Raw genomic sequence first — 103,659 nt, forward strand, 5'->3', positions numbered from 1 at the left:
GCGGGAGCGACGGCCTTTTGTCGCATCCGCGGTTATTTGTCGACGTTGCGCAAGCAGGGCGTGGATCTGCTTTCTGCTTTGGAGGCCACGTTGCGCGGTCATCCTGTCCTTCCTTCATTTCAGACTACCTGAGTAGTTACCTCATGTTTTCTTACCATTAGAGAATATAGGAGACATGTATCTGAAATTGCATATGAAACTGAAGTCTGGATATCAGAGAGATCTGAACATATGATCCACTATAACGGCGACAAATTCCTTGGGCCACATAGGAGTAATCAATAAATCACTCCTATATGGCCAGCGCGTCATAGATTTCTACATCAGGCCGCTACCCATTCCCCACCATCATTTGCTCCCTCACTAACACCAACCCCTACCCTCACAACCAGCTTCCCATCCTGAGCATCCACGATCACCGTATCACCGTTGGTGAACTCTTCACGTAGGATAGACTCGGCCAGTATATCATCCAGCATGTTCTGTATCGTCCGGCGCAGAGGACGCGCACCATAGACTGGATCATAGCCCCGTTCAACTAGCAGAGAACGCGCAGAATCCGTCACCTGCAAATCAATCGAGCGCTCTGTCATCCTTTGCTGTGTTTTCGCGATCATCAGGTCGGCAATCACACGCAAATGCTCAGGCTCTAGCGGGTGGAAAAGAATGATCTCATCAATGCGATTGAGCAGTTCAGGCTTGAATACGTCTTTCAGCGCCAGCATTACATGCGATCTCAGGCGCTTAATTGTATTGCCCTGTCGAGCTTGCTTATTTTGCTTGCCACCCGTAAAGGTCATCTCACTTTGCTGGCTATGAGCCGTTCCAACGTTTGACGTGATTATGATGATCGTATGCTTGAAATTCACGAGCTGCCCACGCGCATCGGTGAGACAACCATCATCGAGGATTTGTAAGAGTAGATCAAAAACCCTGGGATGTGCCTTCTCTATCTCGTCAAACAATACGATGCTGTACGGGCGATGCCGCACAGCCTCTGTCAACTGCCCTGCCGAATCGTAGCCGATGTATCCGGGAGGTGCGCCGATCAGACGCGATAGATTATGACTCTCCATAAATTCCGACATGTCGAGCTTAATCAAGGCCTCTTCGTCTCCAAAAAGTGCGGCAGCAAGCGCGCGAGCTAACTCCGTCTTCCCTACACCCGTAGGGCCGGCGAAAAGGAATGAGCCAATAGGTCGGCGACCATCACGAAGCGATGTTCGCGCTCGTCGCACGGCCTTTGCTACTGCCTTCACCGCCTCATGCTGTCCGATGACCCGTCGCTGCAGCGATTCCTCTAATTGCAGCAACCGCTCAGCCTCTTCAGCGGCAATTTGTACAGCAGGAATGCCCGTTCGCATGGCCACTACCTGGGCAATCTCCTGCTCTCCAACTACCGGTCGCTCCCGGCGACGCGATTCTGCCCAACTATGTTCAACCTCGCGCAATTCTTCCTGAATCTGCAACTCATAAGCACGGTGCCTTGCTGCCCTGGCATAATCACGATGCGCAATACAGTAATCTTTGGCTTTTTCAGCCATCACCAGCTCTTCGCGCAGCATACGAATCTGACCAGGCACGGTAGAAATATTCACACAGGCTCGCGCCGCCGCTTCATCAACAAGATCAATCGCCTTATCGGGTTGATAGCGGTTCTGGATGTAACACGATGACATCTGTACCGCTGCTCTCAACGCCTCATCCGAGATAGTGACCTGGTGGAAATCTTCATAGCGGGGGCGCAGACCATGCAAAATTTCCAGGGTCTCCTGCGGTGTTGTCTCAGATACCAGCACGGGTTGAAAACGGCGCTCCAGCGCCGGGTCGGCCTCGATTGACTTGCGATAATCATCTACCGTTGTCGCCCCAATACATTGAAACTCGCCTCGTGCCAGCATCGGCTTGAAGAGGTTGGCGGCATCAATTGACCCCTCGGCTACTCCTGTCCCGACAAGAGCCTGCAATTCATCTATCACGATGATGATCCCTTTCGATTGCAGGATTTCCTGCATGATACGCTTCAACCGCTCCTCGAAATCGCCACGAAAACGCGTGCCAACAGTGAGCAAGCCTACATCCAGGGTGACGACACGTCGATTCCGCAGATTTTCCGGCACCTGTCCGGCAATAATACGCTGCGCCAGCCCTTCGGCAATGGCCGTTTTGCCCACACCGGCAGGGCCGATCAGAACGGGGTTGTTCTTCGAGCGGCGAGACAAAATCTGCATCGTGCGTTCCAATTCAGCCTCGCGTCCAATTAAAGGGTCAAGCGTACCTGCCAGAGCAGCTGCTGTTAGATCGCGGCTCACCTGGTTCAATGTGGGAGTTCCGTTGTAACGCGCATGGTACTGTGCAGCGAAACTCGCATACTCGCGTCCATTTTTAAGTAGGTCCGTGATATGCTGCCGTACAGATTCGAGATACAGGCCAAAACTCTCCAGGACTCCTACAGCTATTCCCTCTGAATCCTTGAGTAATCCCAGGAGAAGATGTTCGATACCGGTCAATTCCTCTCCCATTTCCGCCGCTTCCTCCTCCGCGTGCCGCAACACCTCCTTCGCGGCAGAACCGAGGATTGGCTCGCTGATCAGCGCTTTATTGCCACGCCCTATCACAAACTCAAGCGCCTGCCGCAGCCGGGGGGTGCTGACCTGCAATCTGGAGAGGACACATTCGATGATAGGATCATTCACCTCAAGAACGCCGAGCAGAAGATGCTCAGGTCCAATCATTCTATGCCGCAGCTCCATGGCCTCTTCACGAGCATATGATAATGCCAGCCGCGCCTCTTTAGTATATTTATTTGACCGATTCATGTGCTATTCCTTCATTCTCTAGTGCGTTTGCATGAGAACCGCCCATCTCAGTTGAGATGGCAGGCTCACTTCATAGCAATCATTCTGATATTTTGCTAAGAATAGATATCGGCCAGATAAGAAGTATCGTATAAGCCCCTGGACTACTATCAGGCAGAAACAAGAAAAAAGTCCATATGCTTGATATGGACTCTTCAGCTTATTCTCTGCTTTCGTATCATATCTGAGACTACAGCTTAACCCTTATATGGTTCTCTCGGCCCCTTGCTCATATCCAACAAGCACAGCCTCGTACCAAAGGGGTCCTCAATGATTACGCACATGCCGATTGGAATATTGAACGGTTCAACCAGTATCTTACATCCCTTTTGGGCCAACACCTGTGCGACCGCGGGAACATCATCAACAAGATAATACACTTCTATCCTGGCAGGTATATCAGGATCACAATGCAGAACAATTTCGGCATCCGTCTCGGGAAAGCCAAGACCTACCGAGATTTCATCCTGCCATGCCGGTCGCAGGCCAAAGGTATCGATGTAATACTTTTTGGCCGCTTCAAGATCATCTACACGAATCATCACACAATCAATCTTTCTTAGCATGTGATCTTCTCCTTTTTAGCACAAACTACCGCGTGGCAACATTTCTGGTAAATTCCCCAGCAGTCCCCAGGACGAGGAGATCCCAATATTGTTTCAGAGTGGCACAGAGATTCTTCGCTGCGCTCAGAATGCCATGCCCCCGGAAGGTGGCTGAGGTATGTCATTCTGAGCGCAGCGAAGAATCTCTGCCCAACTTCTGGGAATCACCAGAAAGTCTTTATAGACGCAACCTCACCGGCGTGCTAGACTAATAGTAATACCATATTGGAGGAATTACATGTATCCATGGTCCTATGATTTTCAAGGGCATTTCGATGAGATTGCCTTTACGAGTGAGGTTCTCAAGGATAATCCACTGGGAGACCCATTTGTGCGGCCCTTGTGGGTATATTTGCCGCCGGGGTATGAACAAGATTCAAGCAGAAGATATCCAAGCATCTATATGATTCAGGGATTGACCGGCCAGCTCGATATGTGGCGCAACCGTTCCGCGTTCAGGAAGAACTTCCCGGAGCTTGCCGACGAGCTTTTCGCAAAGGGAGAAGCGCCACCCTGCATCATTGTGTGGGTTGATTGCTGGACCTCGTATGGCGGAAGTCAGTTTCTCGATTCTCCGGCCACAGGTCACTATCATACCTATCTATGTGACGAGATCGTCCCATGGGTCGATGCCCATTATCCCACGCTACCGCAGCGCGAACATCGTGGCATTGCCGGTAAGTCGAGCGGCGGCTATGGAGCGATGGTGACGCCGATGCTACGACCAGACCTCTTCGGTGGATTGGCCACCCATGCCGGCGATGCCCTGTTTGAGATGTGCTATCAACCAGAATTTCCACAGTCCTTACGCATCCTGCGCTACGAATATGACGGCTCGTTCGAGAAATTCTGGCAGGATTTTCGCAGCCGGCCCGCCTTTTCTAAACGCGGCGATGAACACCTCTTGAATGACTGGTGTATGGCCGCCTGCTACTCCGCCGACCTGGATGGCACGGTCAATCTACCCTATAATATCCAGACGGGTGAGCTGATTCCCAGCGTCTGGGAGCGATGGCTGGCATGGGACCCCGTTCGTATGGTACCATTGTATGCCGATGCCCTGCAGTCAATGAAGGCGATCTACATTGATGCAGGCAAACGCGATCAATATTACCTTGATCTGGGCGCTGAAGCTTTCCGGCAAGCACTGAAAAGCATCGGCGTCACCGATATCTTTTTCGAGCTATTCGATGCCACGCACTCAGCTATCGAGTATCGTTATCCTTTGAGCCTGAAGTATCTCGCGGAAAGGCTCGCACCATAAATGAACAATAATAGACATACCAGGAGAAACCAGACCCTTTATGGAAAACCAGACACAACCACGTACACCCGGCAGATATGGCATTGAGGAGATTGAAAGCAGCCAGTTAGAAGCCTGGCCCAATTCAAATCCAGAGCGTAATTATGTAGCGCATATGGAAATACCCGAATTTACCTGCCTTTGTCCAAGATCGGGCTTCCCCGACTTCGCTACGATCATCATTGACTACGTGCCGGATCAGTCCGTTGTGGAACTGAAGAGCCTGAAACTCTACATCAACAAATACCGCAATCGGCAGATCAGTCACGAGGCAGCAACTAACAAAATCCTGGATGATCTTGTCGCGCTGCTTGCTCCCCGCTGGATGCGCGTGGTGGCCGATTTCACGGTGCGCGGCAATATCAAGACCATTATCTTTGCCGAGCATAGCGCGCCGGATTATGAGGGGCCGCGCCCAGAATTCCGGCGCTATCTTCCTGGCAACCTCTAAGGTAACAGCGATGTCCCAGGCAAGCTAGGTTTCGGATACTGCTCGTCGCAGCAGGATGGGGCTGAAGTTCGTGCGATAATCATAGGCATCCAGCTTCTCGCGACGTTTCAGGAAGCCGACCACGAGATAAGTAAACGGGGTGGCCACGATTTCATAGGCAACCTTAAAAATCCACTGGGTGAGGATGGCGGTGAGCATCATGTTCGCGGGAATAATGCCCCAGAAGGCGACACTGATGAAAATGAGCGTATCAAGCCCCTCGCCCACCAGTGTGGAACCAATTGTGCGCGTCCACAACCAGCGGCCACGGGTCGCTATTTTCAATTTGGCAAGGACGAAAGAGTTGGTAAATTCACCGACCAGGTAGGCGATAAATGAGGCCAGCAGCAGGCGCGGCGTGAAGCCCAGGATGGTATTGTACGCGGCCTGATCTTTCCAGAAAGGCGCCGCCGGAGCAATACCGCCGATGAAGATGGCGATCACAGCTAGCAGGTTACATGCAAAACCCAGCCAGATGACGAGTCGCGCCGCTCCATATCCATATACTTCCGTCATCACATCACCGAACAGGTAGCTGAGCGGGAAAACGATAATTCCGGCAGGCACCAGAAAGCCCAGAAACAGGATAAATTTCACAGCAATGATGTTCGCGGTTATCAGGCACGTGACAAACACGGCAGCAATAACCACGAACCATAACGACACTTTCAAGCGCTTTTTCCTTTCTGACAATCGAGTATATTGATGCGGAGAAGCATTTTCCCATCTTGTTGGGCACACAGATTTTATCATGCTCCGGCGGCAATTGTCGATGCTATGCCTCCGCCATAGCGATATGCCACGCTCAGGCCTTTACCGACGGGGAGAACGACACGTTCAAACTGGGGCAATGATTCCAACGCTCTTAAGTACCCGGCAATCTCATCAGGATGAGAAATAACATTATCAGCCAGCAAAATTACATCAGGGGTCAGCTTTGGAACGAGCAATTTAAGCTGTGCTGGAGCGCTATAGCGATCAGCATCGAAGAAAACACAATCAAAAGGACCTGCTAGACCGGCTACAATTTCGGTTGCATCGCCGCATCTCAAATCAACCACGTCACGTAACCCCACGTGGCGCAGATTCGCATCGGCCAGCGCCTGTTTGTTCGCATCGCGGTCAATGCTGATCACCTGACCGCCATTAGCAGCGACAGCCCAGGCAAGCCAGATCGTGCTGTAGCCATTAGAGGTGCCAATCTCTAATAATCGCGCGCGCCTGGTACTTTTAAGCAGAATGTGCAGGAACTGCGCCGTATCTGGTTCCAGATTCAGCATTTTCTTGCTGCGTTCCTGCGTCTGGGCATCATTTTGCGTGCCTTTTTCGTACAATTCAACCAGGAAGGCTCGAATATCGCTATCTCGCATTGGGGTTCTCGCTTTCGGGATGATTTCCTGATGGGCATTTCACTCATCAAAAATGGGAACAAAAAAGCCGAATTGGCTTATAAAGCCATCCGGCTGAGGCGATCCCGACAGGAGTTGAACCTGCGACCTACAGATCCGCAATCTGTCGCTCTATCCACTGAGCTACGGGATCATAGACAGACTTGGGAAGCCAACAGACGAAACCATATGTTGAAGAAATCTGTTGCTCTCTCACTTACAATCTATCGCTGTACGTCATGCATTATAGACCACTCCCATCTACTTGTCAATACCTATCTGACGCCTCTCGCGCTCTTTTTCTTGGCTGTCTCAGTGGATTAATGGGCTTTCTTCTAATTGGCTTTTTCCTGGTCATATTGAACCCCTCCTTTTCATAACCTTGACTAAGGCAGGGCTAAAAGTTATAGTACTCTCAGATGAGTATAGCATTCTGCTATAGTTGAGAGAAATAAAAAAGGCACGCCACCCGCGAACACTTCACGTTCAGGGTGGCATGCGTCTACGATACTCGCAAATCCTCCAACTTCAACTTACCTCTACCACCACCTCATGCGAGGCCATTGATTACTTCAAGAGCACGATTTAGCGCGTCTCTCCGCACGTAATAGTATGCCCATAGACCCTTCTTGCGACAATCTACCAGGCCCGCATCGCGCAGGATGCGTAAATGATGCGAAATAGTAGGTTGTTCAAGGGTGAAGCTCTCAACGATCTCAAAGACGCACACTTCCCCTTCATAGCGGCTGAGCAAGCTCAAAATGCGCAGGCGCGTGGGATCGGCCAATGCTTTCAGCAGGCGTGCCTGGTCGACAGCCTCATCTTCGTTTAACGCAGGCATAAACTTGGGCGCCACTCCTACTGTTGTATCCGCAACAGCTGCCTGCTTATGCAATATGCTCAACGAGGTCGCTGAGCCGGCAGGCCGCGCTGCCGTTCGTGTAGTACCCACCTGATCCATTGGTGCCATAACTTTTTCTCCTTCCATCCACCCAAACGGATATGTACTTCCCGATTAACTACAATAGAATCTGGGGGAGACCTACAATTAGTATACTTGGGCATCCAAATGTAGAGGTAGATGAAGATACCTGCTGATTCCCCATAACTCCGTCAGTTCAGGTGAGATAGCTCAGCTGAATGAAAGGTGGGCAGGGATTCTTCGCTTCACTCAGAATGACATGCAGGGAACATGTCATTCTGAGTGAAGCGAAGAATCCCTGCCCACCTCATAGGGAATCACCAGGAAGATATCCTATAGAAGTCTCTGATAGGATATCTTCATCTACCTCTGGCTTACGCTTGCTTTTTATCTTCCGCTCTTACCTGCAGGTGCAATTCTCGCAACTGCTTTTCATCGACAGGCGAGGGCGCATTCATCATCAGATCAATCGCGCTCTGTGTCTTGGGGAATGCGATTACCTCGCGAATATTGTCCACGTCTGCGAAGAGCATCACCAGGCGATCAATGCCCAGGGCTATGCCGCCGTGAGGCGGGGCGCCATATTCAAACGCCTCGAGCATATGCCCAAATTGTTCCTGAATCTGCTCAGGCTCCATCTTCATCAATGAAAAAACTTTGTGCTGGAGCGCGGCCACATTGATACGCACGCTGCCTCCACCAACCTCGTAACCGTTACAAATGATGTCATATTGCTTAGCGCGAATGTGCAAGGGATCGCTGTCGAGCCGTTCGATATGCGCCTCGTCCATGCCGGAGAAAGGATTATGCTCGGCCTCATAGCGCTGGCCTTCTTCGTCATAATGCAGGAGCGGAAAATCGACGACCCAGCAAAGCGCCATTTCGTCAGGATCGATCAAATGCAAACGTTCGGCAAGCCGGACACGCAGGCGGAACAGCACATCGTTTGTCACTTTGACGCTATCGGCAACAAAGAGCAGCAAATCGCCGCGCTCGCCCTGGAGACGATCAACTATCGCCTGCACCTCGTCCTCGGACATAAATTTTGTGAGCGCCGACTTCACCTCGCCCCCGGCATTGATAGACAGCGTTACCAATCCTTTCGCACCCAGCACGCGCGCAAATTCAGTAAGCTCCTCGATCTCTTTGCGGCTGTAACCGGCTGCTCCCGGCACGCGAATGCCCTTGACTATACCGCCCGCGGCAAGCGCATTCTTAAAGACACCGAAGTTACCCGCCGCGGCCAGGTCTGAGATTTCCACCAGGGGCAGTTCAAAACGCAAATCAGGGTGATCGGTTCCGTAGCGGTCCATCACATCGGCAAAACTGAGGCGTGGAAATGGACGCTGCTTGATACGCTTATTGGTTGTGGTTTCGATCAGGAAGATCAGCAGTCCCTCGATAAGAGACATCACATCTTCTTCCGACACAAAAGCCATCTCCAGGTCAAGCTGCGTAAATTCCGGCTGGCGGTCAGCACGTTGATCCTCATCGCGGAAACAGCGCGCAATCTGGAAGTAGCGATCCATGCCTGCCACCATCAAAAGCTGCTTGAGTTGCTGCGGAGACTGGGGCAGAGCATAAAACTCTCCTGGATAGAGGCGACTGGGAACAAGATAGTCACGCGCGCCCTCCGGCGTGCTTTTCATCAGGATAGGTGTCTCGATCTCCAGGAAGCCTCGCTCGTCCAGGTAATCGCGAATGGCCTTCACCACGCGATGACGCAGGATGATATTGTCGCGTATAGAGGGACGACGCAGGTCGAGATAGCGATATTTCAGTCGCAGCGATTCATCGACGGAAATGTTATCACTAATGGGAAAAGGCGTTGTGCGCGAAGGATTGAGGATCACGATGCGGTCGGCAGCTACCTCGATAGCTCCGGTGCTTAAATTTGGATTCTCCGTTCCGGGCAGGCGGTGGACTACCGTCCCACTGACCTGGATCACATATTCTGACCGTAACTCAGAAGCGACGCGGTGTGCCTCTGGGGAACGCTCCGGGTCACAAATGACCTGTGTGATGCCGTAGCGGTCGCGGATATCGATAAAGACAAGCCCACCGTGGTCGCGCCGTCGATTTACCCAACCGGCCAGGGTAACGATCTGACCTATATTCGCTGTATTTAATTCGCCACATGTCTTTGTGCGATAATGAACCTCTAATGACATTGTTTTTATGGCTCCTTACGTAGTAACGTGGAAAAATTGCCTCCAACAATAAACAGGACATGATTTCTCACGTCCCGGCAAGATACTGCGTATTCGATTCTTGTTACTTCCCGCTGCTGTTACGAAGCACAACTATTTTGCGCCGTCGTATTAAATTGAACAAGATTTTGCCCGGCATTACTCTGGGTCAGCACGTTTAATTGCGAACTACCCGGTTGCAAAGCAATACTCTTCACCTGCGTAAAATCCTGACTCGAGACAAACTGGTTCTCCAGCTGCAGATTCACCGTCTGATTTTGCCCGGTCGATGTAGCGGAAGGAGCAGGAGTTGGGCCGCCTGAGGTAGCCGACCCATACGGCACCAGGTCAAGTAGACGATGATTCATTGAATCACCGGCATACAGATGGGTCGCATTTCCGATCTGACCAGACGATAATGTTGAAAGACCTGTCACTGTGAACGATGCGATCCCTTGCTGGCCGGGCGAGGAAGCGACAGGGACAGGAGTACCGGCGTTAAAATCTTGCGGGGATACACTCAAAGGGGCAGGAATAGAAGCGTTAAGTTCAACATTTGTTGCCGAAACCTGCTGATTCCCATTCCCCACCGGCACCTGCACGCTCAGCACACTGCCATTGTTTTGCAGCAGAAAGAGTTGCTGATTGGGAAAAGCTGTGGCACTGATAATTGTATTTGAAACAGAAAAGCTGAACTCCCTGGGTGTATTGAGCTGCCCTTTCGAGCTAAGCGTATAACTCAGAACCCGGACAGTATTTTGATTTCCTGACGCAGCTGAGAGCAGTACCACGTAGACACTCGTCTTCCAGGAGGTGATAAACACCGGTCTAAAGCTACTCATGGTCTCAGAGGCCTCAATCTCAACAGTACCAGGCGTCCCTAATTTCCCTGTCTGATCGACCTGGTAGACGCTCAGCGAGTAGCGGATGAGGCTATTTTTGACCGGCTGTGCTACAAGAGTAATCAAATACGAGCCGGTACTTGAGATCGCTGTAATATTGCTCAGGTCTGGCTGGGAATCGATAAGGCTATATTGAGAGTTTAATTGATACAGCTTTTCGTTCTTACCAGAAGTGTACCAGAAGACTGTTCCCTTGCTTGTTGACACCGGGAAGGCGCTCTGTATTTCCGTTTGCGTGCTGGTATTACTGATGGGATGCGACGTTGCGCCGATGCACGATAACAGGGTGATATTGGCCATTTTATTGTATTGCGTAATCGCATTCTTTGTTGTGGCGACCAGCGTGTTCTGAAGCTGCATATAAGTCCGGCTCTGGCCAACATCCAATTGATCATTCTTTTGCACACCTTGCAAGCTTTTTTGAGCAGAAGCGAGGTCGGCAAGCGCCTGCGAGGGGTTACTCGCTATCTCGGCCTGGGCATTTGCGATCAAGTGTTGAGCATTGGTCAAGCTTGAATTCACCGTCTGCGCACTATTCGGGCGTAAAAAATAGTATGCGCCCCCTGCCACTAAAGCGAGTACTATTATAACCAGCAGCGCCAGGGCCGGATAAAACAGGCGATTATGAACCCCGCGCGATTTTTCCAGCGCAGGCTGGGGGGCTGCAAGGCTATCGGGAGAGGCTAATGGGCCACTAATGATTTGCAGAGGGGAGCCAACGTTCGCCAGGTCGCCATTACGCGAGGGATAGGGCATAAATGATCCAGGAGGCAGGGTGGGAGATTGATCGATAGTAGCGGCATCAGCTATTTCTCGCCCGCCGATACGCACAGGATGACGCACTCCGGGCGGTTCTACGCCTACTTCCTGCACGCGCACCACAATAGCAGTGATATTATCCGGCCCGCCATTCTCATTGGCACGTTCCACCAGGTGGTACACGCTCTCCTGGGGCATAAACTGTTCAACAGTCCGCTGCAACTCCTCGTCGCTCACCAATCCTGATAGACCATCGGAGCAAAGAACCAGCGTGTCGCCTTCTTGCAACTGCTCGTGAAAAACATCGATCTCGACTTCGGCCTGCGTTCCCAGGGAACGAGTGATGACATTGCGCTGCGCGTGAGTGCGCGCCTGATCCTCGGTCAGCAAACCGGCCCGTACCTGCTCATAGACCCAGGAATGATCCTGCGATATTTGCCTGACCTGCCCACTACGCACCAGGTAAGCCCTGCTATCACCAACGTTGGCGATGTAGGCCATATTGCCACGCAGCACAGCAGCAACGCAGGTCGTGCCCATCCCACTGCGCAACATATTCTCTGCCGCTCGTTGATGAATAGCTGCATTGGCGCGCCTGATCGCCTGCACCAGCGAAAAAGCCACATCATCGCTATCGTCCTGGTAATAGGCATTACTGACCGTATCGACTGCGATTTCACTTGCCACTTCACCGGCTGCATGCCCTCCCATGCCATCGGCCACAATGAACAAGGCCCCCTTGATTGCCATCACCTGCGGATCTTTGGGGATGACATACGCCATATTATCTTCATTATGTTCGCGTTTGCGGCCAACATCTGTAAGCTGGGCAACATCAAGATGCAGTTGTTTCGCCAACGAACTTCTCTCCCTAATTCAATTGATCCCTATCGCACTATGCGGAACTGGTAGTCATTGTGGCTACCACCCCTGGCCGGGGTACACCGGCAGAGCGCAGTGGGGTTCCTGATACTGGCTATAATACACCTATGCCGAGAAAAACGCAACGCGTTGGCACTTTGGCATGGTATATTTTTCCTCCCTGTCTACCTCTTCGTGTCTTTTGAAAAAGTATACTCTTTCAAATCACAGCTTGCAAGGATACGGCCTGTTCGGATATTACTCACCTTTAACGAGAAAGATTGGGTGAACCAGAACAGATTCCATATATCGTCTCCAGGCAAGGAAAATTTGTCTCTGTTAGCCTCTATGGTCTATACTGCTTGTGAAGCAGAAGAATCCGCAACACAAGTGAAATGGACGAGAGTACCTATGAATAGGACAGCTAAACGAGCAATAGTCATATACAGTCCGCATTCAGGAAGATCCGATCAGCTCGAGCAGGCGCGGGCGCAGCTACAGCAGATGGGCATCGAGATAATCGATAGTATTGCTATCTCTGATCTGGATACGCTGCGTCCACAGGGGACCAACTGGATACAGAGAGGCATCGAGGTAGCGATTGCGGCAGGAGGTGATGGGCTGGTAGGAGGCGTGATTAACCACGTCACCGGATCAGGCCTTCCGTTGGGTATTTTACCTCTTGGAACATCAAACGATATTGCTCGCTCGCTACAGATTCCACAGTCGATACAGCAGGCGGCGGAAGTGATCGCCTATGGGAAAGTCCAGGCTATCGATATTGGCGCGGCTCGACCGGCGGAACAGGCTCCGCATCCCGCCAGTTCCGATCAACTCAGTCCGCCTGTTACCCATATTGAAGCGCAAAAGCATGCCTATTTTGCTCACGCCCTGACTGTTGGACTGAATGTGCAGTTCGCTCGCATCGCCACAAACGTGGCTACGCGCCAGCGCTTTGGGCGCCTGACCTACCCTTTTGCCGCCTTAGAGGTACTGCGCAATCATGCTCCTCTTGAAGTTGATATCCGATTTGAGGGATTGTCTTTACCGCAATCTCGGAGAACAATGGAAGAAGTAAGCGATGCCCACACAGCGACGCTTGCTACTGAGGAGAAGCCACCTGCTCTACGCTGTCGCGCGCTCCAGGTGACGGTCATCAATGCTCCGATATTTGGAGGGCAATGGCAGCTCGCCATTCCCGATGCCAGTCTCAATGATCGCCTGCTTGATATCGTAGTGATTGAAGACTTTGAATTGGGAAGGCTCAGCACGAGGTTAGCCCACCTGTTCGGGCAGAAAGTAAATAGTGATGAAGCTGTACCGGCAGGCGGAGAGGGTGAGGCAACGCGCCATCCCGGCGAGCTGACCGGTATACCCGGCATTCATCATTTACAGGCCAGAGGTGTGATGATAACAACCAGCATCGATCCCCTCGATGCCACTTTAGATGGTGAAGTGCGAGGCCAGACGCCGATGTTCGTCCATATAGCAGACGAACGATTGAAAGTGCTTATACCAGGTTAGAAAGGATACGGTCATGCGTACCACGACCCGTCTGCGCGAATTGCTGGCCGGGCCTGATCTGCTTGTTGTCCCTGGAGCATATGATGGCTTGAGCGCGCGTTTAATCGTGCAGGCAGGATTTCCTATCGTCTATATGACCGGCTTTGGCACGGCTGCCAGCGTGCTGGGACAACCAGATGTTGGCCTGCTGACGATGACTGAGATGGTACAACGCGCGGCAGCGCTGGCCGCGATTGCCGGGGATGTGCCGCTGATAGCAGATGCTGATACCGGCTACGGCAATCCGATCAATGTGCGCCGTACCATCCGCGAGTACGAACGGGCAGGCGTGGCCGGTTTGCATATTGAAGACCAGGTATGGCCGAAAAAATGCGGGCATATGGAGGGCAAGCAGGTTATCCCGATGGAGGAGATGGTGCAGAAGGTGCGCGCCGCCGTCGATGCCCGGCAAGACCCCGATTTCGTGATTATCGCGCGCACCGATGCCAACGCTGTTACCGGTTTCGAGGATGCGCTGCGACGCGGACGAGCATATCGTGAAGCAGGCGCGGATGTCATCTTCATCGAAGCGCCGCGTTCGATAACCGAACTGCGAGCAATCAAGGAAGCTTTCCCCGACGTACCGTTACTCTTCAACTGGGCAGAAAGCGGTAAGACACCGCCCCTGCCATTACCTGAAATCCGCGCACTGGGATATAAACTGGTCATCTTCCCCGTCAGCCTGCTTTTCGCGGCCACATATGCCATGTCAGAACTGCTGGAAGTCCTCAAACGCGGCGAGGTTCCGACTGTGATGAGCGACCGCATGCTGACCTTCTCGCAGTTTACCGATACCATTGGACTGCCCGCAATTCAGGAGTTAGAGAGACGCTACGGGGTCAACCAATGACCACAGCATACGAAGGAAAGCCTGGGTATGTCTAGCACCATCACACTTGTTTTCGGCCTGCTGGCAGCTATCGTTGCGCTGGCAACAGTGGCAACGCGCTTTCGTATTCCCTATGCCGTCTTACTCGTCCTGGGAGGCCTGCTCATGGGATTCATTCCTGGTCTGCCCACCATTGAGCTTAATCCAGACCTGGTCCTGTTTCTCTTTCTGCCCCCATTGGTTTACTCTTCGGCATGGCTCACTTCCTGGCGTGAATTCCGCGCGAGTTTACGCCCAATCTTGACGCTCTCGATTGGGCTGGTACTGGCCACTACCGCTATTGTAGCGATAGTGGCTCATTTCGCCGTCGGATTGTCATGGCCGGTCGCCTTTGTACTGGGAGCCGTCGTTTCGCCGACGGATGCGGTGGCCGCGAGTGCCACCGCGCAAAGCGTCGGGCTTGCCCGGCGCATTGTGACGGTAATAGAGGGTGAGAGCATGGTCAACGATGCCAGCGGACTCGTGGCCTATCGCTTCGCCGTGGCCGCCGTGGTGACCGGCAGTTTCTCGCTAGCCCAGGCAAGTTTCCAGTTTGTATTTGTTAGTATCGGCGGGTTGGTCATTGGCTTCCTGGTCGGCTGGCTGTTAGCCCGGCTGCACCAGCACCTCGATAACGCTCCCATCGAGATTGCCATCACGATATTGACCCCATTCGCGGCCTACCTTCTGGCCGAAACCCTCAACCTGTCAGGCGTTCTGGCCATTGTGGCAGCGGGTCTGTATTTGAGCCACCGCTCGGCACGCTTTTTCTCCTCCAATACGCGCCTGCAAGCCTATGCAGTCTGGGATGTGCTCGTGTTCCTGCTCAATGGCTTCGTATTCCTGCTCATCGGCCTGCAGTTGCGCAGCATCCTGAATACGGTTTCCACTCACGCGCCTCTTACCCTGATATGGGATGCCCTACTTGTTTGTTTAGCGGTCATTGTGATTCGCATCGCCTGGATCATTTCCAGCACCTACCTTTCACGAGGATTGAGCAAACTCTTACACCTTCAAGAGGTCTTCCCTACCTTGCGCGGCCTATTGATTGTCGCCTGGACAGGTATGCGTGGAGGTGTATCGCTGGCAGCGGCCCTGGCTTTGCCACTTACTATCACAGGGGGAGCAGCATTTCCAGACCGCGACCTGGTAATCTTTTTGACCTTCAGCGTCATTCTTGTCACTCTGGTAATACAGGGACTCAGCCTCAGCCCCCTGATCCGGCTGCTGCATTTGAAAGAGGATAATTCACGCGAGAGGGAACATACAGAGGCACATCTAGAGGCCGCTCGTGCCGCCCTGATACGCCTCGACGAACTCTCTACGGAAGATTGGGTACCGGAGGATTATCTGACGCGCATGCGCGGCATGTACGAGAAAAAAATCAAAGCCCTCAATGCCCTGGTAGACGGGGGAGATGGCGCAGCAGAAGTTCTGGACGGCGCTCGCCTGGGAGATAAGCGTCGTTTGCGCCAGGAGGTACTTGAAGCTGAGCGCTCCACCATTATCCAACTACGCGACCGCGGGCGCATCGACGATGAAGTGCTGCGCGAGGTCGAACGCGAGCTTGATCTTGAGGAGCAACGCTTGCAAACGGATTAAAAGGTGCGACTCGTGAAAAGGAAACTGGTCCGCGGCGAAGGTATAAAGCTACCTGTTTATTGACAGAAAAGCACTATATCATTATTACTTATTTGTAAGAGGTCATCTTCAGTTGCTGCCTGTTCATCTCGTGCGCGCAAGTAAGAGAAATCTCTGCAAGTTATTTAGCCTTTCGCTACAATTCAAATCAACATGAGAAAGGACAGTTCTACCTATGGCGAACAACTCGTTTCAGAAGACCAGCATCACCAGTGAGGCAGCGGAGCGCCTTATCGCCGCTGCTGAGGCCAAAGCGCGTGACATGGGTAAAGCCATGGTCATCGCCATTTGCGACGAGGACGGCATACTCAAAGCATTCAAACGCATGGATGGGGCTCCCCTGTTAAGCGTACAAATCGCACAGGACAAGGCATTTACCGCCATTAGTTTCGGCGGCCTGGCATCACACGAGTGGTATGACTTCATCAAAAACGATCCGCCCTTGCTGCATGGCATCGTCAAGACAGACCGCCTGATCGTATTTGGCGGCGGCTACGCTATCAAGGACGGCGAAACCATTATCGGTGGCATCGGTGTAAGCGGCGGTCACTATTCCGAGGATATGCAGGTGGCTCAGGCAGCTTTAGAGGCTCTGTAACCTGTTTTAAGGCGTTTTAACAGGGCTACACGGACCTGAGCTGATCAATTGTAGAACGGAGGAGATGCTGAATTTTCAAAATCTCCTCCGTATTTTTATATCTTTGCCTGGGCCAGAAGAAGCCTTTCAATCCATCTTTGAAATGCCGGGGCACAACGTGAATATGTAGATGCGGCACGCTCTGACTGACATGGTTGTTTATTGCGACAAACGTTCCATCGGCTTTCAGACCAGCCTCCATAGCTCTTGCCAGCAGCTGCGCGTTCTGGAAAAATGGCCCGACAAGTGGCGCGGGCAGGTCAAGCAGCGTCTCGAAATGCTGCCTGGGAACCAGTAGCATATGCCCCGGAAATACAGGTCTGGCGTCTAAAAAGGCCAGCGAAATTTCGTCCTCGAAGACAATGTACGCCGGCAATTCTCCGCGAATAATCTTACAAAATACGCAATCCTGGCCTGGATCATCAGACATTGATACCCTATCGCTCCCTTTTCTTTAATGCTTATTTATATATTACGAACATTTATGGAGATGGTTCTGCATCCGTTGGGGGATGCAGGGCGACCGCAAGGGTCGCCCTGGAGAAGCCATTACTGTCCCGTCTCCAATTGCAATATCTCACTGAAATTGGGAGAACCCCAGCCGGTTGCATAGTCCCAGCCACGAGTAGCGGGATAGAACAGATTGTTGCCGCTTGTGATATCTGTATAGGGATGCAAGTTGCCGGAATGGTTGGCAAGTGAGTAGAAGGTGGGTACGCCTCCTAGCAGAGTCTTGCCCTGCTGCTGCAATCCCTGGTCGACGAGTAATGCTCCGGCTGCCCAGATGGGTGCAGCTGCGCTTGTACCACCGACGCGAAACAGGAGTCCCATATAAAAGATGTCGATATTGGGATAAGCTGCTGCCGCGACGTCGGGCACCTGGCGCAGGCCATTGGGAGCGAAAACAGGCTGGGCATTGAAGGTGAAGACGAGAGAACTGGCACCATTATAGTGATTGGTCGTTCCTGGACCAAGCTGCCAGGAAGGACGCTTAAAATCGCTATTCTGGCTTACGCCACCACCGCTGCCCCATTCGTTCTGGCAGAGAGGCGCACCGTCGTTATCGCTCCATACATCCTCGCCGGTACGTACATCGCTATTGTTTACCTGGAGATGCGTGCCACCAACCGCAATAGCGTAGGGGGCGCTGGCAGGGAACGAGACCATCGCAACATGGGAAACCCGGTATGAGAACGCGCCGCAGTCACCGCTACTGATAAAGACCGAGATGCCCTCCGCCGCCAGGTTGCGCAGGCTTCTATTGACCGCATCCTGCTCGCTGGAACTGAAGGTATCCTCTCCGGCACCATAGCTCACGCTCAGCACCTGTACCCTGTGATCGGTAGCGACGCGGTTGAACACATCGACCAGCGCCTGTGCAAACGAGGTATTGCTCAAACTGGCCTGATAATCGAGGATCTGTGCCTGCGGTGCAAGACCCGCGATTAGCTCAAGGTCCAGCGCCGCCTCGCCCTGACCAGGACCGGGGGCTATATGGCCATCCACGTCGATATTCTGGATATTGGGTGCTTTTATGCCAACACACGCGGCATAATCGGCGATATCTTTAGGATCGTATGGCTCGTCGAATTCGGCAACCCCGATAGTCATACCCTGACCCTGGAAACCCTGTTTGTAAAGCTGATTGATTTGATAGGCGGCCGCCAGCTTATCGCGTGTCAGCGTCGAATTTGCTCCATATTTGCTACAGCTGGCTCCTGATGCGGAAGTGCTGGCCACAGAGCTGAATGGCGGTTTGAAAGCAGGTAAAGCGAAGTTATCGAGTCCAACCACGGACTGAACAAGCGAGGCAATCTGGCCGCTGAGCGTTGGCACACCCTGCTGCATAAAGAACTGGTGGCCCAGTATATTGAACGAGCTGAGTTGAATATTCAAGCTGCGTTCGATGCTGGCAACGGTCGCCTGCACCTTGACACCGGAACGCAAGGCATCGGTCGAGATGATGGTGTAGCCATGTTGTACCAGCCAATCTTGCACAACTTTTAACTGGCTATCAGAAAGGGCATAGCGTTGCACAATCTGGTCGGGCGTAAGAAACTGGTGATAAGTAGGTGAGCCAGGAGTATATATTTGCGCGAGATCATGTTCATAAGCAGTATCATTATAGTCGAGATTGAACGTGAGCGATTTGATTTCATTTTGCGGCAACGGCTGGCCTGCCGGAAGCTTATCGATGGTCGGTGGTTGATTGGCAACAGTGCGCGGATGAGACTGAGTGGGAGTAGGCGTGATGGCCTTCGTGGTAGTCGCAATGCTGGGCGAACTACCCGGTGAGGAACAGGCACTGACAAGCATCGCAATCAGTGCCACCCCAAGCACCAGTTGCCAGAAGAGCAGGCCATTTTTTCTACAAACTTGTTTCACACGATACCTCCAGGGCATAGGAATGCAGGTTTATTCTCATACAAATGTAGTATGCGACTGGATGTGATAGACCCAGCAATTGCAGTATACTTTGTTCCACAACGAAAGGCAATGGAAAGGATTATAGGCATTGAGTGAATTGCGTAACAAATTGAAAAAAATTTGGCCTCACACCGCTCTCACAAGGGCTTTATAGGCAATATTGACAATGTGAAATCCGCCAAAAGGGTAGACTTTCGTCATTTCCTGTGGTATAATCAATCCATTCAGACACAGATATCCAGGGTGTTACATAAACTGACGAGGTTAGTAGTCTAATGGGATCAGTCTTAGAGTCAGCAAAGGTGATATCGCTGAAGAAGTCAGTAATGGCTTCAGACAGGAGTAGATAGACATACTAGGGTTAGTTTGCCCTGGTTTTTTTTTACCAATTTATCATACGTAAATCGCATAGTTGCCGGGCTCATCCATTATTCTTCATTACTCTGGCATCCAATTGTGAGACTGGCTGGAGACCCAAACAGGCAAGACATGAGCCACCACTCGCGGGGCTTGTCAACCACAAGCGGCAGTGGATGATTATCTGACGAAAGGAGGAGAGAAGAGTCACAAGGAGCTATCGGCGCGAACTAACGCTACGTAGGCAGAATAATGAATCATGTAGTGGCTACGTACCAGACATGCGTATAGATATGAAATGTGGTCGCGGAGTGGTTGCTAGACTTTAAGGAGAGTACCGACAATGAATTCAAGTATGATCAGTAAGATCGCGAAAGCCAAGCGTTACGCGGAAGAGCCTGAACGAATACAGTTTACTCGCTTCGAGGCGGAGTTCCGGGGCGAGAACGACGTGCATACTACAACCTATGATAACGGTGAGTGGCATTGTACTTGCCGTTTCTTCCAGGATTGGGGCGACTGCAGCCACACGATGGCCATGCAGCGAGTTTTGGGCGTCACTATACCGGCTGCACACCGCCATGGCATCCCGACCGGTATAGGTACCGGCGCTCTTATGCACTAGTAAACAAACGAACGTCACAGACCCAGGATCGCAGATTCTTGGCTTTGCGGACGGACGGTCATGCCTCCATAAAAGCCACCCGAGCAAATAGAAAAGAGAAGCGCTGATCACCAAAACATTTTCATAGCGCTTCTCTTTTATTATTCCTACTTGCCTGGCTCATCCACTCTGGGGGAAGAGGAATTAGCCACCGATAGCAGGCACAAAGTGCAGGATGATTATCGCGGAGAACATGATAGCAGCCAGAATGGCGATAATTATCAGATCCTTACGGACGTAGGCATAGTTCTCGGCACTGATCAACGATACAGTACGCTGCGTCTTTTGCGTCGTCTGACGACGCGCCGCAATACGCGCCGAAGCGCTTGGCCTGCTGGCCGGCACAGTTTCCTCTACAACCTCGCCCGGTTCATCCTCTTGCGCGGCCTTGAGAGCCGGGGCCTTCTCGACCTTTGGAGAAGATGGCTTGCTGCTTTTTGGCGAAGTTGTTGTCTCCTTCTTCTTTGGTGATACGGGAGCCGGGGCTTTTTCACGCTCACTATCTGATTCAGGCGCTTCCACCGTGGAAGTCGCTACTCCAACACTGCCCGGCTCAGCATCATCTTCATGCTCAATCTCTTCTTCTACTGATACCGGACGTACCAGTTCAATGCTCTTCTGCGTCTTCGGCTTGCGACGCTGCTGCACACTGCTTCGGGTATGTGCTGTCTTCTTAGGCATTCGTATCATACTCCCCGCCCGGCGCACCAATAAATATGTTCGGCATTTCGGGCTTACTTCTTAGTATCTGCTGCACCTGTTACAGTTTTTAACGCACGTAAGATACAGATAATCTCGCTTCAATCCATCATAAACGTTTGCCCGGTCGAAAGTTCTACCTCTACCTGACCGGTGCAGTTTTCCTGACGGCTACTATGATACCATAGGTCATCGTTTCTGGCAATCTATGCAAGAAGAGATTCTTCGCTGCACTCAGCATGACATGCCCCGGGGCATTGCGACCCCGGGGCATGTCATGCTGAGTGCAGCGAAGAATCTCAATCTCTCCATCCTTATCTACCGTTGGTCCTTTCTCTATACTGGACGTAGACGTTGCTGTTCTTAAGAAAGAGGGACCTATGTTCAAGGCATTCTTGCGCTACTGGTTCATTGCCATACCTTTGCTCATCATTGTCATAGCCGGGCTAATCGCCGGTGATACAATCTGGGCATCTCATTTGAATAATAACAACCCCGCTCCTATCCAACCGAGGGCCCATCCAGCTACCTCTATCATTACACTTCCGCGAGGTCAGGAGCTATTCATGCCATTCCTGCTCGTTGTCCAACTCCATGCCACCGTGACCTGGAACAACACTGATACTGTGGCACATACAGTTACTACCACAGCCCAGCAAAGCCAGTTTCTCAACCGGCAGGCATTCTCGTTTGATCTGCCACCAGGAGGGCAAGAACACTTCACCTTCAATCAGGCCGGGTTATATCACTACTACGATCCTACCAGAAGTACCTGGAACCCCAGATTGGCCCGGGTTGCCGCAAACAAAGATGTTCCCCACTTCCCGCTCGCCATGGATGGTATTATCTGGGTTGAGGGCACTATTCCCAACCTGCCTTCTGTCGCCCTCAACTTTATTCCAAAAGGGCATGATGACTTCGCCAGTGAATTTCTAGCCATCAACCGGCCCGGCGGCATCACCTGGCATAATCTCGATGAAGACCCACATTTCGTGGGATTGGTAGCTGGTTGGTCCAGCCCGCTGAATCCCACCGACATCGGCCTGTTTCGCATTGCCGGAACAGACGATGTTCCTGGTGGTGCATCAATCACCGTTCTCTTTAATACACCGGGGCTTTACTATTACTACTGCCGTAACCACGATCAAGTCGATCCTTTCACTCATAGGGCAAAGGCACTACCCATGGCATCGGAGTATCCTATCCCTATGGAAGGTTTTGTCCTGGTTGTAGGATGATAGATTCACCTTTTACCACAGTCAGTGATAAGTATGCGGCTTTTGTTCCAATTGTTCTCCTTCTATCTGAACTTTTCTATCGCACATCTCAAGAAAATAGCGGGCAAGTCGAAATTACTGGTAGATGATTATTTACTCACTCCGGGACGGTCAGATGCTCGGCAGTTTGTTTGATGGTCAAACAGAGAGATAGCGCAAGCATGTTATCTTCCCTTACGCGAAGGTATATGGAGAAGAGCAATGATGAATAACTCTACCTGTCATCCTGCCGAGTGGCAAACGCACCTGCCCGGTCCGGCCAGCATCTCGCGCAAAAACCGGCATCCCTTGCTTGCCCTATCAATTGGCAAACGCCTGACGTTGGGTATGCTCATCCCAATCATAGCGGTTTTACTCGCGCTGGGCAGCATTGGTGTACAAACCAATCAACTGCTCTCAAACGTTTCGATATTTAACCAGCACCTCTTGCATGCCTCGACGTCCCTCAACGAATCTGTCGCGACATTGCAGCAGACTCATACAAATATCCTGGGATATCTCAATGACGTGGGCAAACCTCAGGTGATCGTGGAGACCTTGCGTGAAGACCGGACAACAACGCTCTATTACATAGCACACTACGATACCACCCTCAGCACCTACCTGCAACAGGATGTCCTGTACCGGTATCCTGATCTTGCCGGGCTTGTGCGAAAGGCGGGCTATAGTGCTCAGCTTGCCGAACAACGCATACGATCCAATGAAGCCATGCAAACCTGGCAAGCGTATAAAAGCTCGCTCGAGCAAATCATAGCGGCGATCTCTGATAACAATCTGAGCAAGGCATCCAACATCGAGAGCAGGGTGACGGAGCCAACATATGCGGGCGCAATGACTTCCCTGCTCATCCTGATTCAATTCACAGAGAATCTGGTTCCCGCGGTCCATGCTGCTACAATAGTCGAGGAGGAGCAGCTCTTGCTGGTAATGAGCCTCTCCGCGCTCAGCTTGCTGCTCGGAATCGCCATAGTGGCCTGGCTTGTCTCCAGAACTGTGGTGCGTCGCCTGCACCGCCTCCGGGCCGTCGTGCAGGAGATCGAGCAGGGAGAATTTTCCGCGCGTATTACTGTGGATGGACGTGACGAGATCGCTCTGATCTTCCACGCCGTGAATACCATGCTGGATACAATTGTCGGCCTGCTGGAGAAGACCAGGCAGCAGCGAGACGAACTGGCGAAAGGCGAGGAACTCAAACAGCTGCATGAGGAATTGCGGCAAGAACATGAGGCGCTCAATACTGCTAATATGCGGTTAGCGGCCCTGGCAACTACCGATCCACTGACTGAGCTACCCAATCACCGCGCGCTGCAAGGCCTGCTGGAGCAGGAGTGCGAGCGAGCCAGGCGTTATGGGCATCCGCTATCTGTATTGTTTTTTGACGGCGACCGCTTCAAACAGGTGAACGATACGTATGGACACGCTGTGGGGGATACCGTGCTGCGCGAGCTGGGAGCGCGCGCGCGGACGGTATTGCGGGCCGGGGATACTGTGGGGCGTTTTGGCGGCGAAGAATTTCTGGTTCTCCTACCCGAAACCAATGAACAGGAGGCAAAGGTCGTTGCCGAACGCTTGCGAAGCGCGGTAGCAGCTCATCCATTCGCTTCCCATGAGGTCAAGGGCGGAATCGCGGCTACGGTAAGTATAGGGCTGGCAACCTATCCCACCGATGGTCAAACCGCCAGCGAACTTCGCGAACAGGCGGATCAGGCCATGTACTGGGCCAAGCGCCTGGGACGCAATCAAGTACGTACCGCAGTTGAGGCCGCACGAGCCAATTGCAATGCTGCGCTTAAGGCCGCTACAGCCAGGGAACTGGAGCGCTCGGAACTGGTCGCGCCTGATGGACGCGACCTCATGCAGCAAATGCGCGCGGAACAATTGGGCCTGATCTATTCATTGATGGGAGTACTCGACTGGCGCCAGCCTGGCATGAGCGAACATGCCCACGAAGTCAGTGACCTGGTAGCGGGGATGGCTCGCATCCTGCAACTTGATCAGGAACGCACCCTACGAGCAGCAACGGCCGCTTTTCTACATGACATCGGCAAGATCGCTCTACCTGATCGACTACTGCAACAGCCGCGAGAACACTTCTCGGCTCAAGAATGGCGCCTGCTACATCAGCATGCTGAGCTTGGAGCCACGATTGTGGAGGCCAGTCCCTGGCTCAGTGACCTGGCACCGGCAATCCGGCATCACCATGAACGCTGGGATGGCTCGGGCGATCCCGACAAGTTAGCCGGTGAGGCGATTCCACTGGAAGCCCGGATGATTACGCTAGCAGAAGCGTATCATGCCATGATTACCCAACAGCCTTATCAGGCTGCCCGGTCACCTGAAGACGCGCTGGCGGAACTGGAGCGCCAATCTGGCACACAGTTTGATCCCGCGCTCATTCCCATATTTCGAGAAGTGCTAAAGAACCGGCAAGCGCAAGTAAGTCCCATGCAACAGTCGAAACATTCCGACTTATTTCTTCCCGTCTAGTGCATTTGCCTTATTTGACAAGCTCGTGACTCTGTGTTACCCTTTGTATGGCAAACAAGGGCACACCAGCCGGGTACATACAGATAAGCATGTAGCGAGACATTTGGAGACTAGCCCCCATGGCTAGTCCTTTTTTCTATCAGCACCGATTCCAGGGAGCAGCATCATGGCAAGAATAGTCGTCGCAATGAGCGGCGGCGTGGATAGTTCAGTAGCCGCCGCACTACTTAAGGAGCAGGGACACGAGGTCATCGGCATTATGCTTCGCCTCTGGTCCGAGCCGGGCGTCATAGAGGACGATGGCGTCGAACGAGTCGTGCAAAATAAATGCTGTTCGCTCGAGGCCGTCGATGATGCAAGACGCGTGGCGCGTAAGCTCGACATACCCTTTTACCTGGTCAATGTAGAGCAGGAGTTCAAGGATAATGTGGTAGATTACTTCTACCAGGAATATGTTGCCGGGCGTACACCCAATCCTTGCCTGACGTGCAACCGCCATATTCGCTTCACGCTCCTGCTGAATCGCGCATTGGCGCTGGATGCCGACTACCTGGCGACAGGACACTACGTGCGCGTCGACGATCATCCCGTTACCGGCAAGCGCCGCCTGCGTCGCGCGATAGACCGTGACAAGGATCAGTCCTATGTCCTGCATGTTCTCAACCAGCAGCAGCTTGCGCATGCCTGCTTTCCACTAGGGCCATATACGAAGCCGCAGGTGCGCGCTATGGCGGCAGAACGCGGCCTCTCAGTAGCAACCAAGGCCGAGAGCCAGGAAATCTGCTTCGTTGCTCAGAACGATTACCGTGGCTTCATTGATCGCTACTCGGCAACCCTGCCTGAGGAACGCGAACCGGTAGGAATGCCCACCGGTACAATGGCGCGTGCCAACAGCGTTATTACCATTCCCAGACCCGGCCCGATCTACGACCTGAGTGGAAAAACGCTGGGACGCCACCGCGGGCTGGCTTACTATACCATTGGACAGCGCAAGGGACTCGGAATTACCTCATCGGAACCTTTGCACGTTATAAAGATTGACGCCGATCAGAACGCGCTGGTGGTCGGACCGGCAGAAGCCCTGCTGAAGGATAGCTGTACCGTTGGTAAGATGCACTATATCAGCGGTGAAACGCCAACCGGGCCATTTCAGGCATTCGTGCGCATACGCTACAAGGCGCCCGAACAAGAAGCGCTGGTCACGCCCCTGGAGGGAAATCGTGCCCTGGTAACTTTTACACGCCCACAGCGTGCCATCACTCCTGGACAGGCAGCCGTTTTCTATGGCGGCGAGGATGGTGATGAGGTGTTGTGCGGAGGATTGATTGAATGACGGATCAGGCTCATATTCGAAATTTTTGTATTATCGCTCATATAGATCATGGCAAATCAACGCTTGCCGACCGCCTGCTGGAATTTACGGGAACCGTTTCCAAGCGCGAACTGACAGAGCAGATACTCGACCAGATGGACCTGGAACGAGAGAAAGGCATTACGATCAAAGCACAGGCCGTGCGCATGCTCTATAACGCGCTTAACGGGGAACAGTACGAGCTGAACTTGATCGACACTCCCGGGCATGTCGATTTCACCTATGAAGTTTCGCGCAGCCTGGCAGCTTGCGAGGGAGCGCTGCTGGTTGTCGACGCGACGCAGGGGATCGAGGCGCAGACGCTCGCGAATATGTATCTTGCGCTCGAAGCCGATCTGAATATCATTCCCATAATCAACAAGATCGACTTGCCCAGCGCCGAACCCGAACGAGTGATGCAAGAGATCGAGGATGTGATTGGCATACCTAAAGACGAATGTATTCTCGCCTCAGCGAAAGAGGGTACCGGCACGCAGGATATCCTGGAGGCCGTTATCCATCGCATTCCCCCTCCCAGAGGCAATGTACACCGGCCACTGCGCGCACTCGTCTTCGATTCCCACTACGACTCGTACAAGGGCGTCATTGCCTACGTGCGTATCGTCGATGGGGAGCTGCAGGAAGGGCAACGCATCGTCATGATGGCAACCGGCAGCAGCACAGAAATACTGGAAGCAGGTTACTTCCAGCCGCGTTTGATTTCAGCACATGCTCTGACAACAGGCGAAGTGGGCTACATTGCGACGGGCTTCAAGAATGTGAAGGATTGCCGCGTCGGCGATACGGTAACGGTGCCCCCGGCACTGGGCCAGGTCGAGGCGCTGCCAGGTTACAAACCGGCCAAGCCAATGGTCTACGCGGGCATCTATCCAGTTGAGGGCAACGAATACCCTTTATTGCGTGATGCGCTGGATCGCCTCAAATTGAACGACGCCTCGCTCTTCTACGAGCCGGAAACCTCCACTGCGCTGGGCTTCGGCTTCCGCTGCGGCTTCCTGGGGCTTCTCCACATGGAAATCATCCAGGAACGCATCGAGCGGGAATACAACCTGGATATCCTGGCGACCGCCCCAAGCGTAGAGTACTACGTCACCAAAAGAAACGGCGAGGTCTTGAAAATAGACAATCCGTCCACGATGCCCGATCCAGGAGAAATTGAGAAAATCGAAGAACCATGGATGGATATTTCCATCTTTACACCTGCCCGCTATATCGGCACCATCATGGACCTGGTCACAACCAGGCGCGGCACCTTCAGTGAGATGAAATACATCGATACGGAGCGTGTTCTGCTGACCTATGGCATCCCACTTGCCGAACTGATCACCGATTTCTACGATCAGCTCAAATCGCGCACGCAGGGCTACGCCTCACTGGATTACACCCTTGGCCGCTATCAGGAAGCCGACCTGGTGAAACTGGATATCCTGGTCAATTCGGTACCTGTGGACGCGCTCTCATTGATTATCCATCGCGATAAGGCTTACGCGCAGGGACGCCTGCTTGTGGAGAAACTGCGCCGGTTGATTCCCCGCCAGCTCTTCGAGGTGCCAATCCAGGCAGCTATCGGCTCGCATATCATAGCACGCGAAACGGTTAAAGCGATGCGCAAGGATGTGCTGGCGAAGTGTTATGGCGGCGACGTGACGCGCAAGCGCAAGCTGCTGGAGAAGCAGAAAGAGGGTAAAAAACGCCTCAAAATGGTAGGGAATGTGGAAATTCCGCAGGAGGCATTTATGGCGATTTTGTCATTGGAAGAATAGGTTCAGCGTTCTCCTGCAAGAGCTGAAGTGGTAGAAATGCAACACGGATTTCTACCACTTCATTTTATTCATCAGTATTATGGTTGCTGTGGAGGCTTTTGCTGTGGATACTGCGGGTTAGTCTGTGGCGGTTGCGGCGGCTGCGTTGGTTGCCACTGCTGTGGGTTGGGCTGTTGCTGCTGCGTCGGTTGCCACTGCTGCGGATTATATCCCTGATATGGCGGTGGTGGTGGCTGTTGCTGCTGCGTCGGTTGCCATTGCTGCGGGTCATAGGCTGGATATTGTAGCGGCGGCTGTTGCCCGGGCTGTCCTTGCTGCCACTGTTGTGGGTAAGCGACATAGTCGGGAGCGGGAGGCACATCCTGCTGGTAAGGTGGATATTGCGTCGACGGTGTCCACGTATGAGCAGATGATGGCAGCCCTATCTTCTCTTTAAATGCAATTCCCCCGCCCACGGCTACAGCCAGCATTGATAGGAGAAAGAACCAGAAACCGGTGCTATAGTTAATATTAAGGCTTGAGTTGGAGCCGGAATTTAACGCATTTAATGTCTGACCATTAATGGTAAAATCACCGCCATTGAGCGCCACAATGAGCTGCGCAAGAAGGCCCAACGCGCCTATTCCTATCAACGAATAAATTCCGATGCGCACCTGCGTTTCAAGCGGAGTTCCAGAAAGACCAAACGGATTAGACCGAAAAATCAGCACAGCAGGAATGATGATCGCGGCCAGCGCCAGGATGAGTTCAACCCATATCAGTCCTCCATCGCTGAACGCACTCAAAGCGAACGATACTCCTCCTGAACCTGGGTAAACAAGGGTAATATAGGGCATGAGGAGAAAAGCAGTTAAAGCTTCAATACCGCCAATAATAGCAATGAGATAGCCACGATTCTCCGGCAATGTCAGTTTTTCCATGTCGAACCAGCCTCTCTAAGAACAGTTTGTCGTCTTTGCTTGCTTCAGAAGCAAAGAGAGGGCCAACTCCGCGAATTTCCCAAATGATGTGATTTTTATCTTACTGGAAATTCCGAGCATCGTCAAGTATTTTTCAAGCGATCAAGGGAAAAATGTAACATTGCACAAGGATATGTAATGAGCGGAGGAAACAACGCCGGAACATAGTGAAAGAGGCATAGAGGAAGCGAAGAGATAGGACCAGTAATGCAGAAAGGATCAGGCAATCATGCTACCTGATCCTTCTGTGTTTCTTTTTCTGCACAACTCCCGTGTTCACGTTCAACCGAGTTCTATTACAGAAAGAGGGGCCTGGAAGTAAATAGCCCCTGTCATTCCTCTGCGTACCACCACCAACCTGCGACGAAAGCCATCGTAAAGACTTGACAGGATCCCCAATTGGGACGATATCAATGTGATATCTGTTCAAGTATGCCAGGTTAAGGCCGGTGGCTCAGAGGCCCGGTATGCCCGCCTTCACGGGCTCTACTAGTCGATCTGAAAGACCATCCCTAAGAGGCGTATTGGTTTCTTCATTGGCATAGTAGTTCTCCTTTCGGAATTACCAATGTAAGGCCGTTCGCCTTATGCCAGGGTCTTTGTGTTCCCTGGATATCCCTTTCGGAATATAAAGAGTATACCATGATGTTTCACAAAAGTCAAGGCGAACAGAAGTTCTACATTATTGCGATACTTATTGCCCTTCGTCGGCTACTTCTTGTAGAGTTTGTCTCAAGTTTCTGACCACCTCATGTGGATTGACCGGTTCCTTCATCGCCTCAGCCTGCGGGTCGTGGCGGTTCTCGACGATAGGCATGTCGCTACGCAGTTCCTCAACCAGGTCAATAAGTTTAGTCACCTTCCGCTCAATAAGCAGATTGACCTGCATATTTAAATGCATATGCAGATCATCGAGCTTGCCATGACGATTCTGGGTAATCAGAATCACCGTGGTCATGAGCAACGCGCTCAAACTTACAATACCCTGGAGCCAGTAGAATGGAGGAACATCAAAACTAGCAACTCCAAAACGAGGAAGCAACAGGTTTACACCTATCCATAGAGCAACAAAGAGTACGATGAGATAGAAAAATCGAGGACGCCCGAGATTGTTCGTAACTGTTTCTATGAAGCGTTGATGATGACTGACTTGCTTTTCGGCACACATATGCAGGTCAACAATAGATTCGATATTTTCGCCAACGATATCAACCAGTTCAGTGGCTTTCTGAGCGTCCTTTATCCGATTGGAATGAGGATTTGACTGCTGTTTTGTTTCGTTAATCATTGCATTTTTACCATCTTTTTCCAGGCGCCTGCTAGCCCATATTTTTTAAATACACGGATGGGATGTAGAGAGGGCTTCAGCGAACGAAGTCTATATGCGAGGCTACTTTTCCGCCAAACAATAAATAAAGGCACAGTCATTACTTACTGTACCTCATGAAAATTCACAATCAAGATCGGCCCTGTCATTCTTCGCTGCGCTCAGCCTCTCGTATGCCCCAAGAGGATTCTTCGCTGCACTCAGAATGACATGCCGTGAGCCACTTAGTACAATGAGCCTCTCGTATGCCCCAGGGAGATTCTTCGCTGCGCTCAGCATGACCTGATGTGAGCCACTTAGTACGATTGGGCCTCTCGTATGCCGAACAGGGAGATTCTTCGCTGCGCTCAGCATGACAGGTCACTCAGAATGACAGGAGCGGCCCTGATTTGTAATATTCAGCCGAATCAGGTAACGAACCTGCTCTTATGCGCCTCTTTCGGGCGGCATCACCGGATTCTCGGGCTTTCCAATCCCCTCCGGTGGCATCACCGGGTTTTCCGGCTTTCCTACTCCTTCCGGCGGCATTACCGGATTCACCGGTTTCTCTATCCCCTCGGGCGGCATCACCGGATTCTCGGGCTTTCCCATTCCCTCGGGTGGCATTACTGGATTCACCGGTTTCCCTATCTCCTCCGGTGGCATTACCGGATTGGCAACTTTCCCCTCACCATCAATGGAAGCAGGAACAGCATCCGATGTGACAATGACAATAGTTTCTTCTTCAAATTCTTCCATGGAATGACCTCCTTCCAGGCACAATCCTGGCAAGCACCTCTGAGTGCTTGTTTTCTCAATCTTATAAGCTCAACATCATTGTCAAGCTCTTTCTTATTAATATCGTAACACGATAGAAATGAAAAGTCAATAAATACTGTACTGATGAGATTATCACAAACTGTAGAGTTTATCAAAAAAGAGTTCTGAACATAAAAGTGGTCTGGTGAATATTCACCAGACCATTGTGGTCAAGCACTACAAGGCCAGCTCTGCTGCTAGTAATCCTTATCTATGTCTCTCTCGGGTGGTAGAGGCACATTCGGATCCGAGTTATTCGTCTCGGGTGGCATCACACGGCCTGTACCTGTTGAGCCTGTATCCGGTGGCATTACCGGATTGCGATTAATCCCACCCTGAGGCCCCGTATAGCTTCCACTACCGGGGATATCGGGAGTCGTATTCACCGGCTCGTTAATGATATCCTGGTCCATGATAGGGCGGTCAGTAGTCGCTCCGGTTGTTGATCCCGTATAGGCAATATCGCTGTTATACGGTTGGCCCGTATTATAGGTATCACCCGTTGTTGGAATGGGATTAGCAGGCGGAACATCTTTGATAGGCGCGCCTACTTCGCCAGTTGCTGGAGTAGTCTGGCCCAGCCCGCTTATATTGGCAGGAGGAACAGAACTCATGGGCGCTCCTGTTTCGCCGGTTGAAGGCGGGGTTTTCATAGGCCCTGAACTATAGGTCTGACCGGTGGTCTGGCCGGGATTGACCGGCGCTCCTGCATTATAAGTACCACCGGGTGTCGTAGGCGTGCTACTTCCAATATCTGGTTCCCTGCCCATCGTGGCATCCTGGCGGCTGGTAGTTGTGCCTTTAGCCGCGGCGCTACCGCCGTGGAAGAGATAATTGGAAGACTCGGGGTCCAGAGCGCCCGGAGGTGCCTGGTCTACCATACGAGCAAAGTTATCGAGATCGTGCTGCAAGTGGCTCTGGAAAGTGCGACCGCCACCTAACTTTTCGCCAATGTTACCCAGCACGCCAGCTGGCGGACTGTAATCGATATAGACATCGACACGTGTCTGATTGGTGCCCGTGGGCTGGAATGTCACTTTCCCTGCATTTTCCATACCATTGTAGGAACGCCATGCAATCTGCTGATCCTCGACCCAGTTTTCATTCACGGCATCCCACTGATGTTCTCCAACAACATCGGCCACCCAATGGCTACGCTGATCATCGTAGTAGGTGACCTCCTTGACAAAGCTCATGAACTTGGGGAAATCGTTAAAGTGTGTGAAAAGGCTATACACCTGGTGGACCGGTGCATTCACCGTTACCGAGGCATGATGCTCAACCATGTTTCCTGTACCTGCCATACTTTTCCTTCCTTTCTGTACCTAACATCGTTGTTCTTTCTAAGGAGAGGAGACCCACCTTCACTATTCAACTGCTAGCGTCAGTTCTCCAACGTCCGCAGCGTTGTTTTCCCAGCACGTCCTATGCAGGATATAATTAGTATAACACAGTATAGCAAAACTAACAACCAGTTAAGCACTTCTATATCGTCCTCTAACTAAATTTTAACCTTTTTAAAGGAGAGATTATATATTGTTAAGGTAGAACAGCTCCTATCAGGCATACACCCGACACACAATACGGTACACACCCTATTCCTAAGAGCTTGCTTAAACTCCTATAGTATTCAATAGAATAGTGAAGTGAGAGAGATTTTCGAACTTGTGGTAGGCTACAAGAAGCCTTTTCCCGGTACTCTGACAATCATATCTGAGAGGAAGTAAGAGCATGTATAGTAAGCGATTTCGGATTCTGATGATATTACTCGCTTCATTGGCACTCGGCAGTATCTTATTTGCCGCTTGTTCGCGACCAGGCACCTCTGGTGGAAGCGCGAGCAGTAGCAGTACTCCGGCAAGTAGTGGTAGTGGAGGCAGTTCTGGCTCAAGTAGCTGCCCAAACGGAACTGTCCATTTGACCGTAGATAACTTCGCGCAGAATTGCGTGAATGTCAGCAAGGGTTCCAAGCTCACACTGGTCGACGATGGGTCATACCTGCATATACTTTCAAACGGCACGTGGGTCAACGGTAATCCACAACCGGCAAAAGAGTCGGGAGCGCCCACCATCAGCAACGTGCAGATTAACGGCGGTTCAACACAGATTGGCCCATTCAACACAGCAGGGACATTTCATATCTATTGTTCTATTCACGTGAACATGAACCTGACCGTTAATGTCAAATAGGACTCTTGGTGCCTCGATTTGGCATTCCTGGGCGTCTACTATAATATAGATATGTGGATGCGCTTACGCCGGGCAACGTGAAATGATGGGTATACATACGCATATTTCATGCAACCATTAGCCATTTGTCAACGTATGTTCTTTAGGAGCAAACACGTAGGGAAGCGCGATCATTTCCGATCAAGTCTTTTACAGCCTTAGAGTAAAGTCTCGTCATTACAGTGGTGGAACCTTTGAGCACAAAGGGGGCAGAATATGATGGCAACCGAAACCGAAGAGAGCAAACTTCATCGCGCACTTGAGCTTCTGGGAAGCTCGATCGACCCTGAAATCGCTCGCTCCTATTCCTCTTTGGAAGAGCGCATTCTCGCCCAGGCGCTAGAAAATGTGGAACTGGCAGAGCGCCGTCTACGTGAAATTCAGAAGCTCGTAGGCGATTTGAGCGAAGCGCTGGCCTGACCTGTTATAAGATTGCATGATGCAGCCTCTCTCTAATGAGCAAATTGCCACAGTTGCTGATACCTTTATCACACCTCACGAACAGGAAACGAACACAATTTTCCGGCGAGCAGCCTATAATGGGCCTGGAAACTGCATACAACTATCCGCTTACTGTTTCAGCTTGCGACAGAAGCAGTCCTTCCTCATAGATGCGCCGGATCACATCCTCGATCTCCGGTTCCTGAAAGGTCACATCGCGCAACCGGTATCTCGCCCCCAGCCAGGCCACCAGTTCATGCGCGGGTAGAGCATCTTTACCAAAGCTGAGCCAGATACGCGGGCCTTCGACTCGCAACCGGCGTACTCCAGCGGGTAGATCGCGAATTACAGGTTGTCCATCAGCATCGCGTGGCATAACTGCTATCTCAGCGGAATCCAGCACCGCGATCAAAGTGCGCTCACCACCAAAGCGCTCCCGTATGGCATTTACTGTCCCATCGTAGAGCTTGCGCCCATGGTCGATGATGACCATACGCGGGCAAAGCATCTCCACGTCGTCCATATCATGCGTGGTGAGCAGGACCGTCACGCCTTTTTCGGCATTGATAGACAGCAAAAATTCGCGGATGCGCGCCTTCGCCACCACATCCAGACCAATCGTGGGTTCATCCAGGTAGAGCAGTTCCGGGTCATGCAGCAGAGCAGCTGCCAGGTCTCCACGCATACGCTGCCCAAGTGATAACTGGCGCACGGGAGTATCAATAAACTCGTCGAGATCAAGCATCGAGCGCAAGCGGACAAGATTGGCCTGAAATTTCTCTTCAGGCACGCGATACAGGTGCCTCAGCAGGCGCAGCGAATCGATGAGTGGCAGATCCCACCATAGCTGCGTGCGCTGCCCAAAAACAACGCCGATGCGCGCCGCCAGTGCGCGGCGCTGGTGCATGGGCACCAGTCCCGCGACCCGTATATGGCCGCTCGTAGGCACAAGAATACCCGTCAGCATTTTAATCGTCGTAGATTTGCCCGCCCCGTTTGGCCCAACAAGGCTGACCATTTCTCCGCGCTCAACACGTAACGAAAGATCGCTCACGGCCTCCACAATACGCACCTCCGGGTCTACGACGCTGCGTATTCCCCCAAGCAGTCCTGGACGCCTGCGCGCTACGCGAAAGGTCTTTTGCAGGTTTTCCGCCTCAATCATTGTCTCCATGTGAAACATCTCCTTTCATTGCGGTTCAGACCATGTCATTCTGAGCGCAGTGAAGAATCTGGGTGAGACAGGGCACAGATTCTTGGCTGCGCTCAGAATGACATGGTCTGGGGTACTTCCCGACTTTCAGCAATAGCTGATTAGCTACCAGTACTTTGATAATGGTTCACACCAATGCGCCAGATAGCCCCTGACGCCAGCGCAAAAAACAGCGCCACCAGCGGAGCCGCGAAAGCGATGCCGCCCGGCAGCCCAAACGGCATATCGCGTCCCAGCAGGTAGCAGACGGGAATATAGGAACAAAAGGCCAGCGGAACGACGAACAGGAAGAAACGCTGCAAATTCTGATTGTAGATCGAGAATGGGTAGCTCAGCATCTCACGCCCGCCGTATGTCAGAATATTGGTCAACTCTGTTGTTTCAACCGTCCAGAAGCACATAGTTGCCCCCAGCAACAGGATAGCCGTGAAGACGACCGCGCCACTCACAATGCCGACCGGCAGCAGGACGAGCTTCAACGGAGTCCAGGTCATTCCGGGCAAGAGTTTGAGCGCGATGCCAAAAGCCATCAGTCCCTCCGTCAATCGACCGAAGCGGCGCAGGCGAAAATCGCTGCCTATCACCTGTACGAAAGCACTGATAGGCCGCAATAGCACGCGGTCGAACTCGCCACGCCGGATGGTTATATCAAAAGCATCGATGCCAGCGCCGAATAATTCGGCCAGCCCAAAGCTGATCGATGTGGTTGCATAAAGAAAGGCCACCTCACCGATGTGCCAACCCAGTATCGAGGGAAAAGGGCCAAAGAGCAGCATCACGGCCGCAAATTCAAGTCCGGTGATCAAAAAATACGTTATAATGTCTATAAGAAGGTTGGCTTTATAGCGCAGCTGCGCGCGAATCTGCATCGCGACCAGCCGCAGGTAGAGGCGCGCATCACCGAGCAGAGCATTGAACATGAGCATTTTCTCCTTTTTTTCCCATCGCTAGATAGGACATACTGCGAGAGAGCAACCAATCCGGCCAATAAAGCGATTTGCCAGACTAATTCATCCACCCTGCACCTCGACACGCCGCGCAGCTATGGCGGTGACTGCGCGTGCCACAATGACCAGCACGATGATCCAACCAACCTGGCGCAGAATCTCAAGCAGCAGCGAACCGCCGGTCAGCTTCCCCAGAAAGGCTTCCGCAGGCACATTCAAGAGACCATTGAAAGGAGACCAGATGGCAATAGTATGCAGCCAGGGCGGTAAGAACGGCAGCGGGATGTAACTGCCGGTAAAAAAGAGAGCGATGGTGCCAACCATAACCGCCGTCGCCCGCGCTTCGACGATCCAGAAGGCGACGATGTTATAGAGAAAACGGCAGGCGATCCCCAGTATGGCCCCGAGCGGCAGGCAAACCATATAGACCAGCCAGTTTCTCCAATCTCCGCTCAGGCCAAAGCCGAAGAGCAGCGCGCCGGCAGTGTAGGTAGGGATACCTCGATAGAGAAGATAATAGCAATCGCGTCCGATTTCCCGGCTGAACCAGTACCACCAGAAATCGCACGGCTTGCTCAGATCGGTGACGACCTCGCCCGAACGGATGGTAAGCATCAAGTCATACCAGCCGAAAGGTAGAACGATCATAATCATGGCCTGCACCACCCACACGTAGCTCAGCGTATCGCGTACATCAAAGCCGCCCACCTGGTGCCGGGCGTGGAACAGCGCGATCATGACGTAGCTGATGATAATGCCCCAGAAGACGTTCGTCAGCAGGCCCGCGATATTGGCCCAACGATAAATGAGCTGCCGCCGGAAAGCGGTGCGGGCGACCTCGAAATAGAAACGCAGCATCTCGGCTTCTCCTACCTTTTTGCAGCACAAAAACCCAGCAACCCATCCCGCGAGGGGGGTTCTGGTTCCTTTTCCGTGTTTTCGCGGACACGCAGTAATGCGGGATAGCCAATGTCTACCCCGTGTCTTGTTTATGCTTCATTCTGCCCAGGAACGCGGGCAAGCTACCTGCGTTGCCTTTTCGCAGAACTGCATCAAGAGTTATACCATACTTTGGGGAAGGCTGTCAAAAGCGGTGGGCTATTGCTCATGACGCTGTTCATGACGCTTTCATGACGTTTCCCCTTTATACCAGTACCAGGAAGGGTATTACCTTTCTGCATACTTGCGGAATCCCCCTGGATGCCATTGTAGCAGGCCACCTTCATCATCTAGACCCCTGCTATCCTTGATTGAGGCCGTAATCCTCATGTTGTGGGGGCGCAGGGCGTCAGTTTGTGGTCATCCCTGATGAAAGCGGGCGAAAAAGAAATGTGGTATAGTTGCACCGGCAATCCTATGATGTCTATAGAAGACTGGTCTTCCATCCCTCCAGCTGAGACGGAGCATCCCTATATCCTGATTGTTGACGATCACCAGCCCATGGTATCCCTGCTCATCTCACTACTAGAGACCGAGGGATATAACTGCCTGGGCATTACTGAGGGCCAGTCGGTCCTCCCATTCTTAGAGGAGATGGGCAAACGCGGAGAGTGGCACCTACCGGCACTCCTGCTGCTCGATTTGATGATGCCGGGCGTTTCCGGCTACGACATTGCGCACTGGCTTTCTCAGCACGAGCCTTATGATCGCATCCCTATTGTAGCGATTACCGCCGATGTTCGCGTTTACCGTACAACCGATGTTCCTGGGGTTCAGGACATTCTCTTAAAACCGTTCCAGATCGACGCTCTGCTTACACTGGTGGAGCGCTTCCTCGCGCCACTGGCGGGCGGCAGCTAGCAATCTTTCCCTCTGGCGTCCCTGGTACCTGGGTGATTGAAAAGTCCAGTAGGGACAGCGGCTCGTCCCTGTCCTACCGCCTTTGGTCCAAGGAGATCGTTTTCAGAGGAGAGAGCGCTTATCAGAGGCCCTTATGCAAACAAGAATGAGTAATCATCGCCCTCAAAAAGGTTCTCCCGAGCAATATTCCCAACGCCTGGTTACACGCCTCTTCTGGGTGCGATCTGCCTGGTGCGGATGCGTTGTCGGCCTGATCCTCGTTGTCGTGATGATACCTTTCGATAAGGTCTGGGATTTCCTTGCGTCAACATCTTTTTTCGACGCCGTTCCTTATGCTCTTATATCCGCGCTGGTTGGCCTTCTATGGGGTCTGCGTCCTGCCTTGTTCACCATGGCCATGGGCTTGATTGCTATCGCCATCTTTGTTGCGCCCGGCCTGGTGTCGCCGAATATGGGGCGCGATCTCGCCATCTTTGCGCCTTTCGTCGCCCTACAACTCGTCGCGATTATGACGGTGATGCGCTTTGAGTCGGCTCGACGACGTATTCATGCCGCTCAGCAAATGACACAAACATATGCGCGAGAACTAGAAGAAGCCAATCAGAGATTGCTCCAGGCCAACGAACAACTTGAGCGCGCCAATGCCTTGAAGGACTTTGTGATTCTGCGATCAGCACACGAACTCAGGACGCCGGCGGCCACGATCCTTGGTCGCGCGCAGCTGGCCTTACGACGCCTGAACAGGTCAGGAGAAACACCTGAGAACTGGGCCGCTTTGCGCCAGTATTTCGAACTCATTGAAGCACAGGCACAAACTCTGCGCGTCTTAATCGAAGAACTGTTTGATTTGAGCAGCGTCCGGGCGGGGCAGTACTCACTACGGCTGGCCTGGTGTGATCCTGGGCGCCTCTGCCGCGAGGTCATCCAGGATCAGCAAGCTGTTTCAGCCCGTTCGATTGAGCTAGAGCTACCTGCTGAACCTCTCCTACTTCAAGCTGATGAAAAACGACTCGCTCAGGTCGTGGTGAACCTGGTCAACAATGCCGTGAAATATTCACCAGAACAGAGCGCTATTCATGTGCGTGTACGTCCAGTGCATCCCTATGTGATCTTAGAGGTTCACAACGAGGGCAAAGCACTCACCCAGGAACAACGAGAGCATATTTTTGAACCGTTCTATCGCACGCCCGATGCTGAAAACACTGAAATCAAAGGGTGGGGCCTTGGTCTGGCCATCAGCCAGGAGATTGTCGAGCGACATGGAGGGCAGATCTGGGTGGAATCAACAGAAGGCAAAGGTGTTACCTTCTTTGTCAAACTCCCAATGAGTCAGCAAGAAAAGTGAGGGAGAAGCCAGCCTGACTACTTCGTCCTGTAGGGACAGCGCCTGGTGCCTGTCCTGGTCGGGGAACGAGGACAGACACCAGGCGCTGTCCCTACAGGATTACCCTATTCGATTGAAAAAAAGGTGATGCGAACTAAGAGAGAGCCGCTCGCGCCCTGCGCACCTCATAGCCCGCTGAAACGAACAGCGCTATTGCCACAACGAGAAAAGTCGCCACGACAAACCACTCGAGCGAGCCGTTCGCGTTATCAGGATCGACCTTGAAGACGATCTCGATCCAGTTTCTCCACACCAGCGTGATCACAAACAAAATACTTGCAACACTTGCCAGCACCGTCTCAAGCCAGAAACGCCATCTTAATGCACTCCACATTTCTTCAATCTCACTTCCTAGAAAAGAGCTAAGCGGAATTCAACCTTTTCGGCCAACCCTGAGCTGGCCTTGTTTAAAGTGTATCACCTGGACGGGATGCTCGTACAGTACGCGAAGATCATCCAACTTTCGCCGCAATCATCAGGCCCACCGACCAGTTGAGTTTTGTTACCCGCAAGTCCGCTCTTTTCTCAAGCGTCGAAATTAAGTGGTACACTCTGGTCAGATGTGCTTCCTCCCAGGAAGAGGACATCAGCAGATCATCAACGACGTACAGACCTCCTGGGGCAAGCAGTTGCAGGGTTTCATCCAGGTGCTGGTATTTTCCAGGCTGCATATCTGCGAAGATGAAATCGAAGGTTTTCTCTTGCTCGCGCATGGAGTCGATAAACCCGACCCCATCCATTGTGACAAATGTCAGGCGCGAGTCATGCCCTAAGAAACGCCGGGCAATTGCTGTATGAGTCTCATTTCTATCGACGGTGATTAATCTAGAGTGAGCATCCATGCCATCGAGCAGCCAGGCCGCGGAAAGGCCCGTCCCGGTACCCAGTTCTAAAAAGTTGCCGGATGGTTTCGCCGTGGCAAGCGTTCTGAGGAGCGAGCCGGTCTGATGATCAGAGCCCATTGTAAAGCCGATACTCTGAGTGGCCTCCTCAATATCTTTCAGTATGGATGGCGGATTCAGGTTAACGGTGTCGAGCATCGAGCCTCCTTATTGAACAGCAATAGGCTGCCAATCAACCAGCGCGTCAAAGTATTTCAGGGCGGTGGGGTCGTTGTCCGCGGCCCAACCATCGGGATGCACCAGGACATGCCGGTGCAGGTAGAGCAGAGCAATGAGCCACTTACGCTTTCCCGTCCCCTCAGCGCCACGTACCAGTTCATCCTCGGCCTGTTCGAGCAGCAGGGTGATAATCGTCAATTGTGCCATGCGCTCGACCAGCCCGCGCATAGGCACCTGGGCGCTTTCCGAATCCAGGTGTGACAGTTCCTCCAGGCGCTGTGCCAGGTGATTGACCAGTTCCTGAACCTGCTGTGCCACAGGCAGAACCACCGAATGTTTGAGTGATTGCAGGCGCTGGTGCAGCATGCCAAAGAGTGCCGAGGCCGCTCCCTCCCTATCGATGGCCCGTAAGACATCCAGCACGATGACATTACTCGAACCCTCCCACACGACGTTGACGATGGCATCGCGCAACAGGCGCGGATTGACCCAATCTTCAACGTAGCCATTGCCGCCGCGCATCTCCAGGGCCTCAAGCGTCACATATTCGCCGCGTTTGGGAATGTAGTATTTACAGAGCGGCGTCAAGATGCGCAGCAGGCGGCGGTCTTCCCCGGCGCCATGACGATCAACGCGCTCAAGTACAGCCGTTGTTTCGAATGCCAGGGCCGCGCAGCCCTCGACTTCCACCAGCAGGTCTACCAACTGACGCTTCATGAGTGGATGCGCGGCCAGGGGGCGTCCAAAAGCGATACGCCCTCGTGTATGGACGAGCGCCTCAAGCAGGCTGCGGCGCATAGCCGCTAACGAGCCGATTGCGGCCCAGATGCGCGTTAGATTGATCATTTCGGTCATCTGCACGAAGCCGCGCTCTAAGGCGCCTACCTGGTAGGCCAGCGCTCCATGCAGCGTGACCTCACCCGTCGCCAGCGAGCGCGTGCCCAGCTTGTCCTTCAGGCGATTGATACTGTAGGCATTGCGCGCGCCATCGTCCAATAAACGGGGGACGAGAAAGAGTCCGAGGCCGCGTGTTCCTGGCGGCGCCCCTTCAGGGCGGGCCAGCGTGAGGATGAGGTCAGCAGAAACATTGGAACAGAACCATTTATCACCCCAGAGTTCCCATTCCGGCCCGATTCCCTCGCCTGTTCCATTTTCGCTACTGCGGTGCGGCCTGGCTACAGTAGCGGTCTGACCAACATCGGAGCCACCCTGCCTCTCAGTAAGAAACATTGCTCCCTGCTTCAATTCGGACATCGTAGTTGCGGTCAGGCCGGGTACAAAGCGCTGCTTGAGAGGTTCGCTGCCATAGCGTTCCAGTACGCGGGCCAGCGCGTCGGTCATGGATACGGGGCAGAAGACACCTGACTCTGCCTGCATTCCTAGATAGGCGAGCGCAAACTTGACCGGTTGTGGTACGTATCCTGGCCATCCAAACAGACCCTTGCGATGGGTGCAGGCAGCAATAGCAAAATCACAATAGGCGATACGTTCCAGTTCGTGGTAGGCGGGATGAAAGACGACCTCATCAATACGCCGGCCCTTTTTATCATACTGCTCCAGCACCGGACCCTGGCGATTAGCCACCTCTGCCAGTTCGTCCATTTTCTGCGACGCAACTGCTCCCATTGCGGTCAGGATGCTCCGCGCCCTGTCGTTGTCTTCTGTCGAAAGATAGCGGCTTAAAAGAAATGGCAGGTCATGGTCGGCAGTATAAAAATTGATTCCTCCGGTATCCGGCATTATAGAAGACAGGTCTAACATGACTTGTATCCTTTCCTGTCGAGTTTCCCGTATCTGCTTATGGGAGACTATGCTTTGAGGCAGCGTTCAGCTTACGCGAATAAATGTATCGCAACGTATTGTAGCATATTTTGTTGAAGGCTATGGTAAGCAGCCGGTCTGGCGTATAAATGGCCACCCGGCGAAAGACAGAGCAGGCATGCACGTTGTATTGATCATCAATCCAGCATCAGGTGTTTCAATGATCACATCTCGGGAAATGACGCCGCAAGAGACCGAAGAGGCCATTATCGCAGGATTAGGCGCTTATGGCATTGAGCCGGAAGTGTTTCACACGACGCCGGAAGATACGGGCCAGGGTCTGTCTACGCGAGCCGCAAGCGCGGGAGCCGATCTCGTCATCGCTGCTGGCGGCGATGGCACAATCGACGCGGTTGCCAGGGGATTGATTGGAACGCAGGCGACACTCGGCATTATTCCGGCGGGGACAATGAATAACCTGGCGCGCAGCTTGAATATCCCTCAGACCATCGAGGCGGCTTGTGCTGTGATTGTTAATGGTGAGACACACGCGATAGATATTGGCAAGATCAACGACCGGTTCTTTCTCGAAGTGGCCGGTGTGGGTCTGGAAGCAATGCTTTTTCCTCTAGCTGAGGAGATCAAGCAGCCAGGATTGCTTTCAACACTGCACGGTGCTATCGGCGGCTTGATTACCCTGCTCACGTACCATCCGGCTAAGATCAGCCTCTCTTTCGACGAGCATCGCCGCCGGTCTTATCAAGCGTTACAGGTGACAATTTGCAATGCGCCATTTTATGGTGCTCACCTGCAGGTAGCGCCACATGCCTTGATGGATGATGGATTGCTTGACGTAGTCGTATATAAAAATTTCAGCAAGCGCGAATATATTCGACACGCGCTCTCCATCAGCCAGGGAAAACGAGCCTATACACCCAGAATCACGTACCGGCGCGTGAAGTCCCTGCGTATAACTAGTGAATACCCGATGGAGATTCAGGCCGATGGAGAGCTTCACGGCCATACACCGGCGGTCGTGACTGTTTTGCCAGCAGCTTTGCGCATCAGAGTGCCAGGAGTGAAGGCGCCTGGGCTGCATAGAGTCGAACAACCAGGTGAGAAAGCCATTGTAAAGCGAACCAGGAAAAAATAGGTAGAGCAATAGAAAGGCGAGGTTTAATCGATGCCAGGAAACACAGAGAATTCGAAGCAACCTTCGGTACAGGGACAACCTCCCTCGCTGCCGCTGCCACCGGTTACCAGTATCGTCGGGCAAAATGTGGTACCAGTAGTATCTGAGGCACAACGCCTTGCCGCGCAGAGTTCTGTATCCGGTCGTCGTGCCGTTTCGCGCGGCACCATCTTCCTGGCATTTTACCTGTGGATACTTTCGGGCGCGATCCTCTTCTCCTTCATCGCGCGCTATACGCAACTTTTCCCCGGTGATACTTTTATTGCACACAGGTTGCAGAGGCAGCGAAACCGCTGGTTCTACAACTTCATGCTGGGAATTTCTGAGATCGGCTTCCCTAAAATGTTCACGCCCATCACCATCGGTGTTGCTGCTATTTTCTGGGCGTTGCGCTTCCGCCTGGAGTCTATTTTCGTCCTGCTGACCAGCACATCCGGTATTCTGAACGCGATAGTGAAGCGCCTTATCAAGCGCCCGCGCCCAACGAATGAACTGGTGACGGTCGTGCGCGTGATCAATGAGCCAAGCTTTCCAAGCGGCCATGTCATGCACTACACGAACTTCTTCGGGTTAATGATCTATCTGCTGGCAACCAACTGGCGTTCGGGGAAACTACGCAACGCTCTCATTGCGATCTGCACCGCATTAATAGCGCTGATTGGGCCATCACGAGTATATCTGGGCGCGCACTGGCCGAGTGACGTGATGGCCGGCTACATCTATGGCGGCCTGTGGTTCGCCGGGTTGATGACTATCTACCTGCGCATCAAGGCCTGGATTCATCCATCTCAGGGTAAGACGCCAGAGGTGATGAAGCCCTTGCAGCAACCCGGCGACGAAGAGTAAAGATTTCCTAACTCAGACGCCGTATATCCGCGGCAGCATACCCTGCCACCGCGGCCACTTGCGACCCGCCGCTACTAAATGCCCTTGAGGCAATGCTAAGCTCTATCTGGTGTATCGTTTGCGAGTTACAGACGCTGCCGGGCCGCTGTTGCGTCACAATACATATAGCGGCAGTCAGATAATTGGCCGAGCCAATGATGTGCTGGGCAACTGGCGAACCTGCATCCGACAGATCGTTGGCGATATCCTGCCACTGAAGTCCGGCAAGGTCCTGCGCGGAATAGCCCTGGGGCAAACCTATCTGCACATATCTGTTCGCAATGTCGATGAACGGGATGCTTCCCGCGCTAGACGCATCAATGTAGGGCGGAGCATCATAGGTATTTATGAGATTCTGCTCTTCGCTCGTGGGTGTTTGCAGTGTAGGATAACTGCCGCTACTGTCCGCTACATTCCCTTGCAGTTCTACCGGCACAAAATCGATATACGAGCTGGTGTAGGTGGAATGGTAGAAAGTAAACGTCGGGGTGCTGGGATAGACATCCGTACTCGACGAGGTAGTCTCATCCAGGTGGCTAAAGGTGCCGAAACGACTGAGAGCGACCACCATGGCCCAGCGTTCCGCCGCGCAATATGGACAATATTCCGCGCCCATATAAAGAATTTCCGGCTTAGCGGTCGGCCCGGTCAGAGTTGGCGGAGAATTTTTAGTCGCCTGTAAGGGGTCTTTCACTCCTCCCGTACCCACCGTATTCGATACATTTGGATCAACCTGGGTAACTGCTTTTAAAACGCTCGAACTAACAGGTGTGGGTGTAGCCGTAGCGATGGATGATGGTTGGTGCGAGATGACGACAAAAGCCACGACAATAATTGCGATCAGCACCAGCACTCCACCGATCAGAAACCAGGATGAGCGGTTTGACTGCTGCTGAACCCTTCTCCTGCTACGCGTCTGGGCCGAATTTTTTTGATTGACGTTCTCATGCTGCTGGCGTTGCTGCCTCTGCTGCTCGCGGCGTTGTGAGGCCGAGGACGCTTTTTGCTTGGGTTTTGCCATGATTCTATCTTCCTGTTCTGCAAACTCAATTTTGCGAGTCCTATTTTATCATAGCACGTCTACACCGGGCACCTTTTTCTACGGCTATTTTTCGAGATGCGAAATCTCGCTTGACAAGGTAGCCGCAATCGGGTACAATCCAGATGTCGGTATAAAGCTTATCATACCGTATGGTTCACAAGCCTCGTTCGTCTAGTGGCCAAGGACGCCGCCCTTTCAAGGCGGAGATCACGGGTTCGACTCCCGTACGAGGTACTATTTTCAGGAGAAGCCTGGCACGCCCTCTTATTTTTGGATGTGCCAGGCTTCTCCACGTTTAAGGTCATCATGCATTCGGAAGAATGTTCTCACCAAAGAGAGGCAGCATATGATTAGCGTAGAAGAAGCTCTCAAACGTATACTTGCCGAAATTAAGCCGCTCCCAACGACTACGGTACCACTTCCCGCATCCCTCGGTCTCGTACTGGCTCAGGACGTGATAGCGCAAGAAGATATGCCTCCTTTCGCCAATTCCGCGATGGATGGCTTTGCATTGCTCAGCCAGGATAGCCGGCAGCAGGGTGGTCAACCTCCACGTTTGCGAGTCACCGGCGGAGTAGCTGCCGGTTACGTAGCGGATCACCCGGTCGAACCCGGAACGGCCATGCGCATCATGACCGGCGCGCCAGTACCGCCAGGAGCCGATAGCGTGATACAGGTGGAGCTGACCCGCTCCGGTGGCCCTGATAGTGAATGGGTAGAAATCTTGCAAGAGGTGGCGCCGGGAAACAATATCCGGCCCGCCGGAGAGGATATGCGGCGCGGTCAGAAAGTGCTGGAACGGGGCATTGAGATTGGCCCCTGGGAAATCGGCGTGCTTGCCACACTCGGCTGGGCGGCGGTGCCGGTAATCCGGCGACCTCGTGTTGCCATCCTGGGAACAGGCGATGAAGTCATCGACGTGGACGAGCCTTTGCAGCCGGGCAAAATTCGCAATAGCAACAGCTACCTGCTCGAAGCTGCCGTGCGCAAAGCAGGCGCTGAGGCGCATCGCCTCGGGGTAGCGCGCGATACCGTGGAGAGCCTGCGCGAGAAGTTTTCCGAGGCCATAACCAACGATCTCATCATCACGTCTGGGGGTGTATCCGTAGGAGATTTCGACCTGGTGAAGAACATTATGGCGGAACAGGGAGAGATCAACTTCTGGCGTATTAATATGCGTCCCGGCAAACCGGTCGCATTTGGCCATATTGGGCATATACCCTTATTAGGGCTACCTGGCAACCCGGTTTCGGCAGCTGTCACCTTTGAATTGTTTGGGCGACCGGTGATTCGCAAGATGCTCGGTCATACGCGCTTGCTCCATCCCCAGATCGAGGTGGTGGTTGAAGATGGTGTGGGAGAACGTGTGATGCGCCGCCACTATGTGCGCGCTCATGTCGAGAGGCGGAATGGTCATTTCGTAGCGCGTACAACCGGCAATCAGGGATCGAATATCACGACTTCGCTGCTGAATGCTAACGCGCTCGTCATCGTGCCGGAAGGCGGCGTCGAACTCCGTCCGGGAGAAACAGCGCAAGCTATCATGCTGGATTGGCCGGAAGAATAATCACTATCGTGCCAGGCGATAGCGCAATTTATCACGCGAGATGCCAAGCAGAGCTGCGGCCTGTACCTGGTTGCCATTGCAGCGCTCCAGCGCCTCGTGCACCAGCTTTTGCTCGATCTTGCCCAGGAAGGCCGGCAAATTCATACCTTCAGGTGGAAGATGAATAGCCTGCTCGACCTCTGAAAGAAGCTGAGTGCCGGAACTCTCGACCCTGCGAATCTGCTCGGGCAGGTCCTGCGGGCGAATTACATTGTCTGTGCATAAGATCTGGCCGCGCTGAATAACGCTGCGCAACTCGCGCACATTGCCAGGCCAGCGATAGCGCAACAGGAGTTCCAGCGCTTCCGGGCTAATTCGCAGTGGCTCCATACCTTCGAGAGAGTACAACCGCAAGAAGTGCGCGACAAGCGGTTCGATATCTTCCGGGCGTTCTCGTAAAGGGGGCAATTGCAGCGTAATCACCTGGAGCCGGTAGTACAGGTCTTCACGAAAAACGCGATGGGCTACGGCGGACAGCAGATCGACATTCGTTGCGGAAATGATGCGAACATTGACGTGAATCTCTCGCGTGCTGCCGACGTGCCGGAAACTGCGCGTTTCCAGAAAACGCAGGAGCTTGGCCTGCAAGTTGAGTGGCATCGAGCCTATCTCATCAAGAAAGAGTGTGCCACCATCGGCGCGCAGCAGGTGCCCTTCGCGAGAAACCTTCGCGTCAGTGAAAGCTCCCGCCTCGACGCCAAAGAGTTCTGTTTCGAGCAATGTATCGGGGATGGCAGCACAATTGATATCTACAAATTGATAGATAGCGCGGCGGCTCAAAGCATGGATAGCATGCGCAATAACGTCTTTGCCGGTGCCGCTTTCGCCTTGTAGCAGTACAGTGGTATCCGGGTAGGCCGCCACCTGCCGTACCTGCATGGCGATTTCATTCATAGCCTTACTTTTGCCAATGACCATACCCACGCGGGCAATTGGGTCCTCTTCCACCTGGCTCTCAACAGGCATATGATACGATGACACACTTCGACCTTTCACATTCCACCAGCATCAGGATAGGGGCGTACCCAGGTGGTCGCCCTTGCGACTTCAACTTCGCTCTTATGCTTCGACCGGAATCAACGCGCATTGCCCGCTTGTGCATAGACCCGTTGATTCAACGGCAACGGGCCACTTGCCTGTAATGGCTGAGAGGGCGAAGAAGCAACCACCCAACCATTGCCAATATGGAAAGTCGCACCATTACCGCCATTCCCCCATTGCGACCGCGTCTCGATGGGAGCGGCTGGTGGAAGTTGACCGGCGTTCTCTGTCGCCGGCAGAATTGCTGCTGCCCACGGCGACGGCAAAGCAGCCGCATAACCGGGCGCAACGTACCCATTACTCAGCCCGGCATTGATAAAGTCCCTTGAGACAGGAGAGAGTTCGTTCAATGGCCCTGATGTAGGCATAGCGAGCGTTACAAGCCCAAGGGCCAGCAATTCGGCAGCTATCTGACAAACCTGATCGCGTGTCATGCTGAATGTCATACAGATTGTTTGCAGGGACGTCTGGCCATCCGCGCGCGTGAAAATTCGCCATTGATCTGGAGTAAGTACGACCTGGGGATTGCGTTCTCGCTGGCCCGAAAGGTCGGTTGGCACGAGTACCATCTGAGCTTGCATGAATGCAGTATTGAAACGCCCTTGCGGAGTGGGGGCATTCACGCGTTGAGGCGGTGTAAGCGAGCCTTTAGACGGGGTCAATCCCTCGGTATTCCTATCGCGTTCCGAGACGGGAACATCCAGCCAGGAAGAAGCCGACGGCACCATCGAAGTGATATCCAATCCGCTAAAAAACTGCGATGCTTCAAAGATCGTGGGAGCCGATGCAACATGCGTTGAAGTTGGAGCTACACCAACCGCCTGTCCTGATGTAGAAATAGTCCCGGCACCCGCAGGCTGCGCAACGGGGGCGGGCAAAGATGCAGGTAGAAGCGAACTAACCGGAAGCGAGATCAAGAGACGTTCAGGAGCGGGCTGCACTTCGTCCTCAAAATAAATTTCGCCCGTCGACCATGTAAGAAGTATACGTATTACCTTAGCCGCCTCGTTTGCCGCCCAGGTACGGAGAATTTCGTGATTTACATGTCCAAGATCAATTAAGGTTAGCGCTATACGAGTTTCACTCGGGTGGGACAGTTCGATGGCACTCATCACCTCCTGGAACGCTTCCTGCGAAATAATGTTGTCTTGTAGCAGGCGTTCCCCCAGGGTCACATTTGCCTGAACGGGGCCAATGCACATCAACTGCCCGCGCCGGAAATAGAGTTCAACCTTTTGTTGTCCCTGTTGAACTTTCAGGAGTCCTGTCTTACCATAAGACTCAACTCTCCTCAAAACTTCCGGCAGGTTTACCTTTTCTAACGAACCTATAGGAGGCACAATAAATCACCGTCCGTCTAAAAAACTACTTTTGCGCTGTTGTGTTGCCTGCTCTTCCCTTATCCCTTGCAGGTCGCTCAGCACAAAAAGTGACTACGAAACGCTGCGTTGTGTCGTTACTTAATTCATCCAATCACAGGCGCGACGATAACCGGGGGCGCGCCCAGATGGGATGAAAGGAGTACGACCATCCCTTCAGGTGTTAAATTATTCGCGAGTTGACGGCAGTGTCAACATCACATTGCATATGGAGCCACTTCCCCTCAAGCTCCTTGAAGATGCACCGGATGTTTGGTTTTCTCCGACAGCGAGGCCTCATTGCCTCGGGCGGAGGGAGAGGGATTCGAACCCCCGGGGCGGTTAACCCAGCTGTTTTCAAGACAGCCGCAATAGTCCACTCTGCCATCCCTCCGACGACAGTGTAACATAGAACCGCACAATTTGAAAAGGGGTAGGCAAAAATACCCGATCAATTACGTTCATTTTACCCATATATGTGTTGTAGCCCTGCTTTTCAAGCCTTCCTATTCTCCCCGGATATGGATAAATCTCACACCGGTCAACGTAGGACTTTTGGACTTCTCACAAGTAGCTTCAACCCTTACAAATATTTGCATATCGAGTGAGGATAATGTACACTATCAGAGAGTTAGCCATCATGAAAGGTGCCAGCAACCCAGGCAGTAGCTTATGATTACCGTTGTCAAACAGAATCCGCGAGGCGAAGCAAAAATTCAGTATTCGGGCGAAGTTATCGAGCATCTCCATGATGGGGTGGTGATTCAAGCATACTGGAAGCAGCCTGTGAAAGACCTGGGATATACTCAATTCGAACCAGGCGATAGCTTTGTTGAATACTATTATACTGATAGATGGTTTAATATTTTCGATATCGCCAGAGCCGGCGGCAGGCGAAAAGGGTGGTACTGCAATATCGCCGAACCCGCATCAATCTCTGGTGAATATATCAAACAAATCGATCTCTTGCTTGACGTCTGGGTTGATCCAGGCGGAAAGACACTAATCCTGGATGAAAATGAGTTCGAATCTGACACAACGCTCAGCGACGAGCAACGCAAGGGAGCACGTCAAGGATTGCAGCAGCTTTTAGAACTGATCTCAGCGCGAAAAGGGCCATTTTCAGCACTATCGTTACAATCATAAGGGCTACCGGAAACCCCTGGAAGGACAAATCTTGATGGAAAAATGGGACAGCAGGCTGTTCCGGCAAGAAGCTGAAGCCAATGCACACCAGCATCGCCGGAACGTTGTGGAGCTTGAGGTCTTGGAGTCTCGCAGGCAGATGCACCTGAAGGTAAACGAGCTTATCCAGCTTGCCACCAATTCAACGCTTAACACCGCCGAAATACGGCAACAGTTGCTCCTGGGAGCAGCGACGTTCGGAAATCATTTTGCCCCGCAGCTTGTGCGCTCGCTACAGCGCGACGACCCGCATGAGCGCCAATCCGTCGTCTGGCTACTGACGTTATTGAACGACGCCAGAACAGTAACACCACTGCGGCACATGTCCCATAATAGACGGCTACCGCGTCCTATACGTCTCTCGGCAGCATTAGCGCTGGCAGGTATGGGCGCGACAGAGGAATCAAAACAAGGCAGGCGCGAACGCTTGTATGCGATTAGCTGACGAATGAGATAGATATGATACGCATAGATATTCCTCAACGAGGCTCCTATGAGCTTCATCACGCAGTTTTTGACATCAACGGCACCCTCGCTGTCGATGGAGTGCCGCTTGTAGAGGTCGCGGATCGCCTGGAAACGTTAAGCGCGCACCTCTCGATCCATTTGCTGACGGCAGGCTCTCATGGCAATCTGCAAGAGATCGAAGATGTCCTTGGCTACCCGCTTCAGAAAATCAATACGGGCGAGGATAAGGTAGATTATGTGAAAAAGCTAGGCCCTGAGAGTGTTGTGGCTATAGGAAACGGCGCGAATGACGCGGGTATGCTCAAAATCGCCGCCATCGGCATAGCGGTGCTCGCGGGAGAAGGAGTAGCCAGCAGCGCGCTCCAGGCCGCCGATGTGCTGGTTAGCAGTCCCATCCATGCCATCGAACTATTGTTGCTCCCAAAACGTCTGATCGCGACCCTGCGCAACTAAGACAGCGTATGTAAGATGGAAGAACTCGAGGAAGCTCCAGCATCAACAGTCCAGATTCCGGTAAAACAATCAAAGCTGGGCTTGCTTTATGTGTGTATCGCCGTCGTCTTTTTCTCAACCAGCCCGATTTTTGTACGCTGGTCACAACCGTTCAGTTCCGTTGAAGTCGCTTTCTGGCGTTTAGCGATTGCCACGCTGCTGGTTGCGGTCATGGGTCTCATCACGCGACAGCGCCTGTTATTGAAAAGGCAGGAACTGCCGCGTTTTCTCTTCTATGGCCTTGTAACGGCCCTGCACTTTATTTTCTACATCGCTTCGCTCAGTTTTACCACAATTGCTCATTCACTTGCCCTCGCCTACACATCGCCGGTCTTCGCAACGCTCTTCTCAGCATTCATCCTGCGCGAACCGTTGCCGCGCCGGAAATATGTGGGAATCGGTGTGGCGATAGTGGGGATCGCTATTATGGCCGGTTTCCAGCCGCACTACACGGCCTGCTCGCTATCCGGCAGCGGCCAATGCATGATCCTTGGCGATGGAATGGCCTTGCTTTCGGGCTTCTGCTTCGCCGTGTATTCGGTGGCCGGGCGAGGAGAGCGCGACCGCCACCCACTATTCCGCTACACGACCAACGTCTACGGACTGGCAGCCCTCTGGCTGCTACCCGTCACGCTCTATCTCGCCTTCCAGCATGCATATCCCTTGAGAGCGGTAGGAGCAGTAATAGCGCTGGGCGTTCTTCCACTCGGCTTCGGGCATACCCTCTACAATGCTGCCGTGCGCAACGTTCACGCGACCTATGCCAACCTGATCGCCACGCAAGAGGTAACCGGCGGCATCATACTCGGTATCTGGTTGCTTGGAGAAATACCCTCGATTACGACGATCATTGGGGTGGTGGTGACGCTGGTGGGGATTGCGGGTGTATTGGTGTGATAGCAGGATCAACAATCCACCCCTCCATCACATCACAATCCGCTGGTATCCCATACTCTCCATCTCTTTGTAGAAAAGCCCACCCGGCCTGCACCGCGCACAACACTGCATCCAATCTATCACCCGTCGCATCCCTTATAAGCATTTCGGCCATCGCGCCAGGTAGCCCAATTCGCAAGCCATAACTTTTCAGTATCTTATCCGAATGTAAACCATCAACAATTTCTTTGCGCGCCATCTCCCTGTCCGGTGTCTGCTTCTCGCGTTCATCGCTCTTATAACTGCGCTTCCCGATCAACCTGCGCGCAACCAGGGCCGGGTAGCCTTCAAAGACTATCCGGTTGTCATGAGTGGGGCGACAAGGCAAAATACTTACTTCTGATCTCAGCAGGCGTGTGGCACCTTCAAAAAACATTTTGCCCACGGGCACGCGGTACATCATCATGGGACTGCGAGCGTTCGCCAGGATATCGGCGACCCTCAAATGCTGCTTATCGCCCGCCGGCCTACCCTCCTGGTAACGCGTCAAGATTGCTTCAAACTGCTTTTTGTCCATCAACGCAATGATTTGCATGTAATCTGCCCAATTTTGCGGCCATCCGAGGTTTTTAATCAGTTTGCGCGGTTGTCCAAAGGGGAAGTCGAGCGCCGCCAGCCAGGGACCATCCGAACGAAGAAAGTTTTCAAAGTCTTCAAAGCTGGTGAGGCTCTGGAAATCCTGTACTTGTAGAAGGCCGTCTTGAAGATCGCAGGCAGCGCAGGTGATAGGTTTCCTGCGCGAGGGAACACTGGTGAAATCAAGCCCGTAGATTCTCATCAATTGCAGCAGCTTTACAATTGTGCCATCACGCCCTTACTGATGGCACGCAGCGTGGCAAATACTCCCGTTCCGGCGGATGCGACGGCTTCAAAGCTGGGAACACGCCGCCGGTTCAGGTAGCGTTCGAGAACAGGGACAGGCAAAGCAGAGGGCATATCGCGTTTATTCCACTGCATGACAAAAGGGAATTGACTCAGGTCTTTGCCAAGCCGCCGCAAATTCATCTCCAGCTCGCGAATGCTCTGTACGTTTTCCTCGAACTTCTCGGCCTGCGAATCCACAACGAAGACGATGCCATCCGCCCCATTCAGAACGGCCAGGCGCGTGCGTTCGTAAAGAATCTGGCCTGGAACAGTATACAGGTGAAAACGCGTGCGGAATCCATGCACGGTTCCCAGGTCGAGCGGCAGAAAGTCGAAGAAGAGCGTTCGTTCCGTCTCAGTAGCAATGGAAAGCATTTCGCCACGAGCATTGGGATTAATGCTTCTATATACATACTGCAAGTTCGTCGTCTTTCCGCAATAGCCAATACCGTAGTAGACGATCTTGCAGTGGATCTCATGAGACGCGATATTGATGAGCGCCATATACCTGATACCCCTAATCCCGGAAGAGCAGATCAATGGTGTCTTCGACCGAAGAGCGGAATTGAATATTGAGAACAGAGGACTTCTGGCGCACGGTATCCGCCCGCACACGCTCCAGGACATGCACAAGTTCGTCCGATGTCTTTTTAGAGAGTATTTTGACCAGTCCAATATGGGTGAGTTTGTCAAAGACGATGACGAGCAGCCATTGTTCTTCAACCATCGTCGTATAAATATTCTCGTGGACACCCTGCTGGAAAATGGTGCGAAAGTCTTTTTCGCCCAGCAGCTCGGCGATATGCCGGGAAGAGGAGAATGCTCCGGCCAGTAACGCTCCTAATGATGTTGCGTTCCGTTTGGTGCTTGTCCCCTGATTGGCAATCACCTGGCCACTCTTGTCAAGAAGCATGACAGAGGTTGCGCTGGTGTCATTCATAAGTTTGTTTAATGTGGTTGAGATAATAGCAAGTTCGCGATCCGAGATGATAAGATTGGTTAATTGTTCCATGTACGCGTCCTCTATGTACACGCCCGTCTACAAGTTCATCATACCAGGAATAGACTATGCGATATCAAGAGCTTCAAGAATTTCATTCCGGCTGGCCTTGACCATATGCCGCACGCGACCGATGCTGGCAGCATTATCGAAAAGTGTTACCATTAAAGCAAAATCTCCCAGAGGCTCCGCGCTCACTAATCCATGTTCGTACTCCATAAGGGTGCCAATAACACCGCCGCGAGCAATCTCCTGGCCCAGGGCTTCCGCGGTATTCAGGCCGGTGGTCATAATGGCACCGACTGCCTCCATATCCTCTTTGCCATCACGGGTCAGGCCTTCGATCAATAAACCATCACGTCCCACCAGGACAGCGAGCCGCACACCTGGTATTGAGAGAAAGCGGCTCAGAGTTTGTTTCAGATCAACCATATTTTCCTCCGCGAGCACCGGGTCAAGTATTGTAGAATCTCCATGGACTTCTTCATTCTAACCGATGCATATGGCAGGTGCAACAAGATGGGACATCTTGGCTAATGGCGCTTCGCCTACTAACGCGAAAGGACAGTTTTTGCAGAGCTTGCTATAACAGCCCTTCATGCTGACTAAGAAAGCGCTTACTCTCAGCTCTCTAATTTAGAGAACGTTGGGGAGCAGGAAGATATACGTGGCCTATGACCCGTTTTCGTGGAACTGGAGAACGTGTTAAATGACCTGACATGTGAAGTGCCAGACCCAGGTGAAAGCGGTCGCTTAAAATCTCTGATTTCAACAAGGGATTTTAAGCGACCATCCAATTACTTATGGATTGACCCATAGTTCGGAGCCTCTTTAGTCACCAGCACATCATGCGGATGACTCTCGCGCAAACCGGCGCTGGTAATGCGCACGAAGCGTGTCTTCTCCTGCATCTCCGCGATGGTGGCACAGCCGGCGTAACCCATCGATTGGCGCAGGCCACCTACCAGTTGATAGATCAGCGGCCCCAACATACCCTTGTATGGGACACGCCCCTCGATGCCCTCGGCAATCAGGCTCGACTCGCTGGCAATATCGGCCTGGAAGTAACGATCTTTGCTATAGCTGCGCTGCTTCATAGCCGCAATAGAACCCATGCCACGATAGTCTTTGAAACGCTCGCCATGCGAGATGATGAGTTCGCCCGGGCTTTCATCGACGCCGGCCAGCAAACTGCCCAGCATGACCGAGTCCGCGCCAGCTGCGATAGCCTTGGCAATGTCACCGGAATATTGAATGCCGCCATCGCCCACAATCGGAATGTCATATTGCCGCGCTACGCGAGCACACTCGTAGATCGCGGTAACCTGGGGCATGCCGACCCCGGCTATCACACGTGTCGTACATATAGAACCGGCGCCGATCCCAACCTTTACAGCGTCCGCACCCGCCTGGATCAAGGCCTCAGTCGCCTCTGCGCTGACTACGTTACCCGCCATCAATTGTACCTGCCTGCCGAATCGTTTTTTCACCTGCGCTACCGTCTCAATAACCATGTGAGAGTGCGCGTGTGAGGTATCCACCACCAATACATCGACGCCCTTTTCGACCAATGCCGCGCAGCGCTTCTCGGTATCCGGCCCAACTCCGACGGCAGCGCCGACCCGCAGGCGGCCATATTCGTCTTTGGCTGCGTTGGGATACAGAATCTTCTTCTGAATATCCTTCATCGTAATCAGGCCCTTGAGCATACCATGCTCATCCACAACTGGCAGCTTTTCAATTTTGTAGCGATGCAGGCTATCACGCGCCTGCTCTAAGGTCGTGCCAACAGGTACCGTAATCAGATGATCCCGCGTCATCAGTTCGGTGACGGGACGGTCAAGGCGAGTCTCAAAGCGAATATCGCGATTGGTGAGGATGCCGACGAGTTTGCCCTGCTCGGTAATCGGAATGCCTGAGATGTGATAGCGCCTCATTACGTCCAGCGCCTCACTGAGAAGAGCGCCTGGTTCCAGAGTGATGGGGTCGGTAATCATGCCTGACTCCGAACGCTTGACCTTATCAACTTCCTGCGCCTGATCTTCGATGGATAAATTGCGATGGATAATACCGATGCCGCCTTCGCGTGCTAAGGCGATAGCCAGGCGCGCCTCGGTAACAGTATCCATGGCCGCGCTGACGATGGGAATGTTGATAGTGATGGTGCGGGTCAGGCGCGTCTGAGTAGAGACATCGCGCGGAAGTACCGACGAAGCGGCAGGGATAATCAATACATCATCGAATGTTAAACCCTCCAGTGCGAACTTGTCACTGAAAGCTTGCTGATTCTGGTTCAGATTTTGCACAGGTGCCGGGGACACCATGTCAGCCTCCTTATAAAAACGCCCAGCACTCACGGTACAACGTGGGCCGGGCCCTACCATCACATAAGAATGAACTGGATGGCTGTCTCATAAACTGCTATGAATTACAAATACGCTCTACGAAGACGAAGCATAAGATAAACTGCACGCATACAAGAAGAGATATCATTGAAAACTGGCAGGACTGGGAAGTTTCTCCTCTCAATCCTACAGGATATTCCCATTTTCAGTAGTGTAACACTTGAGGATGAACCACGTCAAATCAACGAGGAAAATGAAGATGAGAACACATGAAAAGGGCCGGCAACCAACTCGTCAACCGGTTGCCGGCCCTTTTCATGCGCTACTAAGGAGAGCGAAACGGCATTGTTATCGCTCTCTTATAAGGTTCTACGTGAACGCATTCCCATAAAGAGGTTGTAGAGCAGTACAATCACTGCCGCGATCAGTAGCAGGTGTATCAGGAAGCTGGATACATGCAGGACAACGAATCCAATCAACCACAATACTACCAGAACGACAACAATTGCCCACAACAGACCAACCATTGTTCTTTCTCCTTTCCTCTCTCATCTATCATAATACTTTGATAATCACCAGGCCTCCCCCTTGCTCGTCTCAAAGAGAAGGCTGCTCTATTCGCTACAATAGTCACGTATGAAACCCAAAAGAAGTTTTAGGTTGCTCTCAATTCATCAGGTACTGAGTAAAAATACTGATTCTAGCAGAGACTTGTCATCCGAGAAGAACTGCTGTACTGTATATGGCAGGATGTTCCTATTTTTTATGTCATGTGAAGGAGTACATGTTCATGTCTGCTGACATGCAGATAACGGCTCAAATGGCTGAAGGCCCCACGCCAGGTAGGTCTATAGCGAACGATGAAGCCATTATCGTTGATAAATTCACGAAAACATACGGTTCTCATAAAGTTGTTGATCAGCTAGAATTCACTGTGCATAGGGGAGAAGTCTTCGCTTTACTGGGGCCGAACGGCGCAGGCAAAACAACTACCGTTGAAACGCTTGAGGGCTACCGCATTCCCGATGGAGGAAGCGTGCGCGTGCTGGGGCTTGATCCTATTCGCGATGCGAAAGCACTCAAGCCGCAGATCGGCGTTATGCTACAACAGGATGGTCTGTATACCGGCCTTACCGCACGTGAAGTCCTGCACCTTTTTGCAGGATACTACCGGCATCCGCAAAATATCGACGCGCTATTGGAACGAGTTGGACTGAGTGCCGCCGCGAAAACGCGCTGCCGGCGGCTTTCGGGTGGTCAGAAACGCCGCCTGGCTCTGGCCGTCGCACTGGTTGGCAATCCCTTGCTGGTCTTTCTAGACGAACCTACCTCTGGCATGGACCCGCAAGCACGGCTGGCGACCTGGGAAATCATCCGCGACCTGAAGCGCAGCGGAGCGACCGTCTTATTGACCACGCACCTGATGGATGAAGCCGAGCGCCTGGCCGACCGCGTTGCTATCATCGATCATGGTCGATTGATTGCCATGGATACGCCGGACGGACTGACAGGGGTTCAGAATGCCAATATTGTGCGCTTCGTTGCCCGCGCTGGACTCGATTGCGCGAAGCTGGCGGCGCTGCCATCGGCAAGCAAAGCAGAAGAAGTGCGCCCGGGCAGCTATGTAATCGAAACTGCGGCGGCTCCATCCCTTATAGCGGAACTGGCAGCCTGGCTGCGAGACGAGGGCATTACACTTTCCGAACTACGCGTAGGCCACGGTTCGCTCGAGGACCTGTTCCTGCGTCTCACGGGCGCGGAAGTGCGAGAATAGCGAGAACAGACAAATGACAACACATACTATAGAGCAAACGAAAGTTACATCTGAATCAAAGGCGGCATCATTTGGCCAGCAGGTCTGGGCACAGACACAGGTTGAGTTGCTCATGACGCTGCGACGCGGCGAAAGCGTCCTGATTACGCTGATCGTGCCGGTAATCTTGCTCATCTTCTTTACATCGCTGAATATTGTGCCGGCTACGAACGAAAAAGCGGTAGATTTCCTGCTGCCTGGCATGCTGGCTTTAGCGGTCATGGCAACGGGCATGGTCAGCCTTGGCATCGCTACCGCGTATGAACGCTATTATGGTGTGCTGAAACGCCTGGGCAGCTCGCCACTACCCCGCAGTGGGCTAATTATTGCCAAAGTCATCTCCGTGCTGGCACTGGAAGTGATCCAGATCATCGTGCTGGTAGGAGTCGCCATACTCTTCTACGGCTGGCGGCCAATTGGATCACCTCTTCTGGCGCTACTTGTAATGGCTATAGGAACAATCACTTTTTCGGCGTTAGGGCTTGCAATGGCCGGCGGACTGCGGGCTGAGGCAACATTGGCGGGAGCAAACGCGCTCTACTTACTTTTCTTGCTGCTCGGAGGCGGCATCTTACCGTTGAACCATTTGCCTGCTCCATTGGCTGCATTCGCTCAGATTCTTCCCGCTGCCGCGCTTACTCAGGCGCTGCAGGCATCATTAACTAACGGCGCGGCTTTTCCGAGTTTCGCGTTAACCATCCTGGTAGCCTGGGCGATTGTCATTCTGCTGGTCGCAATAAAAACATTCCGCTGGGAATAATGGCCGGAACGGTTCACGACCTGTCAGGAACAGCAGACCAGCGCCACTCTTGTGAACAGGTATAGTCAAGCACCGCCGTTTGTCCGCCAGTATCGATGAAGCTGACGATGAACTGTGGCTGATTGGAACGCTGTAAATGACCGTTTTTGTCCGGCAGCATGACTGAGATGCCATCCTGAACGGATACATGGGAGATCGAATCGCTGTAGGTCGCGACCTGGCTCACGATAATGGTCACAGTAAAACTAAGCGTCTTATGCTGTAAATCCAGGTCCATCAGCAGGGGAATGATAGTATCGGTTGTATTGCGAAACGGGTCGTGGAATGAGACGTTCGTCTTATAGGGATAATCCGGCGGCGCGTGAGATAATGCAAAGGCCTCGATACACAGATCATATTTATGCCCGCTATTAGGCATACGTTCCAGGTGATTCACAGGCCCCTGTGACACATGTGATTGGAAAAACGAAGAGTTATTCAGGCGTAATCGAATGAGCAACAGGCTCGCCGCAACTACAATCATCACTAGAGCTAGCAAAACCCAGCGTTTCATTTGTGCGCCTCCCATACTCAAAGGTAGTCGACGGCTCTTCTTTAAGCAGAAGTAGCAAAAGTATGCCCTGCTCTTCTCATGCAACCTGGCTACGGGCCAGTCCAGCTAAAGGCCCGCGGAAGATGCAAGTCTATCCATTACTATCAAGGATTGCTCTAAAAGGACTGATAGTTATTTGGAATGGGAGGGTGTTGTGTAAGCCTGTTCCTCATCCTCAGTTGCGAATTCCATGACATCATCCGAATGCCGCATTTGCAATTGTACTATAGTCACGAGAAACATCAGGAGAATGAGGACATGCATTGCAGTACACCAGGCACAAATCGTGTGCAGGCGTACAATTTCTATATAAACCAGGTAGAGGACGGTCAGCATGCCAACCAGCGCCCAGGCAAACTGTGCCACAGGTATCCAGCGGTGCTCCATCCCTTGATAGAGGGCATATATCGCTAAAAAGGCGCTCAGTAGCGACCATGCCAGGCCAGGAACGGTAATAGGTATAGATGTACCGGGAATAACGGAAAAGGGGCTGGAAAGTACTTTCGCGCAATCGACCACGCCGTTGGCAGAGCAGACAAGGGGAACATTCTCATAATGGACGGTAGTCAGGTAAATGGATATACCGATTCCGATGATTGAACAGAGTAAGAGAAACAGCTGCGCCTTCGAGCGTTGTAATATCTTCATCGTAGCCTCTTGAGAATATCTCCAGCATTTTCTGTCATGAAATTTTTGTATTATTCATAGCATACTGTTGATCAACAGCAGTGTCAATAGTACTATCCTGATGATTCCTCATAAGTTCTCTGGACGAGGCCAGTTCACCTGGATGCAGGAGTGCGCGTGAGATTCTTCGTTGCACTCAGAATGACAGGCCCCGGACACAGCATACTGTGTCCGGGGCCTGTCATTCTGAGTGCAACGAAGAATCTGAGACTGTGTGAAAAGCACTCATAACAGTCAAAGTGAAAGTTGAGAGATGCCTCCACAGGCCGAACCCAAAACTTTTCACACAGTCTCTCTCAGCACGGTACTGATTTCTCAACCCGCTCAGGGATTGGAAACCAGGCACTGAAACTAGTCGTCGACAGGGGTAACTTTCTCCGAGAAATGGCAGGCGGCGAAGTGTTCGTGTCCCTCCTTTGCTTCGAAGGGAGGTTCAACTTCGCGGCAGATGGCCTGCGCCATGGGGCAGCGCGTATGAAAGCGACATCCCGATGGAATTCTGATTGGGCTTGGTAGGTCACCGCTCAGGATGATGCGCTGGCGGCGTTTTTCTATTTGCGGATCGGGTATAGGTATCGCCGAGAGGAGCGCCTTTGTATAGGGATGCTTGGGAGCGGCATAGAGTTCATCGCGATCCGCCAGTTCGACGATCTTGCCCAGGTACATCACGGCGATACGATCCGCGACATGACGCACAACGCTCAAATCATGTGAAACGAAGAGATAGGTCAAATTGAACTGCTGCTGCAGGCGCTGCAATAGGTTGAGCACCTGCGCGCGAACCGAGACATCGAGTGCGGATACCGGTTCATCGGCGATAACAAATTCCGGGTTGATCGAGAGCGCGCGAGCGACCGCGATACGCTGGCGCTGTCCTCCACTAAACTCATGCGGATAACGGTCAATATATTCGGGGCGCAAGCCCACGACCTTCAGCAATTCAATGGTGCGCTCGCGAATCTCGTCATTTGAACCGACGTGGTAGATATGCATGGGTTCCGCGATGAGCGACCCAATCGTAAAGCGCGGATTCAGTGAAGCGAACGGGTCCTGAAAAATCATCTGCACGCGTTGGCGAATCTGTCTCAGCGGCTCACCCTCCAATTTCGCCAGGTCCTTATTGTCAAAGAGTATCTCGCCCGAAGTTGGTTTATAGAGCCGCACGATAGTACGTCCGATGGTAGTCTTTCCCGAACCGCTCTCGCCCACCAGCCCCAATGTCTGCCCGCGTTCAATGGCAAAAGAGACACCATCAACCGCCCGGACATAGCCGACTACCCTCTGCAACACAATGCCCCTTGTCAGGGGGAAATGCATTTTGAGATCGCGTATATCGACCAGGGTTTTACTGCCTACAAGCGTATCTGCCATCTACTTTTCCTCCATTGTTTTTAAAGTTGTAGCGGCAGCAGCGCTAATAGCCGCCTGTTGAGCTTCGAATCGGGCCTTACGTCGTCTTTCCGCGTACGCTTGCTCCTTGGGATCGGTCACATCTACCCAGCAAGCCTTGATGTGAGCCGAACTGCCTGCTACCGGATCGAGTGGCGGCATGGTACGACAAATAGAGCGAGCAAAAGCGCAGCGAGGCATGAATGGGCAACCTGGAGGGGGTCTTAGCAGGTCGGGAGGAGCGCCTTCGATAGTCCTTAACTGAGCATGTCGTTCTTCATCCAGGCGTGGCACTGAAGAAAGCAGTCCCAGGGTATAAGGATGACGAGGATTGGCAAATAATTCATCTGTGGGGGCTGTCTCAACGACCTTACCAGCGTACATCACTACCACACGGTCGGTCATACCCGCGACAACGCCTAGATCATGTGTAATCAGGATCACTGCGGTTCCAAACTCTTTACAGACCCCGTTGATCAATTCAAGTATCTGCGCCTGCACCGTGACGTCCAGAGCAGTGGTAGGCTCATCGGCAATCAAAAGTTTTGGATTGCAAGCCAGAGCCATCGCAATCATAACACGCTGTCGCATTCCCCCACTGAACTGATGAGGATAAGAATTGACGCGTTCGGAAGCAGCGGGAATACCCACCTGCTCCAACAAAGAAACGGCACGCTTCAAACCCTCAGCTTTGCTCAATTTTAAGTGAATGCTCAGCCCTTCTGCGATCTGTTTCCCAACGGGCATTGTTGGATTCAGGCAGGTCATGGGATCTTGAAAGATCATGCCTATTTTGCCACCCCGTATTCTTCGCATCGCACTCTCTGGCAGGTCAAGCAGGTCCTGATCCTCAAATATCACGCTTCCCCCCGCGTATTCAGCCGGAGGTTGGGGAAGCAAGCGCATAATAGAGAGAGCTGTAACGCTTTTGCCACAACCACTCTCTCCAACCACGCCTACGCGCTCGCCCGGCTTGATCGAAAAACTGACTCCATCGACCGCTCGCACGCGGCCGGCCCTTACCTTGAAGTAAGTTTTCAGATCCTGTACTTCTAGCAGATACTCTCCCAAAGTCGTAACTCCTTTTCCTTCCATCTTGCTCGAATGCCGTAGGGAGAATCAAGAGGAGTATTCTTAGATCAACATTCCCACGGCATTCGGCTAATAAGATGAGCAGGTATCATCCACACCAATCTAACGTTCCGTCATGTAGGGATCGAGGGCATCGCGCAGACCATCGCCCACCAGGTTAAAGCTGAGTACCGTAATGAAGATCAGCAGCCCCGGTATAAAGATGAGCCAGGGGTCGGCATCAAAAAAGTCATTGCCTGTTCCGATCATGCTGCCCCAGCTGGCAGTTGGCGGTTGAATACCAAAGCCGAAGTAGCTCAAAACGGACTCCAAAATGATATTTGTACCCACCAGCAATGTTGCATTGACGATAATCGGCCCGGCCGCATTGGGCAAAATATGACGGAACATCAAGCGGAGATCTTTCGCCCCTATCGTGCGCGAGGCAAGGACAAATTCCCTCTCCTTTAGCGCGAGGTATTCTCCGCGCACCAGACGCGCGGCATATGTCCATCCAAGCATGGCAATCAAGATGATCACACTTCTTGGAGAGCCATCCGAGAAAGCCACAGAAAGCACAAACAGCAGCAAATATAGGGGAACTGCGAGGACAATATCCGTAAAGCGCATCAGGAGGTTGTCAATAATCCCTCCATAGTAGCCGGCAAAAGCGCCAATACCAACACCCAGGATAATGGCCATCAGCATCGAGATCAAACCTACCAGCAGCGATGTCTGCCCACCCACCATAGCACGAGCCATTTGATCACGTGCCACATCATCGGTTCCGAATGGGTGTTGCAGGCTAGGAGGCGCTAACGAGGTGCTGGGACCTGTTAGAGGAATATTCAAGGGGATAGCATTGGGATTATCGCGCCAGATATATGGACCAACGAAACAGAAGAGGACCATGCCTATCAAGGCACATGCTCCGATGACCGCCGCGCGGTTGCGTATAAAGCGATCGAAGATGATACGGGTCTGGCTCCGGCGCTTCTGGACCAACTCAGTCGTGAGTTCAAGAAATGGCTCGACATCTTCCTGTGTTTGGGAGGTACCCAGCTGTTCAGAGATATCCACGGTTGTCTCCTTTCATTGCAGAAGTAGTAGATGACCAGAGTCTACGAGTAACGAATGCGCGGATCCATCACTGCGTAGAGGATATCCGCTATCAAATTAAAACCAATAACAAACACAGCGCCAAGCATTAACATTGCCAGCAGTACTGGATAATCACGTATCTCCAGGGACTGGAAGAACAGTAAACCCATACCTGGCCATGCAAAAACGCCTTCAGTAATCGTGGCGCCTCCGGCCACCGAGCCAAAATCAAGGGCGACAACGGTAATCAGTGGAATAACGGCATTGCGGAGCGCGTGACCAATCAGTTGTTTTATCGGGCCAACACCTTTCGCACGAGCCGTGCGCATGTAGTCCTGCTTGACGACCTCAATCATGCTAGAGCGCATATAGCGGCTCCAACCGGCAATGAAGGTGATGGACAGGACCAACATCGGTAAGATGAGATGCTGCAGGTGATCAATAAATGCGTCGAAAGGATCCAGGGTGTATCCAAGCGTTTGCATCCCTGAGGTAGGGAGCCAGTGTAACAAGACCCCGAAGATATACTGGGCGAAGAGGCCAAAAAGAAAGATCGGGGTGCAAATGCCAATGTAGGAAATGATCGTGAGGGAATAATCGGTAAGTGTGCCCTGGCGTACAGCTGAGATGGTTCCCAGGGTGATTGCCAGAATGAGCGCCAGAGTAAGCCCGGTGACAAATAGCTCCAGCGTCGCGGGGAAGCGCTCTTGCAGAACTTGTATGACGGGCTGGTTTGTACCGAAGGAGAACCCGAAATTTCCGGTCAAGGCATTTCCCAACCATTTCAGGTATTGGATAGGTACCGGATCATCCAGCCCAAAACGGGCACGCATCGCGGCCCTGCTGGCAGGACTCAAATGGGGATTAAACAACACCTGATCTGGGCCACCGGGCATCAAGTGAATCAACGTGAACATGAAGATGGACACCAGAAATAATAACGGAATCGCCTGCAGAATGCGCCTGATGATGTATCGTCCCATAAGCACCTCCAAAGGATACAAGACAAGGACGGGAAACGTTTCTAATAGTTTACCATATCTCTATATGTTGACGTCAATAGTCCGCACGCTACATTATGGCCTTCTAAAAGTCCTGTAGGGACAGCGGCCTGTCCCTGTCCTGCCTGCGGTCCAGGTGACGATGCTGCTCCCCAACGAGGACAGGGACAGGCCACTGTCCCTACAGATTACAATCGCTCCGGTTGAATACCTGGAAAGTATCCAACCGGAGTGTATTACGATCTAACGAAGAGGTATCAACGTTCATGTAGGGGCGTACCCTTGTGGTCGCCCGGTACATCCACTACTAGCATTGAGCGTTGGTACACCACCAGGTCCAGACCTGATTGTCCTCCTGCGCTCCCATCGGACCGGGATTGTAGTTCTGCGCCGTCAGCTTGTGCATCGCGATGTCTGTCGGCGAGTACAACGTGATGAACGGGAATTCCGTCAGGTAGATCTGGTGAATCTGGTTGAAGATCGCCTGCCGCTGCGACGGATCGGCCGTCGACTGCTCCTGCACAAAGAGCTGATCCAGCTGGTGGTTGCAGTAGAAGTCAATGTTGAAGCCCGCCGGCGGGAACTGGTTGCAGGCAAACAACCCCGAGTCATCGGCATCGTAGGTGAACGAGTCCTCGAACTCCGCGATGTCGTAGACCCCCGGCCTGCCATCGGTCAAGAACGTGCCAAAGAAGGTGCTGGCCGGATAGTTCTGGATGTCGATCTTAATGCCAATGGCCTGGAAGTCCTGCTGGATGATCAGTTCGTCATCGGCGCGCCAGTAGTTGTTGGCCGTCGTCGAATACTTGAACTCCAGTGTCTTGCCGCCCTTATGCCGGTAGCCATCCGAGCCCATCACCCAGCCATCCTGCGTCAACAGGTTGCCTGCTGCTTTCTGGTCAAACGGCGGACAGGGCGCATTGGGTTCATAGCCCGGATTGTAGCTCTTGCCATGATCGGTACACAACGGTACAGCCTCTCCGCGCCGGGCAGTCACAATCAAGGCCTGGTGATCGATGGCCATGGCCATGGCTTTGCGCACATTGACATCGGTGCCCAGAATCGGATTGTGGAAGTCGAAGTACATGGCCTCGAAGTTCGACGAGTTGGGGTTGTTGGTCAGCTTGTAATTGCTGAGCGCCTGATAGGCCACCACCTTGGTCACATCCAGGAACCACGACGAGGTGATCGTGCCGGCTTGCAGGTCCTTGAGAATCGTGTTCTGGTCGGTGACGATGCGGAACACAATACTATTGAGGTAAGGATAGCCCTGCGCGGCCTGGTAGTAGTTGGGGTTTTTCACCACAGTATAGTGGTCGCCCGGCTTGCTCTCGCTCATCTTGAATGGGCCACTGGTCACCGAAGGGTTGAGGTTATCGGGCGTGGTCTGGATAGAGGCCGGGTTCTCCCCACTGTAGTGATGGGCCGGTAACGGCGAGGTGAGGCCGTCGGTCCAGATCGAAACGAAAGGAGAGAAGGCTTGTTTGAGATGGAAGGTGATGCTGAGGTTGTCTGAAGAGATATCCGCGCCGGTGATCAGGTTGAAGCCGATGGTACTGGCGGCCGGGAACTTGCCGTCAGTCCACAGGCGCCAGCTGAAATCGACATCGCGGGCATCCTCGGGCTGGCCATCGCTCCACTTGAGGCCGGGACGCAGGTGGAAGGTCCAGGTCTTCAGATCAGCGCTGATGCCGCCATTAGCGGTGGTGGGCATCTCGGTCACCAGTCCGGGATGGATCTGGCCCTGGGCATCGCCATAGAACAACGGGGCATAGATCGCCTGGTCGACCATATCCGAGAAGGTTTCCGAAGAGGCATTAGGGATGAGCGAATCAGGCTCTTCGTACAGATCATCGGTCCAGGTGCCCCCCTTCGTGACGGTTCCGCCACCGCTGCTGCCATTGCCATTGTTGCTGGTGCTGGGGGCGCCACAGGCGCTCAGCAACAGGATTAGCACCGACAGGACGGAAAAGGACATCAGAAGAAAACGCGACTGGGGTTTCTTGAGCATTGTGTCCTCCTAGAGTAAAAATAATATTGAGGTAAATAGTGTCCCGGCTAGCGGGAACCGCCCATCACAGTTTCGAGATAGCAGCCTTCTATTCTATCCAGAAAAAGTGCGGCAATAACACAAATTCACTTGAAGATAATCAAGGGATTGCGTTACATACTTAACTATACGTCATTTCTCACAGACTTCTCACAACAATCACTGTTTATAGGAGTAGTAGGTAGGGTACTTGCTTACGTGTTGTTGCTCAGGGCTGTTCCACTTCTTCAGCTTCCGGGGGACTGGGGCGCTTGCGGTTAAATCTGATCACATCAGTAATGAACGGATTGATTAGTCCGATTAAGAAAGAAATGATACTGGCAATGAGAACAATCACACCGAGAGCCACAAAAAGCCCTTCTGAGGATGCAGGACCAGTATTGAGGACAACACCAAGCCCGACGAGGACGATACCGATAAACAACAAAACAAGCCCGCGCCAGGTATACTTTTTCCTCTTCGCCCGCTCAGCTCTATCGAGAGCCTCGGCCCTCAATACGATATCTTCGTCTCTTTGGTCTGCCATTGAAATATCCCCTTTCCATGTAAGCGCACCAATAGTGTTTTCGCCAGCATTCTATAGCCAGGTCAACATCGCCTACTTGTTAGTATTATATGGAAAGAAGGCGGGAAATGTAAGGGGTTTTTCAGAAGTTTGTTAAGAGGAAGAAATAGGCGTCAATTGAAATCGCCTGGTACCTGTCCCCTCCCTTGACACCTGTGCTACACTTTAGGTGAGACGGTGTAGCTCAATGGATAGAGCGTTCGCCTCCGAAGTGAAAGGCTGCGGGTTCAAGTCCCGCCATCGTCATTATAACTCATACTGGCGGCCCAACTTATATTTTTTCCTGCCCATTGTTCCATCGGACTCGATCCTGAACCTTTCCAAAAACAAGAAAAGGCCAGTTGATTTAAGCTGGCCTGAAAAGCTACTGTATAGTGATGATACTGCAAAACTCATCAACTATAGCTGCAAATCAGCGCCCTCTCCACTGAGCTACGGGGACTTCACCACGATTATATCATAAAAAGTCAGCTTCCCTCTTCAATGACCTCCTCGTCAATTACTCCTTGACCGGGCACCTGCCCTTCATTTTCTACCTCGAAGAGCTGGCGGAAATCGGCAGGAAGTTGCGCGCGCACATTTTCTATCTCGCCCATCGTCACAACTTCACTCACAAGCGCTATGATAACGCGTGCATGGAAGGTTGCGTCAGCGAGAGGAACGCCCTCACGCTTGCTCACACGCTGGAAGAACTCGTCGAGTGAAAAGGGTTCTCCGGCTCCGGCCATAGGTTGTTCCAGATAGACGCCAATTTCTGGAGGCAATTGTGATGCCAGGTCCTTTGCCTCACCCCCGGCCAGGCGTTCGGCCAGCGTCTCAAATGTAGCTCCTGTGGCCCGGATAGCCGCATCTCGCGAATCAAGACCGGTACGACGCTCTACCTGTGCTATGAATTCATCGTATTTCATCGTATTTTTTCTTCCTCCTTCTAATTGACTGACTTCCCAATAACCTTATGCAACAATACAACAGGGCGAGGATTGATGCTCGCCGCCCAACTACCGCTACTCCGCTCGTGCAGTCATCGCCCTGTTGCTTTCCGTCACATTCCCAATCAAAGAAAAGCGCGCAGAAACTCTCTAGCCTATCTCATCTGTGCCAGGAGTTGCTTCGCCTTCTGCGCCCTCTGCATATCCTCTTGCTGCACCTGCCGCAGGAATTGAGCAAGCTGCTGGTTGCCAGACTGCTCAGCATCCTTGATATACTCGGCAGAAGTCTGGCAGCTTTGCAGCGCATGGTAAAGTATGCTCACCAGGTTATACTATTCGTTACTCACACCTGTCGTCTGTTGACCAGTTGTCGTCTTTCTACCTCCTTTGTCTTAGCACTTTCCTTCACACGAACATCCATGAACAGATGAGTGTACTCAAGTCCACCCATCATGGATTTCACGAACATTGCCTACCAAAAGTTTCCACACTTCAAGTCAGGCAGTGTAGTACAAATCTGTGCTTTGCAGCCATTACGATCTGATCAATTGGACAATCCCCTTGCGATTGATTGTATTTTCCCTAAGAATTTCCTCTCAAAATATATTGACAGCCGTCGCTCTTGCCTGCTATTCTTAGCACCGATGAGATTATGTCGGAGGGCTTTGGACAATGGAGCCAAAACCACAATTTCGCAACCCGGGCCCAGCAGCGTCACAGGTACAGGTACAGTACCAACTCTCGCAGCAACAAACTCTACCGCAGATCAGCGTCACTGTGCCATTCGTGACTGTGTCACAAACTCCCAGCAGTTCAGATGAGCCATATATTGATGCATCCATCGCGCCTGTACAACCGACGCCAAAAAAGCAACCTACGCGCATTGTCGCCATCATCCTCACGCTGCTGCTGGCCGTAGCGATTTTCTTCATCTGGCAGGGTCCCTCACTGCTCAATACTTCCGCAGTCAGTTCACAGCAGAATAGTGTTAGTACCAGTTCAAGCAGTGGTAATAGTGCTAATTCGCCTGGCGGCAGCGGGGACATCCAGGTCTATGTGACAGGAGCCGTCAAACACCCGGGAGTCTACACATTGCCGGCAGATGCCCGTATTTTCCAACTACTGCAAGCCGCCGGTGGCGCTTTGCCGGACGCAAACCTCGTCGCGCTCAATCTGGCCGCGAAATTAACCGATGGAGAGGAAATATACGTAGTAGCCGTCGGAGAAATACCGCCATCGTATGTGGGCGGAGTGCCTCAACCGGGCGCGAGCACAACTCCAGGTGCGAGCACGGGTCAACTTGTCAATATCAACACGGCCAGCGTGGACGACCTACGTACGTACCTGCATGTAAGTAGCACAACGGCCCAGGCCATTGTGAATTACCGCCAGCAGCATGGACCCTACACTTCCGTCGATCAATTGCTTCAGGTCATTAGCAAGTCAATCTATGACCGGATTAAGAGCATGGTAACGGTCTAGCAGAGCAACCAGAAGTCATAGTATCCGGCGACTTATCAATGAGAATTTCTGTGAATTGGCGGTAACAAGCGGTGGAAAACAGGAAAAAAGGCGAGATAGACCTCCACGGACTGGTGCTGGTAGTAGTAACAGTTTCATGGCTGGCGGGCATTGTAATCGGTAACTGGACAAACCTTCCGGTAGGGATTTCATTGATAGGCGCTACCATCTCGCTGATCTGCGTGATTATCTTCTGGCGCAGCGACCGCGGGTTACTGCTCGCATTGATCGTATTGTGGCTCATGCTGGGTGCCTGGCGCTATGCGATTGTCTCATCAAATGGAGATCCCCAGGCTATCAGCGCCTTCATCGGGCAAAAGAAGCTTGAGGTACAGGGAACAGTAGCCGATGAACCAACATTGGAAGCGCGCAGCCGGTTGTTAACCATCGAAGTATCCAGCGCCAGTACCGACAATGGATCATCCTGGCAGGATGCACATGGGCGCATCGACGTCATCATACCTGGTTCATATATCGATAATCCTTATGGGCCAAATTATGGAGATGCCGTCGAACTCAAAGGCAAACTCGACCCTCCATCTCCACATAGTCCACCCGAAATTTTCGCCAGCATGGCCTTTCCAGCATTGACCGTGAATGCCAGCGGCGGTAATCCTATCATCGCCGCCCTCTTTCAATTACGCACGCAGTTTGCCATTACCATCGAACAATCGCTTCCACCACCACTGGCGGCCCTGCTCATCGCCATCCTGCTCAGCCTGCGTACGCCCGCCCTCATCCCCTTGATTCCATATTTCAACGAGACGGGCACAGCACATCTGATCGCGCCATCAGGCTTCAAAGTAACCATTCTCGCGGGCCTCGTTTCAGCCAGCACACGATGGCTATACGAAAAGCGCGATAAACAGGCCAGATTGCTGCCCGCTCAAAAACGCCGCAACTGGCGGCGCTGGCTGGCAACAATTCTCGTAGTGCTGAGTATCGCTGTGTACACCATTTTGAGTGGCGCAGGACCGGCAGCAATACGCGCGGGAATTATGGGCATTTTGCTGGTTATCGCCCCACGCATCGGGCGTATCTATAACTTCTATACCGCCATAGCTCTTGCCGCTTTTCTTATGAGCATGGTCGATCCTTTTGTATTATGGGATGCAGGTTTCCAGCTTTCTTTTCTGGGTATACTGGGCATCTTCATGCTCACACCATTCTTCCTGCACTTTTTCCATTACCTGGAACAGTTCCCTTTCGGACACATTGTCGCCGAAATCAGTGCCGTTACTCTAGCTGCTCAGGTAGCGACGTGGCCAATTATTGCAATTACTTTCTCTCAGGTCTCCTTTATCGCGCCTCTGGCCAATATATTATCAGTTCCTCTGTTAGGAGTTTTGATCCTGCCTGGCTTTCTGGTTTGTGCCGGTGGGTTTTTCTCCATACAAATTGGCATTCTCTTCGGCTGGATTGTACAGCCGCCACTATTGTTTTTGAATACAATTATTCCCTGGCTTGCCAGGCTTCCGGGAGCATTTTTACTCGTTAATAACACGATCAGTGTCCCGGTCGCCTGGGGATATTATGTCTTGTTGGGTCTTGTGGTAATTATTCTCTTCCGCCGCTGGCCGGAAACTATGCGAACGAGCGCAGTTAACAAAGCGCCTCCGTTGTTTTCATATCGTACCTGGCGTATCTTGCAAATAAGCGCCGCGCTCATCATTGTACTGGTAACCGCTATATCTGTCCACGCGGCGCAGCCAGCCGGGCGATTGACGATTACCTTTCTCCATGTCGGGCCCTCAGGACAGCCCGCGCAAGGAGAATCCATTCTTATCCAAACACCTGATGGCAAGAGCGTGTTAATAGATGGCGGCATGGATGCAAATTCATTATCACAACAACTCTACAACGCGCTTCCTATCTGGCAGCATTCGCTCGACGCCGTCATTTTGACCACGCCACGCTCAGACCATCTAGCCGGTTTGCAGGATGTCGTGACTCGTTATCAGATTGGAGAAGTCATCGACGCGGGAATGCTGCATCCTACTGCGAGCTATGCGCTCTGGCGACGTACCATTAGTGACCGCGACCTTAGCTACATCCAGGTTCGGCAACATACCACAATTTCGATAGGTTCGCAGGTGCTTTTACAAGTACTCTGGCCACCGTCGCCATTGCACAAAAGTAGTGACGAAGCCCTGGATAACGGCCTGGTTATGCGGCTTGTTGCTCCCGGATTCCGCATGCTGCTGTTAGGCGTGGCCGCGCTCAGCAAATATGCCCTCAACGGCCTGGCCTCCACTCTAGACCCCAGCTTTTTGCAGGCCAATGTGGTTCAAATCGTGGGAGAGGCCGGCAAAACGTTTCCTGCTGCATTGAGCAACATTTTACAGTTGGCTCACCCATCCTTGTTGGTAATTACACCGGCTATGTTAAGCGCAAAGCTGCGTAAAGCCGGACAAAGCTCGGTTATCAGTCCTGCGCCATTTGCGGGCGCTCCGTGGCGGGTGATACAGACCGCGCAGTTAGATCATGTGGAGATCACTAGTAGTAGTAATGGATGGAATTTAAGTTAAAAATTCATTGCAACATCCTGTCCTATGTGTTATGATGCTCAGCAATGCAACAATTTTACGTTTGCTTGATGAAGATACTGGCTAAACGAGAAGGGAAAAGAGCATGTTAACCTGTGAACGATGCGGGAGAGAGATGCCCGATAATATGGCTATCTGTCCTTCTTGCGGAACGATCACCTCATCGATGATGGGTAGACCCCAGCCACCGACAAACCATGGCCCCTATCCAACGGATGGGGCGCCCATAGCAGGTTATGGACAGGGCTATTCACCACAGCCTGGCTACATGCAGCCACCGCAGCCGGCATATCCCCCTCAACAGCCCGGCTATATGCAGCCACCGCAACCAAATTTTGGATATGGGCAACCTTATGGCAATCCTCCTTTTCCCGGCTCGGTCAATGTGAATATTGTCAACGCTCCTGCCCCACCGCCACTCGTTGGCGTTAATGTTGTAAATACATCCAGCTCGAGCAGCTCTGCGGTACTGGTCGAAGTGCTGCTCTCAATCTTCCTCGGCATCTATGGTGTAGGCTGGCTTATGTCGGGAGAGACAACGGTAGGTATTGTATTACTGATCTGCAGCTTTCTCGTTTACTGGCCGGTTCTGATTGTCGGAACCATTTTAACATTGGGGATAGGCCTCTTCTGCCTTGGCCCTCTTGCGATTGGCGCTATTATATTCAATGCCATCATGCTAAGCAATGCGATCAAACGCAAGTCTAGCATCCAGATCATCATGGGCCAGCCAAGATAAGCATATGAGGCAATCAAGCATATTGTTTTGATTGCCTCAATGGATAATCTTCAAACTCACTTTGCGAACGCTAGCCGGCGATACTTTTCGCGTGACTCCAGCCATGCCTCGTCAGAAAGACCAAGTTTTTCACGCAGCGCCTCTGGTGGCACGCCTGCCTTCAATTGTTGCACGGCGAAGGTATCGCGCAGCAGCTGCAAGGTCACACGCTTCTTGATGCCTGCCGCTTTGACTGCTCGCGCCAGAATATAGTTCAGGTTGCGATCAGTACACACAAATAACTCCTGGGTAGGACGATACTTTGTGATATATTGCTTCAGGATAGTGGTAAATTGGGCAGGAAGCGCGAGCCGGCGCTCGCGATGCTGCTTGCCGGTCGCGGCAGGAAAATGGACGGTAAGCATAGGAGCCTGTGGATCGGAAAGGTCGATATGCTCTAATTTCAGTCCCATGATCTCCTCTTTTTTCAAACCCGCATTCAGTACAAGATAGACAAGACAATTGCAGCGCGGGTCTCCGGCAGACGCTTCCAGCAGGCGCTGTACCTCATCATCAAAGAGCAGTTCCGGCAGCGGGGGTAAGGGCCGCTTGAACGCCAGACTTGCCGAAGGGTCCTCACGAATGACGCCTTCGCGGGCCAGCCAGGAGAAGAAATTTTTCAAGAAAGTGACGCGGCGGGCCATCGTTTTGGGTGCAGGCGCCTGGCCTTTTGTACCAAACTGCAATTTCATGAGCCAATCGGTCAGTTGCTCCTTTGTAATACGCCCTACAGGGGTATCCCGCCCGGCAAAGTCACTGAACATCTTGAGGTCCGAGAGAAAACAAGTCACAGTGTAGTCAGACTTACCGACTAGCTTCAAAGCCTGTTGATAAGGTATGACGCAAGCTGAAAGGCTGGATTGATCAGTCAGTGGATTCGTGCGAATCAGTGGTGGGAAAGGCGTTTCTGTGGGATCAGGCGGTTCGCTGATCACTGTTGAAGTGCCACTGAAGAGGTTGGCCTGCAGAACGGTGCTATCTTCAGTGAGAACAGGTTCCGGTGACATTTGTTGCTGTGCGTCCTTCTTCTCCATGGCGTTGATCCCTCCTTGATTTTATGCTTACCAGGATAGGGCCTGGCACCTACCCGCCTTGCCAATGCCGCTCGTTCGCGGCTCGTGCTTCGCACTCAGGCAAGTCGAGCGGAGAGGCCACTGTCCCTACTTCTTCCACGTTTTTCATTATAGCAGGTTTAGCAAGCATGTTCAAATACGAACAGAAGTTTGTTACCTGCCCATATACGGCTCGTCTCAAACAAGTAGATTTCATTCAAAAGGCTATCATCGAACGGATTGCACCAGTATGAAACGTGTGAGAGAGTGGCTTCCCGCGGCCTGTATTTTTTGCCTGGCATTGTTGGTGCGCGTTGTCTACAACGACACAGTCGCGGCTCATTATTATCCCTTGCATGACTCGTTGTTTTACCAGACTATTGGACTCAATTTACTCAGGGAACATTGTTTTTGCCTGCAATCCCATATATCAACGGTGTATCGCGCCCCTTTGTGGCCATTCATCATAGCGGGCATTTCTGTCATTTTTGGGCCGAGCGACTATTTTGCGCGCATCTTTTTGTCTATTATTGGCTCCGGCACCTGCGTGCTGGTCTACCTGTTTGCCAGAGATCTCTTCAATCGGCGCATAGGTATCGTCGCGGGAATTATCGCGGCGATTTACCCCGAACTCTATATCTATGACGGCTGGCTCTATACCGAATCGTTGTACATCTTTCTCCTCTTCGCCCTCTGCTATACGCTCTATCGTATCCAACGCGCTCCACAGCAGGCAAAGGGCCTGTGGATTGTAGCGGGCATTTTACCTGGACTACTTTCGCTCACGCGGCCAAATGGACTGGCAGTGATTGGGTTGGTCATCACCTGGGCGCTCATTATGGTCTGGATAAAGGTAGTATCATGGAGACTTGCGGCCAGGGGAGTAGTGATAATGACGGTTATTGCTCTCGTCCTCATAGCGCCCTGGACTGTCCGTAATTATCTCGATTCACATGCCTTCATTCCGGTGGCGACAGGAGATGGCACGGTGCTGCTAGGCGCCTACAACAACGCCGTTTTGACCACCCCTGGATACCTGGGATCATGGATTAACCCGCTCAAATCGGCCCCAGAGGTCACAAAACCCTTTCCTTTATACACCTGCACGCCAACCTGTGAAGTTGCACGCGAAGCAACTTACAAAAAAGCCGCGCTTCAATGGATTGAGAGCCACACTAGCGTTCTACCTCACCTGCTGGCGCTGCATTTTCTCAATATGTGGCAACCCGCTACCATCGAGGCAGACCTGCCCGTAGAGCGTTTCTCCAATCAACGATCTTCACAAATCGTACTGGCAATGATGAAGACCGTTCCTATTGCTGTTTTCATACTGGCCGCTCTCGGACTTGCTGTCACCTTCTGGCGCTGGCGCGAACTGCTGTTTCTCTACTTCATCATTCTGCTCACGATTGGAGAAAGCCTGATCTACTATGGTAGCGCGCGTTTTCGTGCGCCCATCGAACCGATACTCATCCTCCTGGCATCCGCTGGCATCTGGTGGCTGGTATCGCAGGAGCGAGGAACATTGCGATGGATGATCAAAAAAGGCCTGTAGGGACTGCGGTTTGTCCCTGTCCTGGCTCGACTTTTCAATCGTCCTGGTTTCTTTATTTCATTGAACACAAACAGGGGAACATATGTTACAATAGCTATAGGCAAAGAAGAAAGGAGTATGGCCTATGGAGAAGCCTCAGATCATATCTGATCCCAAAATCATGGTTGGCAAACCGGTCATCAAAGGGACACGTATCACTGTTGGGCTTATCTTGCGAAAATTGGCTGCTGGACAAACGGTTGAGCAAATTTTAGAGGATTACCCTCATATTACTAGAGAGGAGATTCATGCAGCATTAGAATTTGCTGCCGAATCCGTCCGCTTTGACCATGTGACTCCCTTTACGAACCGACTCGCATCAGAAGAGTAGGGACAGCGGCTCGTCTCTGTCCCGACCCTCTTCATAGATATGGAAACCGTATGACAGCCGAAAAATATAGTTTTGACCGCTTTCTCAACGTTCGTTCCGCCTATGGCGCTAGCTTCTCGCCGGATGGCCAAAAGATTAGCTTTCTCACCGATATCACCGGTGTGGCCGAGGTCTGGAGTGTTCCTATCGATGTCCATTCTCCTGCCCCATCATGGCCCGATCAGCTTACGTTTCGTGGCGAACGGGTTGCGAGCGCTACCTTTTCACCGGCGGACAAGGACAGGCGGCAGGCGCTGTCCCTACTGGTAACCGCCGATAGAGGCGGCAACGAACGCACGCAGCTCTATATGCTTAGCGCCGATGGCTCGACCTTTACCGCACTTACCGATCAACCCGAAGTAATCTATCAGTTTGGCAACTGGTCGCATGATGGCAAGAGCATCCTTTATGCCAGTAATGAACGCGATGGGCGCTATTTCGATGTCTACGAGCTTTCGCTGGAAACCCACCAGTCGCGCTTGCTGCTACAGCAGGACGGCACAAATTACCCCATCTCCTATTCTCCTGATGGCACGCAGGTGCTGGTAACTCGCTATGAATCGAATGTACGTAACCAGCTCATTCTGGTTAATAGAGCCACACTTGATGCCCATACCCTGACGCCGGCGGACAGCGACATAAAAGGCCCTGCTCAGTTTGAAAAACCGGCCTGGTCAGCAGATAGAAAAGGGCTGTATCTCCTCAGCAACGCCGGTCGGGAATTTCTTTCGCTTGCGTGGCTTGATCTCAGTTCTACCGAGTTGACCTATCTCCGCGACGAACACTGGGATGCTGAGAACCTGGCGCTAACCGATGACGGCAAGCGCATGGCCCTTGTCACCAACGAAAATGGCTACTCACGATTGAAACTCTTCGATACCGCTGCCGGTTGGGATTCACGACGCGAACTGCCAGTGCCAGCGCTGCCAGAGTGTACCATTCCCGAAATCACCTGGTCTCGCGACGGAAAGCGCCTGGCGCTCACCCTCAACACTGCCGATGACGCTCCTGATATATGGATATGGGATATAGAAGAACAAATTCTCTGGCGCGCTACCAGGAGTTCTCTAGGTGGCATCCCTCAGCATACGCTGGTGCAGCCAGAGCTGGTGCATTATCCCACGTTTGATGGGCTGGAAATACCCGCTTTCCTCTACCTGCCGCAGCACCGGCAAGCGGCGAAACTTCCCGTTGTCATTTACGTACATGGTGGGCCGGAGAGCCAGTCCCGCCCGATCTTCAATCCTGTCATTCAATACTTTGTAGCGCATGGGTTTGGCGTACTTGCTCCAAACGTCCGTGGCAGCACAGGTTATGGCTATCATTATCAGAGCCTGGATGATGTACGCCTGCGCATGGATTCGGTAGCGGATCTGCAACAGGCGGTGTACTGGCTACGCGATAGGGGTATTGCCGACCCGCAGCATATTGCCGTTATGGGTGGCAGTTATGGTGGATTCATGGTTCTTGCAGCCATCACTACCTATCCAGATCTCTGGGCCGCAGCCGTGGATATTGTGGGCATCGCCAATTTTGTGACGTTCCTGGAAAATACAGGCCCCTGGCGGCGCAAACTGCGTGAGGCCGAGTATGGCAGCCTGGAGAATGACCGCGCATTCCTGGAGCAAATCTCACCTATCCGTCATGTAGATCGTATTGCCGCGCCCCTGTTTGTAGTGCATGGCGCAAACGATCCACGTGTGCCGGTGGGAGAAGCCGAGCAAATCGTCGCTGCGCTGCGCTCGCGGAATGTCCCCGTCGAATATATGCGTTTTGAGGACGAGGGTCACGGGCTTATTAAGCGCGCTAATCGCCTGCTTGCCTACCCAGCCATTGCTCATTTCCTTGATACGTATCTTGGCTAGCGCAAAGAATAGAGGCTACTAGCAATTAAGGTCAAAGTCCAAATATTCTGATGTGTTCCATTTCTCTATATAATACCCACGGCCACTTTTGACATTAGCCTCTCTCTACTGTATGATTGTTCTTCGGAACTCGCCTTTCCCTTGCTGGTGCTCGCTGTAACACATTCTCCAGCCGATGCCGGCTTTACCGCTGCCCTACGAGCATTGCCTGTTATTTTTATTGGACTGCTGGGTGGTCTACTCGTCGATAGATGGGATCGCAAGCGCATCATGATCTGCTGCGATATTGGGAGTTGCCCCTACAGCCTTGATTTCCTGGTGTTACCTTCTTGTGCTAACGATGCCGATGACCCTTAGTTCGCATATACGTAATGCCAGGCGGGCTACATAACCTGGTGATTACCCATAAGCGTGCCAGAGGTTCAGCGTGGCGCCCACGGCGGCCTCATTTCGCCGCGAATAAACTTCGCCAGGAACTCCGCCGTGGGATGCTTTACACGCTGCAACTCCTCAATGACTTGCTGTCGATCATAATCGACGTAGCGCAGTTGCAGGCTATGGCCTTTCTCGTCGGCCTCTAAAATGGCATAGGTGGCATCCACGCGAGGATGCATGGGGTTGCTGATACTGCCCAGGTTGAAGACCCGTACCTGGTCGATAGTGCGGTCCATAGGAACGTGGGTATGTCCGACAATCACCAGGTCGGCCTCTGCCGGCGCCAGCAGTTTACGCACTTCATCATCGTTCATAAGTGGAGTAATGCCCGGTCCGTCGTCAGTTCCGGGAGCAGAGTGAACGGCCAATACGCGGGTTCCATCCGGCAAGGTCACGCGCAATTCGAGCGGCAGTTGCTCGAACCAGCGCCACCAGCCACTGGCAAGAATATGCCCCTGCGTCCAGGCCAGGTTTGCTGCCATCGTATAAAGCAGCCGCACCAGTTTCGGATTTGCCTGCGCCTGCTCCAATGTCGGACCTGGGCGCTCACCGGTAACCGTGTAACGGTCATGATTACCCCGTAAAAAAGAGGCATTCGGCAATTGTGCCACCCGCTCCAACACCCCCACGGGGTCATAGCCCATAGCCGAGAAATCCCCTACTATCCAGTAACTATCTACGCCGCCCTGTGCTTCAATATCGGCCAGCACAGCATCAAGCGCAACAGGATTGCCATGAATATCAGATAGGAGAGCGATGCGCATTCATTACTCCTTCTTTTCCATACGACTAGTATCAATATTACTCCATACTATACTCTCTCCGATGAGCTTGCGCTACTATATCGTTCTGCCATAAATAATAAAGAGAAGGCAATTATTATATTGAACTGAAAAAGGAGCATCACTATGCCTGGGTCATGGCGCATTGGCCAGATAGCCGGTATCGATATCTATATTAATGTAAGCTGGATTATCATCCTCGTGTTCCTGACCTGGTCGCTGGCGGCAAGCTGGTTTCCGGCAATCTACCCCCACTGGTCGCTAGCCACCTATTGGATAACCAGCTTGATCGCAGCCCTCCTTCTGTTCGTCTCAGTCTTGCTGCACGAACTGGCCCATTCGGTCGTTGCGCGCGCGCGTGGCCTGCCCGTACGTAATATTACCCTTTTCATTTTCGGAGGTGTCTCCAATATCGAACAGGAACCGACGAGCGCAGGCATAGAATTTCAGATGGCGGTCGTGGGTCCGGTCGTCAGCATTTTGATCGGAATCATCTGCTACCTCTTGCTGCTGCCACTGCGAGGGAGCAACTCGCCGGTGGCCGGCATACTGGGCTACCTGGCAATTACCAATGTTCTGCTCGGCATCTTCAACCTGATCCCCGGTTTTCCTCTCGATGGAGGGCGAGTTTTTCGCTCGATCATCTGGCACATCACCGGTAATCTGCGCACGGCCACGCGCGTCGCTACGATCAGTGGTGAAATCGTCGCCTATCTTTTCATCCTGGCAGGCATCTGGCTCTTCTTTACAGGTGACTTCATAGGTGGCATCTGGATCGGTTTCATCGGCTGGTTCCTGATGAGTTCAGCACGCACCGCGAATTCTCAGGTGATGCTGCAATCGTTACTGCGAGGTGTCAAGGTAAGCCAGGTGATGAATCCGGCGCCGGTTACTGTCCCGGCCAATATCTCCCTACAAAAGCTGGTCTATGAATACTTTTTGCCGCAAGGACTGCGCTTCGCCTTCGTCACGCAAGGCGAACAGCTGGCCGGCCTGATTACACTCGCCGATATTCGCCATGTCCCGCAGGAGCAATGGGCACAGACTCCCGTTGGTTTTGCCATGATACCTCGCGACCGGCTCCATGTCGTCTACCCGCAGCAGAATCTCAATGATGTGCTGTCCTTAATGGCCAATCAGGATGTAAACCAGCTGCCGGTCGTGCAGGATGAACGAGTCGTAGGCGTGCTGAGTCGCGATGCCATTATGCGTTTTCTCGAAATCCGCCGCAATTTAGGAATCAATGATACCAGTAAAGCCGCATAGTCCGGTGATTACCTATATGTTGGTATGAAAACCCATCTTGGTATGAAAACCCATCCCGCAATTCTGCCGCTTCGCAACGTCCTTTGATTATAGGACTCGCCATGTCATTCTGAGTGCAGCGAAGAATCCCGACGACGGCCATGTCATTCTGAGTGCAACGAAGAATCCTATCCTGGGTTTTCGTTTGTACATTTGCATCTAGCAAGGTAACCGGCTACGTATAAGAACTAGAAGGACCTTTCAAGTAGGTACTATACCTCTTGCCTTCCACCTATACCGTTGTGTTATGCTATGTGAGGTGTGTCGAAACACGTTGGTGTACGTTATTATACTGTGAAGTAAGTGCGTAAAGCACCTCAGTTCTAAGGCGGGAAGCAGGCAAATGGAGCGCTTCCCGGTGGTGTCCCTGCACCAGTACCTTTTCTTATCTATTTTCTATTGAACGGCCTCTTTCCTGCACTTTATGGCAGGCACAAAAGAAGGATTCTCCCTCTGGCGTTCGCTTTGATTCAAGAGGGGTGAGGAAATGTTGAAGAAGGTGGAGACCATAACGGCCATCCTGCTAATCAACCTCTCCGTTCTTTTTTCCGCTCAAGGAAAGAAGAGTTACACACGCCAGGGAAGGCAAAAAGGGAGAATGAAATGCTAACTGTATGGCAGAAAGGCATTATGGCCGGCTGCCCTACAGCAGGGATACACAGCAAGGTCTACAGGCAATGAGAACTGCAAGACCTGTCCTGGATGAGGTGAGTATATGGACGGCAAGGAGGGACGCGACCAGCTGTCGGGGCATGGTCGAAGACTTCGATTCAACACAGTAGGAAAGAAAATAACAAAAACCGGGATTCTGAAGTTTTTTAGCACGTATAAACAAGCTCTTTTCGCCGGCATCCTGCTTACTGCTATTCTTGTGCTGCTTTTTGGTGTGTTCAGCCAGTTGCAGCCGCCCACCACCGGCACGCCCCCCAGTGGGGTGACCGCGGTAAACTACAGCACATTCGTCTCGCAGGTCAAAGCAGGCAATGTTGTGGCAGTAACTATTCGAGGAGACGAGATCAATGGCATGCTCATCCACTCGCTGACTCAACAGCAGGCCAGTACTTCTCAACACATAACTATTACCTCTAGCCAGAGAGCCGCCGATATAGCAGCCTGGAATCACTATATGGATGCCAGCAATACAGCAACCTGGGCCAACGCCACATCTGGGCCGGCCATTGATGCGGCTCATCTTCTTTATACACGCATTCCTGCTGCCGGCGATCCTTCGCTCATGCCGTTGCTGGCCAGCAACAATGTTGTAGTAACAACGCAGGCGCCCGCCACGACGCCTCTGTGGTTATCGGTGCTGTGGCGATTTGCTCCTATCCTGCTGCTGGTTTTGATAATGGGCCTGGTGCTGTTTCCTCGCAACCCCAATCGTTCCACGCGCATGATGGATGAGCGCATCTCACAAATGGCGAAAGGCCGCGTGCGCCGTTTTGAGCGCGCCAAAGAGTCCAGTTCGCCACGCCGCCCTCAGGAGAAGGCACCTGGTCTGGGCAGGTCCGCAACTCCCGCGACCAGCACAGCCACCCCTGCCAGGGTCGCGCCGCCCCCTGTCACCTTTAACGACGTAGCCGGCATCGACGAGGTACGCGCCGAGGTAGAAGAAATCGTACAATTCTTGCGCTCCCCTGATCGCTATGATCGCCTGGGGGCGCGCATCCCACGCGGCGCTTTGCTGGTTGGCCCTCCTGGAACGGGCAAAACATTGCTGGCAAGGGCAGTGGCCGGGGAAGCAGGCGTACCTTTCTTCAGCATGAGCGCATCCGAATTTGTCGAAATGTTCGTTGGCGTGGGGGCCAGCCGCGTGCGCGACCTCTTCAACCAGGCGCGCCAGTCGGCCCCATGCGTTGTCTTCATCGACGAAATCGACGCCGTTGGCCGCAAGCGCTCGACGCGACTGATCGGCAATGACGAACGCGATCAGACTCTCAACCAGTTACTCGTCGAGCTTGATGGCTTCAACGCCCGCCAGGCCGTGGTCGTACTCGCCGCTACCAACCGCGCCGATATTCTGGACAAAGCGCTGCTGCGGCCCGGGCGTTTTGACCGCACCATCAACGTATCGCTGCCCGACCGCGCCGGGCGCCAGGCAATCCTGGCCGTCCATACTCGGCGCACGCCTCTGGACGAAGGGGTAAGCCTGGAACGCATTGCTCGCCTGACGACCGGCATGAGCGGCGCCGACCTGGCGAATCTGGTCAACGAGGCGGCTCTATGTGCGGCAAGGCGCAACCTGGAGCGCATCAACCATGAGTGCTTCGAAGATGCGCTCATCCGCGTACAACTTGGCGCGCTGCGACCGCTGGTAATGAGCGAGCATGAACGGCGCATCATCGCCTATCACGAGGGCGGGCACGCCCTGGTGGCCTATCACCTGCCCGAAGCCGATACCGTCAACCGCGTCACCATCCTGCCGCGCGGCCAGAGCCTTGGCGTCACCCAATTCACCGCCGAAGAAGACCGCTACAACTACAGCCGCGCATTCCTCATGGCGCGCATCGCCGTCGGACTCGGCGGGCGTGTCGCCGAAGAACTCACCTTCGGTCCCGACCGCGTCACCACGGGGGCAGAGAACGATTTGCAAGTGGTAACCGACCTGGCGCGACGCATGGTCACACGCTGGGGCATGAGCGAAAAAGTTGGCGTGGTCTTCAGCGACTACTCGCCAGGTGGTGCGGGACTCACCATGACCCGCACAGAGATCGACAGCCGACCCCGCACCCTGGTGGCCGACGCCGATGGCAACCTGCTACTGAATGGGAACGAGCCACAGGCAGCCCAGCACCACGCGTTTGCTATGGCCGCGCCAGGTACAGGGAATGCCAGCAGCGCGAGCATGGCGGCGTTGATTGACCTGGAGGTGCAGGGCATCCTCAACGAGGGACGCGAAATGGCACGCGCTATCCTGCGCCAGCACGCAGACCAACTTACGCGGCTGGCGAACGAACTGATGGAGAAGGAGCAACTGAACCGCAAGCAGTTCGAGGCGTTGTTGGCACAGGAGCAGGCAGCGTAAACCACATTTGCAGCATCCTTGCCGTGTGTTTGCCTGTTTTCCGCCGGGATAAGATGGGGGGATTACCCATAGAGTACATCCCCCCTTTTGTGTTATATATGCATGACTACAAGGGAATGTCCGGCAACGCTGCCTCTACACAGGCACGTGGTAGCCGAATAGTAAAACAACTGCCCTCGCCCGGCTTGCTCTCAACCTCTACACTTCCATTCATAGCCTCGATCAACTCTTTCACCAGCGCCAGGCCCAGCCCGGCTCCGCTGCTGGCCTCATTGCGCGCGCTTTGCGCCTGGTAGAAACGCTGCCAGATATGCGGCAGATCTTCGGGTGCGATGCCTTCACCGGTATCCTTGACCTGAATGATGACACTTCCCTTTTCTTCCGCGACGACAAGGGCGACAATACCACCGGGTGGCGTATGGCGTACTGCATTATGTAGTAGATTGTGCAATGCCTGTTCCAGGCGCGTGGGGTCAACCATCACTGAAGGCGTCTGGCAAGAGATATCTGCCACCACCTCGATCCTGCTTGATTGCCATGCAAGAGCAGCGCTCGTATCCGCGATGCTTTGTACCAGTTTTCCCACGTCGGTTGGCTTGCAGCGCAGGGTGAGTTTGCCGACTTCGGCGCGTGAAAGGGTAAAGAGGTCCTCAACCAGGGTTTGCAGGCGTATGACTTCATTCTCCATGATCTGCAGGTCATGCTGCAACGTTGGCGGCGAGCCTTCCTCCCAGTGCATGAGGGTTGTCTCCAGGTAGCTGCGTAGCGTAGCCATGGGGGTACGCAATTCGTGCGAGACGCTGGCAATCAGTTCGCGGCGCGCGGCAAGCAGACCAGAAACGGTATCGCGTTCATTACGCAGTTCGCGCAAGGTGCTTTCGAGGTCGGCGGCCATTACATTGAAGTCGTTCTGGAGTTGGGCTACCTCATCTTCTCCTATGACGGGGACGCGGACACCATAATTGCCCTGGCGCAAGGTGGCGGTGGCCTCGGTGAGCGTTTTCAGGCGGCGGGTAGTGCGACGTATGACGATAAAGGAGAAGAGTGCTGATGGAGGTATCACAACCAGCATGGCAATGATGGTCAAGGCCGCGATGCCAAATGTGGCTGGCAGGATAATGGAAGCGTTGCCTGCGCTACAGAGAGCCAGGACATCGACAAAGAGGATAAGCAGCGCGGCACCGAGGGCTACAAGCATGACATGGGCATGGGTCAGTGCCCAGAGCAATTGCTTGCGCCTCAGCCGATCCCAGAAGAGCCACAGCCGGGTAGCGATACGCAGGCAAAAGAAGACAATATAGCTCGCCGCCAAACATAACGTTGCCGATTCAAACGGCCAGAGACCGTCTCTTGTATAGCCATATGAAGGCTCCAAATGGATCAACCAGAAAGCAAAAGCGAGTTCAATTCCACTTAGTGCGATACCCACTATGCCGGCAACCGTACCTCCTACCATAATCCGTGTCAACCACCCGCTCTTTGCAAAACACATGCGCAATGCACAGTAAGCTGAGCAGCAAGACGCAACCAGAATGCCCATGACCAGCCGCCACGTGAAAGCCGCGATATTGCCCTGGAATATGAGCAGCAAGCCCCACAAGACAGCTCCCAGGAGCAGTGCCTCAAGCACAGCCTGTTTCGGGTTTGCCTTGAAAAGGGGGATGGACAAGCGCATACTCAAGGCCTTTCGGGCTGCAGGCGGTAGCCAATGCCCCAGACAGTTTCGATGGCCTCACCCAATGGCCCCAGTTTCTTGCGCAGCCGCAGGACGGTATTGTCAACCGAGCGATCGCCGCCGATATACGTCTGGCCCCAGACAGTATCCAGCAGGTATGCGCGGCTGAATGCTCTGCCGGGGCTACGCAACAAGAGGTGCAGCAGGGCGAACTCTGTGGGAGTGAGGTCAAGCGACAGGCCATGCAGCGTTGCCAGGTGAGCCTGTGGATCAAGAAACAAGGGTCCATAACCTAATGGGCTGTTCGCGGCCTTGGAGTCGTCACGCAAAATCTGCTGGACGATTTCGGCGCGTCGCAGCAATGCGCGTACTCGTGCGACCAGCTCGCGCATGCTAAAGGGCTTGGTGAGATAGTCGTCGGCTCCCAGTTCAAGCCCCACCACGCGATCTGTTTCTTCGCCACGAGCGGTTAGCATCAAGACCGGCGTTGGCGCGACCTGCCGCATGCGCCGCAGCACTTCAAGGCCATCCAGCTTTGGCAGCATCCAATCGAGGATGACGAGCGCGGGCCGTTCCTGCGCATGCAATTGGAGGCCCACCAGTCCATCGCTTGCGTGCAAAATTCGATAACCGTTCGTTTCAAGCTCGCGCATAATCACCTGCGCCAGTTCATAAGCATCCTCTACCAGCAAAATCGTTGTCATAACCCACTTTTATTAGTGTCAGAGATGAGAAAACTCCATTCAAGCCCAGGTAATAGTGTACCATAGACTGCCGGCAAACAGGACGACCTTTGCGGTCGTCCTGCTTACTTTACCGGCAAATGTCCAACCAGTGGTAACCTGTAATACTTTCCCCTGGCCGCCTGGATCATACCGACTGCCCAGCCAATAAAAGCGACGAAATTCAAGAAAAGGAAGAGCAGAATCGCAAACGAGGAGAGAAAAGGAAACAGGTGAAACCTTGTCAGGGCATCAATGATGTTGAACAGCGCTACGTCTGCAATGTTTATGGCACCAAAAAACAGCAGTGATTGTAACGCGTGAAAGCGCACGTAGGGATGATTCCGACCAAAGAGGTAGAAGATCAGTCCCGTGAACCAACCGAGCGAATAGGAAAGAATAGCCCCGATAACAGCGCCATCTAGAGATGGCGTGGGGGAAAATTGTCCCTGATCGTATGAGACATAATCAGGCGTTCTCTCCGATTGGTACTCTTGCCAGTAGAACGCTTGTCTCTGTTCGTCCTGAGCTTCGTATTTCATTGTTTTGTATTTCCTTTCGTTATAACGGGACAGGGCTTTGTCCCTGTCCCTACAAGATTGCTGTATTTATTGCCTTGCCTGGTAGAACCTCAATCCGAGCCATAATAGCAGCATGACCAGGATCGAGATTGCAACCAGGAGCAGCATACTTTCAACACCTTGTATGGCTGTTGCCCCTTGAATACCTGGATTGCATACGCCCTCTTTTCCCATCGGATTGAAGAAGCCCGTACACATGTAGCCGCCAATCGGGGTGAGAATAGTAGTGCTGAGGGTGGGAATGCCAACATCGGGCAGCAGGTTGCCCCAGAACCAGTAGCCGATGAAAAGGAACTGGTACAGGGGTAACCATAGAAAAGCCGGACAGGCGATTGAAAACGCCGTGACAAACAATAAACCCGGCAGCGCGATGGTGGCAAAAGCTGCCAGCGCGATAGGAAGCGCCTGCGTGGTGTGCCAGCGAGCAAGTATATAGATGACGCCGGCGCCATAGACCAGAAGTAGCGGCACCAGCGTCGCCAGTATACTACCGCAGTATTTTCCGCAGAGCCTGGCACCTAAGCCACCGGGCAATGCCCCGAGTACTTCATCGACGCGTGTGCGTTGATCTCGCTGCAAACGATCGGCGAGGAATATACCGGCGACCACGGCAAGAAACGTTTGCGCAATCGCCGTCCAGTAGACGATGGCATCACGTGCCGGGGTTGTAATCGGACGGCTCCAGGGTTGATGAAATTGCGTGAAGATCAGCCCCATGGCAATAAACGCGATCCACATGGAGCGGCGGCGTATCTGCATGCGAAATTCATAGCCTGACGCGCCAGTAAATACTTGTAGCTGGTTCATTTTTCTATCATTTCCCTCATTACGTTTTACCAGGCTGGTGGCCCACCCATGCCTATCGTTATAGCAGGACAGGCACAAGGCGCTGTCCCTACAACATGCTCCGCCATCTCGCCTACGCATACTGTAGCAGGGAAATGTCGCGGCATAATCAGAAAGTTGTCGCAAAATTGTCGCATGTGGTTTATTGTATTTGCCCTTGACGGTTTCGGTTTTGGCCGCTATACTACTCCCACCAGACAGGGCAGGGGCCGGATCACTTTCCTTAGCCCGTATAGGGGATTGAAATTATACTGATAAGAAATCTAGCCCGCTCTGTTACATTCTCCCGTGGCAAGCGTTTGATGATGGTGTATGGGAAACCATAAGGACAGGGACAAGAATGTACAACTTTTTAAGGCGCCTGCAATCGCACAATGACCAGGAATGATCCGATGCATCTATTCACGAACTCTTCTGATAACACTTCTTCGACTGTGTCACCTGCCGGTGAGACGGTAGAGAGCGCCAATCACGCACAGGATGTCGATGTCGCTCAAGCCGATTCAGCACGGCAATTCAGCGATGCGATAGCCTCGGTTTCTGACGACAGGTTGAGCGAGGATAAGCCATCCTGGCGCCCATGGTATGACGCGTTCAAGGCCATTTTGCCCGTTTATATCGCCATACACCTGGCTATTTTTGTCATCGATTGCCTGGCATTCCTCTTTACCGTCAAAGACTTTTCCCCGCAAGGCTTACCAATTTCCACGCTGTGGGAACAATGGCACTATTGGGATACCGCCTACTACTCGCATATCGCACGCTTTGGTTACTACGAGCTGCACGTGGCCGGATTCTTCCCGCTGTATCCATTGCTCGAACGTGCATTCATGTTTGTGACGCAGGATTCGCTTACCGCTGGCCTGCTCGTCTCGAATATCGCCGAACTGTTCATGTTCACAGCCCTCTACCGGCTCGTCAAAGAAGATTTCGATGGTGATCGCGCCTATTTCGCCGTGCTGTACTTCGCCATCTTCCCCAGCGCCTTCTTTTTCTCAGCAGCGTACACCGAATCGCTGTTCCTGTGCCTATCCATTCTCAGCTTCTACTATATGCGGCGTGGCCGCTGGTGGCTTTCCGGGTTGTTTGGCCTGCTAGCCAGCCTGACACGTCCTGATGGCATGTTCCTGCTGGCTCCATTCTGTTATGAATATCTTCGCCGCCTGTGGATGCTGCGCGGAGAAACCATCCAATCACACTTCTCAAGGCAGCAGTTGGTACGGCTTGTGAAAGGCCTGCGTTTGAATATCCTGTTCGGCCTGTGTATTCCCGCCGGTATCGCGATCTATGCCATCTATTGTTATATACATTTTCATGATCCCCTGGCATTTGTACACGCGCATGCCGATTGGGGCCGCACCCTGCGCATTCCTGGGTGGGGGATTCTCACGGCCATCAGAGAAATGCGGCACAGCGGTTTCCTCAGCTTCCTCACGATGCGCACCTCAATTGACCTGGGATCGGACCTGCTGGTATTCATACTGATCGTGTCGATGTTCATAGGACCGTGGAGACTACCTGCGCGCATGTGGAGCTACGGCATCTATGCTGCTGTCATCTATCTCTACCTGCAACTCTTCCCGATTGCCAATACCGGCTATCCCCTGGAGTCAATGACGCGCTTTGTCCTGGAAATTTTCCCCGCTTTTATCATGCTGGCCAGAATCGGCAAATCACGCACGCTGCACCTGAGCTATTGCATGGTGTCGGGCGCGATCTTTTTCTTCTTATTGACACAATTCCTGACGGGTCACTGGGTAGTTTAATGTCTTGACCTTTTCGGCTCTGGCCGCCATACTGTTCTTACCAAAAGCGGTAGGGGCCAGAGCCTTCCTTTTGGGGGACTGAAATTGGGGCTTGAAATACCAGTTTTTCGGAATGGCGCATATGAGTATCAGCTTCCTCCCTATCTCCCAATTGCATATAGAGTGAGCTAACACGTTGCATCGCGGCCCTGGCCTCTCCCACCTGATTGTTGCGTAAGTAGACTACCACCTGTTCGCACAGTTTGGCGATGGTTTCATGCAAAATACCCTGTATCTTATAAGTCTCGGCCAGTTCGTCGCGTGTTTCTTGCGTTTCTAGCTGGCCTGACTCGGGTGGTATATGCTGCTCTGCCAGAACCGGCTGAGGATCTGTCACAAATTGCCTTTTCACCTGGGCAACTTCATGATATGAGGAAGGAGTTTGATTGACGCGCCGTAAGAACGAATGCATCTGCTCCTGTCGCGCCTTGCTCTGCGTGGCTTTGCTCAACAATTGCGAGATCACGATATCCGGCGGCTCAGCTATCTCATCCTCGATTAAGGGACGAGCCTGCCAGACGCGAACAAGCGACGGTGATTCTGTGAAGCTATGAAGGCATTGTTGCGCCTGTTCGAGTTGAAGAATCGCGACGCCCGGCAATCCCTCCATAATCAAGCATTGCGCCGCACGAACACGCGCTACCAACTCAAAGGGCCTGCATTGCATAGCGAGCATATAGGCATCAACGGCCTTATCGTAGCTGCTGGAGCGGAAATAGAGTTCTCCCAGCACAAATTGCAAAGAGTATGCCCTGGTATTGACTGCTGCCGCCTGCCTGTAAGCATCTACTACCCGCTCAAAGAGTTCCGGCCCGGCATCATGAAGATGCCGGCATATGTTCTCTAGCATCTCCATAAGCACGACCGGGTCCGCATCGGGAGTATGGATGTGGGCGATATGCTGCCGCATAAGCTCCATAAGCGCATCATCACCATCAGTTGCCGGTACCGGTTTTGTATCGATCAAATCGTCTGGAGACGGCGTCAATGAGGAGCCAGGCCAGCTTGCGCCATTCACCTGGGCTTTCCGCCTGAGCGAATCATGAGGAAGCCCCACCCTGGGCGCGATCAATCTGGCTCCTACGTCCCCGACCGGTGCTGGCTGGTCAATTTCCTTAACCACTTGCAACTGCCTCCTTTTCAATAATCGCTGCATACCCCTGTCCTGGCTTACTTTTACTCGCAAGCGCAGGAATAGTATCAAGCACAACGTCGCTGCCGCGAGAGTTGCCGAGATACTCGCGGCCAATGGAAGCGCCAGGATCACATTGCTGCCCGCGAACAGGTGCAGCAGCAAGAGCGCCAGGCAAACATGTGTGACCAGTTCAAATACGCCGGTAAACAGTGGGGTCAATGCATCTTTCAAGGCGTAAAAGCCGAGGACGATCAGCAGGCCCAATGTCTGCCCTGGTAGTCCGGCGGCGAAGCCAAGCAAGGCGGTATTGGTCAATGCCGCCGCGTGCCCATTAAATGCCCCATGTTGGAAAAGAATTGAAATAGCAGGTCTGCCCAGGATATATAAAAGAACAGCAGCAGGGATGCTCAGCAGCGTCGCCGCCCCTACGATACGCCAGACCGTCCAGCTCATGCGTCTATAGCGCCCGTGTGTCGCATAGGTCGTGATCTGGGGCAGCAGAGCATTCGCCAATGTCACCCCCAGCAGCGTTAAAGGCAAGTTAAACAGCAGCGATGCGTTATGAATAGCGGCAATACTGGCCTTATCGGGCAGGTAGGTGGCAAGGGAAGTAATGATAATGCCGCCTACCGACGTGACGCCCAGAGTCAGCACATTGGGTCCAAGTAAGCTCAGCAGCTGGCGCAGCCCGGGATGCTTTACATTCCAGGTAAAGGTGTAACGCGCCCCCAGCTTTACCAGGCCTGGAACCAGCACCGCTACCTGGCAGAAAGCAGAAACGAGCAACCCAACGGTAGGGCCGTAAATACCAACTGAAGGAATTGCACGAGCGAATAAGATGCCTACTATCAGCCCTACATCATAGATGGCAATCGAGATGGCCGATGGCACGAATTGTCGTTTGCTATGCAGGACTGCCGTGGCAATGCTGCCCAGCCCCAGAATCAAGGGCTGTAACAACATGATACGCGTCAAGGTGGCGGTAAGCGCCTGTTCTTGAGGAGTCAGGCCGGGCGCTAATATCTTACTCACGAATTGTGGAGTTATCATTTCGGCCACGATGATAACAGCGGTGAGCGCAACCAGCAGGATATTAAAGACCAGGCTGACAAAACGCCAGACGTCTTCCCGCCCATGCTCTTTTTCGTAGGCGAGAAATACCGGTACCAGCGCATGTACCAGCGCGCCGCCGGCGATCAGGTTGAAGATCGTGTCGGGGATATTGAAAGCTACATAGTAGGCGGTCGCGGCAGGGCCTGCCCCAAAGAGCGAGTTGAACAGGGACTGGCGAATTACTCCCAGTATTTTTGAGGCAAGATAAGCTAGCAGGAGCAGCGTTGCCGCTTCTGTTATACTAAACCTTCGCATGTACAGGCTCTGGCTCAAGCGAAAGCTTCCAGGCCTGAAGCGAAATGTTCTTCCTGTCCAGCGCTTCAAAGAGCTACCGGTAGTAATGTTCAGCATGGCAGTTAAGATTAGATTTTTACCGAAGATTTTTCAAAAACTGTTCATGCAGCTTCTGCCATATCTTCGTTTTAGAAGTGTTTGCGAGTGAGAGAAGAATCCTCCCCAGATTCCGGCTGTATTAGACCCCTTCACTGAACATTATAATTGCTATTATTCATAATTCCTAGCAATATACTCGAAAGTACCCCTGTAGGGACAGTGCCTCGTGCCTATCATGGCATCCCAACCGGCTTAGGAGCAGGGCAGTAATTCGTAAGAAGCTGTCACCGCGCTGCTCCTACCAGTATACCTTAACCGGGTTGGATGAGTTGTCCTCGCAGGCTGGCTTTTAATGGGCTGGCGTCGAGTTCGTGTGTCTTTTGTGCTGTCGTCATGGTTTTTACTCCTTTAGGCACTTAGGGTGAGGGCAGGCACCCGGCATTGTCCCTACAGGACTTACTCTTTACTAAGGCTATCCAGGCGATCCCGGAAAGCCGCGATCTGGGCGCTGTGTTCGCGTTTATGCCCGTAATACATGTACACAATGACATCATCTAGCGAATAGTCCATACCGTACCAGGGGAGCGTTCCAGGTTGGCGCAGCGTTTCCGGCGCGATCTTTCCGACCAGAGACATCACCTGCGCATGCGCGTCATTGAACTCGTCGAGAACCTCTCTCATTGTTCTCGTTTTGCGTCGCTCTACCTCGGTATCATTAAACTGGCTGCCCAGTTCAATAAACCTGTCCAGAGAGGGTGCCTGTTGTCTGCTGACAAATCCGGCCAGGATATCGACCAGCACCTGTTCATATGAGGCAAGGTGAGCGATGATGTCCTTGACCGACCAGACCCCACAGGCTCCTGGCGTTTCCCAGGCGCTTTCGGGGAACCCTTCGAGCGTTGAGAGAACTGCTGGTTGTCCGTACTTCAAAATGTCTTTTGCGTTCATGAGTTGATCCTTTCTTCTGTTTTGACTTGCGGATGTGCAGCTTGAATTTTGTGCTCATCCAAAGATTGCCCGGCGGTTTTTCTGCCAACGAGAAAGATGCCGAGTAAGACGATGGCCAGTCCTGCCAATGCGTTGATCCCCACAGTTTCACGCAACAGCAGCGCGCCATAAACCAGGGCCATGCATGGAAGGAGATAAGTAACGATGACGGTACGTGTTGGCCCCACATGGTCAATCAGCCAGTAGAAGCAGATGTAGGCAAGGGTTGTGCCGGCCAACGCCAGCCCTAACACGGATGCGATCACCGCGCCTGATAGTGGCAGCGTGGGAGGATGAACGGCGAATGCAATAGCGGCGATGGGACCTAGTATACAAGCTCCCATGGCTGTCTGACCAAGAGCGGGCAGTATCGACGGAAGGCCCGCCAGCAATTGGTGAGCAAGAAGGCCCCCAATAGCATAACTGATTGCTCCGAGCAGAATAGAGCAAACGCCCAGGATGTAGAATGTCGAGACGCCGGTGTTTAGTGCCGTCGGACCAATGACGATCGCGACGCCCACAATGCCAATAGCGACACCGGCAAAACGCTGCCAGGTGATACGTTCGCCTCCCGGCCACCAGTGCGAGATGATCACCGTTGCTAATGGGAGCGTCGAGGTCAGGATAGCCGCCAGGCCCGATGGCACATACTGTTCTCCCCAGCTAATCGCAAGGTATGGGATGATAGCATTGAAGATGGCTACTACCGCAAAGCTTCCCAGGTGTGTATGCCATCCTCTCAGCACCTGCGCTTGAAATGGTACCACCAGCAGCAGGCCAATCGTTGCGATCACAAAACGCGCGCCAACCAGGCTCAGTGGTGATAGTTCGGTGACGGCGACGCGAATGAAGAGGAATGATGACCCCCAAAGCGCCGCCAGGACAAAAAGGACGAGATATTCACGGAATCGCATCTGTTGGCCTCCTTATCTCAAGCCCGCGAATAAGTCGTTTTCCACCTGCCTGCCACCGTTGACGCGACTGAAGACACGGTAATAGCACTGTGTTCCCCATAACTTTTCGCGCTGCTCCTGCGAGAGATTTTCAAGCACATGGTAGGCAGGTACTTGCGTCTGGTGGCAGGAGATTGCGCGCGCGACGGTCCTCCAGTAATCCCAGGTATCAATGCGTGTCGTTACCGACCAGTCCGGCCAGGTGATCATGCCGCGCTTTACGCCATCGATATACATCACCAGGTCGCCAAAGACCGATTGATACACGGCAAACACATCTTCAGTCTCGGCCATGTAATAGAGCTTCGACACGCTATACGGGGCGAGTTCCGCATGGTAATGGGAGCGCGGGTCAGCGGCCTCGATGAGAGCTGCCGTGGTGAATTGGCAAATGGCGATATGATCCGGGTGTCCATATCCTCCATATGGTCCGAAAGTGATGACTACATCGGGATGTACGCGACGCACATGTTCAACGATTTTAGCAATTGCCCCGGCTGGCGGAACGGTATCAAGCTCTCCATCCAGGTAATCCAGAAAATGAACGCTGGAAACACCAAGCGTATTCGCGGCTGCTCGTACTTCAGCTTCACGTATCTTTCCCAGCGCCTCTACCCCTGGATATTCGCTTTCGGCACCCGGCCAGCCACGCTCCCCGCGTGTCGCGACTATGAGCGTAACCTCGATGCCCTCTGCGGCATATTTTGCCAGAGCGCCGCCATTACCAAGTGATTCATCATCTGGATGGGCCAGAACTGCCATTAATTTCAATGTTCCTACTTCCTTTCCCATAGTATCAAGCAACCAGGTCCGATTAGATGAGAACAGCCACCAGGCGCTGTCCCTACATTTGTGAGAAGTATAGATGGGAAAAGCAGACGTTACATCGTGGCAAACACGGAGATATTGACAGCGTTCACACGTAGATGAGAGGAAAATACACGGAGCGAGATTTTTACAGAAATCTGCGAACGCCCGCCGGGAGGTTTTTGGGCAAAAAACCTCCCAAACGAGCCTTTGTTACGGTCCATGGCGAAGCAGGCTCAGGCCTGGCGCTTCGTGCGGATCACTTCATACTGCTCATAGCCCCTGCGTACACCATGAATGAGATAGTCGAACGCCCCGCTCTTGCCCTGCGCCTCCCGCACGACGAGCTGCGTCGTATCCAGTTCTACGACATAGAGCTGCAACCACGCGCCGCGTGACGTGAGTTGAACGGTCAAGCCTGAGGATTCGGTGACGAGCCGGAAGTGCTCGGGTAAGGCGATTACGGCTTTGCCATTGACGAGCTGGCTGCTACCCCGCACATATGTCCCCGCTTCGCCTCCCTCCAGCGCAACATACACAATTTCCTTTGTTGGATCGGTCGGATGAGCCTGGACAAAGTTTTTGGTGCCCGTCGCGGAGAAGTTGCCATTCACCTGAACATTGCCATCAAACAATCCTGCCAGGCCAGACTGGGTGAAGCCATGGACGCCAGTGCCACTGTTGCTGGCGCCGTAGACCCCGGTGCCGCTGCTACCGTCACTTTCACCAAAGATGCCAATACCGTTGCCGGAGATGCCCTGGACGGCGATGTTGCCGCTGAAGCCATAGACGCCGATGCCGGTGGTGGTGTTGCCTAGGACGCCGAACTTGCCACCATCGCCTTCGACGCCGACGTTGGTGCTTTGACCCTGGACGCCAATGTTATTGCTGTCGCCATAGACACCGACGCCACTATCACTGCGGCCATCCACACCGTCGGCCCCGTTCGTGCCGGTAGCCTTGACCGCCGGCGTGCCACTCACACTACTGGCCAGGACCCCCGCCCCACTACTCAAAGTGCTCGTGCTCAATGCGCCGCCGACGGTCAGGTCTTTGTCCATATTGACACTGCCGCCGGCGAAATGGCCTGCCAGACCGGTGCTGGTGATGGCAACGAGGGCGGTGCCACTACTACTGGTGGCTGAGACCCCGGTGCCGCTATCACTGGTCGCATCCACGCCGTCGGCCCCGTTCGTGCCTGTGGCACTCGCCGCCGGCGTGCCCGCTTTGCTGCTGGTAAAGATTCCTTTCTTGGGAATGTCTGCCGCCTGGGCCGTCCCGCCGCCCAGTTGCAGCAGTGCGCCCGCTCCCACGCTCACTGCCGCCATCCCCACACCTTTCGCCAGCATCTTCCTGCGGCTGCTCCCACGGAGATGAGTGGGTATCTGCGACCCGGCTGGCATCTCTTCCTCAGAAGCTTTCGGAAGTTGCGCATGTCCTTTCATCAGTTCCTCCTGCAGGCGACCATTCGCCTGGTTCAACCCGGCCTCCCCTGTCGCCTGCGCGTTCCGGGTTGGCTCCTCAGATGGTGTGTTCATTGTTATCTCCTTTCCTTCCAGGGCAATCTTCTTTACGTAAGGTAAGCACCTTACTAGCTGCCTACTGATAGGAAATGTACTCGATTAAAGCTATGAACACATCGGTAGGATAACGTATCGGATTACGTATTTTTCTAGACTTACTCTTATCTTTCCGCCAGGCCTGTTTCAACTGCCCAGACGGCGATTTGCGTGCGCGAGGTGCAGCCCAATTTGTACATGATGTTCCCAATATGCGTTTCGATGGTGCGTTTGGAGACGACCAGGCTCTCCGCGATTTCGGCGTTGGATTTGCCCTGGGCAATCAGTAGAGCAACCTCGCGTTCGCGCGCCGTCAGACCGCCGGGCGCCTGTTTAGGTAATTGGGGATGCTGTTGAGGCAATAAAGCTGTTGCTTGATCCAGGAAATTATTCCGTAGAGGTTCATTATCGATGTTAGTCGCGAGTTCTTCAATCAGTGTTCGGGCCGCGGCAAACTCTTGTTCAGCCTCTACATTTCTTCCCCGAGCCAGATAGAGATTGCCGCTAGCGAGATAAATGTGCCACAGTACCGGTCGAGCTCCATACTCCCTGGCAATCTCACGCGCCCTGGCAAAAGCTGCTTCGGCCTCTATGGGTTGCTGTAAAGCTGCCAGCGCTTCACCGCGTAATTTCAGGATGAGCAGGCTTCCCTGTCCTTCTCCAACGTTCGGGTCAAAAGCGTCAAGCTCATCGAGGATTTCTAAGGCACGGGCAGGATTACCCCGCGCCAGTTCCAGCTCGCTTGTCGCGCACCAGAGCAACCGTTGAGCCATCGTTCGCGCCTGGTCACCTGGACTCGAACCGGCCTGAAGTACCTTTTCCGCGTAGGAAAGGTCTTTCATTTGAATAGCGGTTGAGGCCAGGTAGCCCGTGGACATACGCGTCCAGAACAACGAACCGACCTCTTGCGCCAATAGCAGCGCCTGCTCAAAGTGTTGCCGCGCCTGTGGAAGCGCCAGTAGACCTCTATAGATGCCCCCAAGCATGGCATGCGCGGCCGCCTGCCACTGGTGATGTTCAATCTCTTCCGCGATATCTAGACTTGTCTGAGCCGCCGCCAATGCGCGCGTATACTCACCCTGGGAACCCAGACACAATCCCAACTGGAAGAGGGCATATGCCTCCGCTGAACGTTGACCGATCTCACGCGCAATTTTGAAAGCGTTCTGAGCATCATGTTGCGCCTCGGCTAAACTGCCTGCCGCGACCATCATATCTGTATGAAATGTCGGGCCACGCATTGCTAAGGTGGCCAGGCTCGATGTCAAACCCTGCCGGTTACCGGTTTCTCGAAAGAGTTTTATCGCCTGCGTATAGTAAGCCGTACCCTTAATCAGGTCTCCACCAAGGTAGCTCGCCATTCCTAATAAATCCAGAGTTTCTGCGATTCCATGCGGGTCGTTGAGCTGCTCAAAAATGCTCAAAGCCTCCTGATGATAGCGCAATGCCTCATCTGGTTGCTCTACATTCAGATACCAGTTGCCGACACGATTAAGACTTCGTGCATAGAGCATGGGGTCAGCAAGCGATTGTGCCAGGGCCAGCGCCTGCCGGAACCAGGTTTCTGTCTTGATATAATCGCGTTCTGCCCATAAAAACCCCAGGTCGATCAGACTTTGCCATTCCGCCTGCCGATTTTGCAGCAGGCGGGCAGTTTCCAAAGCTCTCGTGTAATTCTGCTCTGCTTGCTCAAATTCACCAAGTGTTTCATGTGCCTGCCCGAGAGCACGATATAATACCGGTGAAGCTGGAGTTGACGGCAGGTGATCGATAGCTTCCAGAGCCCAGGTGAAATAGTCGACGGCAGCACGGTGTGAGTATAACCGGAGCGCCTTTTCTCCGGCGCGGTAGGCGTAATCCAGCGTCTTCTCCCATGCTCCTGCTAAGTAAAAATGATAAGCCAGGTCTTCAAGGTAGGCATCGAACGAAAGATGAGGTGTGGGGACCAGATTGCTCGCATCCTGGGTGTGATCGTGAGCTGTAGCCGAAATAAGCTTCTCAAGGGTTTCGGCAATAGCCTCATGAAGCATCCTGCGTTCGCGTTTGAGCAACTGGGTATAAATAGCTCGCCGCGTCAGCGCGTGGCGAAAGGCAAACCGCTCGCCAGATTCTTCAACGACCAGTTGAGCGACAACCAACTCTTTCATAATGCGCAGGAGTTGCTGCTCGTCATATGAGGTAAGCTGCTGTAAGAGGGCAAAATCGAAATGCCGCCCCGCGACTGCTGCCAGCGTCAGCACATGCCTGGCAGATTCTCCCAGGTATTCTGTCCGCCGTTGCACGCCATCCTGAATGCTCTGCGGAACAGAAATCTCGCGAGAAGCACTTCGATTCCAGAAACCTGCCGCGTAGAAAATATCGCCCGCCGCGATCAGAGTAGTCAGCGTCTCTTCAACGAAAAAGGGATTGCCCTCGGTCAGTGTGAAGAGGGTATCCAGGAGCTCCCCGTGCAAGAAACGACGCATATCAAGGGACGTATGTTTCGTATCGAAAATAACTGCCAGCATCGTATCGACTTCGACGCGTGTAAGAGGCAGGAGTCGAATTTCCTGCGTGAGCCGCGACCTATTCATCTGGGCAAGCCAGTTGCTCAAGGATGGAGGTATTTCGTCATGACGATAGGTAGCAACAAGCAGGATCGATTGGGACAGAGCATGCCTTGCGAGCGAATGCAGAAAATCCAGGCTGGTATCATCGCTCCAATGCACATCTTCTATAATAAGGAGTACTGGAGACCGCGTTGAGAGACGGAGAAAAAAATTTGCCAGAACCGCGAAAAGCCGCCGTTTCTCCTGTTCAGGCTCAAGTTGTGAAAGAGGAATAGTTTGATCGGAAACAAATTCGGGTAGTAAAGGATAGATTTTCCGCACCAGGCTGTTCAGTTCAGCAGCAGGTATATCTGTTGGATGAGAAGCAAAGAGGGAACGTAGCAAATCGAGTAGAGGAGCATAGGGATAATTACTATCAGCAGGGAAGCAATTCCCTTGCAGCACGAGAAATCCCTGCTTTGCGGCATAGCCTTTAGCCTCGGCGACCAGGCGCGATTTCCCAACTCCAGCCTCACCGCTGATAGTGGTGACATGACCCTCTCCACGTTTTGCCAGATCGACAAGCCCGCGTAATGTTTCAAGTTGTCCCGCTCGCCCAACCAGGATTGGCGCGATGACGGACGGAGTGGCTGATGCCTGCATCGCTTTGATCCTCGAAGCTTTGCTCTATTTGTTTTTGTTGCTACACAAGCCGCATCAAGACAGCCTATTTTAGCAGGAATAGGACTAACACTGCAATGGTATTCTTGCTAACATTGGGATTGTGATATAAATACAATCTGAACCCTTGAAATTGGAAGTAGCCTGTCCTAGAAACGAAGAGAAATATGGCCATCGAAGACGCATTAGAACAATATCCACGTGTCCTTTTGACACGTCTTCCAACACCCCTACAGTCGCTCCCCCATTTGAGTAAGAGACTCGGCCCAAATATCTTTATCAAGCGCGATGATCTCACCGATATCACCCTGGGAGGCGACAAACCGCGCAAACTGGAATATGAGATCGCCCGGGCACAGGCACGAGGGGCCGATATGCTGGTAACCTGCGGAGCTGCTCAAAGCAACCACGCACGGCTGACTACCGCTGCCGCTCGTAAAGTAGGGATGGACTGCGCAGTGGTGCTAAGCAAGGATGAACGTCAATTCTTCCAGGGAAACCTGCTGACCGTTTATCTCATGGGCGCTCAAGTACATTTTGTCGAGACAAACGACCATTGGGACCTGGAACAGTATGTACTCGACCTCTGCGAAACCTTGCGTTCTCAGGGCCGCAATCCATATTATATTCCCATAAGCGGCACAACTCCTCATAGCTGCCTTGGCTACGTGCGCTGCGGACTAGAGATAGCCCGACAAGTATCCGAGCAAAATCTACAGCTCGACGCCATCTATTCGCCATTTGGCACCGGCGGCATCTTCACCGCGCTGCTCCTCGCCTTGCGGGAAAAAGGCATCGACTGTCCTATGATTGGAATCAGCGTTAACCGGAAGCGTGAACGTTGTTACGAGAGCCTGGAACAGTGGTGGAATGAACTCTGCCGCTTGCTTGAACGCGATCCTGCACGTTCTCGCGGGCCAATCGAGATTTATGACGAATTTGTTGGCAGTGGCTATGGCGACCCCACCGAAGCCTGCCTCGATGCCATTCTGCTGATGGCACAGACAGAAGGCATACTCCTCGACCCCGTCTATTCCGGCAAGATGGCTGCTGGCTTTCTTGCGCACCAGGGAGCCGGGCGCTGGTCTCCTGGTCAGCACATTCTGCTGCTGCACTCAGGTGGGATTCCCGCCCTATTTGCCTATTCCGAAAAGATCAAAGAGCATCTCGTGAAGCGCGGGGTAACAGTTTTATGAACCGTATTGATCGGCTGACGGCCATTATCCTGCTCCTACAGAGCGGGAGGCGTACAGCAAGTGAAATCGCACGACGCTTTGAAATCTCGAAGCGCACCGTTTTTCGCGATATCGAGGCGCTGTGCGAAATGGGCGTACCTATTATTACCGAATCAGGCCCGCGTGGTGGTTATACCCTGATGCCGGATTACTCCCTGGCGCCTCTGCAATTGACGCTGCGCGAGGCCCTTTTATTGCGCCTGGCGCTCAGCAGCGTCTCACAGCTTGCCGATACGCCTTTCAAACAGGAACGCGAGTCGCTACTGGCAAAAATGCAGGCGCTGATCCCCGCGCAGCATCAAGACGATACCGAACACCTCTTACAAACCGTTCGCCTCGACATTCCCGAACGCAAATATGCCACGCCATTCATTGAACTGCTCATCGAATGCGCACGCGACGGACAATGGCTGCAAATCTCGTACCGTTCTGAGCGCGGAACTTCACAACAATCGATTCTTCCTCGCCATCTCTATTCCGCAGCAGGTTTCTGGTACTGCGCAGCCTACTCATTCGAACGCCAGGAAGAGCGCACCTACCGCGTCGACCGCTTCATCGAGGCGCATAAAATCCAGGCGCCGGGAGCAATACAATCTTCCACATCGGCACTTCCCTATGGGCATCCTTCATATTCGGAAGTGCGCATCCAGCTTACTGCCCGTGGCGTGCTGGTCATGGAGCGCGATCCCCAACTGGGCGATAGCATCCAACCACTTGGAGAAGAGGGCGGATTGCTCTGCTTTCGCTGCCCGCCCTCGGAATATGACTGGCTGGTGCGCACGCTTCTCAGCCTTGGCCCCGATGCCGAAGTGCTTGCCCCCGATATTTTACGACAGCGCGTACAACAGGCAGCTTTAGCAATCGCGCAACGCTACTCATAAGCCCCACCCCGGACGCGAGAATGCAGTTTGACAAAATATTCTGGTAGTTGGCAAGCGGGCCGATAAATCGGCGGTGTGTACGATGAATCGGCCCGCACCCATTGCCGCAGTAGTTTGTTAAAAAGCATAATCAGGTCCCTGCACCCCGCCCTATAGACTCGCAATAGTGACATACTGCTGTCACCTTCCCTCATGTACACTCTATTCAGATGGAAGCCCCTTGCGGAACTGAACCATAAAGACAAGGTGCGAGATTCTTCGCTTCACTCAGAATGACATTGAGGTGAACTATAGCGACGAGGCGCGAGATTCTTTGCTTCACTCAGAATGACATTGAGGTGAACTATAGCGACGAGGCGCGCGGGATTCTTCGCTGCGCTCAGAATGACATTGAAAGGAAAAAACTATGGAACACAATTCACGCCTGCAAAACGCCCAGAACTTCACCTGGCTTAACGCTCGTCTGCTCGAACGTTACCTGTTCACCTGCCTGTTTGACAATGGCCCCAAAGAGCCTGTCCTGGCCGCACTGCGCGCCTACCAGAACGAGGATGGCGGCTTCGGCAACGCCCTGGAACCCGATAAACGCTGCCCATCGAGCCAACCGCAAGACATCGAAATCGCCCTGCATATCCTGGACGCCATCGATGCCATGCATGATTCGATGGTCACACGCACCTGCGATTACCTTGTCACCATTACCACTGCTGATGGTGGCGTTCCCTACGCCCTGCCGTCCGTCAATAACTATCCACATGCACCATGGTGGACGGTCGAGGACAACCCGCCGGCCTCTCTCAATCCAACGGCGGCTATAGCAGGGTTGCTCCTCAAGCACGGCATACAGCACCCATGGATCGAGACGGCATCAGAATTCTGCTGGCGTGAGATCGCGGCTACAGACACGAACGAATTTCATACTCTCATGCCCGTCATCACTTTTCTGGAATATGCTCCAGACCGCAAACGTGCTGAACATGAGCTACAACGCATCGCATCCCGCCTTATGCAGCCCGGCGTCGTCGAACTCGATGCCAATGCGGAGGGCTACGTGCAGAAGCCGCTGGACTGGGCGCCAACACCGCAAAGCTACTGCCGCCGTTTATTCGATGACGAAACCATCAAAAAGCACCTGACCGCGCTTACCGATCAACAGCAGGTTGACGGTGGCTGGCCGCTTTCCTGGGAAACAATTAGCTCAGCAGTCGAGGCCGAGTGGCGCGGGCGCAAGACTATTGAGGTTCTGCGGACGTTAGAGGCGTATGAGGGGAAGATATGACGAACTTGACATCCTCTACAGGTGTAAGTTCAGCAGCAAATTCCTCAATCTACTCCTTAGCAGGAGTATACCTGATCGCCGTCACTTCCGCTCTCGCGCATTCCTCACCTTGAGAAAAGAGGGAGCAATGCACGATCATCTTTTTCCCTCTTTCCTCTTTCACACGCGCCTGCAGTGTGACCGGAACGTCTACCGAGGCCGGTTTGAGATAGGTGACCTGGAGAGAACCCGTGATATAGATAATCGAGGGATCATCGCTCCATTCAAGCCCTTCCGCTCGATGGGCGAACATCATGGCGGTGCAGAGGCTATGACAATCCATGATCGAGGCGATGATTCCGCCGGAGAGAATATTGGGCCATGCTGCTGTATGATACTCACGCGGCTGCCAGACACACATCGTCTCCTCGCCATTTTCCGCCCAATAACTTTTAATCTGAAGGCCATGCGGATTGTTACACCCACAACCCCAACAATGACTGATGCTCCCTGAAAATACATCCTGGTATGCCTGTTGTGCCAATGCGATCTCGCTCCTTTTCCTACTCTACTATAGGAAAGCTTCCGAATTTGATAAATAGCTCCCTGCTTGCCTGATATGGTGGCAGCTTGATGGAGATTCTCTTCTACTCAATCACAAAGCAGGCCATCCCGTCAAATATTCACTCGCCATGGAGATAATCGAATTAACGAGCCACCCTATTGTGTCTCTGACGAAGCGAAATTGAAGACTAGAAGAGCACTGTGTCAAGTAGGATAGTTGGGCTACACTCCAGAGTTGAAAAATTGGCAGTCAAAATGCATCTCTAGAGTGGATGACAGAACAATAAACAGCAGGTACACTTTGTGGTGTAGGCAGAGCTGAACAGTGAGAAAGTCGAGAGAACGTTTGAGAGGATCCTCATTGGAAAGCAGCGTTGTTGAGGAGCGAACTCAGGAGGG

At 52.9% G+C, this 103,659-nt stretch carries 89 protein-coding genes and 4 tRNA genes; 39 read left to right on the forward strand and 54 right to left on the reverse strand.

Annotated elements, in window-relative coordinates; all coding sequences use genetic code 11:
* Positions 1-323: 323 nt before the first annotated feature.
* Both VFA09_07070 and VFA09_07075 read right to left on the reverse strand, forming a co-directional pair.
* Positions 324-2,819 (reverse strand): ATP-dependent Clp protease ATP-binding subunit, encoded by a 2,496-nt coding sequence (locus VFA09_07070; GenBank protein ID HZU67025.1) that lies wholly within the window; start codon positions 2,817-2,819, stop codon positions 324-326.
* A gap of 236 nt (positions 2,820-3,055) precedes the next feature.
* The gene (locus tag VFA09_07075; protein HZU67026.1) at positions 3,056-3,424 is read right to left on the reverse strand and encodes a VOC family protein; all 369 of its coding nucleotides are present in this window, start codon (positions 3,422-3,424) and stop codon (positions 3,056-3,058) included.
* A gap of 277 nt (positions 3,425-3,701) precedes the next feature.
* Between VFA09_07075 and VFA09_07080 the strand changes: the two genes are divergently transcribed.
* Positions 3,702-4,727, forward strand: a complete 1,026-nt coding sequence (locus VFA09_07080; protein ID HZU67027.1) for an alpha/beta hydrolase-fold protein — start codon at positions 3,702-3,704, stop codon at positions 4,725-4,727.
* Between the two features lie 40 nt (positions 4,728-4,767).
* Complete coding sequence (queF, locus tag VFA09_07085) at positions 4,768-5,217, forward strand: preQ(1) synthase (protein ID HZU67028.1); 450 nt, start codon at positions 4,768-4,770, stop codon at positions 5,215-5,217.
* A gap of 24 nt (positions 5,218-5,241) precedes the next feature.
* On the opposite strand, the gene VFA09_07090 is transcribed toward queF, so the two are convergent.
* The 6 genes from VFA09_07090 to VFA09_07115 form a co-directional block, all read right to left on the reverse strand.
* Entirely contained in the window at positions 5,242-5,922 is a 681-nt protein-coding gene (locus VFA09_07090) for a queuosine precursor transporter (GenBank protein ID HZU67029.1), read from the reverse strand.
* Positions 5,923-6,005: 83 nt separating this feature from the next.
* Positions 6,006-6,626 (reverse strand): class I SAM-dependent methyltransferase, encoded by a 621-nt coding sequence (locus tag VFA09_07095; GenBank protein ID HZU67030.1) that lies wholly within the window; start codon positions 6,624-6,626, stop codon positions 6,006-6,008.
* A 99-nt stretch (positions 6,627-6,725) separates the two neighbouring features.
* A tRNA-Arg gene (locus tag VFA09_07100) sits at positions 6,726-6,798 on the reverse strand.
* 396 nt (positions 6,799-7,194) lie between these two features.
* Entirely contained in the window at positions 7,195-7,614 is a 420-nt protein-coding gene (locus VFA09_07105; GenBank protein HZU67031.1) for a metalloregulator ArsR/SmtB family transcription factor, read from the reverse strand.
* Between the two features lie 326 nt (positions 7,615-7,940).
* A complete protein-coding gene (aspS, locus tag VFA09_07110) occupies positions 7,941-9,737 on the reverse strand; it encodes an aspartate--tRNA ligase (GenBank protein ID HZU67032.1) in 1,797 nt (598 codons plus the stop codon).
* A gap of 119 nt (positions 9,738-9,856) precedes the next feature.
* Entirely contained in the window at positions 9,857-12,274 is a 2,418-nt protein-coding gene (locus VFA09_07115; protein ID HZU67033.1) for a Stp1/IreP family PP2C-type Ser/Thr phosphatase, read from the reverse strand.
* Between the two features lie 414 nt (positions 12,275-12,688).
* On the opposite strand from VFA09_07115, the gene VFA09_07120 reads away from it, so the two are divergent.
* From VFA09_07120 to VFA09_07135, 4 genes are all read left to right on the forward strand, one after another.
* Entirely contained in the window at positions 12,689-13,801 is a 1,113-nt protein-coding gene (locus VFA09_07120; protein HZU67034.1) for a diacylglycerol kinase family protein, read from the forward strand.
* 13 nt (positions 13,802-13,814) lie between these two features.
* Entirely contained in the window at positions 13,815-14,690 is an 876-nt protein-coding gene (locus tag VFA09_07125) for an isocitrate lyase/PEP mutase family protein (GenBank protein HZU67035.1), read from the forward strand.
* Between the two features lie 27 nt (positions 14,691-14,717).
* Complete coding sequence (locus VFA09_07130; protein HZU67036.1) at positions 14,718-16,310, forward strand: Na+/H+ antiporter; 1,593 nt, start codon at positions 14,718-14,720, stop codon at positions 16,308-16,310.
* Positions 16,311-16,524: 214 nt separating this feature from the next.
* The gene (locus VFA09_07135; protein ID HZU67037.1) at positions 16,525-16,947 is read left to right on the forward strand and encodes a heme-binding protein; all 423 of its coding nucleotides are present in this window, start codon (positions 16,525-16,527) and stop codon (positions 16,945-16,947) included.
* 25 nt (positions 16,948-16,972) lie between these two features.
* Here VFA09_07135 and VFA09_07140 read toward each other — a convergent pair whose 3' ends face one another.
* Both VFA09_07140 and VFA09_07145 read right to left on the reverse strand, forming a co-directional pair.
* Positions 16,973-17,416: an HIT family protein gene (locus VFA09_07140; GenBank protein ID HZU67038.1), complete on the reverse strand. Its 444-nt coding sequence runs from the start codon at positions 17,414-17,416 to the stop codon at positions 16,973-16,975.
* 119 nt (positions 17,417-17,535) lie between these two features.
* The gene (locus VFA09_07145; protein ID HZU67039.1) at positions 17,536-19,371 is read right to left on the reverse strand and encodes a S53 family peptidase; all 1,836 of its coding nucleotides are present in this window, start codon (positions 19,369-19,371) and stop codon (positions 17,536-17,538) included.
* Positions 19,372-20,113: 742 nt separating this feature from the next.
* Between VFA09_07145 and VFA09_07150 the strand changes: the two genes are divergently transcribed.
* Positions 20,114-20,395: a hypothetical protein gene (locus VFA09_07150; protein HZU67040.1), complete on the forward strand. Its 282-nt coding sequence runs from the start codon at positions 20,114-20,116 to the stop codon at positions 20,393-20,395.
* Positions 20,396-20,578: 183 nt separating this feature from the next.
* On the opposite strand, the gene VFA09_07155 is transcribed toward VFA09_07150, so the two are convergent.
* Complete coding sequence (locus VFA09_07155) at positions 20,579-21,115, reverse strand: hypothetical protein (GenBank protein HZU67041.1); 537 nt, start codon at positions 21,113-21,115, stop codon at positions 20,579-20,581.
* Between the two features lie 398 nt (positions 21,116-21,513).
* Between VFA09_07155 and VFA09_07160 the strand changes: the two genes are divergently transcribed.
* From VFA09_07160 to lepA, 4 genes are all read left to right on the forward strand, one after another.
* Complete coding sequence (locus VFA09_07160) at positions 21,514-22,371, forward strand: hypothetical protein (protein ID HZU67042.1); 858 nt, start codon at positions 21,514-21,516, stop codon at positions 22,369-22,371.
* A gap of 240 nt (positions 22,372-22,611) precedes the next feature.
* Positions 22,612-24,897: a diguanylate cyclase gene (locus VFA09_07165; protein ID HZU67043.1), complete on the forward strand. Its 2,286-nt coding sequence runs from the start codon at positions 22,612-22,614 to the stop codon at positions 24,895-24,897.
* Between the two features lie 166 nt (positions 24,898-25,063).
* Entirely contained in the window at positions 25,064-26,230 is a 1,167-nt protein-coding gene (gene mnmA, locus VFA09_07170; GenBank protein HZU67044.1) for a tRNA 2-thiouridine(34) synthase MnmA, read from the forward strand.
* Positions 26,227-28,032: a translation elongation factor 4 gene (lepA, locus tag VFA09_07175; protein ID HZU67045.1), complete on the forward strand. Its 1,806-nt coding sequence runs from the start codon at positions 26,227-26,229 to the stop codon at positions 28,030-28,032. Before mnmA ends, lepA begins: the two co-directional genes overlap by 4 nt.
* A 77-nt stretch (positions 28,033-28,109) precedes the next feature.
* Here the strand turns inward: lepA and VFA09_07180 are convergent, their stop codons facing one another.
* From VFA09_07180 to VFA09_07195, 4 genes are all read right to left on the reverse strand, one after another.
* Positions 28,110-28,952: a hypothetical protein gene (locus tag VFA09_07180; protein HZU67046.1), complete on the reverse strand. Its 843-nt coding sequence runs from the start codon at positions 28,950-28,952 to the stop codon at positions 28,110-28,112.
* 733 nt (positions 28,953-29,685) lie between these two features.
* Entirely contained in the window at positions 29,686-30,279 is a 594-nt protein-coding gene (locus tag VFA09_07185; GenBank protein ID HZU67047.1) for a DUF1003 domain-containing protein, read from the reverse strand.
* Positions 30,280-30,744: 465 nt separating this feature from the next.
* Positions 30,745-31,056 carry a hypothetical protein gene (locus VFA09_07190; GenBank protein ID HZU67048.1) on the reverse strand — a complete coding sequence of 104 codons (312 nt, stop codon included), beginning with the start codon at positions 31,054-31,056 and terminating at the stop codon, positions 30,745-30,747.
* 257 nt (positions 31,057-31,313) lie between these two features.
* A complete protein-coding gene (locus VFA09_07195; protein HZU67049.1) occupies positions 31,314-32,420 on the reverse strand; it encodes an SRPBCC family protein in 1,107 nt (368 codons plus the stop codon).
* A 427-nt stretch (positions 32,421-32,847) separates the two neighbouring features.
* Between VFA09_07195 and VFA09_07200 the strand changes: the two genes are divergently transcribed.
* Together VFA09_07200 and VFA09_07205 are read left to right on the forward strand one after the other, a co-directional pair.
* The gene (locus VFA09_07200) at positions 32,848-33,306 is read left to right on the forward strand and encodes a hypothetical protein (protein ID HZU67050.1); all 459 of its coding nucleotides are present in this window, start codon (positions 32,848-32,850) and stop codon (positions 33,304-33,306) included.
* A 255-nt stretch (positions 33,307-33,561) separates the two neighbouring features.
* On the forward strand, positions 33,562-33,765 hold the full coding sequence (locus tag VFA09_07205; GenBank protein ID HZU67051.1) for a hypothetical protein: 204 nt from the start codon (positions 33,562-33,564) through the stop codon (positions 33,763-33,765).
* A 142-nt stretch (positions 33,766-33,907) separates the two neighbouring features.
* Here VFA09_07205 and VFA09_07210 read toward each other — a convergent pair whose 3' ends face one another.
* The 3 genes from VFA09_07210 to VFA09_07220 form a co-directional block, all read right to left on the reverse strand.
* Complete coding sequence (locus VFA09_07210; protein HZU67052.1) at positions 33,908-34,960, reverse strand: ATP-binding cassette domain-containing protein; 1,053 nt, start codon at positions 34,958-34,960, stop codon at positions 33,908-33,910.
* A 140-nt stretch (positions 34,961-35,100) separates the two neighbouring features.
* The gene (locus tag VFA09_07215; protein ID HZU67053.1) at positions 35,101-35,919 is read right to left on the reverse strand and encodes an ABC-2 family transporter protein; all 819 of its coding nucleotides are present in this window, start codon (positions 35,917-35,919) and stop codon (positions 35,101-35,103) included.
* 90 nt (positions 35,920-36,009) lie between these two features.
* Positions 36,010-36,804, reverse strand: a complete 795-nt coding sequence (locus tag VFA09_07220) for an ABC-2 family transporter protein (GenBank protein HZU67054.1) — start codon at positions 36,802-36,804, stop codon at positions 36,010-36,012.
* A 435-nt stretch (positions 36,805-37,239) separates the two neighbouring features.
* Here VFA09_07220 and VFA09_07225 point away from each other — a divergent pair, with 435 nt between their 5' ends.
* Positions 37,240-37,746 carry a response regulator gene (locus VFA09_07225; GenBank protein ID HZU67055.1) on the forward strand — a complete coding sequence of 169 codons (507 nt, stop codon included), beginning with the start codon at positions 37,240-37,242 and terminating at the stop codon, positions 37,744-37,746.
* A 145-nt stretch (positions 37,747-37,891) separates the two neighbouring features.
* The gene (locus VFA09_07230; GenBank protein HZU67056.1) at positions 37,892-39,091 is read left to right on the forward strand and encodes a HAMP domain-containing sensor histidine kinase; all 1,200 of its coding nucleotides are present in this window, start codon (positions 37,892-37,894) and stop codon (positions 39,089-39,091) included.
* Between the two features lie 133 nt (positions 39,092-39,224).
* Here the strand turns inward: VFA09_07230 and VFA09_07235 are convergent, their stop codons facing one another.
* The 3 genes from VFA09_07235 to VFA09_07245 form a co-directional block, all read right to left on the reverse strand.
* Entirely contained in the window at positions 39,225-39,464 is a 240-nt protein-coding gene (locus VFA09_07235; protein ID HZU67057.1) for a hypothetical protein, read from the reverse strand.
* A gap of 118 nt (positions 39,465-39,582) precedes the next feature.
* The gene (locus VFA09_07240) at positions 39,583-40,170 is read right to left on the reverse strand and encodes a class I SAM-dependent methyltransferase (GenBank protein HZU67058.1); all 588 of its coding nucleotides are present in this window, start codon (positions 40,168-40,170) and stop codon (positions 39,583-39,585) included.
* Between the two features lie 9 nt (positions 40,171-40,179).
* Positions 40,180-41,952 (reverse strand): acyl-CoA dehydrogenase family protein, encoded by a 1,773-nt coding sequence (locus VFA09_07245; protein ID HZU67059.1) that lies wholly within the window; start codon positions 41,950-41,952, stop codon positions 40,180-40,182.
* Between the two features lie 178 nt (positions 41,953-42,130).
* On the opposite strand from VFA09_07245, the gene VFA09_07250 reads away from it, so the two are divergent.
* A complete protein-coding gene (locus VFA09_07250) occupies positions 42,131-43,105 on the forward strand; it encodes a diacylglycerol kinase family protein (GenBank protein ID HZU67060.1) in 975 nt (324 codons plus the stop codon).
* 30 nt (positions 43,106-43,135) lie between these two features.
* A complete protein-coding gene (locus VFA09_07255) occupies positions 43,136-43,990 on the forward strand; it encodes a phosphatase PAP2 family protein (GenBank protein ID HZU67061.1) in 855 nt (284 codons plus the stop codon).
* Between the two features lie 7 nt (positions 43,991-43,997).
* Here VFA09_07255 and VFA09_07260 read toward each other — a convergent pair whose 3' ends face one another.
* Positions 43,998-45,050, reverse strand: coding sequence for a DUF929 family protein (locus VFA09_07260; protein HZU67062.1), 1,053 nt, complete (start codon positions 45,048-45,050; stop codon positions 43,998-44,000).
* Between the two features lie 181 nt (positions 45,051-45,231).
* Between VFA09_07260 and VFA09_07265 the strand changes: the two genes are divergently transcribed.
* A tRNA-Glu gene (locus VFA09_07265) sits at positions 45,232-45,305 on the forward strand.
* A gap of 112 nt (positions 45,306-45,417) precedes the next feature.
* Complete coding sequence (gene glp, locus VFA09_07270) at positions 45,418-46,638, forward strand: gephyrin-like molybdotransferase Glp (protein ID HZU67063.1); 1,221 nt, start codon at positions 45,418-45,420, stop codon at positions 46,636-46,638.
* A 3-nt stretch (positions 46,639-46,641) separates the two neighbouring features.
* Here glp and VFA09_07275 read toward each other — a convergent pair whose 3' ends face one another.
* The 3 genes from VFA09_07275 to VFA09_07285 form a co-directional block, all read right to left on the reverse strand.
* Complete coding sequence (locus VFA09_07275; GenBank protein ID HZU67064.1) at positions 46,642-47,658, reverse strand: sigma-54 dependent transcriptional regulator; 1,017 nt, start codon at positions 47,656-47,658, stop codon at positions 46,642-46,644.
* 95 nt (positions 47,659-47,753) lie between these two features.
* Positions 47,754-49,058 (reverse strand): DUF4388 domain-containing protein, encoded by a 1,305-nt coding sequence (locus tag VFA09_07280; GenBank protein ID HZU67065.1) that lies wholly within the window; start codon positions 49,056-49,058, stop codon positions 47,754-47,756.
* 328 nt (positions 49,059-49,386) lie between these two features.
* Positions 49,387-49,470, reverse strand: a tRNA-Ser gene (locus tag VFA09_07285).
* 278 nt (positions 49,471-49,748) lie between these two features.
* Here VFA09_07285 and VFA09_07290 point away from each other — a divergent pair.
* The 4 genes from VFA09_07290 to VFA09_07305 are packed head-to-tail and all read left to right on the forward strand — an operon-like array spanning position 49,749 to position 52,118.
* Positions 49,749-50,222, forward strand: a complete 474-nt coding sequence (locus VFA09_07290; protein ID HZU67066.1) for a DUF402 domain-containing protein — start codon at positions 49,749-49,751, stop codon at positions 50,220-50,222.
* A 34-nt stretch (positions 50,223-50,256) separates the two neighbouring features.
* A complete protein-coding gene (locus VFA09_07295; GenBank protein HZU67067.1) occupies positions 50,257-50,706 on the forward strand; it encodes a hypothetical protein in 450 nt (149 codons plus the stop codon).
* A 14-nt stretch (positions 50,707-50,720) separates the two neighbouring features.
* Positions 50,721-51,182 carry an HAD hydrolase family protein gene (locus tag VFA09_07300; GenBank protein ID HZU67068.1) on the forward strand — a complete coding sequence of 154 codons (462 nt, stop codon included), beginning with the start codon at positions 50,721-50,723 and terminating at the stop codon, positions 51,180-51,182.
* Positions 51,183-51,197: 15 nt separating this feature from the next.
* Positions 51,198-52,118 carry a DMT family transporter gene (locus tag VFA09_07305; protein HZU67069.1) on the forward strand — a complete coding sequence of 307 codons (921 nt, stop codon included), beginning with the start codon at positions 51,198-51,200 and terminating at the stop codon, positions 52,116-52,118.
* On the opposite strand, the gene VFA09_07310 is transcribed toward VFA09_07305, so the two are convergent.
* The 6 genes from VFA09_07310 to VFA09_07335 form a co-directional block, all read right to left on the reverse strand.
* Entirely contained in the window at positions 52,069-52,935 is an 867-nt protein-coding gene (locus VFA09_07310; protein ID HZU67070.1) for a DUF429 domain-containing protein, read from the reverse strand. The genes VFA09_07305 and VFA09_07310 overlap by 50 nt on opposite strands.
* A gap of 14 nt (positions 52,936-52,949) precedes the next feature.
* A complete protein-coding gene (locus VFA09_07315; protein ID HZU67071.1) occupies positions 52,950-53,525 on the reverse strand; it encodes a GTPase domain-containing protein in 576 nt (191 codons plus the stop codon).
* Between the two features lie 13 nt (positions 53,526-53,538).
* A complete protein-coding gene (locus VFA09_07320; GenBank protein HZU67072.1) occupies positions 53,539-54,033 on the reverse strand; it encodes a roadblock/LC7 domain-containing protein in 495 nt (164 codons plus the stop codon).
* 54 nt (positions 54,034-54,087) lie between these two features.
* Positions 54,088-54,453: a roadblock/LC7 domain-containing protein gene (locus VFA09_07325; protein ID HZU67073.1), complete on the reverse strand. Its 366-nt coding sequence runs from the start codon at positions 54,451-54,453 to the stop codon at positions 54,088-54,090.
* Positions 54,454-54,818: 365 nt separating this feature from the next.
* Complete coding sequence (gene guaB / locus VFA09_07330; protein HZU67074.1) at positions 54,819-56,345, reverse strand: IMP dehydrogenase; 1,527 nt, start codon at positions 56,343-56,345, stop codon at positions 54,819-54,821.
* Between the two features lie 380 nt (positions 56,346-56,725).
* Positions 56,726-56,893 (reverse strand): lmo0937 family membrane protein, encoded by a 168-nt coding sequence (locus tag VFA09_07335; protein HZU67075.1) that lies wholly within the window; start codon positions 56,891-56,893, stop codon positions 56,726-56,728.
* A gap of 263 nt (positions 56,894-57,156) precedes the next feature.
* Between VFA09_07335 and VFA09_07340 the strand changes: the two genes are divergently transcribed.
* On the forward strand, positions 57,157-58,140 hold the full coding sequence (locus tag VFA09_07340) for an ABC transporter ATP-binding protein (GenBank protein HZU67076.1): 984 nt from the start codon (positions 57,157-57,159) through the stop codon (positions 58,138-58,140).
* Between the two features lie 13 nt (positions 58,141-58,153).
* Complete coding sequence (locus VFA09_07345; protein HZU67077.1) at positions 58,154-58,939, forward strand: ABC transporter permease; 786 nt, start codon at positions 58,154-58,156, stop codon at positions 58,937-58,939.
* A gap of 13 nt (positions 58,940-58,952) precedes the next feature.
* On the opposite strand, the gene VFA09_07350 is transcribed toward VFA09_07345, so the two are convergent.
* The 8 genes from VFA09_07350 to VFA09_07385 form a co-directional block, all read right to left on the reverse strand.
* Positions 58,953-59,492 carry a hypothetical protein gene (locus VFA09_07350; protein HZU67078.1) on the reverse strand — a complete coding sequence of 180 codons (540 nt, stop codon included), beginning with the start codon at positions 59,490-59,492 and terminating at the stop codon, positions 58,953-58,955.
* A gap of 171 nt (positions 59,493-59,663) precedes the next feature.
* Positions 59,664-60,179 carry a vitamin K epoxide reductase family protein gene (locus VFA09_07355; protein ID HZU67079.1) on the reverse strand — a complete coding sequence of 172 codons (516 nt, stop codon included), beginning with the start codon at positions 60,177-60,179 and terminating at the stop codon, positions 59,664-59,666.
* A 390-nt stretch (positions 60,180-60,569) separates the two neighbouring features.
* Positions 60,570-61,589, reverse strand: coding sequence for a dipeptide ABC transporter ATP-binding protein (locus VFA09_07360; protein ID HZU67080.1), 1,020 nt, complete (start codon positions 61,587-61,589; stop codon positions 60,570-60,572).
* A complete protein-coding gene (locus VFA09_07365) occupies positions 61,590-62,678 on the reverse strand; it encodes an ABC transporter ATP-binding protein (GenBank protein ID HZU67081.1) in 1,089 nt (362 codons plus the stop codon).
* 123 nt (positions 62,679-62,801) lie between these two features.
* Positions 62,802-63,758, reverse strand: coding sequence for an ABC transporter permease (locus VFA09_07370; protein HZU67082.1), 957 nt, complete (start codon positions 63,756-63,758; stop codon positions 62,802-62,804).
* 41 nt (positions 63,759-63,799) lie between these two features.
* Positions 63,800-64,762, reverse strand: a complete 963-nt coding sequence (locus tag VFA09_07375; protein HZU67083.1) for an ABC transporter permease — start codon at positions 64,760-64,762, stop codon at positions 63,800-63,802.
* A 325-nt stretch (positions 64,763-65,087) separates the two neighbouring features.
* The gene (locus tag VFA09_07380) at positions 65,088-66,791 is read right to left on the reverse strand and encodes a peptide ABC transporter substrate-binding protein (protein HZU67084.1); all 1,704 of its coding nucleotides are present in this window, start codon (positions 66,789-66,791) and stop codon (positions 65,088-65,090) included.
* A 247-nt stretch (positions 66,792-67,038) separates the two neighbouring features.
* Positions 67,039-67,356, reverse strand: a complete 318-nt coding sequence (locus VFA09_07385; GenBank protein ID HZU67085.1) for a hypothetical protein — start codon at positions 67,354-67,356, stop codon at positions 67,039-67,041.
* 212 nt (positions 67,357-67,568) lie between these two features.
* On the opposite strand from VFA09_07385, the gene VFA09_07390 reads away from it, so the two are divergent.
* A tRNA-Arg gene (locus tag VFA09_07390) sits at positions 67,569-67,641 on the forward strand.
* A gap of 221 nt (positions 67,642-67,862) precedes the next feature.
* On the opposite strand, the gene VFA09_07395 is transcribed toward VFA09_07390, so the two are convergent.
* A complete protein-coding gene (locus tag VFA09_07395) occupies positions 67,863-68,303 on the reverse strand; it encodes a DUF2267 domain-containing protein (protein ID HZU67086.1) in 441 nt (146 codons plus the stop codon).
* Positions 68,304-68,479: 176 nt separating this feature from the next.
* The gene (locus VFA09_07400) at positions 68,480-68,647 is read right to left on the reverse strand and encodes a hypothetical protein (GenBank protein ID HZU67087.1); all 168 of its coding nucleotides are present in this window, start codon (positions 68,645-68,647) and stop codon (positions 68,480-68,482) included.
* A 349-nt stretch (positions 68,648-68,996) separates the two neighbouring features.
* On the opposite strand from VFA09_07400, the gene VFA09_07405 reads away from it, so the two are divergent.
* The 3 genes from VFA09_07405 (at position 68,997) to VFA09_07415 (ending at position 73,130) form a co-directional block, all read left to right on the forward strand.
* Positions 68,997-69,806, forward strand: a complete 810-nt coding sequence (locus tag VFA09_07405; GenBank protein HZU67088.1) for a ComEA family DNA-binding protein — start codon at positions 68,997-68,999, stop codon at positions 69,804-69,806.
* 71 nt (positions 69,807-69,877) lie between these two features.
* Complete coding sequence (locus tag VFA09_07410; GenBank protein ID HZU67089.1) at positions 69,878-72,373, forward strand: ComEC/Rec2 family competence protein; 2,496 nt, start codon at positions 69,878-69,880, stop codon at positions 72,371-72,373.
* A 103-nt stretch (positions 72,374-72,476) separates the two neighbouring features.
* Positions 72,477-73,130 (forward strand): hypothetical protein, encoded by a 654-nt coding sequence (locus tag VFA09_07415; GenBank protein HZU67090.1) that lies wholly within the window; start codon positions 72,477-72,479, stop codon positions 73,128-73,130.
* 56 nt (positions 73,131-73,186) lie between these two features.
* Here the strand turns inward: VFA09_07415 and VFA09_07420 are convergent, their stop codons facing one another.
* Complete coding sequence (locus tag VFA09_07420) at positions 73,187-74,203, reverse strand: tyrosine-type recombinase/integrase (protein ID HZU67091.1); 1,017 nt, start codon at positions 74,201-74,203, stop codon at positions 73,187-73,189.
* Between the two features lie 268 nt (positions 74,204-74,471).
* Between VFA09_07420 and VFA09_07425 the strand changes: the two genes are divergently transcribed.
* The 4 genes from VFA09_07425 (at position 74,472) to VFA09_07440 (ending at position 78,407) form a co-directional block, all read left to right on the forward strand.
* Positions 74,472-75,776 (forward strand): glycosyltransferase family 39 protein, encoded by a 1,305-nt coding sequence (locus tag VFA09_07425; GenBank protein HZU67092.1) that lies wholly within the window; start codon positions 74,472-74,474, stop codon positions 75,774-75,776.
* A gap of 124 nt (positions 75,777-75,900) precedes the next feature.
* Positions 75,901-76,146, forward strand: a complete 246-nt coding sequence (locus VFA09_07430) for a DUF433 domain-containing protein (protein HZU67093.1) — start codon at positions 75,901-75,903, stop codon at positions 76,144-76,146.
* Between the two features lie 50 nt (positions 76,147-76,196).
* Positions 76,197-78,050 (forward strand): S9 family peptidase, encoded by a 1,854-nt coding sequence (locus VFA09_07435; GenBank protein ID HZU67094.1) that lies wholly within the window; start codon positions 76,197-76,199, stop codon positions 78,048-78,050.
* 141 nt (positions 78,051-78,191) lie between these two features.
* Complete coding sequence (locus VFA09_07440) at positions 78,192-78,407, forward strand: hypothetical protein (protein ID HZU67095.1); 216 nt, start codon at positions 78,192-78,194, stop codon at positions 78,405-78,407.
* Positions 78,408-78,472: 65 nt separating this feature from the next.
* Here the strand turns inward: VFA09_07440 and VFA09_07445 are convergent, their stop codons facing one another.
* Positions 78,473-79,249 carry a metallophosphoesterase family protein gene (locus tag VFA09_07445; GenBank protein ID HZU67096.1) on the reverse strand — a complete coding sequence of 259 codons (777 nt, stop codon included), beginning with the start codon at positions 79,247-79,249 and terminating at the stop codon, positions 78,473-78,475.
* Positions 79,250-79,393: 144 nt separating this feature from the next.
* Here VFA09_07445 and VFA09_07450 point away from each other — a divergent pair, with 144 nt between their 5' ends.
* Together VFA09_07450 and ftsH are read left to right on the forward strand one after the other, a co-directional pair.
* A complete protein-coding gene (locus VFA09_07450) occupies positions 79,394-80,533 on the forward strand; it encodes a site-2 protease family protein (GenBank protein HZU67097.1) in 1,140 nt (379 codons plus the stop codon).
* 754 nt (positions 80,534-81,287) lie between these two features.
* Positions 81,288-83,597 (forward strand): ATP-dependent zinc metalloprotease FtsH, encoded by a 2,310-nt coding sequence (ftsH, locus tag VFA09_07455; protein HZU67098.1) that lies wholly within the window; start codon positions 81,288-81,290, stop codon positions 83,595-83,597.
* A 106-nt stretch (positions 83,598-83,703) separates the two neighbouring features.
* Here the strand turns inward: ftsH and VFA09_07460 are convergent, their stop codons facing one another.
* The 4 genes from VFA09_07460 to VFA09_07475 all read right to left on the reverse strand — a co-directional run bounded on the left by VFA09_07460 (position 83,704) and on the right by VFA09_07475 (position 87,382).
* Positions 83,704-85,272 carry an ATP-binding protein gene (locus tag VFA09_07460; GenBank protein HZU67099.1) on the reverse strand — a complete coding sequence of 523 codons (1,569 nt, stop codon included), beginning with the start codon at positions 85,270-85,272 and terminating at the stop codon, positions 83,704-83,706.
* Between the two features lie 2 nt (positions 85,273-85,274).
* Entirely contained in the window at positions 85,275-85,976 is a 702-nt protein-coding gene (locus VFA09_07465) for a response regulator transcription factor (protein HZU67100.1), read from the reverse strand.
* A 104-nt stretch (positions 85,977-86,080) separates the two neighbouring features.
* Complete coding sequence (locus VFA09_07470; protein ID HZU67101.1) at positions 86,081-86,536, reverse strand: hypothetical protein; 456 nt, start codon at positions 86,534-86,536, stop codon at positions 86,081-86,083.
* 66 nt (positions 86,537-86,602) lie between these two features.
* Positions 86,603-87,382 carry a hypothetical protein gene (locus VFA09_07475; protein HZU67102.1) on the reverse strand — a complete coding sequence of 260 codons (780 nt, stop codon included), beginning with the start codon at positions 87,380-87,382 and terminating at the stop codon, positions 86,603-86,605.
* 431 nt (positions 87,383-87,813) lie between these two features.
* Between VFA09_07475 and VFA09_07480 the strand changes: the two genes are divergently transcribed.
* Complete coding sequence (locus VFA09_07480; protein HZU67103.1) at positions 87,814-89,187, forward strand: glycosyltransferase family 39 protein; 1,374 nt, start codon at positions 87,814-87,816, stop codon at positions 89,185-89,187.
* A 37-nt stretch (positions 89,188-89,224) separates the two neighbouring features.
* Here VFA09_07480 and murJ read toward each other — a convergent pair whose 3' ends face one another.
* The 6 genes from murJ to VFA09_07510 all read right to left on the reverse strand — a co-directional run bounded on the left by murJ (position 89,225) and on the right by VFA09_07510 (position 99,304).
* Complete coding sequence (gene murJ, locus VFA09_07485) at positions 89,225-91,729, reverse strand: murein biosynthesis integral membrane protein MurJ (GenBank protein HZU67104.1); 2,505 nt, start codon at positions 91,727-91,729, stop codon at positions 89,225-89,227.
* Between the two features lie 534 nt (positions 91,730-92,263).
* Positions 92,264-92,755, reverse strand: coding sequence for a DinB family protein (locus tag VFA09_07490; protein ID HZU67105.1), 492 nt, complete (start codon positions 92,753-92,755; stop codon positions 92,264-92,266).
* Entirely contained in the window at positions 92,752-93,708 is a 957-nt protein-coding gene (locus VFA09_07495; protein ID HZU67106.1) for an EamA family transporter, read from the reverse strand. The genes VFA09_07490 and VFA09_07495 overlap by 4 nt, the downstream gene beginning before the upstream one ends.
* Positions 93,709-93,720: 12 nt before the next feature.
* Complete coding sequence (locus VFA09_07500) at positions 93,721-94,509, reverse strand: PIG-L family deacetylase (GenBank protein HZU67107.1); 789 nt, start codon at positions 94,507-94,509, stop codon at positions 93,721-93,723.
* A 281-nt stretch (positions 94,510-94,790) separates the two neighbouring features.
* Positions 94,791-96,092 (reverse strand): hypothetical protein, encoded by a 1,302-nt coding sequence (locus VFA09_07505; protein HZU67108.1) that lies wholly within the window; start codon positions 96,090-96,092, stop codon positions 94,791-94,793.
* 146 nt (positions 96,093-96,238) lie between these two features.
* A complete protein-coding gene (locus VFA09_07510) occupies positions 96,239-99,304 on the reverse strand; it encodes an AAA family ATPase (GenBank protein HZU67109.1) in 3,066 nt (1,021 codons plus the stop codon).
* A gap of 185 nt (positions 99,305-99,489) precedes the next feature.
* On the opposite strand from VFA09_07510, the gene VFA09_07515 reads away from it, so the two are divergent.
* From VFA09_07515 to VFA09_07525, 3 genes are all read left to right on the forward strand, one after another.
* Entirely contained in the window at positions 99,490-100,518 is a 1,029-nt protein-coding gene (locus VFA09_07515; GenBank protein HZU67110.1) for a D-cysteine desulfhydrase family protein, read from the forward strand.
* Positions 100,515-101,438, forward strand: coding sequence for a YafY family protein (locus tag VFA09_07520; GenBank protein ID HZU67111.1), 924 nt, complete (start codon positions 100,515-100,517; stop codon positions 101,436-101,438). Before VFA09_07515 ends, VFA09_07520 begins: the two co-directional genes overlap by 4 nt.
* A gap of 406 nt (positions 101,439-101,844) precedes the next feature.
* Entirely contained in the window at positions 101,845-102,717 is an 873-nt protein-coding gene (locus VFA09_07525) for a hypothetical protein (GenBank protein HZU67112.1), read from the forward strand.
* Between the two features lie 49 nt (positions 102,718-102,766).
* Here VFA09_07525 and VFA09_07530 read toward each other — a convergent pair whose 3' ends face one another.
* Positions 102,767-103,240 (reverse strand): PaaI family thioesterase, encoded by a 474-nt coding sequence (locus VFA09_07530; protein HZU67113.1) that lies wholly within the window; start codon positions 103,238-103,240, stop codon positions 102,767-102,769.
* Positions 103,241-103,659: the final 419 nt, after the last annotated feature.

It is taken from the genome of Ktedonobacteraceae bacterium (assembly GCA_035653615.1).
GTDB lineage: Bacteria > Chloroflexota > Ktedonobacteria > Ktedonobacterales > Ktedonobacteraceae > DASRBN01.

Bases quoted from the DNA above. Each gene is read 5' to 3' on its own strand.
- VFA09_07305 (HZU67069.1), top strand. From the start codon at position 51,198: ATGGAAGAACTCGAGGAAGCTCCAGCATCAACAGTCCAGATTCCGGTA.
- VFA09_07450 (HZU67097.1), top strand. From the start codon at position 79,394: ATGCCTGGGTCATGGCGCATTGGCCAGATAGCCGGTATCGATATCTAT.
- VFA09_07140 (HZU67038.1), bottom strand. From the start codon at position 17,416: ATGTCTGATGATCCAGGCCAGGATTGCGTATTTTGTAAGATTATTCGC.
- VFA09_07480 (HZU67103.1), top strand. From the start codon at position 87,814: ATGCATCTATTCACGAACTCTTCTGATAACACTTCTTCGACTGTGTCA.
- VFA09_07165 (HZU67043.1), top strand. From the start codon at position 22,612: ATGATGAATAACTCTACCTGTCATCCTGCCGAGTGGCAAACGCACCTG.
- mnmA (HZU67044.1), top strand. From the start codon at position 25,064: ATGGCAAGAATAGTCGTCGCAATGAGCGGCGGCGTGGATAGTTCAGTA.
- VFA09_07510 (HZU67109.1), bottom strand. From the start codon at position 99,304: ATGCAGGCATCAGCCACTCCGTCCGTCATCGCGCCAATCCTGGTTGGG.
- VFA09_07185 (HZU67047.1), bottom strand. From the start codon at position 30,279: ATGATTAACGAAACAAAACAGCAGTCAAATCCTCATTCCAATCGGATA.
- VFA09_07195 (HZU67049.1), bottom strand. From the start codon at position 32,420: ATGGCAGGTACAGGAAACATGGTTGAGCATCATGCCTCGGTAACGGTG.
- guaB (HZU67074.1), bottom strand. From the start codon at position 56,345: ATGGTGTCCCCGGCACCTGTGCAAAATCTGAACCAGAATCAGCAAGCT.
- VFA09_07235 (HZU67057.1), bottom strand. From the start codon at position 39,464: ATGTGGAGTGCATTAAGATGGCGTTTCTGGCTTGAGACGGTGCTGGCA.
- VFA09_07520 (HZU67111.1), top strand. From the start codon at position 100,515: ATGAACCGTATTGATCGGCTGACGGCCATTATCCTGCTCCTACAGAGC.
- VFA09_07345 (HZU67077.1), top strand. From the start codon at position 58,154: ATGACAACACATACTATAGAGCAAACGAAAGTTACATCTGAATCAAAG.
- murJ (HZU67104.1), bottom strand. From the start codon at position 91,729: ATGCGAAGGTTTAGTATAACAGAAGCGGCAACGCTGCTCCTGCTAGCT.
- VFA09_07335 (HZU67075.1), bottom strand. From the start codon at position 56,893: ATGGTTGGTCTGTTGTGGGCAATTGTTGTCGTTCTGGTAGTATTGTGG.
- VFA09_07250 (HZU67060.1), top strand. From the start codon at position 42,131: ATGCACGTTGTATTGATCATCAATCCAGCATCAGGTGTTTCAATGATC.
- VFA09_07200 (HZU67050.1), top strand. From the start codon at position 32,848: ATGTATAGTAAGCGATTTCGGATTCTGATGATATTACTCGCTTCATTG.
- VFA09_07315 (HZU67071.1), bottom strand. From the start codon at position 53,525: ATGGCGCTCATCAATATCGCGTCTCATGAGATCCACTGCAAGATCGTC.
- ftsH (HZU67098.1), top strand. From the start codon at position 81,288: ATGGACGGCAAGGAGGGACGCGACCAGCTGTCGGGGCATGGTCGAAGA.
- VFA09_07460 (HZU67099.1), bottom strand. From the start codon at position 85,272: ATGCGCTTGTCCATCCCCCTTTTCAAGGCAAACCCGAAACAGGCTGTG.
- VFA09_07360 (HZU67080.1), bottom strand. From the start codon at position 61,589: ATGGCAGATACGCTTGTAGGCAGTAAAACCCTGGTCGATATACGCGAT.
- VFA09_07130 (HZU67036.1), top strand. From the start codon at position 14,718: ATGTCTAGCACCATCACACTTGTTTTCGGCCTGCTGGCAGCTATCGTT.
- VFA09_07380 (HZU67084.1), bottom strand. From the start codon at position 66,791: ATGCTCAAGAAACCCCAGTCGCGTTTTCTTCTGATGTCCTTTTCCGTC.
- VFA09_07300 (HZU67068.1), top strand. From the start codon at position 50,721: ATGATACGCATAGATATTCCTCAACGAGGCTCCTATGAGCTTCATCAC.
- VFA09_07385 (HZU67085.1), bottom strand. From the start codon at position 67,356: ATGGCAGACCAAAGAGACGAAGATATCGTATTGAGGGCCGAGGCTCTC.
- VFA09_07500 (HZU67107.1), bottom strand. From the start codon at position 94,509: ATGGCAGTTCTGGCCCATCCAGATGATGAATCACTTGGTAATGGCGGC.
- VFA09_07525 (HZU67112.1), top strand. From the start codon at position 101,845: ATGGAACACAATTCACGCCTGCAAAACGCCCAGAACTTCACCTGGCTT.
- VFA09_07260 (HZU67062.1), bottom strand. From the start codon at position 45,050: ATGGCAAAACCCAAGCAAAAAGCGTCCTCGGCCTCACAACGCCGCGAG.
- VFA09_07070 (HZU67025.1), bottom strand. From the start codon at position 2,819: ATGAATCGGTCAAATAAATATACTAAAGAGGCGCGGCTGGCATTATCA.
- VFA09_07375 (HZU67083.1), bottom strand. From the start codon at position 64,762: ATGGGACGATACATCATCAGGCGCATTCTGCAGGCGATTCCGTTATTA.
- VFA09_07415 (HZU67090.1), top strand. From the start codon at position 72,477: ATGTTAACCTGTGAACGATGCGGGAGAGAGATGCCCGATAATATGGCT.
- VFA09_07295 (HZU67067.1), top strand. From the start codon at position 50,257: ATGGAAAAATGGGACAGCAGGCTGTTCCGGCAAGAAGCTGAAGCCAAT.
- VFA09_07325 (HZU67073.1), bottom strand. From the start codon at position 54,453: ATGGTTGATCTGAAACAAACTCTGAGCCGCTTTCTCTCAATACCAGGT.
- lepA (HZU67045.1), top strand. From the start codon at position 26,227: ATGACGGATCAGGCTCATATTCGAAATTTTTGTATTATCGCTCATATA.
- VFA09_07160 (HZU67042.1), top strand. From the start codon at position 21,514: ATGTTCAAGGCATTCTTGCGCTACTGGTTCATTGCCATACCTTTGCTC.
- VFA09_07255 (HZU67061.1), top strand. From the start codon at position 43,136: ATGCCAGGAAACACAGAGAATTCGAAGCAACCTTCGGTACAGGGACAA.
- VFA09_07465 (HZU67100.1), bottom strand. From the start codon at position 85,976: ATGACAACGATTTTGCTGGTAGAGGATGCTTATGAACTGGCGCAGGTG.
- VFA09_07245 (HZU67059.1), bottom strand. From the start codon at position 41,952: ATGTTAGACCTGTCTTCTATAATGCCGGATACCGGAGGAATCAATTTT.
- VFA09_07470 (HZU67101.1), bottom strand. From the start codon at position 86,536: ATGAAATACGAAGCTCAGGACGAACAGAGACAAGCGTTCTACTGGCAA.
- VFA09_07445 (HZU67096.1), bottom strand. From the start codon at position 79,249: ATGCGCATCGCTCTCCTATCTGATATTCATGGCAATCCTGTTGCGCTT.
- VFA09_07350 (HZU67078.1), bottom strand. From the start codon at position 59,492: ATGAAACGCTGGGTTTTGCTAGCTCTAGTGATGATTGTAGTTGCGGCG.
- VFA09_07215 (HZU67053.1), bottom strand. From the start codon at position 35,919: ATGTTCAATGCTCTGCTCGGTGATGCGCGCCTCTACCTGCGGCTGGTC.
- VFA09_07490 (HZU67105.1), bottom strand. From the start codon at position 92,755: ATGAACGCAAAAGACATTTTGAAGTACGGACAACCAGCAGTTCTCTCA.
- VFA09_07180 (HZU67046.1), bottom strand. From the start codon at position 28,952: ATGGAAAAACTGACATTGCCGGAGAATCGTGGCTATCTCATTGCTATT.
- VFA09_07125 (HZU67035.1), top strand. From the start codon at position 13,815: ATGCGTACCACGACCCGTCTGCGCGAATTGCTGGCCGGGCCTGATCTG.
- VFA09_07120 (HZU67034.1), top strand. From the start codon at position 12,689: ATGAATAGGACAGCTAAACGAGCAATAGTCATATACAGTCCGCATTCA.
- VFA09_07340 (HZU67076.1), top strand. From the start codon at position 57,157: ATGTCTGCTGACATGCAGATAACGGCTCAAATGGCTGAAGGCCCCACG.
- VFA09_07150 (HZU67040.1), top strand. From the start codon at position 20,114: ATGAATTCAAGTATGATCAGTAAGATCGCGAAAGCCAAGCGTTACGCG.
- glp (HZU67063.1), top strand. From the start codon at position 45,418: ATGATTAGCGTAGAAGAAGCTCTCAAACGTATACTTGCCGAAATTAAG.
- VFA09_07080 (HZU67027.1), top strand. From the start codon at position 3,702: ATGTATCCATGGTCCTATGATTTTCAAGGGCATTTCGATGAGATTGCC.
- VFA09_07135 (HZU67037.1), top strand. From the start codon at position 16,525: ATGGCGAACAACTCGTTTCAGAAGACCAGCATCACCAGTGAGGCAGCG.
- VFA09_07475 (HZU67102.1), bottom strand. From the start codon at position 87,382: ATGAACCAGCTACAAGTATTTACTGGCGCGTCAGGCTATGAATTTCGC.
- VFA09_07515 (HZU67110.1), top strand. From the start codon at position 99,490: ATGGCCATCGAAGACGCATTAGAACAATATCCACGTGTCCTTTTGACA.
- VFA09_07310 (HZU67070.1), bottom strand. From the start codon at position 52,935: ATGAGAATCTACGGGCTTGATTTCACCAGTGTTCCCTCGCGCAGGAAA.
- VFA09_07205 (HZU67051.1), top strand. From the start codon at position 33,562: ATGATGGCAACCGAAACCGAAGAGAGCAAACTTCATCGCGCACTTGAG.
- VFA09_07505 (HZU67108.1), bottom strand. From the start codon at position 96,092: ATGAACACACCATCTGAGGAGCCAACCCGGAACGCGCAGGCGACAGGG.
- VFA09_07395 (HZU67086.1), bottom strand. From the start codon at position 68,303: ATGAAATACGATGAATTCATAGCACAGGTAGAGCGTCGTACCGGTCTT.
- aspS (HZU67032.1), bottom strand. From the start codon at position 9,737: ATGTCATTAGAGGTTCATTATCGCACAAAGACATGTGGCGAATTAAAT.
- VFA09_07230 (HZU67056.1), top strand. From the start codon at position 37,892: ATGAGTAATCATCGCCCTCAAAAAGGTTCTCCCGAGCAATATTCCCAA.
- VFA09_07105 (HZU67031.1), bottom strand. From the start codon at position 7,614: ATGGCACCAATGGATCAGGTGGGTACTACACGAACGGCAGCGCGGCCT.
- VFA09_07495 (HZU67106.1), bottom strand. From the start codon at position 93,708: ATGCGATTCCGTGAATATCTCGTCCTTTTTGTCCTGGCGGCGCTTTGG.
- VFA09_07420 (HZU67091.1), bottom strand. From the start codon at position 74,203: ATGGAGAAGAAGGACGCACAGCAACAAATGTCACCGGAACCTGTTCTC.
- VFA09_07405 (HZU67088.1), top strand. From the start codon at position 68,997: ATGGAGCCAAAACCACAATTTCGCAACCCGGGCCCAGCAGCGTCACAG.
- VFA09_07190 (HZU67048.1), bottom strand. From the start codon at position 31,056: ATGGAAGAATTTGAAGAAGAAACTATTGTCATTGTCACATCGGATGCT.
- VFA09_07320 (HZU67072.1), bottom strand. From the start codon at position 54,033: ATGGAACAATTAACCAATCTTATCATCTCGGATCGCGAACTTGCTATT.
- VFA09_07075 (HZU67026.1), bottom strand. From the start codon at position 3,424: ATGCTAAGAAAGATTGATTGTGTGATGATTCGTGTAGATGATCTTGAA.
- queF (HZU67028.1), top strand. From the start codon at position 4,768: ATGGAAAACCAGACACAACCACGTACACCCGGCAGATATGGCATTGAG.
- VFA09_07095 (HZU67030.1), bottom strand. From the start codon at position 6,626: ATGCGAGATAGCGATATTCGAGCCTTCCTGGTTGAATTGTACGAAAAA.
- VFA09_07355 (HZU67079.1), bottom strand. From the start codon at position 60,179: ATGAAGATATTACAACGCTCGAAGGCGCAGCTGTTTCTCTTACTCTGT.
- VFA09_07290 (HZU67066.1), top strand. From the start codon at position 49,749: ATGATTACCGTTGTCAAACAGAATCCGCGAGGCGAAGCAAAAATTCAG.
- VFA09_07435 (HZU67094.1), top strand. From the start codon at position 76,197: ATGACAGCCGAAAAATATAGTTTTGACCGCTTTCTCAACGTTCGTTCC.
- VFA09_07430 (HZU67093.1), top strand. From the start codon at position 75,901: ATGGAGAAGCCTCAGATCATATCTGATCCCAAAATCATGGTTGGCAAA.
- VFA09_07210 (HZU67052.1), bottom strand. From the start codon at position 34,960: ATGGAGACAATGATTGAGGCGGAAAACCTGCAAAAGACCTTTCGCGTA.
- VFA09_07220 (HZU67054.1), bottom strand. From the start codon at position 36,804: ATGCTGCGTTTCTATTTCGAGGTCGCCCGCACCGCTTTCCGGCGGCAG.
- VFA09_07425 (HZU67092.1), top strand. From the start codon at position 74,472: ATGAAACGTGTGAGAGAGTGGCTTCCCGCGGCCTGTATTTTTTGCCTG.
- VFA09_07155 (HZU67041.1), bottom strand. From the start codon at position 21,115: ATGCCTAAGAAGACAGCACATACCCGAAGCAGTGTGCAGCAGCGTCGC.
- VFA09_07240 (HZU67058.1), bottom strand. From the start codon at position 40,170: ATGCTCGACACCGTTAACCTGAATCCGCCATCCATACTGAAAGATATT.